The organism is Faecalibacter sp. (genome assembly GCF_057177045.1).
Genome location: NZ_CM169987.1, coordinates 288358 through 403700, shown reverse-complemented (window position 1 = coordinate 403700; position 115343 = coordinate 288358). Strand labels below are relative to the sequence as shown.

Sequence of the window (115343 nt, the reverse complement as noted above, 5' to 3'; positions counted from 1 at the left end):
GAGAAAAATCAAACGAAGAAATTCTTACGAAATTCATAACTTCGCCAAAAGAAATGATCACCCAAATCTTACAACAACTCATCGATGACTCTAAAATCGAGGTGCAAGGTTTAGATCGATATAAAATCAAATAATTACTTAATATATGCGCGTAGTTTTTATGGGAACGCCTGGTTTTGCCACGGCTTCTTTAAACGAAATCCATACCAATAGTGAACACGAAGTCGTAGGTGTAGTTACTGTAGCTGATAAGCCTGCCGGTCGTGGACAGAAATTGAACATATCCGATGTAAAAAAATATGCCTTAGAGCATAACTTACCTGTTTTACAGCCTGAAAAGTTAAGAGATGAAAATTTCTTAGCCGAGTTAAAGGCACTAAATGCTGATGTGTTTGTAGTCGTTGCTTTCCGTATGCTACCAAAAGCGGTTTGGTCTATGCCTTCAAAAGGAACATTTAACTTACACGGATCTTTATTACCACAATACCGTGGTGCTGCCCCAATCAATTGGGCGGTAATGAATGGAGATACCAAAACCGGTGTAACGACATTTTTAATTGATGAAGCAATCGATACGGGAAACATATTATTAGCCGATGAAATTGCGATTGGTCAAAATGATTCTGTAGGCGTTATTCATGATCAATTGATGGAAATTGGAGCGCGTTTAGTCGTGAAAACATTGGATGGATTAGAAAAAGATGAATTAAAACCTCATCCGCAAGACGAAACCATTGAATTGAAGCATGCACCAAAGATCTTTAAAGAAGATTGTAAAATCGATTGGAATCAATCCATGAGTACCATTCATAATAAAATCAGAGGATTATCTCCTTATCCATGTGCTTGGACGACCTATGGTTCAGAGGACCAGTATAAAAATTTAAAAATATATGCGGGTTTAAAAACAGATTTAGAAGTCACAGGTGAATTATTTGAATTGGTTCGTACGAAAAATAATTTATATGTTCATTTGAATGATGGAATGTATGAAATCTTAGAATTACAGCCTGAAGGCAAAAGAAGAATGAATGCCAAAGATTTTATTAATGGAAGCCAATCGGATTCTAAAATTTTTGTCAAATAATTCTAAATCCTTTAAAAAATTGATTTTTTTTTTAGTTTCAATGAATTTTTTAGGCTTGTAAACTTGCACAAATAAAGGGAAAGAGTATATTTGTGTATAAATTAATTATAAAAAAGTTACGACTATGAACAAATCAGAACTTATTGACGCTATCGCAGCTGACGCTGGTATCTCTAAAGAAGCTGCAAAAAAAGCATTAAATTCATTCACTGAAAATGTAACAAAAGCTTTAGCTTCTGGAGACAAAGTTGCATTAGTAGGATTTGGTACATTCTCAACATCTGAAAGAGCTGCAAGAACTGGTATCAACCCACAAACTAAAAAAGAAATCAAAATTGCTGCTAAAACAGTAGCAAAATTCAAAGCTGGATCAGAATTATCTGAAGCAGTTGATACAAAAAAGAAAAAGAAATAATCGAAACGATTAGATCATAAAAAAAACCCACTTCCTTAGAAGTGGGTTTTCTATTTTATAGCTTTCAGATTAAGGGGCTAAACGTTCCTTTTTCCAATCATAATCTTCTTGTAAGACATATCGAACACGATCGTGTAAACGGTTCGGGCGACCTTGCCAAAATTCAATTTCTACAGGACGGATTAAAAATCCTCCCCAATGTTCTGGTCGAGGAATATCTTGCCCTTCATATTTTGTTTCTAAATTTTTTACTTCCGCTTCTAAATCTTCATGTTCATCTATTACACGACTTTGTTTTGAGACCCATGCCCCGATTTGACTTCCTCTTGGGCGTGTATCAAAATATCCATCGGATGTATTCTCAGATGTTTTTTCTGCGATTCCTTTGATGATAATTTGTTGTTCTAAAAATGGCCAGAAGAATGAAAGGGATACTTTAGGGTTTGCCAATATGGATTCGCCTTTTTGACTGTTGTAATTGGTATAAAATATGAATCCCTCATCTGTAAATCGTTTTAATAAAACAACTCGTGTTCGTGGATATCCATCCAATCCAATGGTAGAGATAGACATGGCATTTGCTTCATCTACCCCATCACATTCTTCCGCTTGTAAAAACCAATCGCGAAACTGTTCAATTGGATTTTCCTTTAAATCATCAAATTTCATTGATTTTTTTTCGTACGATTTACGGTGGTAAGATAAATCCTCTTTCATAATATTTTATTATTTTTAGTCTTGGTAAGAAGAACAGTGTTTCATTTATTCTCCCTTATATGTCCATCAAAAGTATAAAAAAAGGAGCGATATTAGTTGCTCGACCGTCATTAAACATTGATATTTTTAATCGATCAGTCATCTTAATCACCGAAACCCATGAAAATGGCACGGTTGGTTTTATCATCAACCGATCGCTTGAGGTTCCGATGCGTCTTTTAGCAAAAGATTTACCGATTGAAGATATGGTCTATGAAGGCGGCCCAGTCGATAAGAAAAACATTTATTATATTCATCAAAGACCGGATTTGATTCGAAATAGTCTACCCATCGCTAAAAATCTTTTCTGGTCAGGAAATTTTGAAGATGTTGAACGTCACATGAAATCGGGTGAAATCACTTCGAAAGAAATAAAATTCTTTTTGGGATATACTGGTTGGGCAAAGAATCAATTGGAAACAGAAATTGAAAAATATAACGAATGGGATATTCTCCCGGAGCACTCCATTGATATTTTCAGACCTCATGATCATCAATTATGGAAAAGTGTGATGAAAAAATTAGGGGGCGATAACCTGATATGGTTAAACACCCCCTTAGACCCTTCACTGAACTAAAATCAAATGAAAAATTGATGAAATAATTTTTCGGTTTCAGTTGTTGTGTATATTTTTTTTCTGTTTTGAGTAATCGATAAAATCCCCTCACCATCGATTAAAACAAATAGTTCATCTGCTTTTTGAATCTCAAATGGAAATATTTCTATTTCCTCTACTTCATAAGAATCACTTTGTTTTAATTTTTTGATAAAGTTATTACGCATAACACTGGTAATAACTCCTTCTTCCGCTTTTGGTGTTTTAATGATTCCATCTTTCAGAATATATATACTCCCTTTTAATGTTCGAGCCATTCGCTTATTTGGATTTAGTAAAATCAAATCCGCATAATCGTTCTCTAACTGGTAAATTTCAGCAATATATTCTTCAGGTTTTTGTGCATTCACTAATGCATAGAAGGATGGATTGATGGCATAATCTTTATATACATCAATTTCAGACGGTTGATTATAATATTCCCAAGCGTTTTCGCAAGGATCAACTCGTACGATGTAATCAATAGAAGCATCAACTAAATGTTCATTCGCTTGACGGTAGACAAAAAAAGTTATTTTACCATTTGTCACCTCATTCGCTTTTATCACTTGATGAATTTGTTCTTGGAAAAATTCTGGTGTAAAAGATAATGGAATATTCATACGAAAAATTCGCATTGAGGCCATTAAATTAAAATAATGATCTTCCCAATCCACAATTTCACCATGTACAACACGTAAAACTTCTTTAACCGAATCTCCGTTAAAAAATGCTCTGTTTTGAATCGAAACAGTTGCATTTACTTTTTCTACGATTAATCCCCCAACATTTATTTTCAAAACAGTAGTATTAAGTCTGATTTTCTTATTTAGATCCTAAAACTTTTTTAAGATCTTCAATTTGGCTTTCCCACAATTCTTTTGATTCTTCAATTTCATCCTCGTCCGCAAAATCGGTAATAACAATCGAAACATCATTTGTTAATTCGTCTACAACGATCGTTAATTCGAAGAAATATTTTGTGTCTTCATCATCTTCCCATTGAAAACGAACATAAGAATCTTGTTTCGATTTCATTAAAAAGGCAGAATCTTCTTGTCCATCCCAAATAAATGTATATTTCTCACCTCTTGAATTTACATTGTTAGCAAACCATTCTGATAATCCAGAAGGATTTGAGATATAGTTATATAGCAACGAAGGAGAAGCGTTAATTGAAAACTCAATTTGATATTTCTTTCTTGGCATAATTCTTATTTATTGTGGTCGCAAGATATAAAATGAAATGAATTTTCCAAAGAAAAATGAAATATAACTTTGCGAATATTTTAAAAAGTATTTATATTTGCAAACCAAAGAAAATGGCGAGGTAGCTCAGATGGTTAGAGCGCAGGATTCATAACCCTGAGGTCGGCAGTTCGATTCTGCTCTTCGCTACATCAAAAAACCCAGTACATCTCATGTACTGGGTTTTTCTTTATCCAACCAATAAGCGAAAAATGCTTAACTTAAATAACCAACCACCTGATAAACTCGTTCACCTCTGTGGTATATTTTATCGTATAGTACGCCTGCAAATTCGTACAAATATTCTCCATTATAATCGATTCGTTCATATCCACTTGGTAAAGCATATACTATTGCTCCCAATGGTGGTTCTGCGACATAATAAGAAGAATTTCTTCTTTCATAATAAACGCCTTCGTAGAAATAATATGGACGATTTCCAATATTGATGGTAATTGAACCTACGGGTAAAATATTAATTCTAAATCCGATGGGTGGCATAAAACGTACATAATTGTTGTTATAATGTCTATAGAATATTCCATCACGACCATAGAAACTCATATTATTATAACGATACGTATCATAATGACGTTTGTCAAAATTATGAATCGGTTTACTATAACTATAATGCGTGTTATGTTTACGATGATCTATTCTTATAGGTTCTCTACGAACAGTATGATTGTCTATACGTTGCGGACTACGATTTTCAATCTTCTGAGTATGGCGTTGATCTGGACGTTGAATCACACGGTGATTATCCTTCGGTTTGCTTACCTCGGGTTGATGACGTACAGTTTCTACACGACCTCTATTGGGTGTAGGTCGTTCGACACGATGATTTTGAACCTCTCGTTGTGGACGTTCAACGCGTTGAGAACTTCTCTCATTACGTGATGGAGTTGATCTCATTTCGTGTGCAGGTCTTGAAGATTCTCGCCTTTGCTCTCCTCTTCCTCTCTCTTGTGCATTTACACCAGATACTAATGCTGTAGTAAATACTAAACCTAAAAGCGTAAATCGTATTAATTTCATAACCTTTATATTAAAATATATTAAAGACATTAACCTTAATACTATTTCTGTGCCAAAATCGTCATCTATTTATTGCAATTCTATTGAAAATTTAAACTTACAATCCTTTAAAATTCACATAAGACTGATTATCAAAGGGTTGATTCAACAAAAAAGTTCAACAAAATTGTCAAAAAAATTATTCGTTTACTCCTTAAAGTTTAACTAATTTTATCCCGCATTTAGAATATACATATGATCGACGTAAAAAACGCCTATATCAGTTTTATCACTTTACAAAAAGTTGGACATAAAATTCGAGAAGAAGCGAATATTTTCGCCCAAGAAATATTACCGGTAGATGAGAAAAAAGAGGAAGAATTGGTGCCCTTCTTATTAGCGCCATTTCGAAAAACTTTAGATCCTTATCGTTTTTATCATTATACGGATAAATTAGAATTTAATGTATTGCATAATGCTGCCATCTCCGTGTTTGATGAAGAAGTTGACTTTGTTGATTTCTCCAATGATACTTTAAGTCACTTATATGAGAAATCACTGCATCCACAAATTAAAAGTGGTGAAGTTTTTATGGTGCTTTTTGAAAATATGATGTTCGAAGAAATTCCTTGCCGTGGAATTGGGATTTATAAACTCGAAAATAAAAAGAAATTTTTACGTTTTGATGAATCCAATGGAATCGATTATAACATCTGGAAAGGATATAAATTAGAAGGGATTGACAAAGCTTGTTTAATCTTAGATGTATATCGTGAAGAAGGATTTCGAGTATTCTCCATTGATGATCAACACCAAGAATCAGAATATTGGAAAAAGAATTTCTTAGAAATTGAGATGATTAAAAATAATTCATACCATACCAAAAAAGTCTTAGAATTGATTCAGGATTTTTCAAATGAAGTGGTATTGGATAAAACCGATCGCAAAAACCAAGCAGAATTCATATCAAATTCTATTCAAGTTCTACAAAACAATGATTTTATTTCGCCAGATATTATCGAAGAAGAAATCATTAAACCGTTTGAATTGATTGACGAGTTCAAAGATTTTAAGAAAACGTATGCTGAAGAACGGAAGGTGGATTTTGTCGAGAATTTTGAAGTTTCCTTTCCTACATTGGCGAAAGAATCGAAAAAGATCAAAACGGAAATCAAATTGGATACCAATATCAGCATCAAAATAGACATCAAAGACCCAGATGCGGCTGAAGAACATTTGGAGCGTGGATATGATGAAGAAAAAAAGATGTATTACTATAAAGTATTCTTCAATAAAGAAGATTAGGAAATAAAAAAGGAGCTCTGAACAGCTCCTTTTTTGTTATTGTATGGAATCGGTAGGACTTGTATTAATTCCTTTTTGTTGTTCCAATTGGTACAATTCGATCAAATCTCCAATAGGATAATTGAACCAATCCACTTGTTTCTTGATTTTAAAATCCTTATCAAAATACAAATATGTCGTAAATTTCATCGGAGCAAATGTAAATCCATTGAAGGTATAGGAATTAAATTCTCCATTCACAATGGCTAACGTATCGTTTGAAATAATTTCTTTCACGTTAAACATTTCTCCTTTATCATAAACCAATTGTTTATCGTTAAAAGCAAATAAGGTATTTAATAAATAATTGGTTTCGAACTTTATCGTACTTGTATTTTGAATCACATTTTCATATTCAACGGAATCATTATAAAACGATTTCATTTGATTGTAATCTTTTCGAGCCGAATACACCTCAAAATATTTTCGAGCCGTATCTTCAGCTTTAGAAGATCCATTATTTTGACAACTGAAGAATAATCCTGCAGCTGCGATGCATAAGATTTTAAATTTCATTATTTCTCTATTCGTGTTAAGTAATTTCCTCCTTCATCATCGGCTGTACCATCCGAGTTAAGAATCATAATTGTGGTATTATCTGACCATAATAAGAATTGAAAGGGCAATTGTTTCTTCGAATCCAATTCCATTAAAAAACCATCATCTTTTTTAAACCATTCTCCTTTGATTTTCTTCTCTTTATAATACACGATAAAATCCCCATCCTCATCTAATTCTAAAGCGATTTCTGATCCATTATAATCGCCTTTGAATTGTCCATTATAAATAATCGGATCTAAGGTACTCAATGAACTTTGCTCTAGAGATTCTACATCCTCATGCGTTAAGGACCCGTAACTTTTATCTTTTTCTTCTTTTTTACAACTGAAGATCATTCCAATCAAAAGAATAGAAATTAACCAAGTTTTCGGATTCATTCAGACTATTTTTTTACGTATAATGCTACATCTTCGGCGGTGATCGGTGAAGATCCTAAAATCAATAAGCGCTCGACTACATTACGCAATTCACGAATATTTCCTGTCCAATCAATGGCTTTTAATGCTTCATAAGCGCCTTGATCAAATCCTTTATTTTCTAAACCTAAATTTTGCGAAAAATCAACCGCAAAATGTTCCACCAATGCCGGAATATCCTCTTTACGATCATTTAATCCAGGAACATCAATAATAATGACCGCTAAACGGTGGTATAAATCTTCACGGAATCGACCTTCATCAATTTCTTTGCGTAAATCTTTATTCGTTGCCGCTAAAACACGAACATTTACATTAATCTCTTTTTCAGATCCTACAGGCGATACTTTACCTTCTTGTAAAGCACGTAAAACTTTAGCCTGAGCCGATAAGCTCATATCTCCAATCTCATCCAAGAAAATAGTTCCTCCATCGGCCAATTCAAACTTACCTTGCTTGTCTTTCACCGCACCCGTAAATGAACCTTTCACATGACCAAACAATTCAGATTCGATCAATTCTGCTGGGATTGCAGCACAGTTCACTTCTACTAAAGGCTTTTTACTTCGATCACTTTTCTCATGAATGTGATGAGCGACTAATTCTTTCCCGGTACCATTTGGACCTAAAATCAACACCCTAGCATCTGTTCCTGCCACTTTATCAATCATGTTTTTCACCTGTGTCAATTCAGGTGAATCTCCAATCATGGTATATTTTTTCGAGACTTTCTTTTTGAGCTCTTTATTTTCTTTCTTTAACGCTTTATTAGACGATTTTAAGGATTTATGATCTAAAGCAATACGAACAGTATTTAATAAGCGATTTAAATCGGGTGGTTTCGATAAAAAATCAAAGGCTCCTTTCTTTAAACAATCAACCGCAATTTCTATATCACCATGTCCAGAAATCATGACAAATTGTAAATCAGGATTATATTCAATGGCCTCTGTAAGAACTTCCGTTCCATCTTTTAAAGGCATTTTAATATCACTGATAATTAAGTCATAATCGGTTTGCTTTATCTTTTCGATACCAACTACTCCATTTTCTGCTTCATCCACCTCCCATTTTGGATCTTCGTCCATCAGGATGCTTTTTAAAACATTACGGATAGCTTGCTCGTCCTCAATTAATAGTATTTTAGACATAATAGTTTTTGATTCTTATATTCTTTAAACTCAAAAATAGTCGATTTTATTTGAATTCCGACTAAAAATAAATCGAGTATTTTAAGAAGTTTTAATCATTTTCACATATTCTAAGCCTAATTCTTTCGTCGAAATTTCTTTCATCTCCACTTTTCGTATTTTTCCTGAAACAGTCATTGGAAATTCAGTCACAAACTTCCAATATTTGGGACGTTTAAAATGAGCCATTTGCAAACAAAAATTGTTTAATTCATCTTCAGTCACAGCAGCTCCTTCCTTCACTTTAACCCATGCCATCACTTCTTCTCCAAATTTTTCACTGGGAACTCCAATCACTTGAACATCCGAAATACATTCGTGAGTATATAAATAATCTTCAATTTCTTTTGGCGAAATATTCTCTCCTCCTCGGATAATGATGTCTTTAATACGTCCTGTTATGTTGATATAACCTTCAGCATCCATGGTCGCTAAATCTCCCGAATGCAACCAATTATTTTCATCAATCACTGAAGCGGTTGCTTCAGGATTATTCCAATATTTTTGCATAACCGAATATCCTCTCGTACATAATTCGCCTGAAATACCTCTCGGCAAAATATCCCCCGTCTCAGGATCGATGATCTTTATTTCCAAATGATCTTGAACAGTTCCAACCGTAGAAACTTGCTTTTCAATAGGCGTACCGATAATTGTTTGTGTAGATACAGGCGAAGTTTCAGTCATTCCATAACAAATCGAAACTTCTTTCATATTCATTTGGGATTGCACCTTTTTCATAATTTCTATCGGACAAGGAGAACCCGCCATTACTCCTGTGCGTAGCGATGTTAAATCGAAACGTTCAAAATTGGGTAATTCTAATTCAGCAATAAACATGGTAGGAACTCCATATAAAGAAGTACATTTCTCCTTTTCTACAGCGCTTAAGGTCAATTCTGCATCAAAACTTTCGCTAGGAATCACCATACAAGCACCATGTGAAACACATGCCATATTTCCGATTACCATGCCAAAACAATGATAGAAAGGAACCGGAATACAAACCCGATCGTGCTGGGTATAATTTAATCGAATACCAATAAAATAACCATTATTTAAAATATTATGGTGGGTTAACGTCACCCCTTTTGGAAATCCGGTCGTTCCCGAAGTATATTGAATATTCACGGCATCATCGAACTGTATGCTTTGTTCAATGGATACTAACGTTTGATGCGAAACGGCTTCACCATGCGCTTTAAAAGCAGTCCAATCTTCCTCAAATATTACAATTTGTTCTAACGATTCTACACGTGGTTGAACCGAATATAACATTTGTTTATAATTGGATGATTTAAAACAGGATGAAGCAAAAACTACCCGTATTTCGGCTTGATTCAAAACATATTCTAATTCGTGTTCACGATATGCAGGATTTAGATTCACCAAAATCAATCCTACACGAGCTGTTGCAAATTGAATTAATGTCCATTCGGCACGATTCTGCGACCAAATCCCGACACGATCTCCTTTTTCAAGCCCCATCGCTAAGAGTCCCTTTGCAATTTCTTCGGTTTGGGAATAAAATTCAGTATACGTTGCACGGTAATTTTGAGCAATACTCACCAGCGCTTCTTGTTGTGGAAATTGAGCGACTGTATTTTTTAAATTTTCTCCAATAGTTTCACCTAACAGTGGATATTTAGATGCTCCACTCGCATATGAAAGATTTGAATTCATAGTGTTAACAATTATATTTTCTCTTTTTTTTGCAAATCAAACATAAAAACAAATTCAATTCATGATTTCTTATTGCCTTAAAATGAGCTTTCATTTGCAGAATTAATAATTTTTCACCTTAAAATCATTTGTAATGAAAAAAAATATTCGATAAATTATTAAATCAATAATATAATCTGATAAGGTTTTACTATATTTAGACTTTAGACCAAAGAATTATGAACTACAACCACAATGATTATATTTCCAGCTACGATGGAATTACCGTGAATGATGCCTTAGAAATTAGAATTGAGGAGATCAATAAAACATTAAAACTTGTTGATGATTTAAATAAATGGGATTATCGCTATGCCGAAAATAAATGGACTATAAAAGAAGTCTTACAACATTGTATTGATTGCGAACGTATTTTTAGTGCTCGAGCTTTACATATTGCTCGAAATGATCAAAATAAGATGAATACATTCGATCAAAATGCATATGTTGATGTTTTAAATATTGATTTTTTACAGCCCATGAAATTGAAGAAAGAATGGTTACATCTAATGAATGCAACTATGTTTCAATTTGAGAATTTTAGTCCATCAACCCTTGAAAAAAGTGCATTCATAGGCGATTCGGAATATACCGTAAAAAAAATCGGCTATATTATTGCAGGACATTCCATTCATCATATCAATGTAATTAAAGAGCGTTATTTATAAGCATAAAAAATCCGGTCATTCGTGACCGGATTTTTTTATTGAAGATACAGTGCAATCGTAGGATCATGCGGATCAATAATGACCTCAATATTTTCATTCACTTTCGGTGATTTTTTTAATTTATTCCAATCCATTGCATCCACAATGGTTTTGTACTTGGAATGCGTTAAAGGGTGCTCATAAATCACTTCCAATATATAATCGGGTGCATCTCTAAACTCTTCTAACGCACGACTAACGTGAATAATTTTGGCTTTAGCTTTTATGCCACTTTTCATTACTCTTTTGTAATCATAATATATCGATAAAACCTTAATTGCATATAAAAATAAAACTGCTGCAAAAATGAAAAAAGATGCTGCAATTAACTTCTCAAATAAGATTGTAAAATCAAAAAAGAAAATTGTAAATAGTAATAATAAGAGACTTAAAATCAAAATGGAAATACCTGCATAAAATCTCATAACTTATTTTTACAAGATCCATTTCCAAAAGTATTCCATTTCAACTCATACTCAGTATTTTATGATTTTTTTAATAACCTGCAGTAAATCGTCTGCGTGTAAAATTTTGTTTCTCGACTTCATCAGCTATGACAACTGCCACATCTTCTACCGATAGCACGCTTCTTCCCTCTTTATCAATTACAGGATGATCTAAACCTAAACGATACTTCCCTGTACGTTTACCAGATGTCCCTTGATGCATTTCAATGGCTGGAGAAAATAATTCCCAATCCAATTCTGTTTCATTTTGCAACATATTCAAATATTCTTTTGCCGCTAATGCTCCAGGTTTTATTTCTTCAGGAAATTGAGGAGTATCGATCACTTGCGTTGTATCGTCTAGATATAAACTCCCTGCTCCACCAATTACGATAAAACGTTTGACACCGGACTTTTTCACAGCGGCTTGTATGTTTTGATACCCTTGTAAAAACTCCTCATAAATGTTTGGATTGGTCCATCCCGGATTAAAAGCCGATACTACAATATCTGCTCCTTTTAAATCTGCAGCCAAAGCATCGATATCATGAACATCCAATGCGACCCCTACAACATTTCGGTACCCAACATCTGATGCAATCGAACGCGAAAATGCTTTGATGGAATGATTTCTATCGGCTAATTCTTTTAATATGGCAGAACCTACAAAACCTGTGGCCCCAATTAATGCTACTTTCATAATGTATTGTTTGAAGTTTTAAATCGTTTTGAAAAATCAGCTAATGTGATTTTATTAAGATGATCAATAATCGTATGCTCTACTCCTGAAAAAATATGATCCAATTCCTTATTCATGTGTAAACCTATGGGACAATTCGGATTGGTCTGATTTTGTTTGGCAAACGAATGTCCGGCATGAATGATTTGATAAATCATTCCAAAAGTAATTTCCGAAGATTCTTTGAACAGAAAAAAACCGCCTTCTTTACCTTTTTTTGAATTTAAAATTCCTGCGTCTTTCAAGGCTTTAATTTCACGACGCACAACCACAGGATTTACATTGATACTTCCAGCAATAAAATCAGAACTAATGATTTGATTTTTAAACTGATCGACCAAAACCAAAATATGGATGAGGGTTGCAAATCTTAAATTATTCATCAACTACTTATTTGTTATCCCAAAAATATAAAAAATTATTAATGTAACAATTTTTGTTACATTAATAATTTTACCAAATATTCAGCTATATTTGTGTACATTTTACATGCGATCTATGCAAAATTATATCCAACACTTAAAAAATCAAATCGATCTTACGGAAGAACAAATCGAGAAAATCAAAGAGAAATTAGTCGTTAAAACTTTTCAACGCAATGAAATGCTTTTAAGCATGGGCGATGTATCGAGTGATGTCTACTTTGTCGAAAAAGGTGTTTTACGTTCCTACACGATAGATGAAAATGGGAAGGAACATGTCATTCAATTTGGAACAGAAAATTGGTTAGTGAGTGATCGCAACAGTTATTTATGTAAAAAAGAAGCAAAATTCTACATCCAAGCCATTGAAGAATCTGAAGTCGTTTTAATTACTGAAGAGTTGAATACTTTCTTGCAAGAATTAAATCCTAATTATGCATCGAGTCAAGTCTTATTGTTACAAAATCATGTCCGACACATGCAGGATCGCATTACTTCTTTATTAAGCTATACCGCCAAAAAAAGATATTTGGATTTTATCAAACTTTATCCAAACATTACAGCCCGTGTACCCCAATGGATGATTGCATCCTATTTGGGAATTACCCCAGAAAGTTTAAGTCGAGTAAGAAAAGATATTGCATCAAATGGATAAATATAGTTTTGACCGATTCGTCAAAAAAGAGAATCAAAACAAAAAGAAAAAGATCATTCGATTAGTCATCACATTCCTTGCTGTATCCGCGGTAAGTTATGGGTTTATCTATTCGGATGTATTTAAAAACAATCAAACGGCCTATTATATTTTCATTGGATTGTTTGCGACGGTGGTAGCCTATTTCAACGGATATTTTAAAGCACCAAAAGAGGAATTGAACGGATATTTTGAAGGGAAAGTTACTTTTACTCCACATGAAATAATAATTGGAGAGGATTCCTATGCTTTAAATACCATTCAAAAAATTACCATTCATAATCAGGATTATGTCGGTAAAAAAGAAAAAGAATTTGGCGAATTTGAAAAACAGCAAGGATCCTTTGGGGTAAATAATCAATTGATTTTAGATTTAGGTCAAAAGCAATTTATTGAAACCGATTTCAAACAGAACAGAGAAAATGAAATGGAAAAAATAAAATCCATTTTGATTGCCTATCATCTCCAAGATAAATTGTCTTTTGATGATTTGGTTAACCTCTTAAAAATAGAATACGACATTGATAAGAATGAATTAAAAAAATCGATTGAGCGCAAACGTTAATCAAACGATAAACGCATTGATTCTATTCACCTTATCCTTAAATTTATAAAAATTAATCAGAATATTTATGGGACCAACAGCAGAATGGTTAAAAATCTGGGAAGAAAAACGTGAATTTACGGTAGCTCCTAACGATTTAGATTTATACTTTACAGAAAAAGAAATTAACGAAATCAAAGTTGACCAAGTTGATTTAGGGAACATTTCTTTACCATCAGGTAAAATCATTGTGAATGATCCATTAGGACAATATTTAGCTTTAGATCATCATCCTTACTTTGTAGAGACACCAAAAGGAAATTTTCCAATGCAGGCCAGTTTCATTACTTATGAAGATGATGGTGAAGAAGAAAATTTAATTGCTTGTGTTAAAATTGCGTTTACAGATGAAAAACCTGTTCGCTATGAAGAAGCTTTAAAAGGAATTGAATCCATTGAAGATTTAAATGAAGGAGAATTCTTTGGATTTGCTTCTGAAAGTGGGTTAGCGACAATTGTTGATGCAGAAGCAAGAGATGCTTTTGTTAAAGTTATTGATGAAGTGGAAGCGAAAGATCAAAATTTATACGATGATTATTTTGCACCATTATTCGTAGAAAATGTAAAAAATAATCCAAAATATCAATCAGAAGACGGAGAATGGATCAATTGGAAAATTGAAAATACAGAATATACTGTTCCAATTTTTCAAGCTGGTTTTGGTGAAGGTGTATATCCATCATACTTTGGATACAATGCAGCTGGTGAAGTTGTGGCCTTCTACATCCAATTTATTGATGCTGAATTAGAAGACGATTCTGAAGACGACGAATGGATTTAACCCATTAAAAAAGCCCTTGAAATCTCAAGGGCTTTTTTTATTTATTTTTTGACAACTGTTCGATATAACGATTTAAATCCTGTCACTAAAATGACAACGATTAATCCCGCAATGGTTGCAAATAATATTTGTCTAAGGAAGCCTGGAATATTATCCCAAACGCCGTGTAAAAATCCTACGTTATGCTCGAAAATTCCTCCGGCTACCATAAATAGAGCAACAGTACCCACATATCCTAAAACTTTAATCACAACCGGTAAACTTCTCACTAATCCTTTTCCTAACGGGAATAATATCCCTTCCCCTTTTGATTTTCGAATTAACTTATACCCCACATCATCCATGCGAACAATTAAAGTGACAATTCCATACACCCCCACAGTGGCTAATACCGCAATTAAAGAGACTGTAAAAATTTGAATCATCAACGATTGATCCAATACCGTATTTAAGGCGATGATCACAATTTCAATAGAAAGAATAAAATCCGTGGTAACAGCAGCATTAATCTTCGCTTTTTCCGCTGCTGGATCATTTTCTAACATTCGACTTTTCGTATCTTCATGTTTTTTATGAAAAAGGACCTCAATCACTTTTTCTACACCTTCAAATGCCAAATAGAATCCTCCTAAAATTAATATATAACCAATTAAGTCGGGCAAAAATACATTTAACAATAAAGCGATAGGAACAATGATTAATTTATTAATTAAAGACCCTTTTGTTATAGCCCATAAAACTGGGATTTCACGTGAAGATACAAAACCTGTAGCTTTTTCAGCATTTACTGCGAGATCGTCACCAAGGATTGCAGCCGTTTTATTGGCTGCCACTTTACTGGTAACGGCTACATCATCCATAAGCGCTGCGATATCATCGAGAATCGCAAATATTCCTGAAGCCATAGTTCAAATTGATTTAGACAAAAATAACCAATTTCTTCTTACAATGATTTCCATAATATAAGATTTCTTTAACAGAATTTAATTTCACTTTTAATAAATTTATTATCAACCCATAAACTTTATAAAATGAATAAAAAAGTAGCCATTTTAACCGAAAAAGGATTTGAAGAAATTGAATTAACCAGCCCCAAACAAGCGTTAGAAGATGCAGGATTTACCACAGCGGTTATTTCGCCCCAACAGGGAAAGGTAAAAGCTAAATCGGGGGATGATTGGTCGAAAGATTACCCTGTTGACGTACAATTATCGGATGCAAAAGCGGAAGATTATGATGCTTTATTATTGCCTGGCGGAGTTATAAATCCGGATTTATTACGTGTAAATGATGAAGCAATCCAATTTGTACGACACTTTTTCGAAAAAGGAAAACCAGTCGCTGCCATCTGCCATGGCCCTCAAACTTTAATTAATGCCGAAGCCGTGAAAGGGAAAAAAATGACTTCTGTAGAAGCCATTGCTCAGGATTTAAAAAATGCAGGAGCACTTTGGGAAGATTCAGAGGTCGTAGAAGATCAAGGTTTAGTTACCTCAAGAGTACCTAAAGATTTACCCGCCTTCAATCAAAAAATTGTAGAAATCTTTTCAAAATAAGTGAGCAACCGAAGCAAAGTCTTCGGTTTTTTTTGCGCTTTCATGTTTCATAAAACTTGAGTAAATTTGCTCCCATTTTATACATTGCTATGTCAAGTTTCTTTCATCATTTTAAACATTCCATTCAAGAGTATGTACTTCCTGAATCATTTGATTATCCTTTCTATTATAAACCTCATCCGATTGCTATTCTCGCGTGTCAGGAACTACAGGATTATTTAGAACATCAAACCGATTTCGTACATCATTTTGGCTTAACGAAAGAAGACAAAGAAAATGCCATTGGTAAAATGTTTGGGGTCTTAGTCTGTGAGAATCAATTGGGAGAAATTGGTTATATCGCGGCATTTTCAGGCAAATTAGCCAATACCAACCAACATCAATATTTTGTTCCGCCCGTGTTCGATATGTTGAACAAGGATGGATTTTTCTTAGCCCAAGAAGAACGATTGAATGAAATTAATCGCATGTTAGAAGACTTAGAATCTCACCCCGATTATCTTCACTTAAAAAAGCAATTGAATCTTTTCCATGAAGAAGCCCTACATAAAATTGCAGAAGGGAAACAGCTTTTAAAAACAAATAAAAAGGACCGTAAAAATCAACGCGATCAAATCATCCCTACCCTTTCAGAAGAAGAAGCTATAGCGTATGAAGAAGATTTAATAAAGCAATCGTTAAGGGACAAATACGAATTTCGAAAACTGAATCAAGAAATTGAAGAAGAACGAGATCGGTTAACTCAACGAATCCAAGCTTTTGAGGATCAAATCTCAGCTTTAAAAGAAGAGCGTAAAACAAAATCTAATGCTTTACAAAATCAGTTATTTGATCAATATCAGTTTCTAAATCAATATAAAAAGAAAAAAGGTTTACGCGCTATTTTTGCCCAAACGGCTTTTCAACAACCTCCTGCTGCCGCTGGAGAATGTGCAGCTCCAAAATTATTGCAATATGCTTTTCAGCATGATTTAAACCCCATTTGTATGGCTGAATTTTGGTGGGGAGAATCGCCAAAATCGGAAGTTCGCAAGCATAAACACTATTATCCTGCCTGCACCGGAAAATGTGAACCCATTTTAGGTCATATGTTAGAAGGAATGAAAATGGACGAAAATCCACTTATCAAACAGTGCGATACAGGGGATCAATTGGAAATCATTTATCAAGATGATGATATTGTAGTTGTCAATAAACCGGAAGAATTTTTATCCGTTCCTGGGATTGAAATTAAAGATTCGGTATACATCCGAATCAAATATCAATTTCCGAAAGCCACTGGACCTATGATTATCCATCGTTTGGACATGTCGACTTCAGGTCTTTTGGTTTTAGCATTAAATAAAGAAAGTCATAAACATATTCAACAGCAATTCATCAAACGCAAAGTCGAAAAACGCTATATCGCTTTATTGGATGGGATTGTCCAAGAAGACGAAGGAGTGATTGAACTTCCATTACGTGTAGATTTGGATGATCGCCCTCGACAAATGGTATGCTATGAACACGGAAAACCTGCAAAAACCAAGTATAAAGTTTTAAAACGCAAAGACCATAAAACTTTGATTCAGTTTTTTCCAATTACGGGTCGAACGCATCAATTGCGAATGCATGCTTCGCATCATTTAGGACTTAATACACCTATTGTCGGTGATGACCTATACGGAACAAAAGCCAATCGTTTACATTTACATGCCGAATATTTAGAATTTACGCACCCCAAGACAAAAGAATTAATGAAATTTCAGGTGGAACCAAATTTTAATCTCTAATTTTGTAAGATAATACGGACAATGGAAGAAAATAAATTAACAATTCGAGATGTAATTTACCGTGATATGGATGCCTTAATCATGGCGAAATTAAAAAATGATGGAAACATATCATTGGATGATTTAATTGATATTGCATCTTACTTAGCTGCCAGTTTATTTCGCATACGATGGCAACAAAAAGGGGAATTAACGGAAGAAGAAGTAAGTATAGTATTAGGAAATATTGGGGATTTCTGCCACGAACATTTCGGGGAAAACTTTACACAAAATGATTATGACAAAATCGTTAAGATTTCTCAATTGTTGTTACAAAAACCAACATTTGATGAAGACTCTAAAACGTTTTTTGAAGAAATAACAAAGGCTAACGATTAACGTTAGCCTTTTTTTATGTGGTAAATTTTATTGAATTTTTATGTAAAAAATCGATAACTTTTTCATTAAATATCTGCGGTTGATCCACATTCACGACATGCCCACAATTTTCAACGATATACAATTGTGCCGATTGGTAATGTTCTTTGACCAATTTCTGTATAGTCGGTAAGAACATATGGTCCTCATCCCCCATGATATAAAACGTAGGAATATTAATTTCCACTTGTCTAAACCATTTCAATAACGGATTAATATCAGCAGTTAATTTAAACCATTTTAAAAACTCTTTTTGATAGAGTTTTTTAGCCTCATTAACAAATAGATTTCGAGATTCCTTATGCGTTTGTTTAGGCATAATGGCAAAAGCAAAAATGCGATAAAGCAATAAATAAGGGATGACATTTTTAAAGAGATTACCCACCTTCATTAAAAATTGACCTCTCGTATTCATTTTCATCACGGCACCCCCCATGACCATGGATAGAATGCGTTGAGGATAATCGTCCGCGATTTGTCGGATAATAATCGTCCCTAAAGAAATGCCTACAAAATGGGACTTTTCAATGTTTAAATGATCCAAAACTTCAATCACATCTTTGGATACCGATTGGAAAGTATAACGGGATTCGAACAAAGACTTTAAATTATTTTTTGATCGACCATGTCCTCTTAAATCCACCATCAAAACATTAAAATGTTTACGAAATTCTCGTATTTGTTTAAACCATATGGTAGAACTTCCTCCTGCTCCATGAACAAAAGTTACCCAATCTTGGCTTGAAACATGCTTATAAATTGTATGTGCTAACAAATTTGTAAGTTCTTATTTGCGTTAATTAATAGATAAAATCAACCTCTACCTTACAAAAAGTAAACCTTTTTGTAAATTTTCGTTTATTTTTTTTGATAATAAACTTCATTGACATCGGTAGCTTTTATAAACTCGCTTTTTGATTGTTCTTCTATTCGATCTAGAAATAATTTCCCAATCAAATGATCATATTCATGTTGAAAAATTACAGCTGTAAAGCCTTCGATGATTTCTTCATATTGATTTCCTTCCAAATCAAAATAATTCAACTGAAGAGCCAAGCTACGGTAGACCTTACCAAATTGATCCGGAATCGAAAGACATCCTTCGCGACCATGACGCATAATCGACGATAACCAAGTTATTTTAGGATTAATATAAAATTCAAAAGGTTGTCCTTCTTTATCAAAACGTTGAACCCAAATGGCATTTCGATTAATTCCTACTTGAGGAGCAGCAATTCCAACACCTTTTGATAATTCGTCTTGTACCGTTGCATACATTCGCTCTGAAAGAAGTAATGTCAAAGGATCTTTGGGGTCTAAATCTTTGGATACATCCCTTAAAATTTTAGTATCTGAAGCGGAGGTTGTAAGTAAAACACGCATGGGTGTTTTACTGGATTTAGCTTTTATTAAAGCCATTTCATCTTTTGTCAGTTTTTCGTAGTCTTGTGTCATAGGTTGAGCAATAAGGGCAACTGAACTGAAAAAAAGAAAAAGGGTTACGATTTTTCTCATTTTTTTCGAATTAAAGCATCGATTGAATATTTTCCAGCTCCTGATAAAAATAATGCTAAATAATTAATTAAGAAGAATAAACCAGATTCTTTTTTACTAAAATCATGATCAAGATGAACAACAAATACAGCAACTATCATCGTTATGATTAAGGGTATTGCCGCTAACCGTGTAAATAACCCAATCAGAATAAAAAAGGCACACAGTATTTCTGCAAAAACGGTTAAAATTAATGACATTTCTACTCCTAATCCGATGGGATCTGCAAATTCAAAGGTTCCATTGACAAGTTTAACCAACTTGCCCCACCCATGTGTTAGCATAAAACCTCCGGCAGCAATTCGAATAAATAAAAGCGATAAATCAATGGCAGTTGTTTGATTTCCAGTCAAAGAAAATTTTGTACTCATGTTGTATTTTTTATCAAATATATCGAAATCAGACATACAAAATTAAAAATGCCGTTTTAATCCTATAAATTCTTACATTTATGATGCGATAAAAATTACTGTAATGATGAAAAAAATAAGTGCACTATGTATTTTGATTAGTACTCTAGCTTTTGGACAAGGGATTAGCGTTTCTGACACATCACTGAAGAATTCGCCTAAAACGATTGAAGAATCGAATTCGAAAGCCATTATTCGAGCGAATATCATCGAAGACTATATCCAAGAATATCATACAAAAACAATGTACAATTCGAATCAATCCATCGCTACGGTAGAGCATTATTCAAGTGAGGGTGATTTAGCTTTTACTGAAAAATATACGTACGACGAACAAGGGAAATTGATGATGATTGAAGGTATTAATCCTGATGAAACCCTTACCATCATTAAGGATTATGAATATTCACCCGATGGATATAAAGAAATCACCAGTGAAAATGAGGTCGTTGTAAAGGAAATCGAATTTACAACTGATTCAAGTGGTAAAGTTTTAAGTGAAAAAGAAATTGCTTTTCATCAAGGGAATCAGATCACTGAGCGTTTTCATACGTACAAAAACGATCAACTCATCCAATCCAAAGTAACGTATGGTAAAGATGGTCATATTATCACCTATAAGTATGATGCAAAAGGGCAATTAATTGAAGATGTCATTGTGGATTTAAAAAATAAACCCATTTCTAAAAAAAGACGTCGATTTGATGAAAACAACAATATCGTAGAAGAAAACTTATATGATATGAATGGACGTTTAAAAACCAATAATCGTATCCTGTATGAATATGATGAAAAAGGCAATTGGACCAAAAGAACTCAATACGCCAATCAGCATGAAGAACCCATTTCCAACACTATAAGAACGATAAGGTATTAATTTTAATACCTTATTTTTTTTGGCTATATCAAAAAAAATGTTATTTTTAATATAACCAATAAATAAACTATGAGTTTTGAAATTAGCATACAAGAATTTAATCGGCAATTTCAGCTTTATCAAAAAAAAGATCGTTACAATTTAAATCTTCACGAATTTGATTTAAATCATTTTATTGTGATGTTTTTTAATGAAGAAATCGAAGATCTTTTTATCAAATACGCTTGCAAAGAAAAAAATGACATAAAGGAATGTCGAATTAATTTAACTTCCTTTAGTGACTTCTTTGAGAGTGTAGAAAATCTTCTGCATTTCCATGTTTTAGAAGTCAATGGTTATTTCACAAATTTAGATTTATATTTTATTGCGCAGCCCCAGCTTATTGAAGTCAATTACATTACACGTGAACTGATTTTCGAAGTGGTTGATCGATTATTGAATGGTGTCGATTGCAATTATAAATCCCGTTTAAAAACGGAATTACTGATCAATATGGAGTTTGATTAATTCTTTAACATTAATTACTTAACTTTCTTTATTTCAATTTCTTTTTCTTAAATTTAGGTAAACTCTTTACTACACATAACAAAACCTAAACTAACCAAACCTATTACATATGAATATTTTTATCCTCGACCAGCATAAAATAGTCATAGATGGTCTTATTGCAATCCTCAACAAAAGGAAGGGGTTCAATGTAACAGGCTATGCGACTAATATAGCTGATGCGATTAGCTGGTTAAATGAAAATGATGTTGACTTGCTCATTACAGAAGTTGTATTCAGCAATGATGATGCTTTAGAACTTCTGAAAACACTGCGTAAAAACAAAAAAGAAATCAAAATCTTAATTTTAACAGGCGACAATCGCATAAAGAAAATTCAGGAATTGTTTAAATTGGGTGTAAATGGTTTTATTGAAAAACATAATGAAACCAAGCAATTCATCGAAGCCTTGAATTGCATTAAAAGAGGTCAATCTTATATTGGAGAAGATTTAAGAAATAAAATTATTGAAAATTTTAGTCAGTCAAAACCGCAAGAAAGTGAAAACATCAATGAAATTCTAAACAATATCACCAATCGGGAACTGGAAATTATTAAATTGATTTGTGATGGATGGAACAGCAAAGAGATTTCTTCTCAATTATTCATTAGTTTCAATACGGTAGAAACCCATCGAAAACGAATTTTTCAAAAATTAAAAATCAAAAATTCAATTGCATTGCTCCGATTTGCGATAAAGCACGATTTGATTGAATAAAACATAAAGAAACCCTTCAGTTTTGAAGGGTTTCCTTATTAAAAATGTAACCTATTCCCAATCGGGCATCCAAGCATTTGAAAACAATAGTGTTCTATTGCTTTCTTCTGCAATGGAAAGCTTATAGATCGATCGCTCCGATAAACCATCGTTTGATGTTTGCGTAAAAATGACTTCAGCATCATTCGGAGAAAATCTAGGATCGAGATCTAAAAACCCGTTTGGTTTTTGCGATAATTCTGATAAGTCAACGGTTTCATTCGTTGCCAAATCATAAATAAATATTCTTGTATCCAATTGACGATAATTTGAACTTTGATACCCGGATACATCATGGGTATAGAGAAGTTTTTGCCCGTTCGTTGAGAAATCTAAACCGCCCATGGCACCATTTACATTTTCAAGAATCGTTTGGATGGTATTTCCTGCTCTATCAATTAACGTAATTTTGGATTGGTATCCATCCATCCCATTCGTTTTTAATGCGATTTTTGTTCCATCAGTACTCCATGCACATTCGGTGATTAAACTTCCATCACCTGTTGTATAAATTAATTGAGTACCCGAACCATCTTTATTGACACGGTATAATTTATTAAAATGGGGATAAATAAATTCACTTCCATTCGTACTCCATGCAAAATCAAGTTCATTAATATTAAATCCAGCTAATGGAATTTCTGTTACTCGAAAAGCATCACTCCCATCCAATTTAGCAGTATAAAGATGGGCGTTACCATCCGTTATTCTCACAAATGCCACTAAACCTGCTGCATTATTTTTTCGAGGTCGTATCGAATTCACCGATCCTTGGGTAAATCGAAACGCTTCTCCCTGCTCATTCGAGGAATAAATTACATGATTGAACCCATCCATGGTGACATAATGGTAACGATTCTGAGGGATTCGACTAGTCGTAAACTTATACGTCGGGCTATAAACTTCTGGATTAATACCATCACTAACGATTACTTGCCAGAAATAACTTGTCCCATAATTTAATTCTTCTAGAGTATATTCTGGGACCCTTAAGTCACGAACCTCTACGACCACATCATTACGATCATTTTTTACGACTAAATGATAAGTCAATTCATCTTCATCAGGATCAATACTTTTCCATGTTAAAGGAACAGTCCGTTCCGTATCCATTGTTTGGTCTACAGGAGTTATCAGTTCCGGAACAGATGGAGGAGAATTTAATGATGCATCGTCTTTCATTTCAAAAACAATGTTCACTTCTTGACCATCTTCTATCATATTCACTCCTTCAATTTCCATTAAGTATCCTTGTAATTCTGCTTTTGCAGAATAATCGCCCAAAGGCATATTTTCTATGACAAACGTACCATCACTCTCTGTGAACACGGTTTGAGTGGTAGGAGATGTGCTTATTTTAACATGAGCCAAGGGTTCGTTTGTGCGATGTTTAACGACAATTCCTTTTAATACGCCTTTATTATTTACTTCAATCAGATCTTCACTGCATTGAATCGATAAAACTGCAGTAAGGATAATCAAGAGATAGTGTATGCATTTTTTAAGTGTTTTCATCATTTGTCTTGTGGATTTATTTTTTTACCAAAATAATACTGTATTCCAATGCCATAGGTGATCAGATGATCTTTCCTTTTTCCTCCGATATGATGATCCCAATCATCATTGAAACCAAAATCATACTCTCCAAATGCTCTTAAGCCTACAGAAGGAATGGGTAAAAATTCGATCCCTAACCCTACATTCGCTTTAGCACGTACGGATGAATCATTACGATGGGATTGTAACATACCCACCCCACCATAAATAAAGGGTGATACATTATCATTGGGCATAGCGACAAATTCTAAATCGGCATCTACACTATAAAAATTTTCAAGGAACGTATCGGCATTGGAAAGTTTAAAATTGGAAAATGACGCGTTGATATTGAAATGCTGAGATAAAAACATTTTTGCACCCACTTGAAATCCAAAATTCGTTTCACTATTTCTTAAATCACCTTTGATGGTGTAGGCTCTTGCACTTGCGTTGATAGAGAACTTCCCACGTCTTGGCAATAACACACGGTTATCGACACGTAAATTATTAATCGAATCCTCTTGGATCAATTGATGCGCTAAAGTTTTAAATTGATCTTCTTCAGCAGTTGAAACATCCCATAATTTTTCAGTTGAACCTTCAATAATAAGGGTATACACCGCTTTTTCGATTGCTTCTTTCACGGCTAAATGAACAGGTTCATTCTTGGTAATCCCTATTTCAGCTTCTAATAAGCGGTCTGGATCGACATATCTGAAAAAATTCCCATTTATTGATTGAGATAGAATGGTTTTCGAAGTATAAATCGTTTTTAGAATTTTCCCATTATTCGTTGATACTGCTCTTAAATAGACTGAAATTCGATCTTGTCTGTATTGAGTTCCACCTCCAACGCCAAAATACCGTAATCCCGCTCCACCGGTCATAATATTTGTATCATAAGAGACGATTCCACCTTCTAGGATAATTCCTGCAAATAAAAGTGGAGGAAGAGGTTGTGGGTTTGCATTTTGATTTTGGTAGGTCGCATATTCTTGTCGCGTTGATTTAATAATTTGTCGTTCATTCAACAAATCACTAATGTTTTCTCTTTCAATTGTTGTAAACCATTTGCTGTCTTCTAATGCTTTCAATAAAATTGAAGTTGTTCCTTGAGGAATAGCTGTACTCCAATTGGCATTATTTTCAGAGGCTTTGTATTGCCCCGTTTGGTCTTTGAATTTATAGACAGCTACGACTACTTTTTCTTTAGGTTCTGGCAATGCTTTTAACTTTTGCGTATAAGCAGTGACTTCTCCTAGTGTAGAAGATTGTTGACCTGTTGGTGCTTTAATGAATGCACTACAACTAAGGATACTGTAAATAACAATTAAAAAGAAAAAACGTTTTATTATTCGGTTACATTTTAATAAAAACATTTTTAATTGATTTTGTTAGGTATTGGGAAGATTAATATTGGTTTGCTCTCCTGTTTTGATATCAATGATATGGATATTAACCCCACCAAAATATTCTGTAATTTTAATATTCATGGTTCCCAGATTATAAACACCAGGTTCCATTTGTGCGTTTTCATAATCAGATCCAAAGAGTCCTCTTGAAATCTGATTGAGTAATTGTCGGTTGAGTGTATCTTCAAAACTTCCAATCGCAGTTGTCGGTTTAAAATCAGGATAAGAATTATTCTTATATGGATTTTGGGCATCTGCCGAACTAAGCAACCATTGGTAATTGAACGTATCCCCTCCAAAAGAAGGATTTATTGGTTTATAGACCAGTTGTTGTGCGTAAAGATTAATCCATCCAAATCCAAAAAACAGGACAATTGATACGGTTATTTTCATACATATTTCATTTAAGGGGCATTTAATTCACGTTGTAAAAGATTTTGTTCACTTCGGTATTGATTTAAAATTTTAAATACAATTTCAGCTTGCTGATTCAGATAGTCTTCGTTGGGCACCACTCGAAATTTGTATAAAATTTTATCGCGGTCTTGAATTTGAATAAATGAAGTTCGTCCAAATTCAGGCAATTCACTGATGGTCGTAATAAAAGGAAATTGTTCATTACGCAATTGATTCAAGGAATAGAACAAATCAAAAAAATCTTTACCTCCTTTTGTTTTGGTTTCATCAATAATAACCCCCATTAATACAAACTCGTCACGAGGAATGGATTTTAAATGATTCTCATTTTTATGGAATACTATATCTTGACCATCGTGTTTTAAATGAATCGAATCTTTGGCATAAAGTATATTCTTATCATCATCGCGAAGAAATAAATAGGCTTTGAGTTCATCATTCCCATTCAAATTGATTCGGATTTCAGACAAGAATTGTTGCTCATATGGATTGATAATCACTTTTCCTTGTTGCTGATGATTGGACAAGGTTTTATTTTCATTTTGTTTTATGGCAATGAACAAATAATTCAAATCATAGAAGACATCATCTGTGCTTTTTGCAAATGATTTTAGTACGATCCGGTTTTCAGCTTGCGAATAGTCAATTTTAGCTTCAATCGAGGATTGAGCGTAGACTTTACAACCGATGAAGAGAATTAAAATAAAAGTTATGCATCTCATCGGCTATTGGTCATGTAAATTTTACGATCATTTCCTATGATGTCAATGCTCATTTGACGACTCATTCCGTTCATCCCAAAAATCTGAATTTCATTGGACTGTCCGATCATTTGAATTTGAAGACTAGAACTTTTATATGATTCATGATGAACACGTAGTTCATTGAAATGCCCGATTTGATTAATTTTCATAAAATCATAACCAGAATTGATCCATACTTCATTCGAATTCCCCATCTGAACAATGGTAGAGGACTGGGGTAAAAAGGATTGTTGGGCTGAAAAATAATCCAAAACTGTAGTTGAATTTAGCGCATTAAAATCTTGTGCCAAACCTAAAAATGAAATAAAACAAATGAGTAAATATTTCATAATAAACGTTTAAAAAGAGGGAATAATATTCCCTCTATACGATTAATTTGATTGATAAACCACCATAGTATTTAGTGCTCCAGCTTGTAATCCGAAATGTGAATGATTCGCTCCTAACTGCATAACTGTGGATTGATTCACATAACCATACTGTAAATCAATTGCTGTATTACTATACCCAAATTGCAATTGAGTCGCCCCATTATAGCTTCCATCTTGATGAATATAAGCCGTATTGCTGTCTCCTAATTGAAGTTGTAAAGCGGAATTATAAGATCCATCTTGATTCACATAGGCAAAATTGAAATTTCCTAATTGAGCCTGAGTTGACGTATTATTATTCCCGACTTGTGTAGCATAGGCATCATTCAACCAACCTGCTTGTAATTGCGATGAAGTATTATTATATCCCAATTGGAAAGCATATGCTTCGTTCAGACTTCCATATTGCTCTTGTCTTGAAGAATTATTAATCCCGATTTGTAGTGCATAGGCATTATTTCCTCCACCAATTTGTGTCTGTTCTGAAGTATTGAATAATCCTAATTGTTCTACATAAGCCTCGTTCCAATTTCCATCTTGATATTGTGCCGATTGGTTTAAGATTCCAGTTTGAGAAGCAATTGCAGTGTTTTGGTCTCCTAACTGTGTTTGAGTAGAAATATTTAAAATTCCTTCTTGATCAGCTAAAGCATAATTTACATTTCCATCTTGGTATTGAGTAGAAATATTTAAAATTCCATTTTGAAGTGCGTAAGCCTGGTTAGCGTTTCCAAGTTGTACTTGAGCAGAAACATTCATCCAGCCATCTTGGTCGACATAACCTAGATTTCTATTTCCAACCTGTAATTGTGTTGATTGGTTGGATGTTCCGAGTTGATCAACCCATCCTGTATTAGCATTTCCAAATTGATACGTTGAATTCGTATTGCCATCTCCAATTTGACTTACTAAACTTAAGTTGCTATCCCCAATACTTAAGGTTGTATTTTTATTAAGATTGCCTAACTGTAAAACATAGGCATCATTTGACATTCCAATTTGGGTAATGTCATTATCGTTGCGCCATCCTATTTGAGTAACGTAGGCTTCATTTCCCATCCCCAATTGAATGGTAACATCATCATTTGACTGAGCAAAGGCAAATCCCGCAGCAAACAATGCTAGAAGTGATAAAGTAATCTTTTTCATAATTTGTGATTTTAATGATTAGTTATTTTCAAAATTACGATACTATCTTTTCAAAAGAAATCACTCAATTAGTGAAATATTACAACCCCTTATTTCCGTTAATTAATATTAGGTATATAAAAAACCCGTTGAAAATCAACGGGTTTCATTTTATAAGTTTCCTCTTCGGGCTTGTTCACGTTCTAATGCTTCGAATAATGCTTTAAAGTTTCCAGCACCAAACGATTGGGCACCATGTCGCTCGATGATTTCATAGAACAACGTTGGACGATCTTCTACGGGCTTAGTAAAGATTTGTAATAAATAACCTTCTTCATCACAATCCACCAAAATTCCTAAGTCTTGTAATTTTTTAATGTCTTCATCAATTTGTCCGACACGTTCTGGAATCATTTCGTAGTACGCTTCAGGTGGAGCCGATAAAAACTCTACACCACGTGCTTTTAATTCCGTTACTGTTTTCACAATGTCTTTGGTGGCTACGGCAATGTGCTGTACCCCTTCTCCTTCGTAGAAATCCAAGTATTCTTCTACTTGCGATTTTTTCTTTCCTTCTGCCGGTTCATTAATCGGGAATTTAGAGTAACCATTTCCATTACTCATCACCTTCGACATTAAAGCCGAATATTCGGTATTAATTTGTTTGTCATCAAACGATAAGATGTTCACAAACCCCATCACGTCTTGGTACCATTGTACCACTTCGTTCATACGGTTCCATCCTACATTCCCCACACAATGGTCGACATACAATAATCCACAATCTGAAGGTTGGTAAGCCGATTCCGATTTCACATACCCTGGCATAAATGGACCGTTGTAATTTTTACGTTCGATGAACATATGAACCGTTTCTCCGTAGGTGTAAATTCCGGCCATTTTCACTTCCCCAAATTCATCAGAAATTGTTGTTGGCTCTAAGTAGACTTTACCCCCACGTTTTGTCGTTTGTTCAAAGGCATCAAATGCATCGTCCACCCAAAGGGCTAAGACTTTAACTCCGTCTCCATGCTTCATTGCATGTTGACAGATTGGAGAATCTGATTTTAACCCTGAAGTTAATACTAATCGAATCTTTCCTTGTTGTAAAACATAAGAAGCACGATCTCTAACGCCTGTTTCTGGTCCAGCATAGGCAATTTCTTGAAACCCGAATGCTGTTTTATAATAATGTGCCGATTGTTTGGCATTTCCGACATAAAATTCGATATAATCTGTTCCGTTGATCGGAAGAAAGTCTTGTGCTTGTGCGATTTTTTCAGCAAATGTTTGTGTGCTCATTTTTTATAATGTGTTATTTTTTACGTTGTATGTTATACGTTGTACGTTTTACGTTATACGTTGTACGTTGTACGTTTTACGTTGTATGTTATACGTTGTATGCTATACGTTTTACGTTGTACGTTTTAGTACGATGAGATCCTGAAACGAGTTCAGGATGACACGCTGGACTTATATGATAGATTCTAAATACTAGATGTTAGATGTTAGATTTAGAATTCATCATTCATCATTCATAACTTAGAACTTAGAACTTAGAACTTAGAACTTAGAACTTAGAACTTAGAACAAACCTAATACAACCATGATTTATAATAATCAGGATCTTCTAATTCTAGCGCTTGTTCCGTTAACATCAATGGTCGAAACGGATCAATCATTACCGCTAATTCGTGGGTTTCTTTGGCTCCGATGGATTTTTCTACCGTTCCAGGATGTGGACCATGTGGAATTCCGGCCGGATGCAAGGTAATTTGTCCCTTCTCCACGGATTTACGCGACATAAAATCCCCATCCACATAGTACAAGATTTCATCTGAATCCACATTACTATGATTATACGGTGCCGGAATGGCATTCGGATGATAATCAAATAAGCGAGGAACGAAACTACAAATCACGAATCCTGCACCTTCGAATGTTTGATGTACTGGTGGTGGTTGATGAATACGTCCGGTGATGGGTTCAAAATTATGAATCGAAAAAGCCCATGGGTAGTGGTAACCATCCCAACCCACGAAATCAAAAGGATGTGTGCCGTATACATACGGATAAATTAAGCCTTCTTTCTTGATTAATATTTTAAAATCACCGTGTTCGTCGTGCGTTTCTAAATCTTGTGGACGTTTAATGTCACGTTCACAGAATGGCGCATGTTCCATCAATTGACCGAAATGATTGCGGTAACGACGAGGCGTTTCGATTGGACTAAACGATTCGGTAATGAACAATCGGTTCTGTTCATCGTTGAAATGCAATTGATAGATAATTCCGCGCGGAATCACTAAATAATCACCGTATTCAAACGGGATTTGTCCATATCCTGTTTTTAAAATACCTGATCCTTCGTGGATAAAAATGACTTCATCCGCCATCGAATTTTTATAGAAGTAATCGGTCATCGACTTTTTAGGAGCAGCCAATGATATGTGCAAATCATTGTTGACCAATACAGGAACTCGAGATGCGATGTAATCATCCGTAGGTTGTACTCGAAAACCTTTTAATGAGGTATGCTTCAGATGTTTTGCGCGAGCTATTTTTGGTTCAACAGAAAATGGTTCATTGATTTCTTTGACCAACGTTGGCGGATAACAATGGTAGACATTGGAATACGTACTCGAAAATCCGTGGGTAGAAACCAGCTCTTCCGCATAGAGTTCTCTATTGGGTTTTCGAAATACTGTATGTCTTTTCTGTGGGAAAGTTCCCAAAGCGTGATACAGTGGCATATAACTTTTGTTTGTGTTTTGATGAAAAAATGAAAATAGTCAAATCCTCGGTATTGGATAACACCGAACCGCACTACTTACAATGAGTATTGTGCAAAAACGATTTTAGAAAGTAAAGCTATGGTTAGCTTATTCATTCCTATAAATAAAGGTTTTAGTAATTCCTTCATTTGATTCACTATTCTTTGTGGTTCATTCAAAGATAACAAAGAATTTGAATTGTACAAAATACACCACAAACAATTATGAATACTTTTAAAATCTAAGTTTGATGACAAATGCACAGCACGATTACTATTTCTGTTATGATTTGAATGCTAGTCCTAAAAATTGATGAAGAATAAGGGAATTTATATGCATTTGAAAGGGTTGATGTTCCGCTAACTTTTCCGATCCAAAAACCATCAGCTTCCCTTTCATCATCGACGTTCTCTCCTGAAACCGAAAAATCTCATTGAAATGAAAATAGCATGTTTAGCTTGCACCTTACCACAAAAAAAGGCGAGTCTTATCTACTCGCCTATCTTTCTTGGTGGGGATGTTTATTTTTTTGAAATATCGTCTCCCCTTTTTATTTTTGTGTTGATCTGAATTATACCACTTCAATTCTTTTCATTCAACGGATGTCTACTTTTTCCGTCCCATCTTTCAGGAATGTTCTATGCCGCCTCTATGCTACCTTTATGCTACTTCAATGCCGCCTTCTACCGCCTTTGCACCCCCTCAATACCTTATGAGTGAGGCCTCTCCAACGCGGTTTGTGTGTCCTTTCAGTATCCATTCAGTAGGCTAGAAGTATGAATGATTGACAATTGTTGTTTGTTTAGACGATCAATAACGCTTCTTCTTTGATTTGATTCGCGGCTTTCGAATAAATGAAGACTTCAAAATCAGTAGGTGTAGCCTCTTCATAACTTTGCTTCATCTTTAAGTAGGTCATAGGTTTTTCAGCCTCTTTTAGTGCTTTGATGAAATCAATTAACCATTCACCTTCTTCTTTTTCCAGCATTACTTCTAAGTAATTACTCTTGGTATGGAAGGTTAAAACTGCATTTTCAAACATTCTACCTTTTTTGGTTTTAGTTCGAATTTCCATCGTTGGAATTCCGCCTAACCAAACGACTTTTTGAGTTGGTTTATGCGTTACAAATACTTCTTGGTTTAAAATCGATTCAATGTAATTTGGTCGAACAGTCGTTTTGGGCACTTTCATCTCAAACCATTCGTGTAATGGAATCTCGAAGCCTACCCCGTGCATGTAATTGAACAACGATTTCTTTAAACCGAACGAAAATTGGCTATGATCCAATCCCGATTTTTCTTCGTGCACCATGTCATTGTTTGCAAATGATCCCAATTCAGTACTGTGGTTGATTACATTGTATTCTTCTGGATTTAAACCCACGGGGCTGTGCGCTGTCATCGCAAATTGATGCCAAAAACCAGATTGAAGAATCCCTAACTCGAACATCTGGCGCACCATTTCTAAACTATCGATGGTTTCTTGTTCCGTTTGTGTTGGGAATCCGTACATTAAATACGCGTGTACCATAATACCCGCTTCGGTAAAATTACGGTTCACGACCGCTACTTGATCAACGGTTACCCCTTTATCAATCAATTGTAATAAACGATCTGAAGCTACTTCTAATCCACCGGATACGGCAATACACCCAGAAGCTTTCAATAAACGACATAAATCCAGTGTAAAACTTTTCTCGAAACGAATGTTGGTCCACCACGATACCGTTAATTTACGACGTAGAATCTCTAAAGCTACCTCACGCATTAAAGCTGGTGGTGCCGCTTCATCTACAAAATGGAATCCCGTATTGTTGGTTGTGGCAATTAATTCTTCCATTTTATCCACGATTTGCTTGGCCGCAATCGGTTCGTACACTTTGATGTAATCCAATGAAATGTCACAAAACGTACATTTTCCCCAATAACAACCGTGTGCCATCGTCAATTTATTCCATCGACCATCACTCCATAAACGGTGCATTGGATTTACGACTTCAATAACTGAAATGTATTGATCCAAATGTAAATCGGTGTAATCTGGCGTTCCTACTTCACTGAATTTGTAGTCTTTGATTAAAGGATGATTGATGTATTCGACTTTTCCCTCCACCAATGTAAACGTACGTTTCAATTCTGAACGATCACATTCTTGGTGAATGTATTTAAGTAATTGTTCCGTTGGCGCTTCTCCATCGTCCAACGTAATAAAATCGAAAAATTCGAATACACGAGGATCGGATAGCGAACGTAATTCCGTATTTGGAAAACCACCTCCCATATCCACGACAATCTCTGGATAATTCGCTTTTATGTATTGGGCACAACGGAAAGCAGCATATAAATTCCCTGGAAATGGCACCGAAAACCCAATCATTTTTGGATTTGTCGATTGAATTAATTTTTCTAATTCTGATAATGTAATGCGGTCGATGTAAGTAGGAGCTTTTTGCAATTCGGCATAGATCTCATCGAACGAATTTGCTGAGCGTCCTAAACGTTCAGCATATCGACTGAATCCAAAATTCTCGTCTACGGCTTCGATGATTAAGTCGGATAAATCTTCTAAATACAACGTCGCCAAATGCTTGGCTTTATCTTGGAATGCCATGGTCCCAAACGCCCATTCTAAATCGTCTAATTCTGCAAAACGAGAAGCTTCGGGTAGATACCCATCTTGGACAATGGCATCGGCTAACGTTGAATTTTTGCCTTGCAGAAAACGGATCACCGGATCGATCGTATGGATATAATCTTCGCGTAACGTGTAGATGCGAAAACTATTTTCACCTAATGCAATGCCTGAATTTTCGATGTATTCAAATAAATCCGTTAAACCCTTTTTACTGAACAATTGTAAAATAACATCTAAACCTAAATCGGCTTGAAATGTCGTATAGTTCAATTGGTTTAAAAATCCTTTTAGATAAACTGTACCTGGATAAGGTGTGTTTAATTGGGTAAAAGGAGGAGTAATTAATAAAAGATCCGTTTTCAAAAATGTAGAATTTGTGCAAAAATACGGTAATTATCCCATTTATGCTTTCTTCAACCCTAAAGTAGCGATGATTTCACGCGCAACCGCTCTTCCTGCTCTATTTGCGCCTATGGTTGAAGCGGAAGGACCATAACCTGTCAAGTGAATGCGAGGATCTTTTTGCACTTGTGTGGCTGCTTTACCTGCCATCACTACACCGCCTTTTCACTGACTAAATTTAATTCCTTCAAATGGTCGATGTTTTGTTTGAACCCCGTATTCCAAAAGATTACATCCGCTTTCATTTCTTGGCCATCCTCCCATCTCACCCCATCTGCTGTGATTTCGGTAAACATTGGTAAACGATCCATTATACCGTTGTTTAACATTTCTTCAATCGCAGGTGTAATGGGTAAACCTGTCACTGAAACCACGGATTTGGGCGGTAAACCCAATCGAACACGTTCATCGACCATGGCCACGGCTTCACGCCCATGTTCGGGATTAAATTCGTAAGGACGAAAATCTGGAGGGCGTCGCGTGACCCAAGTGGTCGTTGTAACCTTGGCTAATTCGCCCAATAATTGTACGGCTGATATTCCAGCACCTACCACAATGACGTGCTTTCCTCTAAAATCCTCTGCTTTTTTATATGCATTGGTATGCAATTGAAGCCCTTTGAATGATTCTGACCCCGGTAAATGGGGAATATTGGGTGTTTTCCATGTCCCTGTTGCATTGACAATAGTAGGCTGGAACAGCTTGATTGGCACGAATAGCCTCTGGATTTTCTTTCATTGCCTCCTCAAAACTAAGTCCAGGTAAATCATTGATTCCGTTCACATTTTCTAACGTCAAACTGTCCCAACGGTGTTGCCATGCTCCTCCTGCTCCGTTTTCATCGTCTAAAACCACAAACCCTTTTCCTGCTTGGATGCCGAATTTTTGCAAATAGTAGGCAGCCGATAAACCGGCTTGTCCTGCTCCGATTACGACAATGTCTACTATGTAAAATGTTTTCTTTTTCGAGGAAGATGCTTGATTCATGGGTTTGATTTTCCTAAAAATAAAACCTTCTCTCGCTTTATCCGAATTTCAAAATGTTAAAAGAACTTTTGTATCTTCACTTTTCAAACGACAAACAAAATGAAATTTGTTGCTCCGTATCCTATTGTCAATTGATTGATCTTATTTATATTATATTTATCAAGAATTCGATGATTTGTTTCACTTCATTGATTTTGGTACTTTTATTCAAGTATTTACAACCGAATTTATTGCTTCAGGATCTGAATTGCTGTTATAAATTGATTTATCTCATGATGTGTTATTTGAAATTTGTATTCAATGAGACGCTGCGCATAGTTCATTTCGGTAGTTACCACTGAGACAATTACAACTGAGTTTATACCACAAACAATTACATTACGGTTGTGAATTCCTTTATCTCATGATATTTTATTTTATTTTAATTTGTATTCGATGAGACGCTCCGCTTAGTTCATTTCGGTAGTTGCCACTGAAACAATTACAACTTTCACTACCATTACTTCGTGACCGCGAGTGTTGTGAATTCCTTTATCTCATGATGTGTTATTTGAAATTTGTATTCGATGAGACGCTAGCGCTTAGTTCATTTCGGTAGTTGCCACTGAAGCAATTACAACTATACCAGAAGTGATTCAATACATTGAGCAGTTGTGAATTGATTTATCTCATGAAGTATTATTTGAAATTGGTATTCGATGAGACGCTGCGCTTAGTTCATTTTGGTACTTTTATTCAAGTATTTACAACTTGTTAACAACGGTACTAACGTTGGAACTGGTTGTGAATTGATTTCATTTTGGTACTTTTATTCAAGTATTTACAACTGTAAGTACTTCATCGACGTCAATCTCGCAGTTGTGAATTGATTTCATTTCGGTAGTTGCCACTGAAGCAATTACAACTAAATACACTTTAATAGTAGGAAAAAACTAGTTGTGAATTCCTTTATCTCATAATGCTTTTATTTTAATTTGTATTCGATGAGACGCTAGCGCTTAGTTCATTTCGGTATTTTTACTGAAGCAATTACAACGGAACGTCATTACAAAATGAGTTCAATGTAGTTGTGAATTCCTTTCATTTCGGTATTTTTACTGAAGCAATTACAACTTTATCGTTGTAGATGAATCTTTGTTGATTGTTGTGAATTCCTTTCATTTCGGTATTTTTACTGAAGCAATTACAACCTTTTATTTGTTCTTCAACTGAAGCATCGAGTTGTGAATTCCTTTCATTTCGGTATTTTTACTGAAGCAATTACAACTAAAGCTACAAATTGAGCATATAGGCCCTTGTTGTGAATTCCTTTCATTTCGGTATTTTTACTGAAGCAATTACAACTCATTCGAACCAATTGAGTTTACCGAACCTGTTGTGAATTCCTTTCATTTCGGTATTTTTACTGAAGCAATTACAACACAGGTATTGTTATTTACACCATATACATCGTTGTGAATTCCTTTCATTTCGGTATTTTTACTGAAGCAATTACAACTGATTGCAACCATTAGACGTGTGCAACCTAGTTGTGAATTCCTTTCATTTCGGTATTTTTACTGAAGCAATTACAACTGGAGTTCCACGTTTTTTATCCAAGAAGAAGTTGTGAATTCCTTTCATTTCGGTATTTTTACTGAAGCAATTACAACAATCTTTTGCTCGTAACGGCACATTATCATAGTTGTGAATTCCTTTCATTTCGGTATTTTTACTGAAGCAATTACAACTTAAGGTATATAATTAAAATGAGTATCTAAGTTGTGAATTCCTTTCATTTCGGTATTTTTACTGAAGCAATTACAACTTCCGATTGGAATTGTTTCATGTATTCATCGTTGTGAATTCCTTTCATTTCGGTATTTTTACTGAAGCAATTACAACTTCGAAGAAATACAAGACGAAGATGACACTGTTGTGAATTCCTTTCATTTCGGTATTTTTACTGAAGCAATTACAACGTGCATACCCACTCAACTAATTGATTTCCAGTTGTGAATTCCTTTCATTTCGGTATTTTTACTGAAGCAATTACAACGGATATCCATTTACAATCAATCGACTTACTGTTTGTGAATTCCTTTCATTTCGGTATTTTTACTGAAGCAATTACAACTTTTCGGTTGGTTTTGGTTTGGTGGCGCATGTTGTGAATTCCTTTCATTTCGGTATTTTTACTGAAGCAATTACAACATATGGCAAGATGTTTTGGTGTTTGATCCTGTTGTGAATTCCTTTCATTTCGGTATTTTTACTGAAGCAATTACAACAAGTTTGGACGTATCAACGCCTTGGTGAATGTTGTGAATTCCTTTCATTTCGGTATTTTTACTGAAGCAATTACAACGGAACGTCATTACAAAATGAGTTCAATGTAGTTGTGAATTCCTTTCATTTCGGTATTTTTACTGAAGCAATTACAACTTTATCGTTGTAGATGAATCTTTGTTGATTGTTGTGAATTCCTTTCATTTCGGTATTTTTACTGAAGCAATTACAACCTTTTATTTGTTCTTCAACTGAAGCATCGAGTTGTGAATTCCTTTCATTTCGGTATTTTTACTGAAGCAATTACAACTAAAGCTACAAATTGAGCATATAGGCCCTTGTTGTGAATTCCTTTCATTTCGGTATTTTTACTGAAGCAATTACAACAATTAACCCACTACCAACCAATCGAAAAACGTTGTGAATTCCTTTCATTTCGGTATTTTTACTGAAGCAATTACAACAGCGCAATGCGTTTCATTCATCATTGTTTCGTTGTGAATTCCTTTCATTTCGGTATTTTTACTGAAGCAATTACAACATGGATGCGAAACGATTGTTGGAAGAATACGTTGTGAATTCCTTTCATTTCGGTATTTTTACTGAAGCAATTACAACTCCGAATAATCCTTTTCAGATGTTTCAAGCGTTGTGAATTCCTTTCATTTCGGTATTTTTACTGAAGCAATTACAACATCCTTAACACCTTCTTGGTATAATTCACCGTTGTGAATTCCTTTCATTTCGGTATTTTTACTGAAGCAATTACAACAAATAAGATGGTTAAATTTGAGATCAACCAGTTGTGAATTCCTTTCATTTCGGTATTTTTACTGAAGCAATTACAACTTAAACACATTAGAATTTCAAACAACGATTGTTGTGAATTCCTTTCATTTCGGTATTTTTACTGAAGCAATTACAACTCCACCATGTAAATGCAAAATTACGACATTGTTGTGAATTCCTTTCATTTCGGTATTTTTACTGAAGCAATTACAACGCGAAAAGCCAAGGGACACCACCATGAACGGTTGTGAATTCCTTTCATTTCGGTATTTTTACTGAAGCAATTACAACAAGATGAGCTTAAGACACTCTCTCCACTTGGTTGTGAATTCCTTTCATTTCGGTATTTTTACTGAAGCAATTACAACTATTACAACTCAAACACGATCATTAAATAAGTTGTGAATTCCTTTCATTTCGGTATTTTTACTGAAGCAATTACAACTTCTATAACTAAAGAAATGGAGAAACTCAGTTGTGAATTCCTTTCATTTCGGTATTTTTACTGAAGCAATTACAACCACTATTCTATTTTTTTTAGGTTTTTCGACGTTGTGAATTCCTTTCATTTCGGTATTTTTACTGAAGCAATTACAACGTGTTCCGAATCAAATCCACAAGTAATTGTGTTGTGAATTCCTTTCATTTCGGTATTTTTACTGAAGCAATTACAACTAATTTCTTTATTTCAACAAAGTCCATTTTGTTGTGAATTCCTTTCATTTCGGTATTTTTACTGAAGCAATTACAACATGTCGGTGAAGCCATTGACAGTATTGAGAGTTGTGAATTCCTTTCATTTCGGTATTTTTACTGAAGCAATTACAACCAAGAGAAAAAGGATCAATTCATAAAATCAGTTGTGAATTCCTTTCATTTCGGTATTTTTACTGAAGCAATTACAACTTACATTACTTAAAGGAAAATCTTCAACCTGTTGTGAATTCCTTTCATTTCGGTATTTTTACTGAAGCAATTACAACTAAAATGTGTTGAAAAGTGGCGTGATGAACGTTGTGAATTCCTTTCATTTCGGTATTTTTACTGAAGCAATTACAACGGACCAGTTTAATGTTACGGTAGAATTTGAGTTGTGAATTCCTTTCATTTCGGTATTTTTACTGAAGCAATTACAACGATGAAAAGTTCTTAGCGTTAGGATTTGTAGTTGTGAATTCCTTTCATTTCGGTATTTTTACTGAAGCAATTACAACCGGATTCATTAAGTTTTATTTTAAATATTCGTTGTGAATTCCTTTCATTTCGGTATTTTTACTGAAGCAATTACAACATAATTCAGCTTGTAAACGTTTTATTTCTCGTTGTGAATTCCTTTCATTTCGGTATTTTTACTGAAGCAATTACAACTTACGAAGATAGAGATTGATCAGTATGTCCGTTGTGAATTCCTTTCATTTCGGTATTTTTACTGAAGCAATTACAACTATAAAGAGGAAGATGTGGATTACCTTTACGTTGTGAATTCCTTTCATTTCGGTATTTTTACTGAAGCAATTACAACCGTTTTTTGATTTAAACCCTGTTGGACTTCGTTGTGAATTCCTTTCATTTCGGTATTTTTACTGAAGCAATTACAACAATATTTTGGTTTTAGTGCTTCTTTATATAGTTGTGAATTCCTTTCATTTCGGTATTTTTACTGAAGCAATTACAACAAAGACTTTTACCCAACGCCAATAGAAGTTGTTGTGAATTCCTTTCATTTCGGTATTTTTACTGAAGCAATTACAACAGAACCGCGTTTTATTTTTTGCTCTAAATCGTTGTGAATTCCTTTCATTTCGGTATTTTTACTGAAGCAATTACAACGAATACGAATGGTTTACTAAATTAGATATGGTTGTGAATTCCTTTCATTTCGGTATTTTTACTGAAGCAATTACAACATTAAAAAAAGAAATTATGTCTGAAATTAAGTTGTGAATTCCTTTCATTTCGGTATTTTTACTGAAGCAATTACAACCGGATAAAATGCAATTCAAATTTTAAAAAAGTTGTGAATTCCTTTCATTTCGGTATTTTTACTGAAGCAATTACAACAATAAATCTTCAGGTTCTATACATTATTTAGTTGTGAATTCCTTTCATTTCGGTATTTTTACTGAAGCAATTACAACTCAAACAAACCCGTTTCAACAACTGGCTTCGTTGTGAATTCCTTTCATTTCGGTATTTTTACTGAAGCAATTACAACAATAAATCATCGTTATTAATCGCGGTCGTTGTTGTGAATTCCTTTCATTTCGGTATTTTTACTGAAGCAATTACAACATCCAACAATCTATTCTCTGGTCTTACCCAGTTGTGAATTCCTTTCATTTCGGTATTTTTACTGAAGCAATTACAACAAAAGGTGAACTTTTAAAAGTTTTAAAACGGTTGTGAATTCCTTTCATTTCGGTATTTTTACTGAAGCAATTACAACTAACAACTTCTTAAAGTCATCATTTAAACCGTTGTGAATTCCTTTCATTTCGGTATTTTTACTGAAGCAATTACAACCTGCACTAAAGTTATTATGCGAAACGTAACGTTGTGAATTCCTTTCATTTCGGTATTTTTACTGAAGCAATTACAACAGCAGGCCATCTATTATCCTCTCTTCAATCGTTGTGAATTCCTTTCATTTCGGTATTTTTACTGAAGCAATTACAACCTCATCTTTGATGAAGCCTTTCTGATAAAGGGATTTGGACCAAGGATTAGGATTAAAAAAATAAAACCGATAAGAGATTTATTAAAGCTACTTATCGGTTTTTTTCATTTCTAAAAAAGTTCCAATTGTTGAGGTCCTTTGGGCAAATCCGCTTCTAATTTTGCAAAAAATATTTCCATCATCCCAAATTGTTTATCGGTGATGCATAGTATCCCCACTTTACCGTATTGGGGTAAAGCTTTTTTGACTCTTTTGATGTGGACTTCCGCATTCTCTTTGCTGGGACAATGTCTGAGATAGATGGAGAATTGAAACATATTGAATCCATCATCTAAAAGTTCTTTGCGGAAGCGTGTGGCTTGACTGCGCTGTTTTTTGGTTTCGGTTGGTAAATCGAAAAATACTAATACCCACATGATTCTATATGCGTTATATCGTGAAAAACTCATCTCAATTCCGGATAACGAATTAAACGTTGTTCTCCGCTTAAGCATTTTACCAGTGAACTGGTGGTCGAACTAATGGCTACCATTAGTGGGCGTGTTAATCCATCCATTACGACATCTTTGGTTGCGATGGCTAATAAAAAAGCTTTTGATTCTTTCGTTAATTCTGTGGGTTGGAAAGGCTTATTGATCCATTCCAATACCATTTCATCCACATAAGGACGGTAAGGTTCCATGATATCATCGGCTAAACAATACGCATTGTACTTGTTGCGGTGAAAAATTCCGATGGTCGGATTTAGTCCCGATGAAACTAATGCACGTGCCACCATGCTTCTTAGTATGGCATATCCAAAATTTAAAAAATTGTTCGGTGCATCTCCGTATCGTTCTCTGGTGAAATCTTCAAACAATTGTTTCCAATAATATTGAGCGGCGATCCCCTCCATGTTAGTGGTGTCTCCAGATTTGACATTGTTGAAGTATTTTACCATGGAAGTCGACACTTTTCCTAATTTATCCAATAAGGCTTTTTGTTGGTAGATTTTGGCTTCTACGGTTTGTTTCCAGAGTTGCTTCTTTAACGGTTCTGAGCAGTTGATTTGAAGTTTGACTCTTTCGGAATGGGTCACGTGTCCATTCAGTGGTAACATTAAACCAAGCGGCAAATGGGATTGATCGCAACTGATAATGGCGACATTGTGTTGTTGGAGCAATACCATGGCTTGATGAGAAAGGGTAATTTGATAATGATCGAGGACCAAAACTGCCATATCTTCCATAGGAACTGAGCCTTTAACCTGTTGGGTTAAAGGATCTCCTATGATGAGTTGATTGTCTTTTAATTTTAAGGAAGTAGGAGTACCAATGTAAATGGTACGTTTTAGCATAGTTTATTAATTTAATATATTACCTAAACGGTCATTTTTAACTCTAATTAATTTTTCTTTTTCTTTAGTAAACTCAATTTTATTAAGAGATCCAAACTCAATTTTATTAACAATAGTAGTAGCGGAAGATATTGGTAATACGTACAATCTAGTACCTGTAAAACTAACAACTTTATAAATATTATCTAGATTTAAGTTTTGTAAATCCACTATTTCTCCATCAGAAGGTACATAGACCAAATCATTTGGTGATAGACTCATTATTAAATAATGTCCTTTATCATTTGTTTCAGGTACTGAATTTAAACCTTGTTTTTGGCGTTCAATGACTTCGTTTAAAGGTATGGTCGCATAATTACGTTTACCCTCTTTGTCTTGATATATTGCAAAAAATAAATTAGTTCCTTTTGCAGCTTCTACAAATTTTTTTGATTTGTTTCCGGTTTGTCCTACTTGGAATTTACTTCCTTGTTCGAAAACGCGAACTTTTAAAATCGGTTGATGGAATTTACCTTCATTGTACAATTTGATGTTTTTGTTTAACTCTTCGATCCCTTCTGGTGAAAAGGCTATATCACTTATACCACCTTTAGCCTTTAGGTAGTTTAGTAAAATTTTTTGAATACCCGTATCGGTAATTGAAGCTATTGTTTTTTCGTTGAAAGAAGTATCTAAATTTTTACGAGTAGCCGTTAATATTTTACCTTTTGCAACTTTTACACGATCTAATTGTATTTTACCTGAAACCGTTTCTTTGTGTAATGATTTTCGGATAGCCCAATTTGTTCCAACTTGTTTTCTTATACCTTTTTGTGGGTTACCTTCTTTATCTAAACGAATATTTCCGTCTTCGTCCCGATAAGATTCGAAGTAATTCGTTGCTTTATTGATAACACGAATATTTTGTTTAAAACTAACGATGATTTTATCCAAACTACTTTTCGCATCTTGCGTAAAGGTTTCCCAAGGTTTCTTGAATATCCATTTGTAATTGGATGTCGAATTGTCATTGTATTTTTTATCGCATAATTTTGCTTTTAAATCAAAACGATATGCTTGTTGTTCCTCTATTGTTTTATTTTTTCTTGGTAAAGCGGATTCGTTATTTAAGAAATTGATGTGATCGCGAGTTGCACAAGCAATAACTAATGCATCCAAAGCGTGATGACGATGATCAATGCGTTTTTTATTGAAGCCTTTTGATAATTCTAACGGAACAGTAGGAATTAATTTTCCATTTGTATTTAGCGATGTAAAATCTGTTGATTTGGTTAATTCGTTCATACGCTCGAAACGTGGAAGAATTAATTCGTTCCATACATCATTTAATCCCCAATCTTGTTTTAATTGAGAAGTGATTTTTCCGTTACCAGGAAGAATATTTATTGAATTGATTCCGTCATCTTTTGAATCTGGCTTATCGTTACGAACAATATTCGATAATAATTGAGAAATGTATTTACTGATGTACCTTGTATCATTTAATTGTCGTTCGATCATTTTTTCTGGAATTTCTTCCATCAATAATTTATTTCGTTTTGTTCTATTGTTATTGTAATATCTTTTTACAAAATTTTCGTATTCGTTGACCTCAAGAATAGAAACTACACTACCGTTTCCTAATTCTACTTTTTCGCCATGATGATTTTTAATGAATTCTAATCCAATTTGATTATCTTTTAATTTATTAACCGCAGCTTCACAGATAACTTTATTGCTTAAACTATCGTCAAAATATCTACTTTGAGGGATGATATGTTCCACTTCATAAGCAGGCGTAAATAATTTGTTTAAAGGAATGATTTGACCTGTATAAGGTGACATATACTTTTGTTCTAACCATAACTTATAACGTTTTAGGTCTGCACTTGACGGTTGAGCTGTCTTACTGATTTTTAAAATATCGTCCTCGATATTTTCTTGTGCTTTTAAAACCCCTTCTTCATAAATTTTTAGGATTTCTTGTTGTACAGGAGAATAAGGTCGTACATTATCAACAGAATTATCTAATGCTAATTCCGCTAATAAAGCTTTTATACGATAATTGGTATTTTCATTCTCTGTAACTATAGTTGACAAACGTTTACGTTCGTCAGCGGTATGTTTCATTTCTCGACCTAATTCGATATGGATTTCTGAGAAATAATCTTTAGCGCCATGCCCAAATTGTTGCCAAATATCTTTTACCACGCGAAGTGTTTCTGTAATTACTTGCTCTACAATTGGATTACGAAGCGAATGTTGTTTGAAATCATTCAGATAATTTTCTAAATCAGAAACATTATTCCATTTTCTTGTGACAGCAGCTTCTGAATGACGGTTATACACAATGTATTGAGCAAACCACATCGGTAAATTATTAAAATCTGATTCAGATTTAATTTCTTGTTTTTCGACTAATTCGCGTACACGATTTTTAATATTTTCATCGTATTCACCAGAAAGGATATTTTCAATACGAATGATTGTATCTTTATCGATACACTCATAATTCCAATATTTTCCAAAACGCATTAGAGGCAATAATTTTTTTATTGCTTTTTCTGAATAAGCACCATATTCAGATTTAAACGGAGGAACTTTTTTAAATGCTTCAATAAAACTATCTCTATCTAAATTATGTTTGAGTGCAAATTTTTCAATAGCCTTTTCGTATTCAATCTTATCGTTCACAGAATAGATGATGTGCCATAAAGCCATTTCAATCTCAAACGAAAGAAAATTAGTAGGTAGATTATTTACTTTATCTAATTTGGATTGGATGATATGTCTTGTTTCATACATTGGATATTTCTTATCCTGTACATAATTCCAACGGTATTTTTCTACTTCTCCCTTAGTTAATTTTTTTCCACCATTTTTAAGTTTTAATAAAAATTCAATGATGTGTTTTTGTTCAGCTTCCTTTTTTGTTGTCAGAAAATCAAATAATGCTTCTTTATCTTCTATCGATGAAATAAGCTGATTTGTAACTTTTTGATCATCTTCTGTCGTGTATATTTCTAAATTTTGTAACCATTGCAATAATCTAAATTCTTGGAAGTAAGGATTAGATTTAGCAATTACTTTTAATGGGCGATTTACCTCATTACCATTCTCATCTTTAGAAATCCTACTTTCTAAGCTGCAATTAGAGATTAACGATTTTTGACTTCTTAATGGTCTTTGGTAAAAAATGATATCATTTAATAACAAATGAATTAAGTCCTTAGAAACTAAGTTTTTTTGATGTTGAAGGTTGTTCTTGTATAATTCTCTTATGCAATAATTTAATAATTCCTCATTCTGAAATTCACTATGGAATTCGGCCTGTTTTTTAAGAATTTTTTCTAATTCAGCTTTATAGAATTTACGTTCGATGGTACGAACCAATTTACCTTTAATTTTTTGTTTTGGGTTTAATAATAAATTGTCATAAATATATGTACCTACTGTTTTATTACTGTTTTCAATGTCATGTTCTGTTTTCTTTTTTAATAGAGTCCAATCATCTGCACTTGGAGCTCTAAAACTTCTCTTAACTTGACCTTCCTTATCTATTTTTTCTGAACCATCACTATTCAGATCAGTCGTTACAATAAAATCACGTGTTTTGCCTTTCCAATCTTCTAACGAGATTTTAGATGACCTTCTATAGACCCAACCATTTTCTAAATGTAGGGCATACCATCTTTCACCTTTTTTATTCGTTTCATCATCAGGTACAACATTGATAATTTTTAACGAATGGAATTCGATTAATTTATTTGAATTTTCTTCTTCCTCTTCGCCACGTAATTGATAGTATCCTCTTTTTTGATTAAAATTTAAAATAATCCAGGCTAATTCTTGTTTCGATATTTTTTGGGTTAATGCTTTTTTTCGTAAATAATAAATTGTCCAATCATATGGCACTAAGTTATCTTCACCATCTTTGTTTTTTAAAAATTCTGGTTGATTTTGTTTAAAATCGTTCAACATTTCATTAAAAGAATCTTTGAACAGGAATTCTTTATCAAAGGATATTTTAGGTTCAGTATTTTCTATAAATTTCCCGTAACGTTTTGTAAAATCAATTTGATTGGCATAGTGTTCTGGTAAAAATCCTAGAATATTTAATACACGATGTAGTCTTTCTCTACGTAACAAATGTCTTTCACGTAATCTTCTTACGCCACGATAATCCGTTCTTTCAGCCGTTTGAGAAATAGAATTTCCTTTTCCAAATTCACCAATAATATCTTGAGACATCGGAATTATACGACTTCCCATTCCAAGAATATTTCCTTGTTTATTGCTAAAATCTTGTTGAATCAACGCCCAACCAATAGAATTCGTTCCAAGGTCTAGCCCTAATATATTTTTCATATGTGTTCATTAGTTTTATTAAATACAATATAGTGATAAAATAAAATTGAATATTATTTGAAATTTAAAAAATAGTATTAAATTTGATATTGAAAGGAATTCACAATAAGGATTATTCCGTTGTGAAAACATTTAGCGCCTCGACTATCTTCGGGGCTTTTTTTTGCTTTCTTTTATTTTGTATCTTCACTTTTCAAACGACAAACAAAATGAAATTCGTTACTTACGTAAAGGAACACCAAGAAAAAGTAGGCATCATTGTGAATGATTTGGTCTATGATTTAGCCCAAATTAATCCTCACTTACCTTCTACGCTGATTGAATTATTAGCCGATTCGGCTTTTAATTTTCCCCTGATTGAGTTAATTCAGAAGGAGATCGCAAGTGGAAATTATAAACATAGCATTGTGGAAAATCCGCAATTGTTAGCTCCTATTCCCCATCCCCCAAGTTTTCGAGATGCGTATGCCTTTCGGCAGCATGTGGAGACATCTCGTTTAAACCGTGGATTAGAAATGATCCCTGAATTTGATGAAATTCCGGTTTTCTATTTTTCGAATCATCAAGCCATTCAAGGCCCAGGAAAAGTGTATGCGATGCCGGAACATTTTCATCAAATGGATTTTGAATTAGAAGTTGCTATCGTCATCAAAAAAGAAGGAATGAATATCAAAGCTGAAGAAGCTGACGAATACATTGGCGGTTTTATGATTTTAAATGATTTGAGTGCACGCGCTTTGCAAATGCAAGAGATGAAATTGAATCTTGGACCTGCCAAAGGAAAAGACTTTGCTTCGATGATGGGACCTTATTTGATTACGCCCGATGAATTGGATGCGTATAAAGTTGCTCCAAAAGATGGACATATTGGCAATTGTTATGATTTGGATATGATCTGTCGTGTGAATTCTGTTGAAGTCTCTCGCGGAAATTTCAAAGATATGCATTGGACGTTTGCAGAAATCATTGAACGCGTTTCGTACGGTGTAAAAGTATATCCAGGTGATATTATTGGATCGGGAACGGTTGGCACAGGATGTTTTTTGGAATTGAATGGAACAGGAAAACGAAAAGACGAAAATTATATCCCGCAATGGCTTCAACCTGAAGATTGCATTGAAATGGAAATAAAAGGATTAGGAAAATTAACAAATTCTGTTCATCTTTATCAAGCCAATTAAAATGACCATGCAAAAAACGAAATCATTCGAACCCAATACGAAATCATTCGACAACTTATTAAAACATGCCATTTCTCCACGCCCTATTTGTTTTGCAAGTACGGTGGATAAAGAGGGGAACGTGAATTTAAGTCCATTTTCCTTTTTTAATATAATGGGCATAAACCCTCCGATTTGTGTCTTTTCACCATTGCGTAAAATGCGTGATGGGTCTACCAAACATACATTAGAAAATGTCTGGGAGCATCCCGAATGTGTGATCAATATCGTGAATTATGATATGGTTCAACAACAATCGTTAGCGAGTGTTGAATACCCGAAAGGTGTGGATGAGTTTATAAAAGCCGGATTAACGCCTATTGCATCGGAGCTGGTTCAACCGCCTCGTGTCGCTGAAAGTCCATTCCAATTGGAATGTAAAGTTCGCGATGTTATTTCCATTTCAGATCAACCGGGCGCTGCCAATTTGGTTATTGCTGAGATTGTTAAAATGCACGTTCAAGATCAGTATTTGAACGAAGAAGATAATGTGAGTCCCTACGATTTGGATTTGGTAGCGCGTATGGGAGAAGACTTTTATTGTCGTGTGATTCCAGCATCGATATTTGAAGTTGAAAAACCAACCCGTACGATAGGATTAGGCATTGATTCGTTGCCCGAAGCCGTTAAATATTCTAAGTTTTTAACGGGAAATCATTTGGGTCAATTGGGCAATGTGGAAGCTTTACCACCGGCAGAAATGATTGAAAATTTTAAACAACAATTGGCCGGAAGGTTGGATCTTCAAAAATTCAAACCGGTAGAGGTACGTCATCAAGTGGCAGCCAAGTTGTTAGACCAAGGCGATGTGCAAAGTGCTTGGTTTTGGTTATTAATGGAAATTTAAAACGTTGTTTATGATTTTAATTGCTGTTTTATTTCCGGCATTATCCTTTTTGTTAAGAGGAAAAATCCTCACTGCTGTTTTATGTTTTATTTTACAAATTACACTTATTGGATGGATCCCTTGTTCGATATGGGCCGTAGCCTCGCTCTTGGATGAACGAAATAAAAAAAGATTAAATCCATAAATCGATTCCCTTGTCCAATGTTGTTCAAGGGAATTTTTATGATTTAAATTCAAGGATGATTAAGAATTCTTCTGAAGCTATTGCATCCGTTTTTAAAATTTCAAATGCAAACTTACTCCTAGGATAAGCCAATTGAATCACATCTTGTAATTGTTGTACATCTCCCATCAGAATAGACGTTTGATGTGCCGTATATACATTCATTAAAATGGTATATTCCTCTTCCAAAAGCTGAATCCGATCAGAAAATTTATGGTTCATTTCAATCAGAATATTTTCAATTTTCCCCTTAAATTGAATGGTTTGATCGCTTTGTGGAAAATAAATTATTAACTGCTGCTTTAAACGTTCTATTTTATCTAATTCTATTCGTTCCTTCACCTGAAACGATAATTCATTCAATTGATTTAATACTCCTCCAATTGTTTTATTTAAATCCTCCATGCTTAAAATATAAACGATGGCAAAGTAATTACACCTTCGAAGATAATGCAAATTTATTTTCAGCAACGAATTACACCTTTATCGTACTGATTATCAATTTATTTACTTATCTTAGAAAGATAAATGCAATTCTTATGAAAAAACTTTTTTTATCCCTAATTCTTTCTTGTAGTACTTTTGGTTTTGCTCAAAGCAAAACAAACGCAACGGAAGATGTAGCTAAAATGCCCGTTTATCCAGGATGTGATGCTCATCAAACGAATGAAGAACTCTCAACTTGCTTCAAAAAAAGTTTGTATTTAGATATTGCAAAAGAACTGGAAGATTTTGCGGATAAAGTGAATTCAGACATCCAATCGAATTTTGTATCTGTATCTCATTTGGTTGTTCGCTCGAACGGAATGATTGAAAATGTGGAGATTAAAGGAGATCATCAATTAAGTGCAGCCGTAGAAAGTGCTATCCATCGATTAAATACTAAATTAAAAGAGAATCATTTGCGAATAGCCCCTGCAAAAGACCATCAAGGAAAAGCTATGGATTTAGCTTATCAGTTACCGGTTCGTTTTTCTATCCAATAAAATTAATCAGCCATTTTCATGTCAGTAAAAATGGCTGATTTCGCATTACATATAAACTAAAAGGACGATCTAAATCCCTATAAACTTCACTCCAAAACTTAACCAACGATTGGGTAATGGTATTGCGCCTACCTCGTTGTAAGACGTATTCATTACATTTTGAATATCCATATAGAAGGTCGTATTTTTAAATGTACGATAATTGAATCGAACATCTGTAATGGCGTACGATTTATACGATTGGCGTGTTAAGTATCGGTTTGATAGGGATAGTGTAAAATTTTTGTATTGATAATCGATTGTATTGATCCATTGGTGTTTTAATGATTCGATGCGGTATTTAGAAGCCAATTCTGTATTGGTTTGCTTGAATTTAGGATCCAAATATGCATAACTCAATCCTACTTTTACCATTTGCTCCTTGTTCCAAGCATAGTGATAATTGACTTTGGCGTTCAGTCCATTTGTTTTTAAATCTCCAAAATTATTGGCTTGCCACGGTTGATCGGTTGTTTGTCTGATCCAATCAATAAAATGATCGATCTTACGGTAGAAATAATAAGCATTTACACTCCAATTGGACTTCGTCCACTTGACTCCCCCTTCGATTTGAATTGCCTTTTCGGCTTTCAATTCGCTGTTACCGATATTACCTGGACGTTGGTCTAAGTACAAATCTGTAAACGAAGGGATTCGTTGACTTGTTCCTACATTTCCTACAATTTTAAGATGAGATCCTATTTTATAACTGGCATCAATTCCTGGAAAGAACTGCCATTGGTATTGGGAATTATAGTTGATATAGCCCCCTGCATTTACATTAAGTTTAGACGTCAGATCTGTTTTGTATTCAGCATATAATCCTAAATTATCGCGGGTATGCGATTGAATACTGGTCGAATTGATTTGTTCATTACGATATTCAGCTCCAAAACCTAATTTACCTGCATTCCCATCATAGGTTGCATTCAATTCACCCGAAAATGCATTGGCATAATGCTTAGAACGCGCTCGACTAATATCCTGCTTAAAATAACGGTAATCATCAAAATTATAACGGTAACTGAAGCGGGGTTGAATTTTCCAACGGTCCGAAAGTTGATTTTTAGCTTGCAGAATCACCATCGAAGTTTCGACAATTTCTTTTGAATCCTTGTCCCCAGGTGCCGCATAAAACCCATTAGCCCCAAAGGCATTTTTCACATAACCATAAGAAGCCGTGATTTGATGTTTGGTATTGAATTGATAATGGGTTTGATAATACAGTTTATTGTTTTCAAACGCTGTATTGTAACGTGTCCCGTTCCCGGTTTCGTGGCTTACGAACAATTGGTGTTGGTGATTTTCTTTGGCGATTGTCCCACCCATTTGAATGCCTCGATTTGAAAATATATCCTTTGTATCCTCTTGATCTTTTTCAAAATTGGATCCGATATAGGCATGCCCATACCACCCGTTACGTTTCGGTTGACGCGTGACGATATTGATTACCCCTGTTAAACTGTTGTTCCCATAAATTCGTGCGGCAGGACCACGAATCACTTCGATGCGTTCTACTGCTTCCAAAGGGATGGGTAAATTCAATGCATTATGCGCCGTTTGATGATCAATTACTTTTGTGCCGTTCAACAAAATCAAGGTTTGTTCGAAACTGCCTCCATCCATTGAAACATCGGCTTGTGCACCAAATGGACCACGTTGGCGCAAATCAATGCCCGAAGCATATTGCAACACTTCTTGGATGGTTTTTGCCGGTAAACGATCCATTTGTGCTTTATCGACGACATATACATTACGATTTTCCTTCGAAATTGCAGTATTTAATCGGTTGTCCAATAAGGACACTTCGTTTATAGCAATGGTGTCTTTAACCTCTTGCGCAAAGCTTCCATAACCGATGAAACTGATTAGAATAAAGATTCTTTTCATTTGTCTACACATTTAATTATTGTGAAATCTGAGCCAAAAGTAGTATCTTACCGACTCCTTACAATAGTCCAGATTTTAAATTATGAATAGTCCGGTTGATCCCCCATTTCCTTTTCTGCATCTCGATAAAAATTCATCCACACCAATTTATCTTCAATTGGTGGATGGAATCATTCAGGCCATTCAATTGGGGCATTTTGTTCACGGTTATCAATTGCCTGGAACACGACAATTTGCTAAAGACTTGGGATTAAATCGCAATACGGTTGTTAAAAGTTTAGAAGAATTAGCAGCATTGGGATGGATTGATATTCGGCCGAATAAAGGAACCTATATCCGAAATCAATCCCAGAAAATTGCCCATTTGAAGACGGAGAAAAATGATGATCGTAATGGTCAAAAAGCGGGTTTTCCCATTTACACTTCTTATTTGTTGGATCAAGAAAAAAAATGTGAAAGTGCATTAACTCAACTCCATCTGAATCAGGGTTTACCTGATCCACGTTTGGTGCAATATCACGAAGCCTATAAAGCGTATCATCACATTGCAAAACGTAAGATTGGGAAACCTCAACAAGACACCAATGCGCATCGCTATTTTGTTAAACAAATTCTCAATTATTTAGCCCTTAGTCGCCAAATGTACCTTCACGAAGATCAAATCCATTTTGTATCCAATCGTGCTTTGTCGTTGCATTTGATTTCAAAACTTTTGTTTCAACCAGCAGATCAAATTGGTGTACATACGATGAATGAACAATTCTCGAATCTTATCTTTCAAACCCATGGGATAAAGCTATACCCTATACAGCTCTCCGAAAATGGATTTGATTTAAGTAAATTAGAAGAAATGATGGTGAATGCTACCACTAAAGCGATCTATCTTCTTCCCTTGCATCTTTATCCTACGGCCCAACCTGTACCTCCACAATCGCTAAAAGAACTGGTTGCCTTAGCAAAAGAACATCAGATTGCCCTTATAGAAGATGAACCTTATGCGTCTTTTTATTATACCCATCGTCCATTGCCTTCGATCAATGCGCAATTTCCGAATGATCAAACCATCACTTTAGGGCAGATTGGTGATGGATTACCGTCTCTGTTTCATTTGAATTATATCGTTGGTCCATCTGATTTCATTGCAGAATGCAAAAAACTAAGCAGCATTTATGAGGAAGCTCTTGATCCGTTCCTGTTGGAAACCGCTAGTACATTAATCAAAGAAGGAGAACTTTTACGAATTGAACGAAAGCATCGCAAGATCTACCGTGAAAGACGCGAACGTTTAGGCAATCGGTTACGACAAACTTTTGGGGATTCGATTCAATTACAAATGCCCTTGATGGGATTAGGGTTATGGTTGGAATGGAAAATCCCTCTGAATTTGTTGCAACTGAAAAAAGATGCCTTTGAGAAAGGTTTAGTGATTCCACAACATTTGCTGTATCAGACTAAAAAGTTAACTGGCATTCGCATTGGATTTGGAACACTGAAAGATGAAGAAATTGATCAGGTGGTGGATATTTTGAGCGCTTGTGTGGATTTACAACTAAAAAAACTCCGACTTTAAGCCGGAGTTATATATTATTCTTTCACCCATTTTCGTGAGATTAAGTTACCAGAACTATCTTTTCCTGAAAGGAGATAAACGCCTTTTGGAAGAATAGAAATATCAAAACGAATGGTATTAAAGTTTGTCGCTTTTTGGGAAGCAACCTTTTGGCCAACGAGATTATGTATTTCGAGTAAAGAATCTGGAGCAAAAATTCCTTTTACATACAGGTGATTATTTGCAGGATTAGGATAAACTTGGATGGGACTAAAAAAAGAATCATTGGATCCTAAATTCTCCCCTTCCCCATAATGCATTAAATAATAATTATACACTGTCTGGTATTGAGGATTAGGATAAACTAAATAATTTTCGCGATGACTATTAGGGGTTGAAATATTCTTATAACTATTTGTTAATCCACCGATAAATAAACTACGATCATTTTCGATTAATAACGAATTGAAAATAAATTCATCCCCTTCACCGCCTAAATAATTCCCCCATATCATTCGACCATTAGAATTAAATTTCAATAATATGCCATCGTAATTTCCTCCATAATAAAAAGAAGATTGATCCTCTGGAAATGAGATATCGGGACTACTAGTTATCATCGCTAGATAAAGATTATTTTCTTTGAATTTCAATAATATTTCACCTTCAATTCCATTACCACCAATATAGGTTCCCCAATCGAAAGCTGCATTTTGCGTCACATCCAATTTCGCTAAATAAGTATCGATATAGCCACCACCAAAATGGGGTTGATTCGCATTCTCTGAAATAAAAGGTGAATTATTTCCTAAATCTTCAGTATATCCTGCAATATAAATTTTATCTCCTACCAGAATTGCATCCGAATCATAATCTAAAAAAGGTCCTTCTAACTGCCCAAAAAATGAACTATACGTTCTATTACCATCCGCTTTGCTGAATTTTGAAATAAGAATTTGGCCTCTATTTCGTTGTTGCGCATTTTCCGTAAGGTAAAAATCGTTGGAAGGGTATAAATCTTCGTCGTTTCTGAAATAATAACTTAAATCTTGTAAAACATATAAATCATTACCATGCAAATGGACACTATTTATCAACGTATTTCCTGTATACGTTGACCAAATGATTTCTCCATTACTCGACAATTTAAATAATAAACCATTTCTACTGTTTAAGCCAAATTGATTATAAATGAATTCGGATTGAAAAACATTTGGTGTTGTCACTCCATCCGTTAAATACGTTTGTATAAAAGAATAAATTGAACCGTCAGCATCTGTAAGCACGTGGTTTTTATCAATACTGTCGGAAGCAGGTAAAAAAGAGGCCCAAATTTTATTAAAGTTAGCATCTAGCTTAAAAATGATTACATTGTTTGTACGGTTTCTAAAACCTTCCAAGGTATCAAACCATGTACCTGAAGTGGCATAATTTACATCACTGCTACTCCCTAAGCCTATAATATTTCCTTCGTGATCGAAAGTAATGGTACGAATTTTAATGGGCAAATAGCCCGCTGCTAACACTTCTCCAGTTGGAGAAAACTTCGTATAATAAGTTACTGACCGATCACCTGTATTATACATCATGGGGTTATCCTCTGGGATACGAAATGTACTGAAATAATTGTAATAAATTGGGTTACTGAAATAACCATTTGGGTCAATTTTACCATTCAGTAAAATGATATTTCCTTCCGGATCGATATAAGAAGAATTATTATCATTCGTAATTATCGTATTTCCTTCCTGTAATGCTGGAGGTCCATAATACGTCCCCCATTTTTTTTCGTATTGGTCAAAAGATTGTGCGTGTACCCATCCAGAAAAGATGGTACATAGCAAAAGTAAATAGTGTTTCATATAATGAATTGAGTGTTAATTCATTCAAATATATGTATTATGTGTTTTAAAAAAAACTTCCTAATGGAAGTTTTTTTAGTGTCTTATGATTTTACTTTGAAAGTCCATGTAAATTCAAATTCCGAAACGATATCGTTTTGTTCGTCGACTCCTTGGCTTTTGACTACTAATGTAACCCCTTCTTTGGTTTCAATGGCTTTTTGAATGGCTGCTTCAATTTCAGCTCCTTGGTCACACGTAAAAATAATTTTACCAACAGCTTTCTTTAAAAATTGAGATTGCATCCCTAGCACCAACATTGAAACGTTATGCCCTGATTGTTGAATTTTTGCCGAAGCCATAAGTCCCGATGAAAATTCTGCTGCCATTCCTTGTACTGCCCAAAACATACTTTTGAAAGGATTTTGGTTTAATAAACCCAATTTCACTTTCGTAGAAACAGTGTTCTCTTTCCATTCGTGTAGACGGACACCTGCAATCCAAGCAATGGGAATTTGCGTCGAAATTATATTTCGAAAGAATTCTTTATTCATTTTAAATAGTATTTTGTGGTTTAATTATGATATTAATTTGGCAATTTAATAAAGGTAAACTATATATTTGCAAAAATTATATTTTATTTAAATGATTGGAGTTATTATACTATTCGTCCTTCATTGGTACGGATCGTTATTCTTTCAAACGTTCTTCCATCATCGTTATGCATCGCATGCGATGTTTACAATGTCGAGAACGTGGGAAAAAATTTTTCATGTTTTAGCTTGGATTTTCCAAGGAACATCTTATTTAAGCCCTTATGCATATGGGGTAATGCATCGTTTACACCATACACATGCTGATACAGAAAAGGATCCTCACTCACCGATATACGATAAAAATTTATGGAACATGATGTGGAATACTCGTCGTTTCTACAATGAAGTTGATCGTGGAGTAAAAGATATTGACCCGAAATACATTAAAGGAGTACCTTCTTGGCGTGCTTGGGACAAATTTGCAGAACATAATATCACTCGAACAGCGTGGGTTGGAGTCTATATCCTATTGTATTGGTTAGTTGACGCTCCATTGTGGGCATACTTTGTCTTTATTCCAATGCACTCTTTAATGAGTCCATTACACGGAGCGATTATTAACTGGTTCTCACACAAATATGGTTATAGAAACTATGAAGTAAAAGATACTTCAACAAACTTAATGCCTGTTGACTGGTTAATGTGGGGAGAATGTTTACACAATAATCACCATAAATTTGGTGGAAGACCAAACTTTGCGGTAAAGAAATTTGAATTTGACCCGATGTTTGTATGTATCCGAATTATGGAGAAATTGAATATCATTCAATACAAAAAAGGAAAATTAGATACCGATTATATGTAATGAAAAAGACCTCTATTGAGGTCTTTTTTTATTTCTTATAAATTCTTGAAGTGATGTATCGTCCAAAAAAATACTGAACTTCAACGCATTCATACGGATGAAACAATGCTTCAATTTTTGGAAAATTCGTGGTTTTGATATTTGCCACCCATCGAAAAAAGAGAATCATCGATTGGGTTAATAACTGCTGAACCAAATTTTGGTTTTGAATAAAATCCACGTAAAACCATAATCCATTCGGTTTTAAATGTTGATCAAGACGTTTGAAAAGTGATTGACACTGCTCTTCTTTAAAATGATCAAAGAAAAATGCCGTGATAATGCCATCATATGCCTTTGCATACGTATAATTGAATGCATCAGCATGAATAAAATTTACTTTTATATGATGCAAAGGGATTTTCTTGGCTCGGTTGATCATCACTTCTGAAAACTCGATGTAATCTATTTCGAGAGGAAGGTTCAACGCATCAATTTCTTTAAGAAACCATCCACTTCCCCCTCCTATCCATAACCATTTGTCCTTCGCATGCAAATGCTTTAAAATGACTTTATGTGCCATTTGTTGCCGATTACAAAAAGCCATTCGACTTAACACATCATAATATGGGGCGATATAATTATAATTCATTATTCGAATAATAACACACTTAAAATTCCAAAAATAGCTTTTATAACAATTAACCCATCAATGGCTATTAAATAATACAAGATGGATTTTGGTCGATTTAATCGAACGGCGAAATAAAACAATAATAGTATTGGAAATAACATCAGTATCGTACGATGCCAAGGCAAATCATACCAAATTCCAAATGTGATGAAGGATATAAAACCTAAAATAATTAATGGATAGATAATTCGATACAACGTTTTCTTGTATCCATAACGTACCACAAATGTTTTGATGTTGCGATTACTATCATCTTCAAAATCTTTCATGTCAAACATAATTGCATTTACAATAAAATACATGAAGGTTTGAGAGAAAAGGAAGTAAAATCGCGCATCTACTTCAAAAGGTTTTCCATCTTCCAATTGCAACATTAAAACTGGAAAATAAACCGAGATAATCGCCCACGTCCAAGCAATTAATGTTGGTTTAAACCAAGTATATTTCCGTAATGATAATCCGAATTTCCAATTGTAATAGCTGGTACTTAAAATTAGCGTCACGCCTAAAATAAGATAATGAATCACATCCAATTTCCAGAGATGATTCCATGATTTGATCAAAATACTTAAACCTGAACAAATCGCTACAAGGTATAATATTATGTTAAACCAAATTATCGGTATTCGTTGATTGATATAATATTGAGTACGAATATTGGATGATTGCGCAAGATTTATTGGCACGTTATAAGCAAATAAATAAAAGAGAATGGAAATGGAGAAAATAAAAGCATAGAAATCCCAAGCATTTAATGGTAGTCCCATTTTTATATTGGTTTCAAAACTTAATCCCAAAGCCATTATTCCAATAAAAAAATTGGAGAAAAAAATATGTTCGATGACTCGATGTTTTATTTTTTTCTCCATTGTTTATCGTATTAATTTTTCTGCTACAATTGATTTGTAGGTATCACCTACTGGTATCTCAATTTCACCCAAAGATAAAACTTTATTCTGAAATGATTTGATCTTATTTAATGGTACAATATACGAACGATGTACTCTCAAAAATAAATGGTCAGGTAACTTTTCTTGCATTCCTTTCATGGATATTCTTGCCGTAATTTTTTTTCCATCATTTAAATGTATTTTAACATAATCATCTAATCCTTCCAGATAAAGAATCTCATCGTATGGAATTTTATTTAATTTATAATCCGCTCGAATCGTTAAGAAATTTTGGTCCTCTGCAAGTTTTTTATCGACAATAATTAATACTGCTTTCTGAATTGCTTCATCAAAACGTTCGTATTCAATTGGTTTTAATAGATAATCCAAGGCTGCGACATTAAATCCTTCTATGGCATATTCTGAAAACGCGGTTGTAAAAATTACAGGAACTTTATGTTCCAATCCTTTATAAAAATCCATTCCATTGGATCTTGAAATCTGAATATCCAAAAACAACAAATCAATCTGAAATTGATTCATGTATTTCTGTGCATCTTTTAGGTTCGAAAATGTTTTTACTAATTCAACGTGTTCGTTTCGTGCACAATAATTTTCAATGACCATTAATGCTAATGGTTCATCATCTACTGCAATGGCTTTAATCATTTAATTTTAAGTTTAGTTTTACTTCATAAAAATCGTTGGTTTCATTGATCTTTAAATCGTAACGATTTGCATACAAATAATCCAAACGTTTCTTCACATTCATTAATCCGGTCATGCTTTTTTCGTCTGCTCTTAGCTCATGATCTGATATTTTATTTTTTACCTCTAATAGCAATTGATCATCTTCTATGAAAATTTGGATTACGATTGGATGCTCTACCTCATCAATTACACCATATTTAAATGCATTTTCAATGTAATTGATTAATAATAATGGTGCTATTTTTAGACCATTGGTTGCTCCTTGGATTGAAAATTGAATTGTTGAAGTATCGGCTAGACGCATTTTTTGCAATTGAATATAATTTTTAAGATATTCTAAATCTTGCTGAAGGTCAATTTCCTCTTTTGAACTTTCTGATACCATAAACCGCATCATTTTGGATAATTTCAACACTGCATCCGGAGCAGCATCTGATTTTTGAAGCGTTAAAGCATAAATATTATTTAATGTATTGAACAAAAAATGAGGATTAATCTGCGATCGTAAATAAGCAATTTCTGACATTTGTTTTTCTTCTTTAACCTCTTGCAATCTTTTATTATTTCTTAAAAATAAGGCGACAAATGATGTACATGCAAAGATTAAGATTTTAGAAGTCCAAATCAGATAAATGGGAAAACGTCGCATTCCTCTATCTTTCGAACCGAACGAACGATTCATCGATTCAAACGGTAACCACTCGATGATTATTCCAGGTAAATTGAGATACATCAGTATAAAACCAATGACAGAAATAAAATAGAATATATACTTTTTGTTGAAGTAAAACTGGGGAATCAGATAAAAGTAATTTACCATGAAGAACACCCATAAAATAAAATACTCAAACATCATTTTCCAAAAGAAACGCATTTCGAAAAAATTACGATCAGAAGGAATATTAGATGTCACGATAAAAGGTATACTCAAAAAAAGGATAGATAGCACACTAAAGCTAATGATTTCCTTTTTGGAAATTTTAATATGATTCATAGTCTTAATTCAAAAGGAATAAATAATCCAACGATTAATGTACAAAAGTAGAGTAATCGATGAAATCCATCCCTAAAATGAGGTGAAACCATCAAAAATTTCGGTAAATAATTAATATTTTAGAACAACATTACTAAAATTTATTATATTTAATTTATAAATCACATCAATACAAACCACAAAAATATGATTAATAAAACGGTACATTCAATTGAAGAAGCTTTAGAAGGAGTAGAAAGTGGGATGACACTTGCCTTTGGAGGTTTTGGACTGAGTGGGATTCCAGAAAATTTAATTCAAGGATTAGTCGATAAAGGATTAACAGGATTAACATGTATTTCAAACAATGCAGGGGTTGACAATTTTGGATTAGGCTTATTATTGCAAAAACGTCAAATAAAAAAAATGATTTCTTCGTATGTTGGAGAAAATGCAGAATTTGAACGTCAAATGCTTTCGGGTGAATTGGAAGTGGAACTTATCCCACAAGGTACATTAGCCACACGATTAATGGCAGCTGGATATGGTATGCCAGCCTTTTTTACGCCAGCTGGTGTAGGGACTGAAGTTGCAGAAGGAAAAGAAGTTCGCAAATTTACTTTCCATGGTGTCGAAAAAGAATATTTAATGGAGAAAGCCTTTGAACCTGATTTTGCACTCGTAAAAGCATGGAAAGGTGACACAGCGGGTAATCTTATTTATCGTGGTGCAGCGGGCAATTTTAATCATCCGGCAGCCATGTGTGGTAAAATTACAATTGCTGAAGTGGAGGAATTGGTCGAAGTGGGTGAACTTGATCCCAATCAAATTCATACTCCTGGAGTTTACGTTAATCGAATCATACAAGGCGCGAAATATGAAAAACGTATTGAAAACCGAACTGTTCAACCTAAAAAAGATGAATCGCCATGCTAGATAAAAATGGAATTGCAAAACGAATAGCTCAAGAAGTACAAGATGGATTTTATGTCAATCTTGGAATTGGTATCCCTACCTTAGTTGCCAATTACATCCCAGATGGGATGAATGTAGTGCTTCAATCTGAAAATGGACTTTTAGGAATGGGTCCTTTCCCTATTGATGGTGAAGAAGATGCCGACTTTATAAATGCAGGAAAACAAACCATTACAACTTTACCAGGGTCTTCATTCTTTGATTCTGCCATGAGTTTTGGTATGATTCGAGCACGTAGAATTAATCTTACCATCTTAGGGGCAATGGAAGTTTCCGAAAATGGAGATATTGCGAACTGGAAGATTCCTGGAAAAATGGTAAAAGGCATGGGTGGTGCTATGGATTTAGTTGCTTCTGCCGATAATATTATTGTTGCTATGCAACATGTCAACAAAGCAGGTGAATCGAAATTATTACCCGCATGTACATTACCGCTTACGGGGATAAAATGTGTCAAAAAAATTGTGACTGAGTTAGCCGTTTTAGAAATATTACCTGAAGGAGGTTTTCGATTATTGGAAAGAGCCCCTGGAGTATCGGTTGAAGAAATTAAAAAAGCAACAGCTGGTAAGCTTATTATTGAAGGTGATATTCCTGAGATGGTAATTTAAGAGGTTAAATTTTATAAATATCATAAATTCATGTAGTCACCCCTATATTTTTAGGGGTGATTTTGTTTTTTTATACTATTTTTGATTCTCTAATCACTAATATCAAACTATAAATACTAAAAACTTATGAAAGTTCATATCAAATGGCATATCGCCTTTGCAATGATTACCTTAATATCATTCTTCGGATTATTTTGGAAACATGATTCCTCTTTTGATGCTATTGCTTTTAATAGCATTGACCTTATTGATAAAGCCGACACCGCTTGGCTACTAACTTCTTCTTGTCTTGTCTTATTAATGACACCAGGCTTATCTTTCTTTTACGGAGGAATGGTGGGACGCAAAAATGTAATTTCTACCATGCTACAAAGTTTCATTTGTTTGGGTGTCATCTCTTTGATTTGGATAGCTTTTGGTTTCAGTTTAGCCTTTGGCGATTCAAGTCTTACGATAACGCTTGATGGTACAACATATGGAATAATTGGGAACTTTCATCAATATGCTTTTTTTGATCAAGTCGGATTATATCCACACAAAGTTATAGCGAGTTCCATTCCATTTATATTATTCGCTATGTTTCAAATGAAGTTTGCCATTATTACACCAGCTTTAATCACTGGATCATTTGCCGAACGTGTACGATTTGTTTCCTATCTATTATTCATCTGTTTATTTTCTATTGTTATTTACACACCTTTATGTCATGCTGTATGGCATCCTGACGGTTTATTAGGAGGTTATTTTGGGGTTAAAGACTTTGCAGGAGGTACAGTCGTTCATATGAGTGCTGGTATAGCAGCTCTAGCAGGTGCATTATTTATAGGAAAGCGTAAGACAATTAAACATCAACCGACCAATATTGCTTTTGTATTATTAGGAACAGGAATGTTATGGTTTGGATGGTTTGGTTTTAATGCAGGTTCTGCTTTAGCGGCCGATGGCATAGCTGCAACAGCTTTCGCTACAACGACTGCGGCATCCGCTGCAGGAATGATGACTTGGATATTTTTTGATCGCGTGAATGGAAGAAAAGTATCTGCCTTAGGAGCATGCATTGGTACTGTGGTAGGATTAGTGGCCATTACACCGGCCGCTGGATTTATTACGGTTCCAGAAAGTATTTTCTTTGGTTTTAGTACAGCTATCATTTCTAATCTATGCATGCATTGGCAATTTTTAAAGAGAATTGACGATTCTTTAGACGTATTTGCTTGCCATGGTATTGGAGGGATTATGGGGATGATTTTAACTGCCATCTTTGCCCATGGCAACAACGCTAGTTTACTGCACGGAGGATGGTCAATATTTAGTCATCATATGATGGCTCTTTGTTTGGTATTTATCTTAACATTCATTGGATCAATCGTATTATTTAAAATAACAGACTTTATTATTCCCATGCGTGTTTCCCATCATTCAGAAGAATTAGGCTTGGATCTTTCTCAGCACAATGAATCGATTGCGTAACAAAATAAAATGAAATTAAAATCCCTCTCAAATCCTTTATTTGAGAGGGATTTTAATAAATAAAAACTATAACTATTTGATTTTTTATTATTTATATTTTTTTTAATGATTTTTCTTATTATATTTATTGTACAACACTAATAGAAATAATATGAAAAAAACTTTACTAAGTTTAGCCACTTTGGCGACTTTAAGTACATTGACACATGCTCAGATATTCTCTGAGGATTTTGATGGAAATGGGCCTGGTATAAGTGCATGGACCGTCCTTGATTTGGATAATAAAACACCAGACCCAAATGTATCATTTATCACGAATGGGTGGAATGTAATTGATTTAGATGGAGATAATGGACGTTTTGGAGGACCAGCAGGAGATCATGCAGCAGCAAGTACATCTTGGTACCTTCCTGCAGGTGCATCAAATGATTGGTTAATTACGCCATTAATCAATTTATCAAGTGCTACTAATCCACGATTAAGATATTCCGTAAAATCACAAGACTCTTCTTTTCGCGATGGATATTTACTAAAAGTTGCACCAAATGGTGGAAATACAGCAGCAGACTTTACGGATACGTTATTTTCTGTTACCGCAGAAAACTCACACGAAGGTAAACCATGGACAGAAAGAGTTTTTAGTTTAGCGCAATATGCGGGACAATCGATTCGAATCGCTTGGGTTAATAACTCAAATGATATGTTCATGTTACTGGTTGATGATATCTTTGTTGAAGAGACACCTGAAAATGTTCCCCAAAATATTCCTTTTACAGAGACATTTGAAAACGATTCACAAACAAGACAATTTTGGACAAACCAAAATGTTGTTGGTTCAGCGAATTGGACTTATAATAATGGGTCATCAGGAGGAAATTTAACGACAGCATATAATGGTGCATTAAATGCACGATTTGTTAGTACATCAGGTACAAATTCACCTATTACGAAATTAATCTCTCCTGTAATCAACGCTGGATCAAACACAGATGCCTATCTTGAATTCCACCATGCTAATCCAGATTGGTTAGGCGATGTAAATGCATTAAAAGTGTATTATCGTTTAGACGAGACTTCGGATTGGGTAGAATTATTCTCACAAATAGATCCTGTAGAAACTTGGACAAAACAACAAATTCAATTGCCAGCAGTTTCGCAAACAATGCAATTTGCATTTGAAGGAATTAACAATTTCGGACGTGCAAACGTTATTGATGATGTGAAAATAGTCCCTGGATTAGTTCCAATGGTTACGACTCTACCATTTAATGAAACTTTTGAAGACGATTCAACAACTCGTCCAGGATGGACACAAGAAAATGTTGTAGGTAGCCGTAACTGGACTTTTGCAACAGGAGCTGGAAATGGAGATATTACAACGGCAAATAATGGGACATTAAATGCCCGATTCTATTCAGGTAGTGGAACAAATTCACCAATTACTCGATTAATTACACCAATTATCGATGGAGGAAATACGACAAGTGCATTTTTACAATTTAATTATGGTCAACAAGACTATGCGGGTGATATTAATGCATTGAAAGTTTATTATCGTGCAAATCCATCTTCAGAATGGCAATTGATTTTCCAAAATTCTGCAGCAGTAAATACATGGACTCAAAAACAAGTTAATATTCCAACTGTTACTAGAGAAATGCAATTTGCTTTTGAAGGAATTAACAACTGGGGATATGCAAATGTTTTAGATGATGTACAAGTATTAGCAGGTGTTGCAGATCCACTTCCAGAAGTATGTGGTGTAAACAATGTTTCGAATGCCATGGAAAATGGTATTGGTAACTTAATCAATTTCACATATGCTAATGATTTCAGAGTTAACTCAGGGTCTAAAATTGATATTTCACAAGTTTCATTCAATTTAATTACGGCTGCGGGAGGAATTTCTTCTGCTACTATTTCGATTGTTGAGGATTATTTCGGCACACCAACGGATAATGTATTATATACATTCACTGGCGCACCTACAGCGACTGAAAATATTGGTACAAACTTCGGATTTAGCTTCGATAAATACACTTACGACTTATCTGAAGTGCTTACTTTAGAAAACACATCGAACACACATAAAACTTATTGGCTAAAAGTCGAAGGTGTTACACCAGATTCAGGAACTAATGCTTATTGGGAGGTAACATCTGAGGATGCTTCAGAATACCCAATGATCGTACTTGACCCTGATACTAATCAATGGCAATCATTACCAAATGAAGGTGTATTTACAATCGTAGGAGAATGTAGTCCTTTAGATCTTCCAACTTCTTGTGAACAAAGCACTCCTTCAAATAACTTTGAAAATGGATTTGGTAACTTAATTACGGCAGAAATCGGTAATGACTTCCAAATTGAAGCAAATACTTCATTTAATTTACAAAAAATTAAGGTTAATTTGATGACTTCAACTGGAGCAACTTCTGGAACTATTAAAATCTATGAAAACAATGATGGCATCCCTGGAAATGAAGTCTATTCATTCACAGCAACTCCTGAAAGACAAAATGTAGGAACTGCTTTTGGATTTGATGTATCATCTTATACATTTACTTTACCAGAACCATTATTATTAGAAGCACCTGCCGATCAAGTGGGAACATATTGGATAGGAGTTTCTGGATTATCAGTATTAAGTGGAACTAGCTCTTTCTGGGAAGCTACTTCTGATGTTTCTAATACATTATATAGAACGAAATTTAATGGATCAAACGGATGGGTTGAATTAACTAATCCAGATTTTGATGGTGTATTCTCAATCGAAGGAGAATGTGAAACATTATCTATCAATGACCAAGTAATTGAAGTTTCTAAATTATCATTCTATCCAAACCCAGTAACGGATGTATTATATGTTAAACATAAATTAGCAGTTGAAGGAATTGATGTATTTAACTTAACTGGTCAAAAAGTGATGACTACAAAAGTTAAAACAGATGGTTCAGTTAATTTATCGAGCTTACCTAAAGGAGTTTACATTGTAAATGCAACTTTAGCAGATGGTACGAACCAAACATTTAAAGTTATTAAGAAATAATTCTTAATTATCTATCATCATAAAGCCCTTATGCAATGCATAAGGGCTTTTATTTTAAAAATATTTTAAAAAAATATTAGTCAATCACTTTACCAATTAAATCGAATTCGTAAGCTTCGATGATTTCAACGTTTACAAAACTTCCGATTGGTAAATAAGTATCTACTGCAGAAATTAAGATTTCGTTGTCTACATCTGGAGAATCGTGCTCAGAACGACCAACGAAGTTATCCCCTTCTTTACGATCAATTAAAACTTTAAACGTTTGACCGATTTTCTCTTGGTTTAAATCGTACGAAATTTGAGATTGAATTTCCATAATTTCTTCCACACGACGTTGTTTTACTTCTTCAGGTACATCATCTACTAAGTTGTAAGCGTGTGTATTCTCTTCGTGAGAATAAGTAAAACATCCTAAACGATCAAATTTTTGCTCTTGTACCCACGCTTTCATTTCTTGGAAGTCTTCTTCCGTTTCACCTGGATAACCACAAATTAACGTTGTACGAATTGTCATCCCTGGAACTTTAGAACGGAACGCTTCTAATAAAGCATTTGTTTTTTCTTTTGTAGTTCCACGACGCATCGATTTTAAGATGTTTGTCGAAATATGTTGTAACGGAATATCTAAATAATTACACACTTTCGGCTCTTCGCGAATTACATCTAATACATCTTCTGGGAAACCAGCTGGGAATGCATAGTGTAAACGAATCCACTCGATCCCTTCTACTTTTACTAATTCTTTTAATAAACGAGCTAATTCACGTTTTTTGTATAAATCTAAACCGTAGTACGTTAAATCTTGTGCAATTAAGATTAACTCTTTCGTTCCGTTTTTCGCTAATTTTTCAGCTTCTGTCACTAAATCCTCAATTGGACGAGAAACATTTCCTCCTCTCATTAATGGAATTGCACAGAAAGAACAAGGACGATCACACCCTTCTGCAATTTTTAAATAGGCATAGTGACGTGGCGTAGTTGTTAAACGTTCTCCAACTAATTCGTGTTTGTAATCTGCACCTAAAGCTTTTAATAACAATGGTAATTCGCGTGTTCCGAAATATTGATCAACATCCGGAATTTGCTCTAATAAATCTGGTTTGTAACGTTCAGATAAACATCCTGTCACGAAAACTTTTTCAACTAAACCGTCTTCTTTACGTTGAACATAATCTAAAATCGTATCAATACTTTCTTCTTTTGCATTATCAATAAACCCACAAGTATTAATTACGACAATATCACCAGATTGTTCGTGAACTACTTCTTTTCCATTGGCTTTTAATTGTCCCATTAAAACCTCTGAATCATAAACGTTCTTTGAACATCCTAATGTAATAACGTTGATTTTCTTTTTTCCAACCGATTTTGTACGCATTGCTAAAATTTAAGTCTGCAAATTTACGAATTTTATTGGTAGAATCGAATTAAATTAAGGTGTTTAAAGGAAAATACATGGATTGAAATCATTCCTTCCTATCTTCGTGTGAAATAACACTTTTATGAAAAAAATATTTACCTTATTTATTCTCTTTATCTCTATAATCACTTTTGCGCAGCCCGAACAAGGTGCCATCCGTACTAAAAATGGTATTCTAGTGTTTCATCAATTTGAAAAAGAAAGTTATACACTTTATTTAGAGAACGATACAAACATTGATTATTTCCCGCTTTTTAATCAGAATGGAAAAACCTTTCAATTTCGAATGGAAGACATTCATACAATGGGATTTAATCCTAATCATCTTTTACTCGATTATATGAAATGGGAATCTGATTACTTGATTGAGTCGATGAAAGGATTAACGTTTAGTTTCAATGAAATAAAGAATATCCAAAATCGAGAAACCAATTTCTGGAAGCTTACCTTTCCTAAAATTAGTAATATAGAGATATCAAATCCCGTTAAAGCCATGTATTTTTTAGATTTTTCGATGGACAGTAAATTATTCCGATTGGTATATTCTTCTACCGTAAATGATAATGAGGAAGCTCGAAATTTACTTTATAATCTTTACCAAAACCTTAAAATCTATCCTGATGGAATTGATTTTGAAAAACTAATCAATAACGTTAAAAAAGGGATAAATTACTATTAATCCATTTGCACCCTATATTTGCAGTACATAATAAAAAAACCTCATCGAAATGATGAGGTTTATATTTTATATCTTTAGTCTTCCACATGGAAGTGTGATGGGAATGCTTTTTTCGGATCTTTTTTCAACACATTCAATTTGAATTGACTTTCTAAAAAGCCATACCCATAATTGAAGAATTGAATTAAGGTTGTTTGCATGGCTAATATCCCAACTTTTAATGACTTGAATCGTAGGGTTGCAAAAATGAAAATTAACAACATATACAAAAGCCAAAGTATCATCGGAAGATGTAGTTCGAAAATATATTCAAAAAACACAAATCCCAAAATAAACGTTATCCAAGCGACTAACGTTCCTAAAAAGAACAAACTTGGAAACCAAAAGGTTGGTTTTACATAATCGGGATGACGTTGATTCAGAATAGGCCTTGCCACTCCAAATTGATAGACTTGTTTGGCAAATTTTTTTAATGAGGTACGTCGTTTATGGATTACTTTTGAATTTGGAAACAGACGTGTTTCAAAACCGTTTTCCCATAATCGCATGGATAAATCTGGATCTTCACCAATTCGCATGGCTGCAAAACCACCGGTTGTTTCATAGGCTTTACGAGAAATTCCCATATTGAAACTACGCGGTTGAAATTTTCCTACTTGCTTCTTCCCTCCTCTGATTCCTCCAGTTGTAAGAAATGACGTCATCGAAAATGTAATCGCCTTCTGATAAGTATTAAACGATTCGTCGGCATCATCTGGACCTCCAAACGCATCCACATAATGAGCAGTTAATTCATCGTAAACCGATTGTATGTAACTTGGAGGAATAATGGTATCTGAGTCTAAGAAAATAAAATAATTACCATTGGCTTTTTCCATCCCGTAATTTCTTGATTTTCCTGGACCAGAATTCGATTTGTAATAATATTTAATATCCAACTGATCTTTAAACTTCGCACATACTGTATCCAATTTATTTTTTGATCCATCGTCCACGATAATCATTTCAAAATTGGAGTTGGATTGCTTGGTTAAACTGCTCAGTAATTCTGTTAATTCATCTTGACGTTCATAAACAGCGACAATAATGGATAACTGAAGTTCGATTGGATTCAAATTTTATAATTAAGAGTTGATACTTTCTTTAATCTCTAATGCGACTTGCATGATATTTCCAGCACCTTTACTGTGTAATGGAACATATTTCGCATTGGTTTGTTTAATGGTATGCGCAATTTCGATAATTAAATCGATTGGTGATAGCTCTAGTCCTTTCGGTTCAGCATTAAAATCTAAACCGGCAAGCGCCACTTCTTCAATCATACCAAAAAGCCATTCTTCTAAAAATACATTGAGATCCAAGGCTTCAATGGTATGATTTTCCCATTGATTTTGTTTTGCTTCTTTTGCTTTTTCTTCCGAAGACCAAAAACAAATCACTTCTAAATTTGAACCATCTTCATATTCGAATTCTTCTGAAAAAGTAACTGCAAAGCCTTCTTCAGACGTCAATAAATAAACTTTCTGATTCGCAATGATTTGTTCGATAAAATCTTTAGTATCCAAATTGTTTTTTTTTAATCGTTTTGTTTTTTAAATTTCTTCGTACCCTCGTACATTTCGTATTGTAAGAAATCACATTCTAATTTCCCATTGAATACTTTTAATTTACGAGATGGACGCAATCCTACATATTTTTTGGCGGATAAATCAGATGTTACAAACCAAGCCAATGTATTCGGGTAACTTGATTTTAATGTATCTCCAATTTTCTTATAAAATACTTGGTTATCATTCTCTAAACGCTCGTTATATGGTGGATTGAATACCAATAATACTGGAAACATTTCTTTTTTTGATTCAAAGAAATCTTGGTGACGAATTTCTATAAATTCTGATAAATCAGCAGAACGTACATTTTCTTCGGCAATTTTCACCATCATCGGCGAAATATCGTAACCTACAATTTTATATTCAGATTCTTTGATTCGATTTAATCGTGTATTTCTGATTTGCGTAAATAATTCCTTATCATAATCAGGCCAATTTTGAAACGCAAAATGATTACGGTGAATCTGAGCCGGAATATTATTCGCAATCATTGCAGCTTCGATTAACATTGTACCCGAACCACACATTGGATCTAAATAATTACCTTTTCCATCATAACCCGCAGCTAACAATAAACTTGCAGCTAATACTTCGTTAATTGGCGCAGGACCCGTTTCTGAACGATACCCACGTTTATGTAACGAATCTCCAGAAGAATCTAAAGATACAGTTACTTTATCAGCAGAAATATGTAAGTTAAAACGAACATCTGGATGGTCTTTATCGATACTTGGACGTTTATCCAATTTTTCTTTAAAACGATCAACAATCGCATCTTTCATTTTTAGAGCTGCATAATGAGAATGCGTAAAATAATCTGAATGAACAGTTGGATCAATCATAAACGTTTGATCGACATTTAAATAATTTTCCCAGTGAAACTTTTTTAAACGCGTATATAATTGGTCCTCTGTTTTGACAGAAAATGTCGTAATTGGTTTTTGGATTCTTAAAGCTGTTCGCAAACTGTAATTCGCTTTGTACATAAATCCTAAGTCTCCATAGAATTCTACAATACGATTTCCAATTTTTACATCCGCTGCTCCTAAAGCCTTTAATTCTTGCGCTAATATCTCCTCGAAACCATAAAAAGATTTCGCCTGCATTCTAAAGTTTTCCAACTATCAAATTTTTTACAAAAGTAAGGCTTTTATTATAAAACCTCATCATTTCGCGAATTTAACTCGTGCTGAAATTATCTAATAATTGTGTAGTTAGTGAGATTGCTAATAGGAACAGATATAATAAACCCATCAACAAATTTTCGAATTCACTAATTAATTTTGTATTATTGCAACAGATTTGCATTAAGAAATGAAACGCAGAAATACACCCCAAAAACAAGCGATTTTAGATTTGTTTGACACATGCTCGAGTGCTTACAATCAAGAAGCGATTGAAAAACAATTACATGGTAAAATGGATCGTGCGACGATATATCGCATTTTAAAACGTTTTTGTGAGGATGGAATTTTGCATAAAGTATTAGGTGATGACGGTGTAGCCTATTATGCTAAATGCAAATCGTGCGAACATCAAAATCATCATCACAATCATTTTCATTTTCAATGCGAGATATGCAACGAATTAACGTGCCTAAAAGAAGAAGTAAATCTTAATCTTCCGGAAGGCTATGAAATGAAAAACTACAATTGTGTTATCACTGGGATTTGCCCAAAATGTAAAAAAACTATTATATAAATCTATGGACTGGTTCAAAGCGTGGTTTAATACCCCCTATTATCATATTTTATACAAAAACAGAAACGACGAAGAAGCGCGTACATTTATTGAAAATGTAACGAAATTTATCGAGATTCCTAAAAAAGCAAAAGTCATGGATTTGGCTTGTGGAAAAGGACGCCATTCCATTACCTTAAATCAATTGGGTTACGATGTTTTAGGTTTGGATTTATCCGACGAAAGCATTGCTTACGCCAAACAATTCGAAAACGAGCATCTGCATTTTGATGTGCACGATATGCGCGAAATCTATCAAGCCAATGGATTTGAGGCGATTTTCAATTTATTTACAAGTTTTGGATACTTTGACAACGACGAAGAAAATGCACAAGTTTTTGAAGCTATCCAAAAGCAATTGAAACCGAATGGAATTTTCGTTTTTGATTATTTAAATGCAGAGAAAATTGTCAAAAATTTAGTTCCATACGAGGAAAAAGAAATTGACGGCATTTTATTCAAGATTACAAAATCCATAACGGAGAAAAACTTCATTAAAAAAGAAATCGACTTCACCGCGGATGGACAAGATTGGCATTTTGAAGAATATGTGAAAGTGTTATACAAAAAAGATTTTGATGAGATGATTGAAAAAGCGGGTTTTAAAATCCAACAAGTTTTTGGAAATTATCAATTAGGTTCATTTTTCAATGATTCTTCATCAGATCGTTTAATTTATATTTTAAAGAATGTTTGAGATTAGTATTCTACTAGCGAGTGTTATTTTGGGTGTACTATGCTCTCAATTTATCCTTCGCAACAAACAAAATTCAAAACTATTACTGACGTTTAGTGGAGCGTATTTCTTGGCGATGACCGTTTTAGAAATTTTACCGCAAGTGTATGGACATCCTGAAAATGAGCATTCACATCATACGATTGGATTGTTTGTGTTAGCAGGTGTAATCATTCAATACGTTTTAGAAACGATTAGTAAAGGAGTTGAACACGGACACGTGCATTTGCACCACAACGAAAACAAATTTCCATTAGGAATTTTTGGCGGATTGTTCTTGCATTCTTTGATTGAAGGAATTCCAGTAGCAAATGCAGATTCACACGATTTTATGTGGGCGATATTTATTCATAATATACCCGTTTCCATGATTTTGTATGGGGCATTATCTCATCATACCAGTTCGAAATTGAGACAATTTCTTTTTATGTTTTTATTTGCGATTGCCGCTCCAATTGGTTTCTTATTGGGAAAACACACAGCAATTTCAAATTATACGTTAGAAATTAGCGCGATAGTTTCTGGAATCTTCTTGCATATTTCTACGGTAATTTTGTTTGAAGCTAACGAAGGCCACAAATTCAACATTAAAAAATTTGGTGTTATAGTCTTCGGATTTCTATTGGCTTATGCCACTGTTTCGATGCACATGCACAGTCATTAAAATACAAAAGCAACTGCAACGAGTTGCTTTTTTTATTATATTTAATCCATAACACAAATTATGCGATTAACTCTACTCACATTATTGACTCTTTTAAACTTTACAAGTTGTCAAAATAAATTTGACCAAGAAATTATAGAACAAATCCAAGGCGATTGGGTAAAAGAATTTTATCCAAAGGAGATAAAACCCGATGATGAAACTGAACCTGAACCATTTTTCAACATAAACGTTTTATACAGTTTCAAAAACGATAGTATTTATGATGCTAATCATTTTGCGCATTATAATAAACAAACTAAGACTTTAGACTATCTCGATTATAAAGCAAAATTCTATGTGAAAGATTCTTTGGTCACTTGGAAGAATACAGGAAGTAAAACGAATATTGATTTTGGTAAAGTCAAAAAACTAACGAAAGACACGATTTACTTTGAATATTTTAAACTGGTACGTGAGCAATACAAACAATATAATAATGATTTTGATGCGATTATTGTAACTAGTAGCGGTTGTTACGGAGAATGTCCAATTTATAATTATCGATTAGAATCTGATGGAACTATTATATATGCAGGTGAAGCATATACAAAATATGAAGGTGTTTATAAAGCAAAAATCAATTCAGCCTACTTCAATTATTTTCTAAAAAGTTTAAACCAAATTGATGTTGTAAATTTGGAAGATGAGTATAAATTCAGCGCTACAGATGGTAATTACGAAGAAGTTGTTTTTATCAAAGATCAAAAAGTAATTAAAAGAATTGGTTTTTACCTCAATGATGGACCTCATCAAGTTAAAAAAGTTTTGGATCAATTACGAATAATGGATCAATATTTCGAAAATAGCAAACCCTATAATCAAAACGATTATTTTTCGACGTTGGCCAATCTCAATTTTGTAAATGATGAAGATGAGCATCCATTTTATAAATACAAAAAATTTTATTTATGGACAGAGCTAATGAAACAACCAACACAACCGTTTGAATTTAAAAATAAAACCAAAAAAATAAACGAAAAAGGTTATAATTATTATTGGGGACCAAAAGTAAAAGCTTTAAATACTAAACTGTTTGAAGGAATAGAAACCGATGGACAACGCTATCAAATCAAATTCAAAAATCAACCCATACAGTATTACGACTTAGGCTACAATTTTTTAGAAACCATTAAATAAAAAGGAAGCTGTAATTAGCTTCCTTTTTTCTATTTTATAAATAATATCTTCGATCTAATACTAAATATTCTCCATTGGAATTAAATTTCCACTGTTGATCTTTTTTACAAGTATCCGTTTCATTTTCAGTTTTAATATTGAATTTCACTTCTTTTCCATTCATTTGAACATCAACATTATACTTACAATTTTCATCCACCACTTGCGTGGAAACTTTATCTTGTACTAATAATTCATTTTCTGTCATCGATTTTAAAGCATCATGAAGAATGTTTAAATCCATCTCAGTATAAAGTAAATCAAATTGCTCTCTTACAACATCAGTGGATAATCGCGAAGAATTCGATTCGATGGCATTTCGTATTTTCGTATTTTGCAGACTTAATTCAATTTCTTCCACCCGCTTTGGAGAATCCAAGTACTCAGCAACACGATCCGTTTTTCGTTCTTCAATATCTTTTTGAAGCTGAATAATTTCCTTTACCAACTGTTTTTTTTCATTAGAAATTGCACTCAAATCTATGGATTCGACTACTTCTTCTTTTTCTGTGACGGCATTTTTATTCTGCTCGCTACAAGCTATAAATAAGGCTAATGGTAGGAAATAAAGTAATTTTTTTATCATAGTTGAATTGGTTTTCTGATATTAAAATAGTGATTATTTTATTACCAATCAACATTTTACCCTAAATAAAATCACTAAGTGTATTGATTTAGATCCAATCCTAAGATGGCTCCTACTCGATTAAATTCTTCATTAGTTCTGGCATTCAACACCATCTTTTCATTTGTTATGGGATGATCAAAAATTAATTCATAGGCGTGCAACATCATACCTTTTAAGCCAAACGTTTCTAACCACAACTTATTCTGTTTGTTGCACCCATGAGGACGACTTCCTAAAATGGGATGAAAAATATGACGAAAATGCTTTCTTAATTGATGCATACGTCCTGTTTCTGGAATTGCTTCCACTAAACAATATCTTGAAGTTGGATGATTATTGAATTCCAACTCAATTTCAGCTGTTTGTAAACGCTTGAAGTAGGTGATTGCATTTTGTTTTACACCATCATCGTTGGTTAAATCATAATCGATGGTTTGTTCTTCTGGTGCCCAGCCACGTAAAATGGCTAAGTATTTCTTTTCTACTGCACGGGTTGCAAAACGATCGTTCATCACTTTTAAAGTTTCTTTATCCAATGCGAATAATAATATGCCCGACGTTTTACGATCTAATCGATGTATGGGATAAACGTGTTGACCTCCAATTTGATTTCTTAATTCTTGCACTGCAAATTCTTTTGCATCTCTTGCATAATAGGATTTATGGACCAATAACCCACTTGGTTTGTTAATGGCTATAATGTATTCGTCTTGGTAAAGAATTTCTAACATCGGACAAAAATAAAAAAAGAGATTCGGAATCGAATCTCTTTTTTACACATTAATGTTATCCAATTAATTTACCGATTTAAAGAATGAAGGAGCATTACCATAAATGGCTGTTTTCCCATCCCATTTCTCAATAAATTGCTGTTGAATTAATAATTGGTTTAAAGATACTTTACGTAATTCGTTGGCTCTTGCCTCTGCTTCTGCTTGTACAATTAATTTTCGTGCGTTAGCTTCTGCTACTTTTAATTCATTTTCTACACGTTGCGCTTCTTGAATTGCTGCGTTTTTCTCATTAATTGCTTTTGTAATCGCTTCAGGATATTGAATTCCACTTGTTAATTGTTCTAATGCAAACCCTTCATTTTTTAAGAACGCAATCATTTTGGCTTGAACCCCATTTTCAAACGCTTCGCGGCTACTAATGATTTGATCCGTTGTAAACTTATTGAACTCGATGCGGTAAACATCTTTGATGTGATTATAGAGTGTATTTTGCAACACTTCATTAATTCCTTTGCGGTATTTTTTAAAGATTTGAGGCGATTTACCGTCAATAACTTTCAATGAAATTGTTGGATCGACTGTAAATACAGAACCATCTTTAGCGTTTACTGTAAATGCTTCATAGTTTACCGTTTGTACATAAGTTGGAATCTCAAAAACTTGCTCTGTTAAAGGGTTATACCATACACGTCCTGTTACCAATGCTACATCTTGTACTCCTTTGTCCGAACCGTACATCTTTACAAGAAGTCCTTCATGTCCAGCATCAATGCGTTCTGTACACGCCAGCGCAAATAAGAATAAACAAAATGTCACAATTCCTCCAGCAGTAAGTTTGATTAAATTTTTATTCATGGGTAAAATAGATTTTTTTTAATAGTAATAAGGTGATGAAAATTAAAAGGGCCAATAATAAAACACCCCCAATAACCGAAAGCGTATTGGGTTCACTGATGAGTCCAAAAATGTATTGAATTGCAAACAATAAAAAGGCAATCCATACCGGAACCAAGGCGATTTTAAGTAATGTTTTATTGCTCATAGCTTGATTAATTTTCTTAAAATTATCATAAATAAGTTTAATTTATAATAACATTACTCATTGTAAATAAAATTTATTATTCGTATCTTTATGGAATGATTTGATGTGAAATGAAGAATGGTTTAATTATAGGAAAAGGATGGATTGGGAGTCGCTTAGAACGTGTGTTGCAGGATGAATATAACTTACAAACGACTAAACGACATTCGGATGCTGACAATTGTATCGCTGTGGATTTTGATCAACCTATTTCCCCTTTCGTAAACATCGAAGCCTTCGATTTTGTGGTGATTACTGTCCCGTTTGGAAGACGAAATACTTTAGCCCAATTAACAACTCGTTTTCAACACATTATTCAATTTATTGGTCCAAAATATGACGGACAGATTATTCTGATTTCAAGTACAGGAATTTATCCTGATGTAAACAGAGCTGTTACAGAAGAAACTTTTTTAACGCAAGAATTAAACGAGCCTTATCATAGCATTGAACATTTAGTTCGAGAACATTTAAAACAAGTCACAATTTTACGATTAGGTGGTATTATGGGTGATGATCGCTATTTGTCCAAGTATTTAAATTTGGAACGAGAAGGTCTTGATGAAGTGGTGAATCATATCCATTATGAAGACATCTTAACGGTGATTAAAATGTGTATTGAAAATAATGTACGCGGTGAAATCATTAATGTGGTTGCCCCTATACATCCTACCAAAAGAGAAGTATTAACTTATCAACTCCATGATGAAGTGATTCATTCGATCACAAAAAAAGGTAAAACAATTGCATCAGAGAAACTCATCCGTACCTTGAATTACCAATTTATTCATCCAAATCCTCTTTATTTTAAGGATTAACGATTTCTTTTCTTTCGCTCTTTCCTTCCATAAATCAATAAAAAAGTGATCATCGAAAGGATTGAGATTAAAATCGTATCCCAATTATTTTTGATTTTAGTGAATAACGATGCTTCATTTTGATCGTTGCTGTCTTTAAGTTGAGCCATCCTTAAGTTGACGAAAGAGGGGTCAAAACCATATTTTATGGCGGTTTCGTAAACTTCTTTAGCCTCTTGATTCAAGTTTCTTAAAAGCATTAAATTACCATAATCAAATAACAATTGTGCGACAATTTCATCTTTTGGTCCCACAAAAGAACGCCTTTCATTCAATTGAAAATAGAGTTGTTCCGATAACTCTTCCAACGCTTTTGGCGATAATTTCGTTACAGGACGATCCTCTTTTCCAAAATCAACACCAATTAAATTTGTTGACGATAAAGGCATTTGCCCTAACTTAATTTTTAAGATATTCACGTGAATCCATTCCGAATGATGATGAGAATTAGGATTGATTTCAATCGCTTTCTCGATCCATTTTAGCGCATTTACGTTGTCGCCCAATAATTCATAAGCTGTACCTAAATTAGAAGCTGTCGCATATAAACCTGGCGTCTTTTTTTCGATTTCTAAATATAAATCAATCGCTTTTTGATAATCCTTCGAAATGATGTATACTAACCCTTTTTCGTTCAAGTAATCTACATGAGGTTTGACTTGATATAAACTGTCCAATTTTCGAATTTCTGTTGCAGGTTCATTCACCCAAAATTCGTGACCATAAGGCACAGCATTATCGTGATCGATGTAAACTGTCGTCCCAGTCGAAAGTTGATATTCTAATCCATTTAAACAAGCAAAAGAAGAACTTGAAATAAGAAGAAAAAGAAGAACTATTTGTTGATTAAATTTTCGCATTTTTTGATTTTATATGGATATTACTTCTTTTCCAAGCCATTGCATAAATTCTCCAATTTGAGGTTTACTGATTAATATTTCTGATTTTATTTCAGGTTCAGGAATCAAATGAATTTCTACTTTTTGACTGGAATGTTTAATGATTTCTTGAATCGAATGGCGATTCACAATGTATTTTCGATTGATTTTAAAGAATCGATCGGTATTGAGTTTAAAACTCATTTCTTTTAAAGTATCATCGTAGATAAATGTACGACCATCCATTGTTTTGACAAATAGATGTTTCCCTGATGCAAAGAAATAGGCTATTTCCTCTTCATTTAAAACAATAATTTTTTGTCCATTTGTCACTACTAACTTATTAATTTTCTCTGTTTTTAAGTTATTCTCAAGGGTTACCAAGGAATTCAGAGCTGATGAATTGGAATATGAAGCTTGGATGCTTTGGTATTTATTCAATGCACGGTACAATTCTTCTTCCTCATAAGGTTTTAGGATATAATCAATTGTAAAATGTTTGAACACTTTAATCGCGTATTCATCAAATGTCGTCACAAAAATAATAGGTGATTTGATTTCTACCGCTTCAAAAATTTCTAAGCTTTTTCCATCGCCTAAATGGATATCCATAAAAATCAAATCCACGTGTTCTTTCGTGAAAAATTGAATCGCTTCTTCTTTGGAACGTAAAATATGTATCCCATCGATCGCAACAATTTGCTGTTGGTGTAGCAAATGTTCCAAATATTTTACTGCTAATAACTCGTCTTCTACTATCGCAATTCTCATCGACGTAAAAATAAAAAAAAACGCCTAATAATTATTACTAGACGCTTTTTTATAAAAATGTTACAGACTTGGGTTATTTAATTTCGCTTGTTGTGGAATCTCGATGGTATAACGAACATCATTCGGTTGTAGAATATATTCGTTACCACTGATCATATGAATAATTTGTTTTTGATTGGCTCTTCTTAAATCAAACCAACGATGCCCTTCTAAAGCAAATTCGCGATTTCGTTCCTCCAAAATGAAATCCATCAACGCAGAATCGTTCATTGTTTCGATTGAAGCTTGAATTGTTTCAAATCCTTCACCAGTATAACGTTTAGCTAAAAATGGTTTTAAGATTGCTTTGGCTTCCGTTAATTGATTTAATTTCAATAAAGCTTCTGCTTTAATCAAATACAATTCACTGACTCTGAAAGACATTCGGTAATCTGAGCTTCCTCCTTTTAAGATTTTATAGCCATCCCAACTGCTTTCGAAATATACACTGAATCGTAAATCCGTAGCTTGATCATAGCTTTCAATCAATTCAGGAGAAGCTGTAGCCATATATTTTAATGCACTATTGAAATTATTATCCAATGCCATAATTCCTTCCACTGAAGTATAATGGTTTGGTAAAGAAGATGCAGCATTTAAATCAACTAGTTCATCGGAAATGTTTAAAGCTTGATTTGCACTGGCTAATGCCTCTTCCCAATTTTGTTGGTATAAATAAATTCGCGCTTTAAAAGCTTCAAGTGCTTGTTTCGAGAATCGATAATTGATGCCTAACGTTTGGCGCACCTCAACCATTAAAGCTGAAGATTTTTCAATATCAACATGAATTTGATCGTAAATCTGTTGCACGCTCGAGGGAGCAACTGCTGCTTCTAAATTTAATGCTAAAACCAACGGCACCCCACGATCTGTTGCAGCCGTAGTCGCGTTATAGGGTTTACCGTATAAATTAATCAAATCAAAATAAGCATACGCACGTAATGCATAAGCTTCCGCTAAGATTTGATCTTTTTCTGCCGAATCAGCCATTGTATTTACCCCTTCATTGATAATTTGGTTCGCGTAAAAAATAACTGAATAAAACGCCTCCCATTGAAATTGAGTAGTCGCTTGATCCGGATTTACATCCTTCCACATGGCAATTTCACGGTAAGAAATAAAATCACTTGAATATTCATCCAAGATTAATTCATCGGTACGAATGGCCGTTAATGACTTGTGTTGTGGATATTTAGAGTAAGCCATCGTCAATACTTGGCGGTAATCTTCCACCGATTTTGGAATGACTTTTCCGTCTGGTTCTATATCAAGATAATCATCGCAACTGATGGTTGAAAAACTTACAGCTACAACGCTTAATAAAACAATTAATTTCTTCATCTTAGTTCTTAAAATGTTAGGTTAAATCCTAGTGTTACTGATTTTGCAATGGGTTGAGCATATATGTTTCCATACGTTTCTGGATCGAAATAGCCATTGTACCCATTACTGATGACAAATAAGTTACGTCCTTCTACACTCAATTTTAAACTTTTTACTCCAATCGATTCAGAGAAACGCTGTGGCAAATTATACCCTAAACGGATGCTTGTAATGCGTAAATAACTTACTTCTTTTGCCCAAATATCCAATAAGTTATATGCATTTGCTCGGTTTCCAGCAAACCATTTGTTGGTCATCCAAGCATCATCATCCCCCATTAAAGGACTCGTAATTCCTGGTAAGGTCTGACCGGCTTCTAAAATAGCATGTGTATAATTTCTACCTGGATCTACTTCCATTCCGCGGTATGCAGGCGAACTCATAATGGTTTGTTTAAAATTGAAAGCTGCCGAAACATTTAAATCAAAATTATGCAGTTTAAACGTATTGATAATACCTCCTGTAAATTTTGGATCTCTATTTCCGATATACGTAAACAAACCTCTTAATTCTTCACTTGATAAATTAGATTCTGCTATTTCTCCTGGGAAGAAATCTGCATACAAATCATATAATTTAAAGAATTCATTGGCTGAAATTTTTTGATCACCTTTCCAAAACATTGGATTACCATTGGCATCTAATCCTGCTGTTTTTAAAGCAAAAACCGCATTCACCGGTAAACCAACACGCGATGGCAATGTGCTGTTAGCGCTTACATTCTCTTGTAAAACTTCGCTTTTGTTATGAGTAAAATTAATGGTTGTGGTCCATTTGAAATTTTTGTGATCAATATTACGTGTCGTTAAAGCAATTTCGTATCCACGGTTTGAGATTTCTCCCCAATTGACCATTGTATAAGCAAAACCTGTTTCTAACGGCGTTTCTCTCATACTGATCATATCTGTTCCTTTACGATCATATACATCCACCGTTAAATTAATGCGGTTACGGAACATGCCTAAATCCATCCCCAAGTTCACATTGGTTGTTTTTTCCCAACGTAACTTGTTGTTCGGTGGATTTAAAGCTGCAATGGTAGACTCTTTTCCTCCTGGTAAAATTGTAGCATCTCCATATTCACCAATAAAGAAAGGTGAAGTATTGCGGTCGATATTACCTTGTAATCCGTACGATGCACGAAGTCTTAAGTTGGAGATAAAATCAAGATTTTGCATAAACTCTTCTCGCGAAACTAACCAAGAAGCCGAAGCTGCCCAAATTGGTAAATATTTATATTTTTTATCTACTCCAAATAAGTTTGTTCCATCATAACGTACACTTCCAAACACAGTATACTTTTTATCTAAAGTATACGCTGCCGTGGCAAACATTGAGGCATAAGCATTGATGACCGCTGGTGATTCATCATACGTTTTGAAACGAGGATCAGTTGCTGAACTTGAATTTGGAAATAAAATTGGAGAAGATTCTCGTGTAATTGGATTATACCCAAAAGCACGTGTTAATACAGTTTGATCCGTTGTTCTTCTTAATTCTGTTCCCGCCATGACATCCAACTCGTGACGATCATTGAATGTTGTGTTGTATGTTGCTTGTAATTTCCAATTGTATTGAAAATATTCGTTATTCCAATTCTGTTTGACGTCTCCATCCGGCAAAAAGTATTGATAACCCGATTGGTAGTAACGCGAATTTTCTTTCAATTTTCGTGTATAATACGTTTCTTGAGCCGCATACTTTTCAGTATTGTTACGGTCGTATTGCAAACCAAATTGAGAACTTACATTTAATCCTTTTGCAATTTTATAATTGACATCAAAAATAGCTTTTAATGCTCTATTTTTTAAGGTATGGCGTGTATTATTGCGTTCTTCGATAAAGTTAAAAGGAATGTATCGGTCTTCGTAACCATCAATGTCTTGATCGTAGCGGTAACTTCCATCGGCATTGTAAGGTGATAAATACGGATTTGCATTGCGCGAATAATTCATCGGATTAATCGCTGCATCAGCATCCGTTAAAAATGAATTACGATCGCTTGAAGTCGCGAATAACGAAATTCCTGCCGTTAAACGATCGGATACATTAAAATTATTTTTTATCGTTAAATTGTAACGTTCAAAACCTGTCCCAATCGTTGTTCCTTGTTCATCGTAATATCCTAATGACACATAATAATCGGAAAGGTCAGAACCTCCTGAAACACTTAAACCATACTGTTGGTTGATGGCATTTTGATAAAGTAATTTACCCCAATCCGTCGTTTGTTGACGTAAAGCATTAATTTGATTTAACGTTGCTCCATCAATCCCTGCTAATCCACCCGAGCGGTAGGCGTCCAATTGGTTGTTGCGTTGTAAGATGCGCATCACTTCCCCTTTATCTGTACGATACGTTAAATCATTACGGCCCGCTAACATTAATTCTAAATCAACCTTTTCAGAAGCATTTAAAAGATTTAAACGATCAAAATCTGGTCGGGCATTGATGAATGTATTTGCAGAGAAATTGACTTGCATTTTTCCACGTTTCCCACGTTTCGTAGTAATTGAAATTACACCATTGGCTGCTCTCGCTCCATAAATTGCCGTTGCTGCAGCATCTTTTAAAATGGTAATTTCCTCAATATCATTTGGATTTAATCCAGCAATTGAGAAATTCTGCAATTGATCGATATTGTCTTTATCCGTAAAATTAGGCACATCACTACCTTCTAATGGTAACCCATCAATTACCCATAAAGGGTCTTGAGCACCATTTAATGAAGCCGTACCACGAATACGTATTTTTGTTGCTCCCCCAGGAGAACCTGTTTCTGGCGTAACTGCTACTCCGGCAATCTGACCGGCTAATAATTGATCGACACTTGCAACACCTGCTTGTTGAATGTCGTCCATTTTCACCGTTTCTATGGCAGAAGTTAATTTTCTTTTCTCAATTTTTTGGTACCCTGTTAAAACCACTTCTTGTAAAGCATTCGCTTCTTCTAAAAGTTGTTCGACAGAGCGTAAACTGATGGTAATATTTTTTTCGTCTGTTGAAAGTTGAATCAAACGTGATTCGTATCCCAAATAACTGATTAAAAGTGATGATGTATTGGCTGGAATTTCTAAAACAAAATTCCCTAATTCGTCGGTTACTGTACCTACTGTAACACTTTCGATGATTCCATTTTGTCCTGTTTGTGTTGAAACAGATTGGGCTTCAACCTTAATCGAAGCACCTGGAATCCCTGTGAAAGTTTCTTCATCTTGGACAGTTCCCGTAATCACTTTTTTCTCTTGTGCAAACGATAAACTTGCAGCTAAAAGAGGTAGTAAGAGTAATTTTTTATTCATGTGTGTTACTTTAAAGCTTCTTTAATTCTTATGATTAGGTCGGTATAGTGTGCTTTTGTTGCTTGATTTCCTTTATTCTTTCTTTTCTCAACCAATTCAAGAACGCGTTGCAACTCCGCTCTTTTGTAGGTCGTAACTTCGGAAACACGTTTCATCGACGTGTAGTTAATGTTTCGTGCTGCACGGTCTTCGTGTAAATGGTTACAAAGTGTAGGGGTTTGTAAATTTTCGTTAACCGTTAAACCTACAACAGTTGTTTTTTCAAATAATTTATTGGTTGAAACAATTAATGCATCCACATAATTTTTCTGAGTCATGCGATCCAAAATGTCCAAATTGGATTTCTTTTTGAAAACTTCAGTTCGAACTTGATCAAATAAATTTTCGACCGTATATATCTCCGATTGAGCTGCATTTTGTTCGTGATACACTTCATTTTCCAATAAACGAAGTAAACGTTCGTCATTAAATAAAGCGTAAATCACGCTGTATTGCATTTCACGCGCTAATGTGTAAGGGGTTTGTTCGTAGGGACCCATAGGCGAATTTTTGATGGCATAGGTCTTCTCGATCACCTCATTAAAGAATAACCATTTTGGAATATTCATCACGTGACGATTAATGTAATCCACTGCTTTACGTTGCATATTCGCATTTACGGGTTCGTACGCTTTCTTTTGGTCCCCAAAAACAGGTTGATTTAAGTATACCCCACCAACATTGGCCATCACATGATTCGTATACGTATCCCACTGCCCAATCGTACCAAAATATAATTTACCTGCATCAATATAAGTTTGGTCTTTTTCCTGTGTCCAGTTTAAAATATTTTCAGCCACACGTTTTAGGTTTTTCATTCCATATTCACTGGCTAAAACGGCATCATTCCCTAAGTCTTCAGATTGAGCACGAGGATCGATTGTATTCGTGTAACTTTGTTGCTCTCCGTAGAAATACAATGGATCATCTTGATGTTTCTCAATCATGGCTTTTAAAGCTGTTTGCTCTTTTTCTGTATTTGGATACCAACGATACCCCCATTCAATGGCATACTTATCGTATACACCAATTTTAGGAGTAATAGCTGTCACTCCATCTTCAGGCTGTGCGACATAATTGTATCGTGCATAATCCATAATAGATGGTGCTGTTCCACCCATTTTATCCGTAAATTCTTTTGAACGTAAAGATTCTACGGGATAGGCAAAAGATGAACCCATATTATGTTTTAACCCAAACGTATGCCCTACTTCGTGTGACGAAACAAAACGGATCGCTTCTCCCATATGCTCGTCGCTAAATTTATTACCACGGGCCTTTGGATCAATTGGACCAGTTTGAATACGCATCCATTGGTGCAAAGAAGTCATTACATTATGCCACCAAATGATATCTGCTTCGATAATTTCACCACTTCTTGGATCCACTACCGAAGGCCCCATTGCATTTGATTTTGGTGATGCTGCATACGTAATAACTGAATAGCGAACATCATCAATATCAAAATCAGGATCGTTTGGATCAGCCTCTTTGGCTTGGATGGCATTTTTAAATCCCGCTTGTTCGAATGCAATTTGCCAATCGTGAACACCATCAATGATTTTTTGTCTCCATTGTGGAGGTGTCGAAGGATCGATATAATAAATGATTGGTTTCTTTGGTTCTACCAATTCTCCGTTTAAATATCTGTCGACATCTTCTGGCTTTGGTTCCATACGCCAACGGGTAATGAAACGTTGGTCTTCCATCTGATGTTGTTGGTCATTGAAATGCCAATGTTTTTCTGTGAAATAACCCACTCGAGCGTCTGCTAAACGAGGTTGCATCGGCACTTCTGGTAATAAAACTAAATTGCTGGTAACCCCTAAAGTCACTGCTAAATCAGTTCCTCCTTCATTCACCGAAGTTGTTAATTGTGATTTCACAACAATATTTTCTGGAAACGTTTTAACTTTTTCGATGTAGGATAAATTGGATTTGATGGATCCTCCTAATCCCGTATTCGATAATACATCATTAAAGCTTTTTTGGTTCCCATCAAAAATTTTATTGACTTTTACCGCAACTGCTGTCGAATCGTTGTTTTGCGCTTCAATGTCAAAAACTTCAATCACTGATTCCGAAAAATTATCTTTAACGGAAGCTGTAATAGCATCCATTTGAGGAGATGATGCGATTGGATTAATGGTTTTTACCCAAATCTTTTTGGCTTTGGTATCTTTGTAAAAACTGATGACTTTATTTTCATAATTCATCCCTTTGTTTAATCCCGCTTCATTCACTTGCATTGGAACTTGCGATAATTTATTGACCACCAAAAACTGTCTCCCCATTAAACTGTCTGGAATTTCAAAATAGATATCCGTGTTGACTTCAATGACATTAAAAAGACCTTTTTTATAGGTTCCTTTTTTGACTAATTCGTCAATTGATTTGGTCTTTTTAGAACTGGTTTCGGTCTTTTCTTTTGGATCTTTGTCTTTACTTTTTCCCTCTTTATCTTGTGCAGTTACCCCTGCAGCATTTAAAAGAATTCCTAAACACAATAGATAGTGGTAATTTCTTATCGGCTTCATATGCTTCGACTTGCAAAAATTATTTTGTATGGTCTAAACTTAAGAGGAATAAAATCATACGTCAATTTTTACAGAGTGAATGGTTTATTTTGGGGAGTGAATGGATAATCGTTACTCTAAAAGTGGGAGAATGCAAATAAATTTCCCATTTACGATCTTGTTTTGAAAAGCTTCTTCTCCAAAAAAACGATAAAATTCATTCAAATATTCGGTTCCGAATTGCACGTTATTTTCCGAATATTGAAGGGGTTGGTAGGTATTGGTCACTATGATTTGGTTTCCGTTTCCTTCAATCAAAATTTCTAACGGTTGAGCAACCGTCGCAATATTATGTTTGATGGCATTTTCGATGACCAATTGTAAAGCGAGATAGGGAATTTTTTTTTGTAATAATTCTTGATCTTGAATGTTGATTTCAAAACTTAATTCTTCCTGAAAACGATCTTGTTGAATGGCTAAATAATAGCGAATAAAATCAAGTTCTTTTTCAACCTTTACCAAATGATCTTTTGGAGGCACGATCAAATAACGATAGATCCGTGCAAGATTCATTGTAAATCGTTGTGCTCTTTTGGGATCCATCGAGATGATCATGTATAATGTATTCAATGAATTGAATAAGAAATGCGGTTGAATTTGATTCTTTAATTGCTCCAATTGATTTAAAGCATTTTCTTTCACCATTTTTTCGTGTGAAATTAAAAGGGCATTTTTTTCATTTAAAATGGTTTGCTTTTCCTTATCCGCTTGACGCGTTACCACATTAAAAAAGATTAAAATAATACTCACCAGAAAGATTGTTACTGCGAAAATAATCAAAACATAACGTTGTGTGGGACGTACATTTTCATCAACAATAAAATCCAAATGCGCCACAGCGACATAACCATCAAACCCTGGGATTTGAAGCGGTTTTATAAATCGAGTAATCGCTGTATTGGTTAAAAACTCTGAGATAGCTTTGTGTTCGGAAAATGCAAACGTTTTATTCGTAATCATCGTATCCTGAGGTTGGATGGATGTAAAATCAAATACATTTTTACCAATGAAATTTTCATCGGGGTGAGTAATACAAATCCCATCTTTATCGAACACAAATACATAATTTTGGCTATTCTGATTAATTTCCGCAAAGTATTGGTGCAAATCGAAAAGATTCAAATCAAAACCGTAATATATGATTTGACCATCCTCTAGACGTAAAGAATCGTACAATCTCCATTTTAATGCATTTTGCTCCGTATAGATATTATGTTTAAATTCTAGTTTATTCTTCCACCAATGTTGAATTGGAAGTCGATGTTGCAATTGAATTTGATTTATCGTCTTTAACTGTTCTTGTTTTTGAGCCCAATTCGAAGTCTCATTTTCAAGAATATGATGAACCATTTTTTGTTCTTGGACAATACGATTAAATTCAAATTGAACAATTTCGTATTTGCTTAAAAAACTTTTACGTGTAAATTCCTCGTTATTTTTGATGCTTTCTTGGGTCAACAAGTAACTTAATATAACGAGTGCCGATAATGTGATTCCGGCAATTAGAAAAATAATAAAGTAAATGGATTTAGCCGTTAATCGTTTGGAAAAATAACGCATAGCGAAAAGTAGTCGTTGAGTTGTATGATTGAAGGTGCAAAAATAGTTGGTCTAAAGGATTATTTATTGAAAATGTGCAAAGTTTTGAGCATAAAAAAAGCGACTTCTAAAGAAGTCGCTTTGAAATATATCAAATATTTATGATTAAGCGTGAATTGCACGGTTTCCTGTAGCAGCTAAAGCAGCTTCTTTAATTGCTTCTGAGAACGTTGGGTGAGCGTGAGACATTCTTGTGATATCTTCTGCAGACGCGCGGAATTCCATTGCTGTAACTCCTTCAGCGATTAAGTCAGCAGCACGAGCACCGATGATGTGCATTCCTAAGATTTCGTCTGTATTTTTATCAGCTAATACTTTAACGAAACCATCAGTATCCATAGAAGCACGAGCACGTCCTAAAGCAGCAAATTTGAAAGATCCAGATTTGTATTCAATTCCAGCTTCTTTTAATTGCTCTTCTGTTTGTCCAACTCCTGCAACCTCTGGCCAAGTATAAACAACACCAGGGATTAAGTTATAGTTGATGTGAGGTTTTTGACCTGCTAAGTATTCAGCAACTAAAGTACCTTCTTCCTCCGCTTTGTGTGCTAACATTGCACCAGCAACAACGTCACCAATAGCGTAAATGTTTGCCACATTTGTTTGTAAGTGACCGTTTGTTTTGATACGACCTCTTTCGTCTACTTCGATTCCTACATTTTCTAAACCTAAAGAACCTGTAAACGCACGACGACCTACAGCAACTAATGCGTAATCTCCTTCGATTGTTAACTCTTCACCTTTTTTAGATGTAGCCGTTAAAGTTACATTATCTCCATTGTTTGTTACAGAAGTAACTCCCGTTGAAGTATGGAATTTCATTCCTTGTTTCTTTAAGATTTTAGTTAACTCTTTAGATAATGCTCCGTCCATTCCTGGAATTACACGGTCAGCATATTCTACAACAGTTACTTCAGCTCCTAAACGTAAGTAAACAGAACCTAATTCTAATCCAATAACACCACCACCGATAACGATTAAATGTTTAGGAACTTCTGGTAATTCTAACGCTTCTGTAGAAGTGATGATTCTTTTACCGTCTGTTGGAGCGAAAGGTAATTCAGATGATACAGATCCAGTAGCGATAATTGTATTTTTCGCTTCAATTTCTTGAGTAGATCCGTCAGCTGCAGTAACCACAATATGAGTTGCGTCTTTGAATGCACCTGTACCTTCTAAAACATCAATTTTGTTTTTGTCCATTAAAAATTTAATTCCAGAAACTGTTTGATCAATAACTCCTTGTTTACGAGTGATCATTTGTCCAAAATTAACTTTAGGCGCTTCGATTTCGATTCCGTGCTCAGCAAAGTGCTTCACTGCATCGTGGTAGTGGTGAGAAGAATCTAATAAAGCTTTTGATGGAATACAACCAACATTTAAACATGTACCACCTAATTTATTTTTTTCGATGATCGCAGTTTTAAATCCTAACTGTGCGCAACGAATAGCTGCAACATATCCACCAGGTCCAGCACCGATTACGGCAACATCATAAGAACTCATATAGTTTATATTTAATTTATAAATTTTATTAAAACGATACAAATATAAAGCATCTATAAAGAATTGTGATAATAAAATCACTGAATTTTATCTTGTTAAGATTTATTCTTACACTCTAATTTAAGCATTAAAAATCAAAACATTGTGTGACTTATTTTAATAGATAGCGAAAATGTTTCTTTATATGAGACAAATCATTTTGATAAAACGCGAACTATTTTCGTAAAAAAAATTCCTTTCTCCGACGAGAAAGGAATTGATGGATTATAGGAAATAATTTACCATTTAATTAATACTGATCCCCAAGTAAATCCAGCACCAAATGCTGTCATTAAAACGGTATCACCTTGTTTTATTTTTCCTGCAGCTTTCGCTTCACTTAATGCAATTGGAATAGATGCGGCTGTAGTATTCCCGTATTTCTGAATGTTATTGAACACTTTTTCATCTGGAAATCCCAATTGTTTTTGCACGAATTGCGAAATTCTTAAGTTCGCCTGATGTGGAACAAATAAATCAACATCTTCAGGTTTTAATTTCGCTTCTGTTAATGCTTCTACAATAGATTCAGGGAAACGAGTTACGGCATGTTTAAAAACGTAATTCCCGTTCATGTGTGGATATAATTCTTTTTTGGTAATCCCATGATTTTCTTCAAATAACAAATCCGACCATCCTAATTTTGTCCCTGGGAAAGTCACTGCTAACTCTTCGGCATATTCACCTTCCGAGTGCATATTGGTTGAAATAATTCCACGATCTTCTTCGGTAGCCGATACAATTACTGCTCCTGCTCCATCTCCAAAAATAACCGAAACGCCACGACCTTCATCAGACATGTCTAATCCAAATGAATGAACTTCGGCTCCAATGACAAGAATATTCTTATATTTTCCGGCTTTAATAAAAGCATCTGCCGTAGATAAAGCATACACAAATCCCGAACATTGGTTACGAATGTCCATAGCTCCGATGGTTTTACACCCCAATGCTTTTTGAACTAATACTCCATTTCCAGGAAAATAATAATCGGGTGATAATGTAGCGAATAATATAAAGTCGATATCTTGTGCAGTAAGTCCCGCATCTTTTAAAGCATTTTCTGCTGCTTTTACTCCTAAATCAGTTGAAGAAATTTTTGAACCTGGTTCGATATGTCTACGTTCAACAATACCTGTACGTTCCTGTATCCATTCATCATTCGTGTCCATCACTTTAGCCAAATCGTGATTAGTAACCACTCGCTCTGGGACATAATGTCCAACACCTGTAATAATAGCGTTTATCATTCTTTTGCGTCTTTTCAATTCCTACAAATATAGAATTTTCTTTAATTCATGTATAAAATACACTCTAAAAATATCTCCTCATTAGATTTATAGCATTATTTAGCCGTCTTATTGATTCGACTTTTGATTATACCATTGGCGATGATGGAAAGAATCATAATGGCTGTAGCAATGTAAAATTCAGGATGCATTTTCTCTGATTCACCAAATACAATGCTTGCTAAAATTATCCCATATACAGGTTCTAAATTAACATTCAGTAATATCGTATAGGGTGTAAAATATTTAAAAAGATTAACCGCTTCTATTTGAGCAAAAGCTGTAAAAACAACACCTAAAAGAATCAGCCACAAAAAATTACTCCATCCTACATGCACAACTTCTTGAAACAAATTCGTGTCTAATCCAAACATGATGAGATTTATGGTTAGAAAACCACCAACCATTTCATAAAATGTAATGCTTGAAGAGCTGACCTTCTCCTTGTAAGTAGAATTTAGGACAGAAAATAAAGCCGATAGAAAACTACAAATAACACCATATATGATTCCCAATTTATATTCTGGTGAGGCTTGAAATATCCATACAATACACGCAGAAACAATCAAGGAAAGCACAATTTCTGATACGACAACTTTACGTCGAAATATAATAGGTTCGATGATGGAAGTAAATAAAGCTCCTAATGAAAGTGTACTTAAGGCGATGGCTACATTGGATACTTTAATCGATTGATAAAATGTAAACCAGTGCAATCCTACAATTCCTCCAATCGCTAATAATTGAATAATATATTTCTTTTGTATTTTAATACTTTTTTTAGTGTATTGGATATAGATAAAAATAGCGATTGCTGCAATTGACATTCTAAACCATACCATAGGTAATGAAGAAATGGTAACAAGTTTACCAAATAATCCTGTAAAACCCCATAATAATACTAAAAATTGAAGTCGGAGCTGGACTTTAGAAAGCATAAATTGTAAATTTAATTGGGGCTAAATTACAAGTTATGGAGCATATAAACTTCTATTGGATTAAAAATTGAAATTAATAGTATAAACATCTATAACTTTCCTTTAATTCATCTACAAATCATCTCCACGATTTCTTATTTAAAATTAACTGAAATGCTATGATCCAAAATAAGAATATTCGCATCCATTGGTGATGGTAATGCAATATTAAGTTAACATTAAATCTTTGATTCTAAATCATCAAATTTTATTTAAACATTATTTTTACTACTCTATAAATCAACATATGGATTTTACAATTTTTTTACAACCCGATGCATTGGTTGCATTATTTACCTTAACAATGTTAGAGATTGTATTAGGTATTGATAATATTGTGTTTATATCAATTTTAGCTGGTAAACTACCTCAACATCAGCAAAAGAAAGCTCAACAATTAGGACTTTTCTTAGCCATGTTTACTCGTGTCATTTTATTATTTTCATTAAGTTGGGTCATGAGTCTTACCACTCCACTGTTCAATTTAGGAAGTTTAGTGGGGATTTCAGATCCGGATTGGTTGGAAAAATTAGCCATTTCTGGTCGTGATTTAATTTTATTAATCGGTGGACTATTCTTAATTTATAAATCAACCGTTGAAATTCATCATAAGATTGAAGGCGTTGTAGAAGAAGAAGGAAAAGTTAAAGTGCATTCTTTCGCTGGAACCATTGTACAAATTCTAATTTTAGATATAGTGTTTTCATTGGATTCAGTAATTACAGCAGTAGGAATGGCCGACCAAATTGAAGTAATGATTGCTGCCGTAGTGATTGCTGTTGCAGTAATGATGTTATCTGCTTCTACAGTTTCAAAATTTGTAAACGATCATCCAACTGTGAAAATGTTAGCACTATCGTTTTTATTACTTATCGGAGTCTCATTATTAGCGGAAGGATTTGACCAACACATTTCAAAAGGATACATTTACTTTGCTATGGGATTCTCTGTTTTGGTGGAATTCTTAAATCTTAAGATGAAGAAGAACCATAGTAATCCAGGAGTGGTACGAAACATTGTTGGAGATGCGGATGAACAGAATAAAAATTTATAATTTTACAGACCTCTTCGGAGGTCTTTTTTATTTCTTATGAGTTTAGATCAAATTAAATTAGTGGTATCTGATATGGATGGAACTTTATTGCGTTCGAACCACGAATTAAACCCTGAATTTTATACCATTTACAACCAATTACAAGCAAAGGGAATTCAATTTGTTCCTGCAAGTGGAAGACAATTTTATAGTATTACCAGTTATTTTGAAGAACAAAAAGATTCAATGCCAATTATTGCAGAAAATGGAACCTATGTAACTTTTCATGGAGAAGAGGTATTTGTGGATGAATTGGATTTGGAAACGGTTCATACTATCATTCGCAAGACAAGAGAAATACCAGGAGCTAACTTAGTATTAGCTGGAAAAAATGCCGCTTATATTGAGTCAAATGATGAAGAGTTTATTGCATATTTTCAGCATTATTATACCAAAAATATTCGTGTGGAAGATTTAACAAAAATCGAAAATGAGCAATTCATTAAGATTGCTATCAATCATCCTCATGGTTCAGCCCAGCATATTTATCCTTATTTAAAAGGATTTGATCAAAATGATTTAAAGATTGTAATTTCTGGTGAAGTATGGCTTGATATTATGAATATTGATACGAACAAAGGAAAAGCCTTAAAGGAATTACAAAATCAACTTCAAATCACGCCAGAGCAAACCATGGTTTTTGGTGACTATATGAATGACATCGAAATGCTAAAATTAGCAAAATACAGTTATGCGATGAAAAATGCACATCCTGATGTCAAAAAAATTGCCCATTTTGAAGCTCCTACAAACGATGAAGATGGCGTCTTACAAGTTCTAAAAACTTTACTATAATTTATAGGGGCTTAATCTTTTAAGCTCCTTTTTTATATCGGATAATTTTAATGTTAAATCAAAATTTTAACATCAATTTATTCAAATCTATTCATTACTTTCGTGCGAAAGTCCTACTACTATGAAATGCCTTTATAAAACCTTAAAAATCACTGCATTTTCCTTTTTATTACAAGGGATAATAGGTTGTGATTATTTCCCTGAAAATTCAATAGAACGGGTAATTCCAACTAAAATTTCAAGTCCTATTACAAAATCCAAACCAGAAGGTCAACATACGGATATTCCTCTGGACTCAAACGAATTGAAAGTTGATTCTATCCCACACCAATTACCGATTGATTCTACGAAAAATTACGTGTATTTGACTTTTGATGATGGCCCTTTTAAAGGAAGTGAAAAAATCAATAAAATCATTAAAGAAGAACAAGTGAAAGCAACCGTCTTTATTGTCGGAATGAATGCTTATACTCAAACACTTCAAAAATATTTAAAAGATTACGAAGAAAATGATTTGATTGAAGTATCTAATCACACGTATTCACATGCTAATCGTAACCGATTTAAAAGTTATTATGATCAGCCAGAATTCGTATTACGCGATGTAAAAAGGAATGATAGTATTTATCGGTTTAAGAATCGATTTGTACGATTACCAGGAAGAAATGTTTGGCGATTAGGAAAAGATCTAAAAAATGATCATGATCTTGGCTCTCGTTTATCCAGTGACTTTTTAGCAAAAAATCAATACTATATTTTAGGATGGGATTATGAATGGAATAAAACACATAAGAATCATCCTTTAAAGAATCCTCAAGATATTTATAATGGAATTGTAAAGCGTCTAGAAAATAAAGAAACTTTTAAAGAAAAACATTTGGTTATTCTTATGCATGATGATATGTTTGATAATCATGAAGATGCTGAACAATTACGTCGTTTGATTCGATTAATAAAAAACAATAAGAATATCATTTTAGAAACAGCTTCAAATTATCCTATTTCTTTAAGCTAAAATATAAAGGTTAAGCAATAGCTTAACCTTTTTTCTGTTTTATCTTTTTGATTAACTCCAATGTTTTTTTGTCCGTTTGCCCTTGATAGAATGTTTCGAGAGTTTTTTTGATGATCGGTTCTTTGGGTTTGATGAAATTAAATAATGTCAAACTTGATTTCAATTTCATGGCGTCATTTTTACCAAAAATCAATTGAGGTAAAGTTCCTTTGTGCATCATCAAAACTTCTAAAAGTTCTAAATAATTCCCCCATAATTCTTCATTTTGTGTAAATGCTCTTGCTTCTTCTATTGACGCAATTGCAAATTCTTTCGATGAATCACTTTTTCCTAAACCTTCTATTTGTGGAAACATAAAAACCACCCAATTGGTTTGCACTTTTCCAGCATGAATTTCCATTAATGCTTCATCGTACACAAACGATTGTGCGTTCTCGAAACGTTGTAAATTATATCGATCGTTCGGTTTCTTTTGTAATAAATCACCTAACTTCATTCGTCTTTCATTTTGTTAAGGTGCAAAGATACGATTTCAATCACATTTTAAATTTAAATTGAAATTTATGGTTCAAATAATATTTAAATATTTCATTAATTTAGTCCACAAATTCTAAATCAACACATGAAATTAACACTTCAAAAATTTGCGATAATTCTTTTATTAGCACTACTTACTACTTCGTGTCAATTTATTTCGAACACCAATAAATACAGCGAAAACTCCATTCAATTTTTAGAACAGATTTTAGATGGGAAGATTGATGAAAGCTATAACCAATTTGCGTTAGACAATAAAGCATTTGATAATGTAAATAAGGAATTATTAAAAGAAGGTTTATATCAATTTCGATTAGAAATGATTTCACAATACGGTAAAAATATTGAATTTTCATTTTTAGGAGCCACAAAAACAACCTATACTACACAGCAACAACAATTTCCGAACGTTACGGTTTTAAATATTGCTTTTGAAAATGAAACGGATTATGGGAGAGTCGAATTTATTTATGATGATAATACGGGTAAAATTCTTAATGTAGCGCCTGATTATGCAAAACAACCAATTCCTTCGATGACTTTGCATTATTTATTCATTATAATTGGATTTATAATATTAGCATTCAATATTTATATGATAGTACACATAAAGAAAAGTAATATAAAACGAAAATGGTTAGCTTACATCGGAATTATTTTTCTTAATTTTCCTACACTTATTTATAATACTACCACGGGATTAGATTTTCAATTTTTTAAATTTCAATTTTTTGGATTCGGAATCGATGCGTTGGGAACCTATTTTTCAAATGTTTTTCTTTCGATTCCTATCGGGGCTATAATTTGGTTTTGGAAATTAAATCAAATTAAAAAAGCGGAAGCATACAACCAATATGCAGAAGAATTAATAAATGATTAAAATAGAAAAAGCTCAACCATTGGTTGAGCTTTTGTTTTATACACATGTAAATTTCGAATTATCTAATTCCGTTTCTCCTGAATACGTATAAGCAACTAATTTCCCTCCTTTTGCCACACTATAATCTACGCAACAAATATTGTTTTGATACAAATTTGGTTCTCCTTTTAACCAATAATGCCCAAAGAAAATAGGTTTATCATTTGAATCATAAAACGATGCTTCTTCCTTAATTTTAATTGTTGGAATGTTACTTGATGGATGAACAGCAATTGATTGATAATCCATTCCGATTTGATTTACCCACCATTTGATACGAATATGATTTCTAACATTATCGTCGCTATCTTTAAACGTTTCACCTTCAGGTAGAGCCATTTCTTTTCCTTTTAGAGTTACTTCAATCGCATCATATAATTTAGTGGTTTTATCAGCAGCCTCCACTAATAAATCTTCGCATAGTCGATTATGCTCTAAACGAGTTTTTAAATAATCAATACTATCATAGTCCCAAGCTGCATGAACAGCTCTAAAGTTGTCTTCTTCATAAAACAAAGGCAATGTTTTGAACCATTCGATATAGGCTTCGTATTCTTTCTGATTATTTTTGAAAGCCATTAACGTATAATAATGCTGACCGATATTTTGGATGCTGTGCTTTCTTAAATGTCCACCCTTTGGATGTTTCGTATGAAAAAGAATGGCATTATACTCGTGATTTCCCATTAAAGCTTTCGCTGATCCGTGATCAACCATGGCTTTTACCAATTCTAACGTTTCTTTGATTTTTGGACCACGATCAATGAAATCTCCTATGAATAATACTGTTCTTTTTTCATCAGGATGGCTATAATACCCATTGGTATTCTTATACCCTAATTTTTGTAAAAGTTTTTCTAAATGATCTGAATATCCGTGGATATCCCCTATTATATCTAACATTTTAATAAATTTCAATAATGCATAAATGTATCATAATATTAAATATTTTAAAAAATTAAAACAAAAAAATACCTCATCAAAAACTGATGAGGTATTTCATTACTACTTGTTATAGAATATTCAATCTTACATTCTTTCTGGAACACCGATTCCTAATAAACGTAATGCTGATTGAATGGTATTGGCAACCCATTGCGATAAGTATAAACGGAAGTTTTTCACGTTTTCATCCTCTGCTTTTAATACTGAATTATTTTGGTAGAATGAGTTGAATAACTTCACTAATTCGTACACATAATTCGCAATTAAAGCGGGAGATAACTCATCTGCTGCTTTTTTGATTGTATCTTCAAAATCATTTAAGGCACGGATAATTTCTTTTTCCGCTTGATTTAATTCAATCGCATTGATATCAAAAGCTTGTGGCGCTTCTTTTCTTAATAACGATTGGATACGCGCATAAGCATACTGAATGAAAGGTCCTGTATTTCCGTTGAAATCCACTGATTCTTGTGGATCAAATAAAATACGTTTCTTCGGATCTACTTTTAAGATATAATATTTTAAAGCACCCATTCCGATTTTCTCGTATAAAGCGGCTTTCTCCTCTTCAGTATAACCGTCTAATTTCCCTAACTCTTCCGAAATTTCTTTCGCCGTTTGGTAAATTTCTTCCATTAAATCATCTGCATCGACAACAGTACCTTCACGCGATTTCATTTTACCGTTTGGTAAATCAACCATTCCGTAAGATAAGTGATGTAAAGCATCCGCCCACTCGAAACCTAATTTTTTCAAGATTAAGAATAAAACTTTGAAGTGGTAATCTTGCTCATTCCCTACGACGTAAGTTAATTCTTCTAACGTTGGATTATTTTTGAAACGCTCAACTGCAGTTCCTAAATCTTGCGTGATATAAACCGAAGTTCCATCTGAACGTAACACTAATTTTTCATCTAATCCATCAGCAGTTAAATCGATCCAAACCGAACCATCCTCTCTTTTGTAGAAAACTCCTTTTGCTAAACCGTCTTCCACGATGTCTTTCCCTAAGATGTATGTATTCGATTCGTATAAATACTCGTCGAAAGCAACTCCTAAGCGTTTGTATGTTTCTTCAAAACCAGCATATACCCAACCGTTCATCGTTTCCCACAATTGGATCACCTCAGGATCTTGTGCTTCCCATTGGCGTAACATTTCTTGCGCTTCTAAGAAAATAGGCGCTTGTTTTTTCGCTTCCTCTTCAGCCATTCCACCTTCAACCAATGCTTTGATTTCAGCGCGGTAATGTTTGTCGAATTCCACGTAGTATTTACCAACTAACTTATCCCCTTTTAACCCAGAAGTTTCTGGAGTTTCACCATTTCCGTAACGTTGCCAAGCGATCATCGATTTACAGATGTGAATCCCACGGTCGTTGATAATTTGTGTTTTAATTACATTATTACCTGCCGCTTCTACAATCTGAGAAACAGAATATCCTAATAAATTGTTACGAACGTGTCCTAAGTGTAAAGGTTTGTTTGTATTTGGTGAAGAATATTCTACCATCACTGAACGAGATTCAGCTGTTGGTACATTGATTCCGTAATTTTCATTTGATGCGTTCGGAGTAAAATCTGCTAAAAATTCAGCAGTATTCATACTCATATTCAAGAAACCTTTGACAACATTGTAAGCCGTGATTTTTCCGTTTTCTACTAAATAATCACCAATTTTAGCTCCAATATCTTCTGGTTTACCTTTTAAAGCGCGGATTAATGGGAAAACAACTAATGTATAATCACCTTCAAACTCTTTCCTTGTGAATTGGATTTCAACAGATTCAGGAGTTATTTCAAAGACATTTTGAATCGCGTCTAAAACGTATTGCGTGATTTGTTGTTTTAAATTCATTTCTTTTTGTTTATTAATCGAGTGCAAAAGTACGAAAAAAACAAGGTCAAAGCATCATAAAATTCTCCTTTTCCATTAATCTATTGCCGAATACAAAAACAATTTATGAAGAAAACTATATCTTTGCACCATGGATAATATGGATATTACATTCGAAGATTTTAATTTTCCCAAGCAATTAAATGAAGCTTTAGAAAAGCTAAACATTACTACACCTACTCCAATTCAGGTGAAAACGTATAAACCAATCTTGTCTGGACGCGATATAATGGGTATTGCACAAACAGGGACTGGAAAAACGTTAGCTTATTTATTACCTTTATTAAAAGAGTATAAATTCTCGAAATCACATATGCCTAAAATTATGATTCTTGTACCTACACGAGAATTAGTAGTTCAGGTAACCGATATATTAGATCAATTAACAGAATTCATCAACGTCCGTGTTTTAGGAATTTACGGTGGTGTTAATATCAATACGCAAAAAGAATTAATTTACGAAGGGGTAGACATTTTAGTGGGTACTCCGGGACGTGTGATGGATTTAGCTTTAAACAACGATTTACAGTTTAAAGATTTAAAGAAATTGGTGATTGATGAGTTTGATGAAATGTTAAGTTTAGGTTTTAAACCGCAATTGCGTAACATTTTCTCGATGATGAGTGAAAAACGTCAGAACATCTTATTCTCTGCTACAATGACAGACGAAGTGGATGATATGTTGCAAGAGTACTTCAATGCACCAGAAGAAATTTCGTTAGCGCGTTCAGGAACTCCAGTGGAAAAAATTGCACAAACAGCAATTCCTGTTCAAAACTTCAATACGAAGTTGAATATGCTCGTGGAACAATTAAAAGATGAATCCATTGAGAAACTTTTAATTTTCGCAAACAATAAAAAACACGCGGATGCGATTTTTGAACACATCGAAGAATTCTATCCTGAACAATTTGGTGTCATTCACTCAAACAAATCTCAAAACTATCGTTTACGTGTAATGGATGAATTCCGTCGCGATGAAATCCGAGGAATTGTAACGACAGATATTATGGCCCGTGGTTTAGACTTCCCAGACATTTCTCACGTGATCAACTTTGAAATTCCAGAAGTTCCAGAACAATACATTCACCGTATTGGTCGTACAGGACGTGCAGATCGTACAGGTAATGCCATTTCTTATTTCTCTGAAAAAGAAGAAGTCTTGTTAATCGAGATTGAAAACTTAATGGGGAAAGAAATCGAAATGATTGCTTTTCCAGACAACGTGAAAGTAAATCAATCGAAAAGAGATTTTGAGAAAGATGTCGTTAAAATGAAAAATCCTACGACTGTAAAAATCGATACAGAACGAGGTGCGGCATTCCACGAGAAAAAGGACAAAAACAAAAAAGTGAATTTAGGTGGACCAACCAAACGTAAACCACCAAAGACGAAGACACAAAATCGTGGTCAATTAAAACAAAACTCGAAAAAGAAAAGAAAATAAATCATAAAAAGCATCCGTCAGAGGGTGCTTTTTTATTTGATGAAAGTTCTATAACTTTGGTTTAAAATAGAAGGATATGTCAGAATTAAAATTCAAAACTAATATAAATTGTGGAAGTTGTATTAAATCGGTTAAACCGTTTTTAGACGAAACAGTAGGTGAAGGAAATTGGTCAGTAGATACAGAAAATCCTGATAAAATTTTAACGGTTAATACAACAGAAGAAGTGGATGATGTTGTAGAAGCTGTAACAGATGCAGGTTTTAAAATTCAAAAAATCGATTAAATACATTAATAGAAAGTCATTCAAATGGAATGGCTTTTTTTATTTGAGTTAAAATATGGAATCTTTTTTAAACTGCTAAAGTATAGTGAAAGATGGTATGAACTCAACTTAAAGTGTGAATTAAATGCGACTTAAAGGTAGCATAAACGTAGCATAAAGGCGACATAGAGGTGGCATAGAAGCGACATTATAATTGGTATCTATAGAACAACTACTTGCAATTCAGCAGCAGTAGACAGGTTGGTATACCTTAAAAGTAGTCTCAGTAAGACCTGAGACTACATTAAGAAGTTTACAAGTAAACCTTTTTATAAGATTTCTAAATTATTTTTTTGGAAAATACGTATTCTTATAAATAAAACATTTTTATTGGTGTGTTAACTTTAAGATTGAGCCTTATTTTTTTACAATTTTTTGAACCACGACTTGTCCATTGACTTCGCCTTTTACAACATAAACTCCTTTTGGTAAGGACGATACATTTAATTTCGTTCCTTCAACAACCGAAGCCTTTTGAACGAGTTGTCCATTCGAATTAAAAATTTGAACGTTTTTAGCTTCTGCTGCAAATAGAATTTCAGACGATACAATTGAATTTGCTACCAAAGTATATTTCGATTTCACCACTTCACCTAATCCTAACTCAGCTTTATTAACAAGTGAAAATTCATCATACGCTGTATTCGAATTCGAGTATGATCTTACGGCTAATTGTAAAGAAACCGCATTGGTATTGGTAAATTCAACCGTATGTAAGGTCCAATCATTAGCAGGAGCTAAATATTCATCATTCGTGCGTAAGGGATCTTCTCCTACTGTATCCCATAAATATACATTGGCACCACTTTCATCTTTTAAAAATGACCATAAACGTGCGTCGGTTCCATCACCAGTTGCTTTGTACCAAAAAGATAATACATATGTCACACCAGGCTCAATAGAAACATTTTGAAAAAAACCTGTGGTTGAAGAAGGATTTACATAACCTGCACTGTTAGAACTTTGATACCCCTCTTCAAAGATCGTTGGTACAGTATAAGAAGCTGTTGGCCCTTTTTCCCAATTCGATAAATTATTATCAAAACCAGGATTCTGAACTAAATTGGTTTGACCAAATGCTAAAGATGCTGAAATTACAGCAATTAAAGAATAAAGTTTTTTCATAATAAAAAAGTTTGTGTATGGTTAATAGTACAAATATAATAGTAAATTTAAACCAAACCAACTCTATCTTTTTAATATTCAGTATTTTAACACATATTCTTTAATGTTAAATAAACAAAAAAAACCACTCGAATGGAGTGGTTTATTAAGATTGAATTTGAATTCAATTATTTTTTTACAACTTTTGTTGTAGTTGTTTTACCGTTTTCAGTTGATTTAACAACATAAACACCAGCAGCTAAATCAGAAACGTTTACGTTTTTATTACCGTTAACTTCAAATGATTTTACTAATTGTCCATTTACATTATAAACTTCAACAGATGCATTTGCTTTTGTAGAGAATGCTGCTGTATTCGTCCAAACTGTATTTTGGATAGCTTTAACTGGAGTTAATTCAATTGAATTCATGTTCATATCCCATAATTCAATGTTATCAATTTCAATGTCAAAATTTGATTCTCTTCCCATTTTAATTGCGAAGAAATCATTACCTACTGTAGATAAGTTTAAATCATTTTTCCCTTGTAAGTTGATTGTGATTTTAACCCATTCACCGTTTGTATTGATTTGACCGTTATAATCATTTTGAGATGATCCATTAATAATTTTATTTCCTGTTACAGAAGCTAAATTATATGTGTGATATCCAGAAGCTGCTTTATATACATTTACAGATAAAGATCCTCTTGTTCCTGTAGATGTTCCTTTTAACCAAAATGTAATTTCTTTTGGAGTAAAGTTAGTTAATGATTCTTGTAAAACAGATGTAAAAATAAAAGCATTTGCATCTACAGTACCATTAATTTTTAATGAATTAGAACCATTCATTCCAGTTCCAATTCCTTGTGTTGCAGGAACGTCTGGATTAATTCCAAATGAATTTAATCCTTCTTGAAATGCAGTCCAATCTTCGAAATCATGACCAGAAATTGCAGGTAATTGAGCATTTACAGATAAAGATAATGCTGCTACAGCCACTAAAGAGTAGAATTTTTTCATAAAATATATTGTTTTTAAAGTTTTCTATTTAAGTTTTATTGCGTGCAAATATAGTTTTAATTTGAAAAAAAACTAAAAAAAAACTTTAATATTTAAAAAATTAACCTTATCTTAATCTTCTTATTGTGTAAAAACCTAATTACTTTTTAATAAAATATTTCCTTCTTTTATTAATTGATCATTTAACAAAATTTTATACCAATATGAACCTACTGCTAAAGGCTGATTGTTATACATACCATTCCACGGCAATATTTCATTTATTCTCCCTGTTGTAATTAACTTACCATAACGATCGAAAATAGAGATAACGGCATCCGTCTGTTTTAAATATGTACGGATATCCCACGTATCATTTATACCATCTCCATTTGGACTTAAAAAATTAAAAAAATTGGAAATATCATAGGTAAAAGGTCCGAAAATGCATCCCAATCTGTTTTTAAAATAAAATGTAAAAATTAATTCTTCTGTACTGTTAAAAATATTTGAAGGTTGCCAATGGATGCCATCTGTAGAATATTCCAAAATTTCTTCATCATTCATAGGTTCTATAATTACTTGACTCATTGTTGATCGTACATTTTTAATATATCCATTCCCATCTTCTTCAACAATATTTATACGCATTGAATTTCGACATCCATTATTTATATTAAAAAAAACAGTCCATTCTCCTACCCCATCAATAATAACATCTTTTTCCTCAGATTTTATAATACCATTAAAATACCACTCAAAATTAGAAAATTGGTAAATATTATTTGGATCATAAGGGCCTTGAAGAAGATACGGCACCCCACAAAACTTTAAATTTTGTTGATCGATGAAGGCTTCAAACGTAGGCACTTTTAAATTTAATGGATAGATGGAAAAACACTCTGCTTCTCCGTAAAATTCATTAAATGCAACTTTTAAAAAGAGGGTTGTTTGTGAATGAGGAGTGATATAATTCGACCATTCCGATTCTGGAATAGAATTGGTATTATTTATTGCATCTTCTTGTGATGAAAAGAAAGAAAATTCATACATGTAATTCTCACCATAGAGATGATATAAAGCTTGAAGTAAATCAAATGTATAATTTCCTTCGGATGGACAACCTAATACTTCAAAATCATATCGCCCAGGAGGTTTGAGGCTAAATTGAATGGCGTATTTTACGATTAATATTCTTGGTTCATTCGTAACATTCTCATTGATCCGTAAATAAAATACTACTGGATTGGAAATATCAAACGTTACACTACGTGCAATGCGATCTCTTGGATAAGCATTTGTATTTTGAAAGGCATCATCTGCTGTTGGATAAATGTATTGACTAATGGTCCAATATCTCGAATCATATTCAGCATATTCTTGAAAAAAATCAAAAGCCAAAGAATGAAAGCTTGGACTTGAATTTCGATCATCATAAACGGTGAATTCTGTTGGAATTTCTGAAGTACAACGAAACTTTTCAACTGATTTTAAGTCATATTGTGCTTGGATGATAAAGCTTGTTAGTAGAAGATTTAACGTTGTTATCCATTTCATAAATAAAGCTTATTAATCCTTTAATATACAACATATTACCTTTTCATTAAAATTATACCCAATAAAAAAGCGATATCTTACGATATCGCTTCATTTTATTAGAATTAATGCTATTAGTCTAAAACAATTTGAACTCTTAAACTAACATCTTTGTATCCTCCACCTGGTTTAATAAAACCAAACTCTTCACCGTTTAAAGCGAATTTTTCAGTTTCTAATACTTTTTTACCATCAATTGTTACAATGTGTCCATTTACAGAAAGAGGTTTAGAAATACCTTTAATTGTAATATTTCCTTCCATATTAAATTGGAACTTATCATTCGTTAACTTTGTGATTTTAGTTGATGTAAATGTTGCATCTGGAAAAACACTAATATCGAAGAAATCTGCAGATTGTAAGTGAGAAATTAATCGTCCTTGCATATTTTCAGGCAAGTCGAAATTCGTCATATTTGCTAAATCTACCGTTACAGATACAGCTTCAGGTGTATTTTGGTTTAATCTTACCTTCGCATCTTTCAATTTCACTGTTCCGTTATGCGATTTGTCTTTATTTTGTGTTTGATCAAATTTAGTTCCTTTCCATGTCACATGGCTTTTTGCTAAATCTGGTGCATTTGTACCTTCGAAATCAGAAATTTCATTGTGATTGAAACTTAAGATTGATGCCGTTACACCAACTGCACATAGAACTCCGAATAATTTTTTCATTGTAATGTATTAGTATTAATTATGTTAATTCTTATTTATTAGATATGGATTGCATGTCCGTAAGCATCTTCAACTGCTTCCATAATCGCTTCTGACATTGTTGGGTGTGGATGTACTGATTTCATGATTTCATGTGCTGTTGTCTCTAACTTACGAGCAGCAACTGCTTCCGCAATCATTTCTGTTACACCATCTCCAATCATATGGCATCCTAACCATTCTCCATATTTAGCATCGAATACTACTTTTACGAATCCATCAGCTGCTCCATTCGCTACAGCTTTACCATTCGCTGAAAATGGGAATTTCCCCACTTTCACTTCGTAACCTGCTTCTTTTGCTTGTGCTTCTGTCATACCAACCGATGCAATTTCTGGTGAACAATATGTACAACCTGGGATATTACCATAGTCAATCGCTTCCACTTTTTCACCTGCGATGTGTTCTACACATAAAATTCCTTGTGCAGATGCTAAATGTGCTAAATCAGCTCCTTTTACGACATCTCCAATCGCATAGTATCCTTTAACAGAAGTTTCACAGAAATCATTGATGATTATTTTTCCACGCTCTGTCGCGATCCCTACTTCTTCTAATCCGATGTTTTCAGTATTTGGAACAACACCAGCAGCAGATAATACCACTTCAGCTTCTAAAATTTCTTCACCTTTAGCCGTTTTAACTGTTGCTTTCACTAAGTCTCCTGAGGTATCAACACCTGTAACTTCAGCATTTGTTAATATGTTAATTCCAGACTTCTTTAACGATAATTGCAATTGTTTTGAGATATCTTCGTCCTCAACAGGTACAATTCGTGGTAAATATTCTACAATTGTTACTTGTGTTCCTAAAGTATTATAGAAGTGAGCAAACTCTACTCCAATCGCACCAGACCCCACAACAATCATCGATTTTGGTTGTTTTTCCATGGCTAAAGCCCCACGATATCCGATTACTTTCTTACCATCTTGTGGTAAAGCTGGTAATTCACGAGAACGAGCTCCTGTTGCAATGATGATATTTTCTGCACTGATTTCTTTTGAAGTTCCATCTGCTGCAGTTACTTTTACTTTTTTCCCTGGTAATACTTTCGCAGCACCTTGGATTACTTCGATGTTATTCTTTTTCATCAAGAATTGAACACCTTTACTCATACGATCGGCAACACCACGTGAACGTTTCACTACATTCCCGAATTCAAATGATATATCTGATGGTTTATTTAAACCAAAATCTTCCGCGTGATTTAAGTATTTGAATACTTGAGCACTTTTTAATAAAGCTTTTGTCGGAATACAACCCCAGTTTAGGCAAATACCTCCTAATTCTGCTTTTTCAACGATTGCTACTTTTTTTCCTAACTGAGAAGCTCTAATTGCCGCTACATATCCACCTGGTCCGCTTCCAATAACAATAATGTCGTAACTCATTTTTTCCATAATTTGAACGCTAATTTAATAAATCTAAAACGAAATAAAAGCGATTCGGTAAAATAGATTAAAATTTCTTAAATTTGCAGTGTGAAAATATTCTTTGAAAATTACGCCGACGAAATATTCGTCGAAACGGACTTTCCTCTTGAAGGAAGTTTAGAACAAGCTGTCGATATTTTCCATAATTTACCCGATTATGATGGTAGTTTTATTGGATTTGTAAATCAAGATGGCAATACTGTTCAGATTTCTAAATACGACCGATTTTTGTTTATGGTCGAAATACCAGTGTATGATCAAGATGCTTCGTACTATAAATTGTTCAATTACTTTCAAGTAAGAAATTTAATTGACCATTTATTTAACGGATTTAATCCATATGATATTCCTGATTTAAAATTTGAACCGTTCATAAAACAAAAAGCGACTAAATAATTAGTCGCTTTTTTTATTTTTTCAGGAATAGTTTAAATCAATCTGATTATTTTGGATTCATCCGTAAGGATTTATAATATAATATTTTCATATACTAATTATAAAATTCGTACCTAAGAACCATTACTTCTTCTCCATTTTATAGAATAATAAAATCCCAAAGCTAATAGCAAAAGAAACTCCCATGGCTAGAGCGGATGTTTTCATTCCACCCGTATATTCTATCAATACCCCATAAATCACTAATCCTAAGAAAAGGGCGAATTTTTCGAAGATATCATAAAAACTAAAGTATGTTGTAGTATCGTTGGTTTCGGGCAATAACTTTGCATAAGTCGAACGAGATAAAGCTTGCAATCCACCCATTACCAATCCCACTAAAGCCGCCATCCCATAAAAATGCATTTTGACGTCGGGATGATTCGGTTGAATCATATACCCAATGATACAGGTCATAATCCAAATGAAAACTCCGATCAAAAGTGTAATTTTATTTCCGATTTTTCCCGATAAAAATGAAAATAACCATGCGCCTAAAATGGCTTCGATTTGAATTAAAAGAATGGTCATGATTAATTCTGAATCTTCCATTCCAATTTCTGAACTTCCAAACATGGCCGCCATCAAGAAAATGGTTTGCATTGCAAGGCTATAAAAGAAAAATCCAGCCAAGAAGACGCGAATATTTTTAAAACGATTTAGTTCTTTGAAAGTATTCGAAAGTCCTTTAAAACTACTTTTATAGATATCTTTCGGTACTTCTCTGTCTACTTTTTTATTGGGTAATTTCGATAAAGCGATTTGGCCGAATCCCATCCACCAAAGTCCAGTCAATAAAAAACTTACACGAGTCAGAATTAACGTATAATCTTCAGGAGCAAATTGAATTAAGGCTAAACAAATGGCTAATAATACCACCGAGCCTATATATCCAAACATATAGCCTTTGGCCGATACACTATCCATTTTATCTTCGGTGACGATTTCCGGTAAATAAGCATTATAAAACACTAAACTTCCCCAAAATCCAATACTACCGGTGATATTCATCAACAAACCTAACCATGTGAGTTCAGAAGATGTAAAAAAGAACATTCCGATACACGATAAGCTACCCAAATAACAGAAAAATCGTAAGAATTTAATTTTATTTCCGATTAAATCCGCAATTGAAGATAAAACTGGTGATAATACAATGACAAAGAAAAAAGCAATCGCTAATGAGAAATTAAAAGCTGATTCGGGTAATAGTCCTAAAAATTTAATGGGATTTCCATCCTCACCGCGTGTCATTGCCGTATAATAAACGGGAAAAATAGCAGATGCAATTACAAGAGAATGGACAGAATTGGCCCAATCATAAGAAACCCATGCTCTTATAAGACTTGGATTGTTTTTTTCGATTGTATTCATTTACTTTTAATAATGTATTAATTTAAGTCTCTCAAAAATAGAATAAAAATGGAATCTGAACGATTATTTTTTCGCGAATTAACGATGAGTGATGCAGAGCGATTATTTGAAATTTACTCCGATGAAGAAGCAATGAAATACCGACAATCTGCACATCATCAAACAATAGATGATTCCTTTGAAATGCTAAAACGAGATGCAGAAGTAAGAACATCAAATTACGAAATTCGTTTTGGAATTGTTGAAAAATCAAGTATGCGATTAATTGGCACAATGATGTATCAACCTGTCTCTTATAAAGCCATTATTGGTTATTCGTTTGCAAAAGAAAGCTGGGGAAATGGATATGCCACCGAAGTCGTGGATTGGATGATTCATCATTTAAGAAATAGACAATTTAAAAACATAGAAGCTTGGGTCTTGAACCAAAATATTGCTTCGTGTAAAGTATTAGAGAAAAATAATTTCAGGTTAATTTCACAAACCATCTATCCTGAATCGAAGTATTTTCTACTAAATCTTTAATGTATTCATTTTAAAAAGAAAAATCTTCAAAAAGCAATGACTAACGGGTTTAAATCATAAAAAAATCCTTTCATTTCTGAAAGGATTAAAAGTATAATTAAATTTCTTTTCTTAATCTTGCGACCGGAATATTTAACTGTTCGCGATACTTAGCAATTGTACGTCGCGCAATTGGATACCCTTTTTCTTTTAAGATTTCCGTTAATTTTTCATCCGTTAACGGTTTGCGTTTATCTTCTTCATGAATGACATCTTGAAGAATACGTTTAATTTCACGTGTTGAAACTTCTTCTCCATCTTCATTGGTTAATGATTCAGAGAATAAATCTTTAATTAAAAATGTTCCATAAGGTGTTGCTACATATTTCGAATTGGCCACACGAGAAACTGTTGATATATCCATTCCGATACGATCAGAAATATCTTTCAAAATCATCGGTTTAATCTTAGTCTCATCTCCTGTCAAGAAGTATTCTTTCTGAAATTTCATGATGGCTTCCATCGTATACATTAACGTATTACGACGTTGTTGAATAGCATCAATAAACCATTTGGCTGAATCTAATTTCTGCTTCACAAAGAGTACAGCTTCTTTTTGTTGTGCCGATTTTTTCTCTGTTTTCTTATATGTATCTAACATTTCGGCAAATGTATTCGAAACGCGAAGTTCAGGCACATTGCGACCATTTAATGATAATTCTAAATCACCATCTACAATATTAATTGTAAAATCAGGCGTAATTTGCTCCACAATTTTACTGCTTGAAGAGAATGATTTACCTGGTTTTGGATTTAAACGCTCAATTTCATAGATTGCATCACGCAGTTCCTCTTCTTCCACATCATACTTCGCTAAAAGCTTAGAATAATGTTTTTTTGTAAAAGCATCAAATGATTCATCGATCAATTTTTCAGCCAATTCAACCGCTGGGGTTTGTGTTTTATTTTCTAATTGAATCAATAAACATTCCTGTAAATTACGTGCACCTACACCTACTGGATCTAATTTTTGAATATAATTCAACAAAATATTTTCAACCTCTTCATGTGATACAAAAATATTTTGTGTAAAGGCTAAATCATCGACTAATGATTTTAGTTCTCTACGGATATACCCGTCATCGTCGATATTTCCTAAAATAAATTCGGCAATGGTAAACTGTTGATCTGTTAAACGGTAAGTATAAATTTGACTCTTTAAATATTCAATAAAACTAACGCCTTGGGCATAAGGTACTGAACGATCTTCGTCGTCATCGCTATAATTGTTCGAATAGGTTTTATAATTCGGAATATCATCATCACTTAGATACTCATCAATATTAATATCGCTCGTATCGATTACTTGGTCATCACCATAATCTTCTCCTCCATCATTATCCCAATCGTCATGTTCCATTCCATATTCGTCATCATATTCAGACGATTGATCATCTAATGCAGGGTTTTCTTCCAACTCTTCCTTTACACGTTGCTCAAAAGCAACCGTAGGAAGCTGAACTAACTTCATTAATTGAATTTGCTGAGGCGATAACTTCTGTTGTAATTTTAAATTTAGTTCCTGCTTTAACATAAATATGGGCTTCGTTAAAAATGGGCTTAATCTTTATTTTAAATATAATAAAATTCTGATTAAACCCATTTAATTTTTATAATGATTAGAATTCTGCGTTATTCGGAGTTCTAGGGAATGGGATTACATCACGAATGTTCCCCATACCAGTAACGAATAATACTAAACGCTCTAATCCTAAACCAAATCCTGCGTGTGGAACAGTTCCGAAACGACGTGTGTCACGGTACCACCATAATTCTTCAGGATCGATTCCGAATTTTTTCATTTTTTCATCTAAAACATCCAAACGTTCTTCACGTTGAGATCCACCGATGATTTCTCCAATACCTGGGAATAAAACATCCATTGCACGAACAGTTTTACCATCGTCATTCATACGCATATAGAAGGCTTTGATTTCTGCTGGATAATCAAATAAAATCACAGGCGTTTTAAAGTGTTTCTCAACTAAATAGCGCTCGTGCTCTGATTGTAAATCCGCTCCCCAACCTTCAATTGGATATTTGAATTTTCCTTTTTTATTAGGTTTAGATTCTTTTAAGATTTCGATGGCTTCTGTATAAGATAAACGAACAAATTTGTTGTTTAAAACATATTCTAAACGTTCAATTAAACCTAATTCTGCACGTTCTGCAGCAGGTTTCGCTTGTTGTTCTTGATCATAACGTTGTGCCAAGAAGGCTAAATCATCTTTACAATTTTCCATGGCATAAGAAATCACGTATTTCATGAAATCTTCTGATAAATCCATGTTTTGATCTAAATCGAAGAATGCAATTTCTGGTTCAATCATCCAGAATTCCGCTAAGTGACGAGAAGTATTCGAATTTTCTGCACGGAATGTTGGTCCAAACGTATAAACTTTTCCTAATCCCATCGCTGCAGTTTCACCTTCTAACTGTCCAGAAACCGTTAAGTTTGTTGATTTTCCAAAGAAATCTTGAGAATAATCAATTTCTCCTGTTTCAGTTTTTGGTAAATTGTTTAAATCTAAATTCGTTACACGGAACATCTCCCCTGCACCTTCAGCATCAGAACCTGTAATAATAGGCGTATTCACATAAACAAATCCATTTTCATTGAAGTATTTGTGAATCGCAAACATTAACGAGTTACGCACACGAAAAATGGCTCCGAATAAATTGGTACGGAAACGTAAGTGTGCTTGTTCACGTAACGTATCTAACGAGTGTTTCTTTGGTTGTAAGATGGTTTCTTGAACATCTTCTGATGGAGCTAATCCTAAAACTTTGATTTCTTTTGCTACGATTTCAATTTCTTGTCCCGCACCTTCACTTTCTACAACTTCACCTTTTACAGATAAAGAAGCAGCTGTAGAGATTTGTTTTATGATTGATTCGTCAAAATTCTCGAAATTTATTACAACTTGAACGTTATTAATTGTAGATCCATCATTTAAAGCGACAAAACGATTACTTCTAAATGATCTTACCCATCCGTTAACAACTACTTCTTGTAGTAACAAATCTTTGCCTTTTTCTAATAAGGCTTTAATTCCGTACGATTGCATATTGTTTTAATTTATCCTTACAAATTTAATTAATATTCTATGTTAGAAAAACTAAAGGCATAATTTTTGCGAAAAAGTTTTGTGAAAAATAAAATCCGTGATGAAACTGAAGTTTCATCACGGATTTTTCAATGATAGTGTTGTATATTATTTAAAATACATTCAGGTTAAACGTTAGTTTTAAATGTAAATTATCTTCAAAGCGTGGGAAACTGTATGCGCCTAAACGATAATAAACACCAATACCAAAATTCTTTAAGAGGATGTTATTCACTTCAAATCCTGTTTCATGAAAATAATGATTCGGTGATTTAAACTCAAATTGCTGATGGTTTTGTTTATGACTCATTGTTCCTAAGATTCCTCGATAAACCAATTGTGGCAATACGACATGTTGTCCAAAGCGAATCCCCGCAAAAATATGTTTGATTTGGAACGAAGCGTAACGATCCGAATAAAACTCCCCAGGTAACATCGTTTCAAAGTTCTGAGCGGTTGCAATCCCAAAGTTTTTGAATACCGGTTTATTCTTGGCATTACCCATTCCTTCAAATAAATTCATCAACGACATCTCTCCAAATACAGCACCTACAGAAGCGTTGAATTTCGTTTTCCCCAATTTCGTTTCAAAAATATCCGAATAATTCACATTCAATCGAAATGCATCAAATGGAGAATCTCCAATCGTCCAATATTTGTTCGCCAAAATATAAAAAACAGACTGTCCTTGCTTTACAGTGACTTTTCCATAAGGAGTTCTCAAATATTCATCTTTCGGTGCCCAACGAACAGCAAGCTGAGTATGGTATAAATCTAACCAACCTTCATGGTTTTCGTATTGATACGTAAATTCATTATTCTGCTTCTCATAATTCATCGACACATTAAAAGTAACATTACGATAAATATCTTGCTCATATCCGATGGCATATCTTTTATAAGAATAATATTGATCATTGTACAAATTCTTAACCGTACCATTAATAAATTTTGTAAAATTACTTTGGAGCAATTGAGGCAAATGTCCTGAAGCACTTACATCTTGAGCATATGTTCCGTAAATTCTCCCTGAGTAGGGTTTATTTACAAAATAATCTCCACCAAATCCAAATTTGAACGTTTGATCTTTGAATCCATAAGCTGTATACGCATTCACTGAATATTTATCACTCCATTTTTCGTTGGTGTTAAATGCAGCTCCTAAACGAAAACCTTCATAATTATTATAGCTAAATAATTTTGTTAAATCTAAATCTACTTTCCCCAGATCTACTTTCCCTCCTTTCTGAATAATTCGCATCAATTTCAACTTATCTTCTAAATTGTATTTTTGACTGATACTATCCATTTTAACATACGTCATCGTATCTTTTGCAGTAAATTGATCTCGATATTGTGACATCACTTCTTCTGCTTTCTCTACAGTATTCGTTTCAAAAGCTGCTTCAGTCGAATAACCTAAAAATTCATTTCGTTTGTATTGAACAGGTGTGCTATGATTTTTAAACTGAACTTGATGAAAAATCCATAAACGCTCCGCCTCATCTTGTTCTTCTTTATCTACTTCAATTTTAATTCCATCCATTCCTAAATAACCACTTTCCATACGGTAAATTTGATACAATGGAAACCAATGATTCTCAATCAACTTCCATTCTGCATCAAAATCCGCATAAAATTGTTCATCCGTATTTTCAGCAATAATTTTTACCAAAGCTTTCGATTTTTCGTCAATCCAAAATTCACCACGCAATTGGCGCTGATTGAGACGTTGAATAGGTGTGAAACCAACGATACGAGTTGCTCTACCATTATAGTCAAAATCTTCTATGATTTTGTATCGGTAATAACCAAGCCCTTCATTCGAAATCGGATTCACAATTCCACGAAAAAAGAAATCAAATTTCGATTGATCTAAATTAATTAAGACCGGTTGCATGGCATCCAACTCATAAATTGGTGTTCGTAAACCTGAAATTCGAGAGGATTTGATGATATTTTTTGTACCAAAACGTTTTGAATATTTGTGATCTACGGCACGTTCACTTAAAAACACATGACTTTCGTTTAAAAATCTTCTCCAATTATTGATGGACGAATCTTTCTTATCTTTTGGATTAAGAATTAAACGCAAAGAATCTTGTTCAATGGTACTCCAGAATTTGGTATACGACTGAAAAAAGTAAGAATCTGATTTTTTTAGTGAGTTTTTAGATTGTTGTTTGATCACTTTACGAACATAGTTACGGGCAATCGAATCATTAGCAAAAAATTCTACTGCACCTAAACTAATTGTAGAAGGTTCTAAGAAAATTTCAACTAAAGCTTGTTGATTGCGCTTTACTTTTTGAGGAATAAACCCTTCGCTTTCGACATTAAATACAATTATCGAATCTGCGATCGTCAATTCACCAACTTCGTCAGTAAAACCAATGGTTAAATTGTTTTCTGTCGTTAGTTTCGCATTTTGAAGTCTAAACTCGTCGCGAGAGTCATATACGCGAACTTTTATTTGTGCTGATATTGAAAGGGATAGTAATAAAAATAAAAAACAGTAAAGTTTTTTCATGCTGTAAAATTGAACCGCAATTTAACAAAAAAAGCAGCGATATTAACGCTGCTTTAAATTTTATTTAAGAAAATTAAAAAGGATTAAACCTTCATAATTTCTGCTTCTTTTTTTGCTAATGCTTCTTCTAATTTTTTAGAGAATTTATCCGTTAAACCTTGTACACGAGTTTCATAATCTTTTATTAAATCCTCCGATACATCTTTAGCTGATTTTAACGCCTTATTAGCATCTTGACGAGCATTACGAATAGAAACTTTTGCATTTTCCATATCCGCTTTTGCCATTTTTACTAATTCTTTACGACGCTCTTCTGTTACTGGAGGAATACTAATAATAATAGAATCTCCATTGTTTGAAGGTGCAAATCCTAAATTAGAATTAACAATTGCTTTTTCGATTTCATTAATTAAGTTTCTTTCCCATGGTTGGATGCTTAAAGTCATCGCATCTGGAGTAGTTACGTTAGCAACTTGGCTTAATGGAGTTAAACTTCCATAGTAATCTACACGAACTGAACTTAACATTGCTGGGTTAGCTTTCCCTGCTCTTAATTTATCAAAAGCAACGTTTAAGTGATCTACAGTCCCTTGCATTTGCTCTTTAGCTGTGTCTAAAATTAGATCTAATTCTTCCATTTTGAGATTTAATTATTTGTTACTAGAGTACCTACGTTACCTCCTTCTATTAATGCTTTTAAGTTACCTTTTGTATTCATATCAAATACAATAATTGGTAATTTATTCTCTTCGCTTAAAGTAAAGGCTGTCATATCCATTACTTTTAAGTTTTTGTCATATACTTCTTGGTAAGAAATTGTATTAAATTTCTCCGCTGTAGCATCTTTTTCTGGATCTGCTGTATAGATACCATCTACACGTGTTCCTTTTAAAATCACGTCTGCATTAATTTCAATTG

The 115343-nt window shown here is 33.9% G+C and carries 108 protein-coding genes, 1 tRNA gene and 1 CRISPR repeat array (2 of these 110 only partly in view); of the genes, 40 read left to right on the top strand and 69 right to left on the bottom strand.

The window, feature by feature from the left end:
• The 3 genes from AC1QSP_RS01850 to AC1QSP_RS01840 all read left to right on the top strand — a co-directional run.
• On the top strand, positions 1-134 hold the final stretch of the coding sequence (locus AC1QSP_RS01850) for a RecQ family ATP-dependent DNA helicase (RefSeq protein WP_484079523.1). Its footprint begins 1723 nt before the window's first position; 134 of the gene's 1857 nt are visible here — the last part of the coding sequence; its start codon lies off the left edge, out of view; it ends in the stop codon at positions 132-134.
• Between the two features lie 11 nt (positions 135-145).
• Positions 146-1087 carry a methionyl-tRNA formyltransferase gene (fmt, locus tag AC1QSP_RS01845; RefSeq protein WP_484079522.1) on the top strand — a complete coding sequence of 314 codons (942 nt, stop codon included), beginning with the start codon at positions 146-148 and terminating at the stop codon, positions 1085-1087.
• Between the two features lie 124 nt (positions 1088-1211).
• Entirely contained in the window at positions 1212-1502 is a 291-nt protein-coding gene (locus tag AC1QSP_RS01840) for an HU family DNA-binding protein (RefSeq protein ID WP_322970106.1), read from the top strand.
• Between the two features lie 69 nt (positions 1503-1571).
• On the opposite strand, the gene pdxH is transcribed toward AC1QSP_RS01840, so the two are convergent.
• Positions 1572-2219 (bottom strand): pyridoxamine 5'-phosphate oxidase, encoded by a 648-nt coding sequence (pdxH, locus tag AC1QSP_RS01835; protein WP_484079521.1) that lies wholly within the window; start codon positions 2217-2219, stop codon positions 1572-1574.
• 59 nt (positions 2220-2278) lie between these two features.
• Between pdxH and AC1QSP_RS01830 the strand changes: the two genes are divergently transcribed.
• Positions 2279-2836 (top strand): YqgE/AlgH family protein, encoded by a 558-nt coding sequence (locus AC1QSP_RS01830; protein WP_484079520.1) that lies wholly within the window; start codon positions 2279-2281, stop codon positions 2834-2836.
• Between the two features lie 2 nt (positions 2837-2838).
• Here the strand turns inward: AC1QSP_RS01830 and AC1QSP_RS01825 are convergent, their stop codons facing one another.
• Positions 2839-3654 carry an aminotransferase class IV gene (locus tag AC1QSP_RS01825; RefSeq protein WP_484079519.1) on the bottom strand — a complete coding sequence of 272 codons (816 nt, stop codon included), beginning with the start codon at positions 3652-3654 and terminating at the stop codon, positions 2839-2841.
• A 25-nt stretch (positions 3655-3679) separates the two neighbouring features.
• The gene (locus AC1QSP_RS01820; RefSeq protein WP_322970112.1) at positions 3680-4063 is read right to left on the bottom strand and encodes an START-like domain-containing protein; all 384 of its coding nucleotides are present in this window, start codon (positions 4061-4063) and stop codon (positions 3680-3682) included.
• A gap of 115 nt (positions 4064-4178) precedes the next feature.
• On the opposite strand from AC1QSP_RS01820, the gene AC1QSP_RS01815 reads away from it, so the two are divergent.
• A tRNA-Met gene (locus AC1QSP_RS01815) sits at positions 4179-4252 on the top strand.
• A 66-nt stretch (positions 4253-4318) separates the two neighbouring features.
• Here the strand turns inward: AC1QSP_RS01815 and AC1QSP_RS01810 are convergent.
• Positions 4319-5140, bottom strand: coding sequence for a DUF6515 family protein (locus AC1QSP_RS01810; RefSeq protein ID WP_484079518.1), 822 nt, complete (start codon positions 5138-5140; stop codon positions 4319-4321).
• A 234-nt stretch (positions 5141-5374) separates the two neighbouring features.
• On the opposite strand from AC1QSP_RS01810, the gene AC1QSP_RS01805 reads away from it, so the two are divergent.
• Positions 5375-6424 (top strand): nucleoid-associated protein, encoded by a 1050-nt coding sequence (locus AC1QSP_RS01805; protein WP_322970114.1) that lies wholly within the window; start codon positions 5375-5377, stop codon positions 6422-6424.
• Between the two features lie 36 nt (positions 6425-6460).
• Here AC1QSP_RS01805 and AC1QSP_RS01800 read toward each other — a convergent pair whose 3' ends face one another.
• The 4 genes from AC1QSP_RS01800 to AC1QSP_RS01785 form a co-directional block, all read right to left on the bottom strand.
• The gene (locus AC1QSP_RS01800; RefSeq protein WP_322970115.1) at positions 6461-6979 is read right to left on the bottom strand and encodes a hypothetical protein; all 519 of its coding nucleotides are present in this window, start codon (positions 6977-6979) and stop codon (positions 6461-6463) included.
• Complete coding sequence (locus AC1QSP_RS01795; protein ID WP_484079517.1) at positions 6979-7401, bottom strand: hypothetical protein; 423 nt, start codon at positions 7399-7401, stop codon at positions 6979-6981. Before AC1QSP_RS01795 ends, AC1QSP_RS01800 begins: the two co-directional genes overlap by 1 nt.
• Positions 7402-7406: 5 nt before the next feature.
• Positions 7407-8591: a sigma-54-dependent transcriptional regulator gene (locus AC1QSP_RS01790; protein WP_484079516.1), complete on the bottom strand. Its 1185-nt coding sequence runs from the start codon at positions 8589-8591 to the stop codon at positions 7407-7409.
• Between the two features lie 81 nt (positions 8592-8672).
• The gene (locus tag AC1QSP_RS01785) at positions 8673-10313 is read right to left on the bottom strand and encodes an AMP-binding protein (protein ID WP_484079515.1); all 1641 of its coding nucleotides are present in this window, start codon (positions 10311-10313) and stop codon (positions 8673-8675) included.
• Positions 10314-10531: 218 nt separating this feature from the next.
• Between AC1QSP_RS01785 and AC1QSP_RS01780 the strand changes: the two genes are divergently transcribed.
• Positions 10532-11020, top strand: coding sequence for a DinB family protein (locus AC1QSP_RS01780; protein ID WP_484079514.1), 489 nt, complete (start codon positions 10532-10534; stop codon positions 11018-11020).
• A 35-nt stretch (positions 11021-11055) separates the two neighbouring features.
• Here the strand turns inward: AC1QSP_RS01780 and AC1QSP_RS01775 are convergent, their stop codons facing one another.
• The 3 genes from AC1QSP_RS01775 to AC1QSP_RS01765 all read right to left on the bottom strand — a co-directional run bounded on the left by AC1QSP_RS01775 (position 11056) and on the right by AC1QSP_RS01765 (position 12627).
• Positions 11056-11484, bottom strand: a complete 429-nt coding sequence (locus AC1QSP_RS01775) for a hypothetical protein (protein WP_484079513.1) — start codon at positions 11482-11484, stop codon at positions 11056-11058.
• 70 nt (positions 11485-11554) lie between these two features.
• On the bottom strand, positions 11555-12205 hold the full coding sequence (locus AC1QSP_RS01770; protein WP_484079512.1) for an NAD(P)-dependent oxidoreductase: 651 nt from the start codon (positions 12203-12205) through the stop codon (positions 11555-11557).
• Positions 12202-12627, bottom strand: a complete 426-nt coding sequence (locus tag AC1QSP_RS01765; protein WP_484079511.1) for an RrF2 family transcriptional regulator — start codon at positions 12625-12627, stop codon at positions 12202-12204. Before AC1QSP_RS01765 ends, AC1QSP_RS01770 begins: the two co-directional genes overlap by 4 nt.
• Before the next feature lie 115 nt (positions 12628-12742).
• Between AC1QSP_RS01765 and AC1QSP_RS01760 the strand changes: the two genes are divergently transcribed.
• The 3 genes from AC1QSP_RS01760 (at position 12743) to AC1QSP_RS01750 (ending at position 14745) form a co-directional block, all read left to right on the top strand.
• Positions 12743-13321, top strand: a complete 579-nt coding sequence (locus AC1QSP_RS01760; protein WP_322970125.1) for a Crp/Fnr family transcriptional regulator — start codon at positions 12743-12745, stop codon at positions 13319-13321.
• Positions 13314-13925, top strand: a complete 612-nt coding sequence (locus AC1QSP_RS01755) for a hypothetical protein (RefSeq protein ID WP_484079510.1) — start codon at positions 13314-13316, stop codon at positions 13923-13925. The genes AC1QSP_RS01760 and AC1QSP_RS01755 overlap by 8 nt, the downstream gene beginning before the upstream one ends.
• Before the next feature lie 67 nt (positions 13926-13992).
• On the top strand, positions 13993-14745 hold the full coding sequence (locus tag AC1QSP_RS01750; RefSeq protein ID WP_484079509.1) for a DUF4241 domain-containing protein: 753 nt from the start codon (positions 13993-13995) through the stop codon (positions 14743-14745).
• A 41-nt stretch (positions 14746-14786) separates the two neighbouring features.
• On the opposite strand, the gene AC1QSP_RS01745 is transcribed toward AC1QSP_RS01750, so the two are convergent.
• Positions 14787-15650 carry a DUF808 domain-containing protein gene (locus AC1QSP_RS01745; RefSeq protein ID WP_484079508.1) on the bottom strand — a complete coding sequence of 288 codons (864 nt, stop codon included), beginning with the start codon at positions 15648-15650 and terminating at the stop codon, positions 14787-14789.
• Between the two features lie 126 nt (positions 15651-15776).
• Between AC1QSP_RS01745 and AC1QSP_RS01740 the strand changes: the two genes are divergently transcribed.
• From AC1QSP_RS01740 to AC1QSP_RS01730, 3 genes are all read left to right on the top strand, one after another.
• A complete protein-coding gene (locus tag AC1QSP_RS01740; RefSeq protein WP_484079507.1) occupies positions 15777-16301 on the top strand; it encodes a type 1 glutamine amidotransferase domain-containing protein in 525 nt (174 codons plus the stop codon).
• A gap of 89 nt (positions 16302-16390) precedes the next feature.
• The gene (locus AC1QSP_RS01735) at positions 16391-18073 is read left to right on the top strand and encodes an RluA family pseudouridine synthase (RefSeq protein ID WP_484079506.1); all 1683 of its coding nucleotides are present in this window, start codon (positions 16391-16393) and stop codon (positions 18071-18073) included.
• A 21-nt stretch (positions 18074-18094) separates the two neighbouring features.
• Entirely contained in the window at positions 18095-18451 is a 357-nt protein-coding gene (locus AC1QSP_RS01730; protein ID WP_484079505.1) for a hypothetical protein, read from the top strand.
• A 13-nt stretch (positions 18452-18464) separates the two neighbouring features.
• Here the strand turns inward: AC1QSP_RS01730 and AC1QSP_RS01725 are convergent, their stop codons facing one another.
• The 3 genes from AC1QSP_RS01725 to AC1QSP_RS01715 form a co-directional block, all read right to left on the bottom strand.
• Entirely contained in the window at positions 18465-19265 is an 801-nt protein-coding gene (locus AC1QSP_RS01725) for an alpha/beta fold hydrolase (RefSeq protein WP_484079504.1), read from the bottom strand.
• An 83-nt stretch (positions 19266-19348) separates the two neighbouring features.
• On the bottom strand, positions 19349-20005 hold the full coding sequence (gene def, locus AC1QSP_RS01720; protein WP_484079503.1) for a peptide deformylase: 657 nt from the start codon (positions 20003-20005) through the stop codon (positions 19349-19351).
• The gene (locus tag AC1QSP_RS01715; RefSeq protein ID WP_484079502.1) at positions 20002-20415 is read right to left on the bottom strand and encodes a DoxX family protein; all 414 of its coding nucleotides are present in this window, start codon (positions 20413-20415) and stop codon (positions 20002-20004) included. The genes def and AC1QSP_RS01715 overlap by 4 nt, the downstream gene beginning before the upstream one ends.
• 103 nt (positions 20416-20518) lie before the next feature.
• On the opposite strand from AC1QSP_RS01715, the gene AC1QSP_RS01710 reads away from it, so the two are divergent.
• The 3 genes from AC1QSP_RS01710 to AC1QSP_RS01700 all read left to right on the top strand — a co-directional run bounded on the left by AC1QSP_RS01710 (position 20519) and on the right by AC1QSP_RS01700 (position 22595).
• Positions 20519-21331, top strand: a complete 813-nt coding sequence (locus AC1QSP_RS01710; protein ID WP_484079501.1) for a hypothetical protein — start codon at positions 20519-20521, stop codon at positions 21329-21331.
• Between the two features lie 69 nt (positions 21332-21400).
• Positions 21401-21838, top strand: a complete 438-nt coding sequence (locus AC1QSP_RS01705) for a hypothetical protein (protein ID WP_484079500.1) — start codon at positions 21401-21403, stop codon at positions 21836-21838.
• Positions 21839-21947: 109 nt separating this feature from the next.
• Positions 21948-22595, top strand: a complete 648-nt coding sequence (locus tag AC1QSP_RS01700; RefSeq protein WP_484079499.1) for a response regulator — start codon at positions 21948-21950, stop codon at positions 22593-22595.
• Between the two features lie 51 nt (positions 22596-22646).
• Here AC1QSP_RS01700 and AC1QSP_RS01695 read toward each other — a convergent pair whose 3' ends face one another.
• From AC1QSP_RS01695 to cas9, 15 genes are all read right to left on the bottom strand, one after another.
• Entirely contained in the window at positions 22647-24152 is a 1506-nt protein-coding gene (locus AC1QSP_RS01695) for a carboxypeptidase regulatory-like domain-containing protein (RefSeq protein WP_484079498.1), read from the bottom strand.
• Positions 24149-25552 (bottom strand): CsgG/HfaB family protein, encoded by a 1404-nt coding sequence (locus AC1QSP_RS01690; protein ID WP_484079497.1) that lies wholly within the window; start codon positions 25550-25552, stop codon positions 24149-24151. The genes AC1QSP_RS01695 and AC1QSP_RS01690 overlap by 4 nt, the downstream gene beginning before the upstream one ends.
• 15 nt (positions 25553-25567) lie before the next feature.
• Positions 25568-25978: a curli assembly protein CsgF gene (locus tag AC1QSP_RS01685; RefSeq protein ID WP_484079496.1), complete on the bottom strand. Its 411-nt coding sequence runs from the start codon at positions 25976-25978 to the stop codon at positions 25568-25570.
• A gap of 11 nt (positions 25979-25989) precedes the next feature.
• Positions 25990-26724 (bottom strand): CsgE family curli-type amyloid fiber assembly protein, encoded by a 735-nt coding sequence (locus AC1QSP_RS01680; RefSeq protein ID WP_484079495.1) that lies wholly within the window; start codon positions 26722-26724, stop codon positions 25990-25992.
• Positions 26721-27095 carry a hypothetical protein gene (locus AC1QSP_RS01675; protein WP_484079494.1) on the bottom strand — a complete coding sequence of 125 codons (375 nt, stop codon included), beginning with the start codon at positions 27093-27095 and terminating at the stop codon, positions 26721-26723. The genes AC1QSP_RS01680 and AC1QSP_RS01675 overlap by 4 nt, the downstream gene beginning before the upstream one ends.
• A gap of 42 nt (positions 27096-27137) precedes the next feature.
• Positions 27138-28286 (bottom strand): hypothetical protein, encoded by a 1149-nt coding sequence (locus AC1QSP_RS01670; protein ID WP_484079493.1) that lies wholly within the window; start codon positions 28284-28286, stop codon positions 27138-27140.
• A gap of 150 nt (positions 28287-28436) precedes the next feature.
• Positions 28437-29567: a 4-hydroxyphenylpyruvate dioxygenase gene (hppD, locus tag AC1QSP_RS01665; RefSeq protein ID WP_322970153.1), complete on the bottom strand. Its 1131-nt coding sequence runs from the start codon at positions 29565-29567 to the stop codon at positions 28437-28439.
• Positions 29568-29860: 293 nt separating this feature from the next.
• Positions 29861-31018, bottom strand: coding sequence for a homogentisate 1,2-dioxygenase (locus AC1QSP_RS01660; protein WP_484079492.1), 1158 nt, complete (start codon positions 31016-31018; stop codon positions 29861-29863).
• Positions 31019-31841: 823 nt separating this feature from the next.
• Entirely contained in the window at positions 31842-34037 is a 2196-nt protein-coding gene (locus AC1QSP_RS01655) for a B12-binding domain-containing radical SAM protein (RefSeq protein ID WP_484079491.1), read from the bottom strand.
• Between the two features lie 39 nt (positions 34038-34076).
• Positions 34077-34226 (bottom strand): hypothetical protein, encoded by a 150-nt coding sequence (locus AC1QSP_RS01650; protein ID WP_484079490.1) that lies wholly within the window; start codon positions 34224-34226, stop codon positions 34077-34079.
• 2 nt (positions 34227-34228) lie between these two features.
• Complete coding sequence (locus AC1QSP_RS01645; protein ID WP_484080376.1) at positions 34229-34726, bottom strand: FAD-dependent oxidoreductase; 498 nt, start codon at positions 34724-34726, stop codon at positions 34229-34231.
• Positions 34665-35063 carry an NAD(P)-binding protein gene (locus tag AC1QSP_RS01640; RefSeq protein ID WP_484079489.1) on the bottom strand — a complete coding sequence of 133 codons (399 nt, stop codon included), beginning with the start codon at positions 35061-35063 and terminating at the stop codon, positions 34665-34667. Before AC1QSP_RS01640 ends, AC1QSP_RS01645 begins: the two co-directional genes overlap by 62 nt.
• A 1066-nt stretch (positions 35064-36129) precedes the next feature.
• Positions 36130-40797: direct repeats of the CRISPR family, unit length 47 nt; unit sequence GTTGTGAATTCCTTTCATTTCGGTATTTTTACTGAAGCAATTACAAC.
• A 110-nt stretch (positions 40798-40907) separates the two neighbouring features.
• Entirely contained in the window at positions 40908-41246 is a 339-nt protein-coding gene (cas2, locus tag AC1QSP_RS01635) for a CRISPR-associated endonuclease Cas2 (protein WP_484079488.1), read from the bottom strand.
• Entirely contained in the window at positions 41243-42133 is an 891-nt protein-coding gene (cas1, locus tag AC1QSP_RS01630; protein WP_484079487.1) for a type II CRISPR-associated endonuclease Cas1, read from the bottom strand. The genes cas2 and cas1 overlap by 4 nt, the downstream gene beginning before the upstream one ends.
• A 6-nt stretch (positions 42134-42139) precedes the next feature.
• Positions 42140-46480: a type II CRISPR RNA-guided endonuclease Cas9 gene (cas9, locus tag AC1QSP_RS01625; RefSeq protein WP_484079486.1), complete on the bottom strand. Its 4341-nt coding sequence runs from the start codon at positions 46478-46480 to the stop codon at positions 42140-42142.
• A 209-nt stretch (positions 46481-46689) separates the two neighbouring features.
• Here cas9 and AC1QSP_RS01620 point away from each other — a divergent pair, with 209 nt between their 5' ends.
• Genes AC1QSP_RS01620 through AC1QSP_RS01610 form a run of 3 tightly spaced genes read left to right on the top strand, consistent with a single transcriptional unit; the run spans position 46690 to position 48731 of the window.
• Positions 46690-47661 (top strand): fumarylacetoacetate hydrolase family protein, encoded by a 972-nt coding sequence (locus AC1QSP_RS01620; protein ID WP_484079485.1) that lies wholly within the window; start codon positions 46690-46692, stop codon positions 47659-47661.
• Between the two features lie 7 nt (positions 47662-47668).
• A complete protein-coding gene (locus AC1QSP_RS01615; protein ID WP_484079484.1) occupies positions 47669-48547 on the top strand; it encodes a flavin reductase family protein in 879 nt (292 codons plus the stop codon).
• A gap of 10 nt (positions 48548-48557) precedes the next feature.
• On the top strand, positions 48558-48731 hold the full coding sequence (locus AC1QSP_RS01610; protein WP_484079483.1) for a YqaE/Pmp3 family membrane protein: 174 nt from the start codon (positions 48558-48560) through the stop codon (positions 48729-48731).
• Between the two features lie 36 nt (positions 48732-48767).
• Here AC1QSP_RS01610 and AC1QSP_RS01605 read toward each other — a convergent pair whose 3' ends face one another.
• Positions 48768-49175, bottom strand: a complete 408-nt coding sequence (locus AC1QSP_RS01605; RefSeq protein ID WP_484079482.1) for a hypothetical protein — start codon at positions 49173-49175, stop codon at positions 48768-48770.
• Positions 49176-49309: 134 nt separating this feature from the next.
• Here AC1QSP_RS01605 and AC1QSP_RS01600 point away from each other — a divergent pair, with 134 nt between their 5' ends.
• A complete protein-coding gene (locus AC1QSP_RS01600) occupies positions 49310-49756 on the top strand; it encodes a hypothetical protein (protein WP_484079481.1) in 447 nt (148 codons plus the stop codon).
• Positions 49757-49825: 69 nt separating this feature from the next.
• Here AC1QSP_RS01600 and AC1QSP_RS01595 read toward each other — a convergent pair whose 3' ends face one another.
• The gene (locus AC1QSP_RS01595) at positions 49826-51685 is read right to left on the bottom strand and encodes a TonB-dependent receptor plug domain-containing protein (RefSeq protein WP_484079480.1); all 1860 of its coding nucleotides are present in this window, start codon (positions 51683-51685) and stop codon (positions 49826-49828) included.
• An 82-nt stretch (positions 51686-51767) separates the two neighbouring features.
• Between AC1QSP_RS01595 and AC1QSP_RS01590 the strand changes: the two genes are divergently transcribed.
• Positions 51768-53255, top strand: coding sequence for an aminotransferase-like domain-containing protein (locus AC1QSP_RS01590; RefSeq protein ID WP_484079479.1), 1488 nt, complete (start codon positions 51768-51770; stop codon positions 53253-53255).
• Positions 53256-53269: 14 nt separating this feature from the next.
• On the opposite strand, the gene AC1QSP_RS01585 is transcribed toward AC1QSP_RS01590, so the two are convergent.
• Complete coding sequence (locus AC1QSP_RS01585) at positions 53270-55096, bottom strand: T9SS type A sorting domain-containing protein (protein ID WP_484079478.1); 1827 nt, start codon at positions 55094-55096, stop codon at positions 53270-53272.
• A gap of 83 nt (positions 55097-55179) precedes the next feature.
• Complete coding sequence (locus tag AC1QSP_RS01580) at positions 55180-55629, bottom strand: DUF4442 domain-containing protein (protein WP_484079477.1); 450 nt, start codon at positions 55627-55629, stop codon at positions 55180-55182.
• A gap of 91 nt (positions 55630-55720) precedes the next feature.
• Here AC1QSP_RS01580 and AC1QSP_RS01575 point away from each other — a divergent pair, with 91 nt between their 5' ends.
• Positions 55721-56476, top strand: coding sequence for an acyl-CoA desaturase (locus AC1QSP_RS01575; RefSeq protein WP_484079476.1), 756 nt, complete (start codon positions 55721-55723; stop codon positions 56474-56476).
• Positions 56477-56504: 28 nt separating this feature from the next.
• On the opposite strand, the gene AC1QSP_RS01570 is transcribed toward AC1QSP_RS01575, so the two are convergent.
• The 4 genes from AC1QSP_RS01570 to AC1QSP_RS01555 form a co-directional block, all read right to left on the bottom strand.
• A complete protein-coding gene (locus tag AC1QSP_RS01570) occupies positions 56505-57038 on the bottom strand; it encodes a class I SAM-dependent methyltransferase (protein ID WP_484079475.1) in 534 nt (177 codons plus the stop codon).
• A 68-nt stretch (positions 57039-57106) separates the two neighbouring features.
• A complete protein-coding gene (locus tag AC1QSP_RS01565; protein WP_484079474.1) occupies positions 57107-57916 on the bottom strand; it encodes a UbiA family prenyltransferase in 810 nt (269 codons plus the stop codon).
• A gap of 105 nt (positions 57917-58021) precedes the next feature.
• Complete coding sequence (locus AC1QSP_RS01560) at positions 58022-58708, bottom strand: LytR/AlgR family response regulator transcription factor (RefSeq protein ID WP_484079473.1); 687 nt, start codon at positions 58706-58708, stop codon at positions 58022-58024.
• The gene (locus AC1QSP_RS01555; RefSeq protein ID WP_484079472.1) at positions 58701-59744 is read right to left on the bottom strand and encodes a sensor histidine kinase; all 1044 of its coding nucleotides are present in this window, start codon (positions 59742-59744) and stop codon (positions 58701-58703) included. The genes AC1QSP_RS01560 and AC1QSP_RS01555 overlap by 8 nt, the downstream gene beginning before the upstream one ends.
• Before the next feature lie 186 nt (positions 59745-59930).
• Here AC1QSP_RS01555 and AC1QSP_RS01550 point away from each other — a divergent pair, with 186 nt between their 5' ends.
• The 4 genes from AC1QSP_RS01550 (at position 59931) to AC1QSP_RS01535 (ending at position 65828) form a co-directional block, all read left to right on the top strand.
• A complete protein-coding gene (locus AC1QSP_RS01550) occupies positions 59931-60659 on the top strand; it encodes a CoA transferase subunit A (protein ID WP_484079471.1) in 729 nt (242 codons plus the stop codon).
• Entirely contained in the window at positions 60653-61309 is a 657-nt protein-coding gene (locus AC1QSP_RS01545) for a 3-oxoacid CoA-transferase subunit B (protein ID WP_484079470.1), read from the top strand. The genes AC1QSP_RS01550 and AC1QSP_RS01545 overlap by 7 nt, the downstream gene beginning before the upstream one ends.
• Positions 61310-61435: 126 nt before the next feature.
• Positions 61436-62779 carry an ammonium transporter gene (locus tag AC1QSP_RS01540; protein WP_484079469.1) on the top strand — a complete coding sequence of 448 codons (1344 nt, stop codon included), beginning with the start codon at positions 61436-61438 and terminating at the stop codon, positions 62777-62779.
• A gap of 151 nt (positions 62780-62930) precedes the next feature.
• On the top strand, positions 62931-65828 hold the full coding sequence (locus AC1QSP_RS01535) for a choice-of-anchor J domain-containing protein (protein WP_484079468.1): 2898 nt from the start codon (positions 62931-62933) through the stop codon (positions 65826-65828).
• A gap of 76 nt (positions 65829-65904) precedes the next feature.
• Here the strand turns inward: AC1QSP_RS01535 and rimO are convergent, their stop codons facing one another.
• The gene (gene rimO / locus AC1QSP_RS01530; protein ID WP_322970193.1) at positions 65905-67209 is read right to left on the bottom strand and encodes a 30S ribosomal protein S12 methylthiotransferase RimO; all 1305 of its coding nucleotides are present in this window, start codon (positions 67207-67209) and stop codon (positions 65905-65907) included.
• Between the two features lie 124 nt (positions 67210-67333).
• Between rimO and AC1QSP_RS01525 the strand changes: the two genes are divergently transcribed.
• The gene (locus AC1QSP_RS01525; protein WP_484079467.1) at positions 67334-67930 is read left to right on the top strand and encodes a hypothetical protein; all 597 of its coding nucleotides are present in this window, start codon (positions 67334-67336) and stop codon (positions 67928-67930) included.
• A 74-nt stretch (positions 67931-68004) separates the two neighbouring features.
• On the opposite strand, the gene AC1QSP_RS01520 is transcribed toward AC1QSP_RS01525, so the two are convergent.
• Genes AC1QSP_RS01520 through AC1QSP_RS01510 form a run of 3 tightly spaced genes read right to left on the bottom strand, consistent with a single transcriptional unit; the run spans position 68005 to position 70646 of the window.
• Complete coding sequence (locus AC1QSP_RS01520; RefSeq protein WP_484079466.1) at positions 68005-69045, bottom strand: glycosyltransferase family 2 protein; 1041 nt, start codon at positions 69043-69045, stop codon at positions 68005-68007.
• Between the two features lie 9 nt (positions 69046-69054).
• Positions 69055-69495, bottom strand: coding sequence for a DUF2750 domain-containing protein (locus AC1QSP_RS01515; protein ID WP_484079465.1), 441 nt, complete (start codon positions 69493-69495; stop codon positions 69055-69057).
• A gap of 11 nt (positions 69496-69506) precedes the next feature.
• Positions 69507-70646, bottom strand: coding sequence for a THUMP domain-containing class I SAM-dependent RNA methyltransferase (locus AC1QSP_RS01510; RefSeq protein WP_484080375.1), 1140 nt, complete (start codon positions 70644-70646; stop codon positions 69507-69509).
• A gap of 208 nt (positions 70647-70854) precedes the next feature.
• On the opposite strand from AC1QSP_RS01510, the gene AC1QSP_RS01505 reads away from it, so the two are divergent.
• From AC1QSP_RS01505 to AC1QSP_RS01490, 4 genes are read left to right on the top strand one after another with little or no spacing between them, the layout of a single operon-like run.
• Positions 70855-71241, top strand: coding sequence for a Fur family transcriptional regulator (locus tag AC1QSP_RS01505; protein WP_484079464.1), 387 nt, complete (start codon positions 70855-70857; stop codon positions 71239-71241).
• Between the two features lie 4 nt (positions 71242-71245).
• Positions 71246-71977 (top strand): class I SAM-dependent methyltransferase, encoded by a 732-nt coding sequence (locus tag AC1QSP_RS01500; protein WP_484079463.1) that lies wholly within the window; start codon positions 71246-71248, stop codon positions 71975-71977.
• Positions 71970-72680, top strand: a complete 711-nt coding sequence (locus AC1QSP_RS01495; RefSeq protein WP_484079462.1) for a ZIP family metal transporter — start codon at positions 71970-71972, stop codon at positions 72678-72680. Before AC1QSP_RS01500 ends, AC1QSP_RS01495 begins: the two co-directional genes overlap by 8 nt.
• 60 nt (positions 72681-72740) lie before the next feature.
• Positions 72741-73859 carry a DUF6438 domain-containing protein gene (locus AC1QSP_RS01490; protein WP_484079461.1) on the top strand — a complete coding sequence of 373 codons (1119 nt, stop codon included), beginning with the start codon at positions 72741-72743 and terminating at the stop codon, positions 73857-73859.
• Between the two features lie 34 nt (positions 73860-73893).
• Here AC1QSP_RS01490 and AC1QSP_RS01485 read toward each other — a convergent pair whose 3' ends face one another.
• The 4 genes from AC1QSP_RS01485 to AC1QSP_RS01470 form a co-directional block, all read right to left on the bottom strand.
• Positions 73894-74484 (bottom strand): hypothetical protein, encoded by a 591-nt coding sequence (locus AC1QSP_RS01485; RefSeq protein ID WP_484079460.1) that lies wholly within the window; start codon positions 74482-74484, stop codon positions 73894-73896.
• 74 nt (positions 74485-74558) lie between these two features.
• Entirely contained in the window at positions 74559-75257 is a 699-nt protein-coding gene (locus AC1QSP_RS01480) for a pseudouridine synthase (RefSeq protein WP_484079459.1), read from the bottom strand.
• Between the two features lie 63 nt (positions 75258-75320).
• A complete protein-coding gene (locus AC1QSP_RS01475) occupies positions 75321-76115 on the bottom strand; it encodes an SPFH domain-containing protein (RefSeq protein WP_322970203.1) in 795 nt (264 codons plus the stop codon).
• Positions 76108-76302 carry a hypothetical protein gene (locus tag AC1QSP_RS01470; RefSeq protein WP_484079458.1) on the bottom strand — a complete coding sequence of 65 codons (195 nt, stop codon included), beginning with the start codon at positions 76300-76302 and terminating at the stop codon, positions 76108-76110. Before AC1QSP_RS01470 ends, AC1QSP_RS01475 begins: the two co-directional genes overlap by 8 nt.
• Positions 76303-76412: 110 nt before the next feature.
• Between AC1QSP_RS01470 and AC1QSP_RS01465 the strand changes: the two genes are divergently transcribed.
• On the top strand, positions 76413-77159 hold the full coding sequence (locus AC1QSP_RS01465; RefSeq protein WP_484079457.1) for a Rossmann-fold NAD(P)-binding domain-containing protein: 747 nt from the start codon (positions 76413-76415) through the stop codon (positions 77157-77159).
• On the opposite strand, the gene AC1QSP_RS01460 is transcribed toward AC1QSP_RS01465, so the two are convergent.
• The 9 genes from AC1QSP_RS01460 to AC1QSP_RS01420 form a co-directional block, all read right to left on the bottom strand.
• Positions 77156-78058 carry a tetratricopeptide repeat protein gene (locus tag AC1QSP_RS01460; RefSeq protein ID WP_484079456.1) on the bottom strand — a complete coding sequence of 301 codons (903 nt, stop codon included), beginning with the start codon at positions 78056-78058 and terminating at the stop codon, positions 77156-77158. The genes AC1QSP_RS01465 and AC1QSP_RS01460 overlap by 4 nt on opposite strands.
• A 9-nt stretch (positions 78059-78067) precedes the next feature.
• Complete coding sequence (locus AC1QSP_RS01455) at positions 78068-78847, bottom strand: LytR/AlgR family response regulator transcription factor (RefSeq protein WP_484079455.1); 780 nt, start codon at positions 78845-78847, stop codon at positions 78068-78070.
• Between the two features lie 60 nt (positions 78848-78907).
• Complete coding sequence (locus tag AC1QSP_RS01450; RefSeq protein ID WP_484079454.1) at positions 78908-80227, bottom strand: RagB/SusD family nutrient uptake outer membrane protein; 1320 nt, start codon at positions 80225-80227, stop codon at positions 78908-78910.
• 8 nt (positions 80228-80235) lie between these two features.
• Positions 80236-83571, bottom strand: coding sequence for a SusC/RagA family TonB-linked outer membrane protein (locus tag AC1QSP_RS01445; RefSeq protein ID WP_484079453.1), 3336 nt, complete (start codon positions 83569-83571; stop codon positions 80236-80238).
• A 5-nt stretch (positions 83572-83576) separates the two neighbouring features.
• The gene (locus AC1QSP_RS01440; RefSeq protein WP_484079452.1) at positions 83577-86147 is read right to left on the bottom strand and encodes a zinc-dependent metalloprotease; all 2571 of its coding nucleotides are present in this window, start codon (positions 86145-86147) and stop codon (positions 83577-83579) included.
• Between the two features lie 111 nt (positions 86148-86258).
• Entirely contained in the window at positions 86259-87746 is a 1488-nt protein-coding gene (locus AC1QSP_RS01435; protein ID WP_484079451.1) for a histidine kinase, read from the bottom strand.
• A gap of 144 nt (positions 87747-87890) precedes the next feature.
• A complete protein-coding gene (lpdA, locus tag AC1QSP_RS01430; protein WP_484079450.1) occupies positions 87891-89291 on the bottom strand; it encodes a dihydrolipoyl dehydrogenase in 1401 nt (466 codons plus the stop codon).
• A 278-nt stretch (positions 89292-89569) separates the two neighbouring features.
• Entirely contained in the window at positions 89570-90580 is a 1011-nt protein-coding gene (locus AC1QSP_RS01425) for a 3-oxoacyl-ACP synthase III family protein (protein WP_484079449.1), read from the bottom strand.
• 95 nt (positions 90581-90675) lie between these two features.
• Positions 90676-91557 (bottom strand): DMT family transporter, encoded by an 882-nt coding sequence (locus AC1QSP_RS01420; protein ID WP_484079448.1) that lies wholly within the window; start codon positions 91555-91557, stop codon positions 90676-90678.
• Positions 91558-91843: 286 nt separating this feature from the next.
• On the opposite strand from AC1QSP_RS01420, the gene AC1QSP_RS01415 reads away from it, so the two are divergent.
• The 3 genes from AC1QSP_RS01415 (at position 91844) to AC1QSP_RS01405 (ending at position 94499) form a co-directional block, all read left to right on the top strand.
• Entirely contained in the window at positions 91844-92650 is an 807-nt protein-coding gene (locus tag AC1QSP_RS01415; protein WP_484079447.1) for a TerC family protein, read from the top strand.
• 36 nt (positions 92651-92686) lie between these two features.
• Positions 92687-93484, top strand: coding sequence for an HAD family hydrolase (locus AC1QSP_RS01410; protein ID WP_484079446.1), 798 nt, complete (start codon positions 92687-92689; stop codon positions 93482-93484).
• Between the two features lie 121 nt (positions 93485-93605).
• The gene (locus AC1QSP_RS01405) at positions 93606-94499 is read left to right on the top strand and encodes a polysaccharide deacetylase family protein (RefSeq protein WP_484079445.1); all 894 of its coding nucleotides are present in this window, start codon (positions 93606-93608) and stop codon (positions 94497-94499) included.
• A gap of 22 nt (positions 94500-94521) precedes the next feature.
• Here the strand turns inward: AC1QSP_RS01405 and AC1QSP_RS01400 are convergent, their stop codons facing one another.
• A complete protein-coding gene (locus AC1QSP_RS01400; protein WP_484079444.1) occupies positions 94522-94995 on the bottom strand; it encodes a DUF1810 domain-containing protein in 474 nt (157 codons plus the stop codon).
• Positions 94996-95121: 126 nt separating this feature from the next.
• Here AC1QSP_RS01400 and AC1QSP_RS01395 point away from each other — a divergent pair, with 126 nt between their 5' ends.
• Complete coding sequence (locus AC1QSP_RS01395) at positions 95122-95916, top strand: hypothetical protein (RefSeq protein ID WP_484079443.1); 795 nt, start codon at positions 95122-95124, stop codon at positions 95914-95916.
• A gap of 36 nt (positions 95917-95952) precedes the next feature.
• Here the strand turns inward: AC1QSP_RS01395 and AC1QSP_RS01390 are convergent, their stop codons facing one another.
• Both AC1QSP_RS01390 and argS read right to left on the bottom strand, forming a co-directional pair.
• Positions 95953-96858: a metallophosphoesterase gene (locus AC1QSP_RS01390; protein ID WP_484079442.1), complete on the bottom strand. Its 906-nt coding sequence runs from the start codon at positions 96856-96858 to the stop codon at positions 95953-95955.
• 126 nt (positions 96859-96984) lie between these two features.
• A complete protein-coding gene (gene argS, locus AC1QSP_RS01385; protein ID WP_484079441.1) occupies positions 96985-98757 on the bottom strand; it encodes an arginine--tRNA ligase in 1773 nt (590 codons plus the stop codon).
• A 139-nt stretch (positions 98758-98896) separates the two neighbouring features.
• Here argS and AC1QSP_RS01380 point away from each other — a divergent pair, with 139 nt between their 5' ends.
• Together AC1QSP_RS01380 and AC1QSP_RS01375 are read left to right on the top strand one after the other, a co-directional pair.
• On the top strand, positions 98897-100243 hold the full coding sequence (locus AC1QSP_RS01380) for a DEAD/DEAH box helicase (RefSeq protein WP_484079440.1): 1347 nt from the start codon (positions 98897-98899) through the stop codon (positions 100241-100243).
• 76 nt (positions 100244-100319) lie between these two features.
• Positions 100320-100529 carry a heavy-metal-associated domain-containing protein gene (locus tag AC1QSP_RS01375; RefSeq protein WP_484079439.1) on the top strand — a complete coding sequence of 70 codons (210 nt, stop codon included), beginning with the start codon at positions 100320-100322 and terminating at the stop codon, positions 100527-100529.
• A 396-nt stretch (positions 100530-100925) separates the two neighbouring features.
• On the opposite strand, the gene AC1QSP_RS01370 is transcribed toward AC1QSP_RS01375, so the two are convergent.
• The 5 genes from AC1QSP_RS01370 to lpdA (AC1QSP_RS01350) form a co-directional block, all read right to left on the bottom strand.
• Positions 100926-101693 carry a T9SS type A sorting domain-containing protein gene (locus AC1QSP_RS01370; protein ID WP_484079438.1) on the bottom strand — a complete coding sequence of 256 codons (768 nt, stop codon included), beginning with the start codon at positions 101691-101693 and terminating at the stop codon, positions 100926-100928.
• A 167-nt stretch (positions 101694-101860) separates the two neighbouring features.
• Positions 101861-102694: a T9SS type A sorting domain-containing protein gene (locus AC1QSP_RS01365; RefSeq protein WP_484079437.1), complete on the bottom strand. Its 834-nt coding sequence runs from the start codon at positions 102692-102694 to the stop codon at positions 101861-101863.
• A 135-nt stretch (positions 102695-102829) separates the two neighbouring features.
• Positions 102830-104230: a T9SS type B sorting domain-containing protein gene (locus AC1QSP_RS01360; protein ID WP_484079436.1), complete on the bottom strand. Its 1401-nt coding sequence runs from the start codon at positions 104228-104230 to the stop codon at positions 102830-102832.
• Positions 104231-104343: 113 nt separating this feature from the next.
• Positions 104344-104943 carry a YceI family protein gene (locus AC1QSP_RS01355; RefSeq protein WP_322970232.1) on the bottom strand — a complete coding sequence of 200 codons (600 nt, stop codon included), beginning with the start codon at positions 104941-104943 and terminating at the stop codon, positions 104344-104346.
• 38 nt (positions 104944-104981) lie between these two features.
• The gene (gene lpdA / locus AC1QSP_RS01350; protein WP_322970233.1) at positions 104982-106373 is read right to left on the bottom strand and encodes a dihydrolipoyl dehydrogenase; all 1392 of its coding nucleotides are present in this window, start codon (positions 106371-106373) and stop codon (positions 104982-104984) included.
• A 90-nt stretch (positions 106374-106463) separates the two neighbouring features.
• Between lpdA (AC1QSP_RS01350) and AC1QSP_RS01345 the strand changes: the two genes are divergently transcribed.
• Entirely contained in the window at positions 106464-106811 is a 348-nt protein-coding gene (locus AC1QSP_RS01345) for a hypothetical protein (protein ID WP_484079435.1), read from the top strand.
• Positions 106812-106934: 123 nt separating this feature from the next.
• Here the strand turns inward: AC1QSP_RS01345 and AC1QSP_RS01340 are convergent, their stop codons facing one another.
• Positions 106935-108224 carry an MFS transporter gene (locus tag AC1QSP_RS01340; RefSeq protein WP_484079434.1) on the bottom strand — a complete coding sequence of 430 codons (1290 nt, stop codon included), beginning with the start codon at positions 108222-108224 and terminating at the stop codon, positions 106935-106937.
• A gap of 48 nt (positions 108225-108272) precedes the next feature.
• Between AC1QSP_RS01340 and AC1QSP_RS01335 the strand changes: the two genes are divergently transcribed.
• Entirely contained in the window at positions 108273-108749 is a 477-nt protein-coding gene (locus AC1QSP_RS01335; RefSeq protein ID WP_484079433.1) for a GNAT family N-acetyltransferase, read from the top strand.
• 97 nt (positions 108750-108846) lie between these two features.
• Here the strand turns inward: AC1QSP_RS01335 and rpoN are convergent, their stop codons facing one another.
• The 5 genes from rpoN to pyrH all read right to left on the bottom strand — a co-directional run.
• A complete protein-coding gene (gene rpoN, locus AC1QSP_RS01330; protein WP_484079432.1) occupies positions 108847-110322 on the bottom strand; it encodes an RNA polymerase factor sigma-54 in 1476 nt (491 codons plus the stop codon).
• A gap of 85 nt (positions 110323-110407) precedes the next feature.
• The gene (gene asnS, locus AC1QSP_RS01325) at positions 110408-111856 is read right to left on the bottom strand and encodes an asparagine--tRNA ligase (RefSeq protein WP_484079431.1); all 1449 of its coding nucleotides are present in this window, start codon (positions 111854-111856) and stop codon (positions 110408-110410) included.
• Between the two features lie 151 nt (positions 111857-112007).
• Positions 112008-114425: a DUF5686 family protein gene (locus tag AC1QSP_RS01320; protein ID WP_484079430.1), complete on the bottom strand. Its 2418-nt coding sequence runs from the start codon at positions 114423-114425 to the stop codon at positions 112008-112010.
• An 83-nt stretch (positions 114426-114508) separates the two neighbouring features.
• The gene (gene frr, locus AC1QSP_RS01315) at positions 114509-115063 is read right to left on the bottom strand and encodes a ribosome recycling factor (protein WP_322970239.1); all 555 of its coding nucleotides are present in this window, start codon (positions 115061-115063) and stop codon (positions 114509-114511) included.
• A gap of 8 nt (positions 115064-115071) precedes the next feature.
• Positions 115072-115343: the final stretch of a UMP kinase gene (pyrH, locus tag AC1QSP_RS01310; RefSeq protein WP_484079429.1), read on the bottom strand. Its footprint extends 439 nt past the window's final position; only the last 272 of its 711 coding nucleotides appear in the window; its start codon lies beyond the right edge, outside the window; its stop codon occupies positions 115072-115074.

Coding starts and splice junctions, on each gene's coding strand:
- cas2 (WP_484079488.1), bottom strand. CDS start 41,246: ATGAGTTTTTCACGATATAACGCATATAGAATCATGTGGGTATTAGTA.
- AC1QSP_RS01680 (WP_484079495.1), bottom strand. CDS start 26,724: ATGAGATGCATAACTTTTATTTTAATTCTCTTCATCGGTTGTAAAGTC.
- AC1QSP_RS01740 (WP_484079507.1), top strand. CDS start 15,777: ATGAATAAAAAAGTAGCCATTTTAACCGAAAAAGGATTTGAAGAAATT.
- AC1QSP_RS01675 (WP_484079494.1), bottom strand. CDS start 27,095: ATGAAATATTTACTCATTTGTTTTATTTCATTTTTAGGTTTGGCACAA.
- AC1QSP_RS01475 (WP_322970203.1), bottom strand. CDS start 76,115: ATGAATAAAAATTTAATCAAACTTACTGCTGGAGGAATTGTGACATTT.
- AC1QSP_RS01805 (WP_322970114.1), top strand. CDS start 5,375: ATGATCGACGTAAAAAACGCCTATATCAGTTTTATCACTTTACAAAAA.
- cas1 (WP_484079487.1), bottom strand. CDS start 42,133: ATGCTAAAACGTACCATTTACATTGGTACTCCTACTTCCTTAAAATTA.
- AC1QSP_RS01750 (WP_484079509.1), top strand. CDS start 13,993: ATGGGACCAACAGCAGAATGGTTAAAAATCTGGGAAGAAAAACGTGAA.
- AC1QSP_RS01435 (WP_484079451.1), bottom strand. CDS start 87,746: ATGCGTTATTTTTCCAAACGATTAACGGCTAAATCCATTTACTTTATT.
- AC1QSP_RS01615 (WP_484079484.1), top strand. CDS start 47,669: ATGCAAAAAACGAAATCATTCGAACCCAATACGAAATCATTCGACAAC.
- AC1QSP_RS01785 (WP_484079515.1), bottom strand. CDS start 10,313: ATGAATTCAAATCTTTCATATGCGAGTGGAGCATCTAAATATCCACTG.
- AC1QSP_RS01425 (WP_484079449.1), bottom strand. CDS start 90,580: ATGATAAACGCTATTATTACAGGTGTTGGACATTATGTCCCAGAGCGA.
- AC1QSP_RS01560 (WP_484079473.1), bottom strand. CDS start 58,708: ATGATTAAAGCCATTGCAGTAGATGATGAACCATTAGCATTAATGGTC.
- AC1QSP_RS01445 (WP_484079453.1), bottom strand. CDS start 83,571: ATGAATAAAAAATTACTCTTACTACCTCTTTTAGCTGCAAGTTTATCG.
- AC1QSP_RS01400 (WP_484079444.1), bottom strand. CDS start 94,995: ATGAAGTTAGGTGATTTATTACAAAAGAAACCGAACGATCGATATAAT.
- AC1QSP_RS01395 (WP_484079443.1), top strand. CDS start 95,122: ATGAAATTAACACTTCAAAAATTTGCGATAATTCTTTTATTAGCACTA.
- AC1QSP_RS01660 (WP_484079492.1), bottom strand. CDS start 31,018: ATGCCACTGTATCACGCTTTGGGAACTTTCCCACAGAAAAGACATACA.
- AC1QSP_RS01415 (WP_484079447.1), top strand. CDS start 91,844: ATGGATTTTACAATTTTTTTACAACCCGATGCATTGGTTGCATTATTT.
- AC1QSP_RS01380 (WP_484079440.1), top strand. CDS start 98,897: ATGGATATTACATTCGAAGATTTTAATTTTCCCAAGCAATTAAATGAA.
- AC1QSP_RS01375 (WP_484079439.1), top strand. CDS start 100,320: ATGTCAGAATTAAAATTCAAAACTAATATAAATTGTGGAAGTTGTATT.
- AC1QSP_RS01355 (WP_322970232.1), bottom strand. CDS start 104,943: ATGAAAAAATTATTCGGAGTTCTATGTGCAGTTGGTGTAACGGCATCA.
- AC1QSP_RS01605 (WP_484079482.1), bottom strand. CDS start 49,175: ATGGAGGATTTAAATAAAACAATTGGAGGAGTATTAAATCAATTGAAT.
- AC1QSP_RS01535 (WP_484079468.1), top strand. CDS start 62,931: ATGAAAAAAACTTTACTAAGTTTAGCCACTTTGGCGACTTTAAGTACA.
- AC1QSP_RS01710 (WP_484079501.1), top strand. CDS start 20,519: ATGATGAAAAAAATAAGTGCACTATGTATTTTGATTAGTACTCTAGCT.
- AC1QSP_RS01495 (WP_484079462.1), top strand. CDS start 71,970: ATGTTTGAGATTAGTATTCTACTAGCGAGTGTTATTTTGGGTGTACTA.
- AC1QSP_RS01540 (WP_484079469.1), top strand. CDS start 61,436: ATGAAAGTTCATATCAAATGGCATATCGCCTTTGCAATGATTACCTTA.
- AC1QSP_RS01765 (WP_484079511.1), bottom strand. CDS start 12,627: ATGAATAATTTAAGATTTGCAACCCTCATCCATATTTTGGTTTTGGTC.
- AC1QSP_RS01455 (WP_484079455.1), bottom strand. CDS start 78,847: ATGAGAATTGCGATAGTAGAAGACGAGTTATTAGCAGTAAAATATTTG.
- AC1QSP_RS01690 (WP_484079497.1), bottom strand. CDS start 25,552: ATGTTTTTATTAAAATGTAACCGAATAATAAAACGTTTTTTCTTTTTA.
- AC1QSP_RS01500 (WP_484079463.1), top strand. CDS start 71,246: ATGGACTGGTTCAAAGCGTGGTTTAATACCCCCTATTATCATATTTTA.
- AC1QSP_RS01365 (WP_484079437.1), bottom strand. CDS start 102,694: ATGAAAAAATTCTACTCTTTAGTGGCTGTAGCAGCATTATCTTTATCT.
- AC1QSP_RS01770 (WP_484079512.1), bottom strand. CDS start 12,205: ATGAAAGTAGCATTAATTGGGGCCACAGGTTTTGTAGGTTCTGCCATA.
- AC1QSP_RS01575 (WP_484079476.1), top strand. CDS start 55,721: ATGATTGGAGTTATTATACTATTCGTCCTTCATTGGTACGGATCGTTA.
- AC1QSP_RS01745 (WP_484079508.1), bottom strand. CDS start 15,650: ATGGCTTCAGGAATATTTGCGATTCTCGATGATATCGCAGCGCTTATG.
- AC1QSP_RS01600 (WP_484079481.1), top strand. CDS start 49,310: ATGAAAAAACTTTTTTTATCCCTAATTCTTTCTTGTAGTACTTTTGGT.
- lpdA (WP_322970233.1), bottom strand. CDS start 106,373: ATGAGTTACGACATTATTGTTATTGGAAGCGGACCAGGTGGATATGTA.
- pdxH (WP_484079521.1), bottom strand. CDS start 2,219: ATGAAAGAGGATTTATCTTACCACCGTAAATCGTACGAAAAAAAATCA.
- AC1QSP_RS01590 (WP_484079479.1), top strand. CDS start 51,768: ATGAATAGTCCGGTTGATCCCCCATTTCCTTTTCTGCATCTCGATAAA.
- AC1QSP_RS01405 (WP_484079445.1), top strand. CDS start 93,606: ATGAAATGCCTTTATAAAACCTTAAAAATCACTGCATTTTCCTTTTTA.
- AC1QSP_RS01450 (WP_484079454.1), bottom strand. CDS start 80,227: ATGAAGAAATTAATTGTTTTATTAAGCGTTGTAGCTGTAAGTTTTTCA.
- AC1QSP_RS01555 (WP_484079472.1), bottom strand. CDS start 59,744: ATGAATCATATTAAAATTTCCAAAAAGGAAATCATTAGCTTTAGTGTG.
- AC1QSP_RS01570 (WP_484079475.1), bottom strand. CDS start 57,038: ATGGCACATAAAGTCATTTTAAAGCATTTGCATGCGAAGGACAAATGG.
- AC1QSP_RS01340 (WP_484079434.1), bottom strand. CDS start 108,224: ATGAATACAATCGAAAAAAACAATCCAAGTCTTATAAGAGCATGGGTT.
- AC1QSP_RS01510 (WP_484080375.1), bottom strand. CDS start 70,646: ATGCAGGCGAAATCTTTTTATGGTTTCGAGGAGATATTAGCGCAAGAA.
- AC1QSP_RS01480 (WP_484079459.1), bottom strand. CDS start 75,257: ATGTTAGAAATTCTTTACCAAGACGAATACATTATAGCCATTAACAAA.
- AC1QSP_RS01800 (WP_322970115.1), bottom strand. CDS start 6,979: ATGAAATTTAAAATCTTATGCATCGCAGCTGCAGGATTATTCTTCAGT.
- AC1QSP_RS01465 (WP_484079457.1), top strand. CDS start 76,413: ATGAAGAATGGTTTAATTATAGGAAAAGGATGGATTGGGAGTCGCTTA.
- AC1QSP_RS01525 (WP_484079467.1), top strand. CDS start 67,334: ATGAAAAAAATATTTACCTTATTTATTCTCTTTATCTCTATAATCACT.
- AC1QSP_RS01755 (WP_484079510.1), top strand. CDS start 13,314: ATGGATAAATATAGTTTTGACCGATTCGTCAAAAAAGAGAATCAAAAC.
- asnS (WP_484079431.1), bottom strand. CDS start 111,856: ATGCAATCGTACGGAATTAAAGCCTTATTAGAAAAAGGCAAAGATTTG.
- AC1QSP_RS01795 (WP_484079517.1), bottom strand. CDS start 7,401: ATGAATCCGAAAACTTGGTTAATTTCTATTCTTTTGATTGGAATGATC.
- AC1QSP_RS01420 (WP_484079448.1), bottom strand. CDS start 91,557: ATGCTTTCTAAAGTCCAGCTCCGACTTCAATTTTTAGTATTATTATGG.
- hppD (WP_322970153.1), bottom strand. CDS start 29,567: ATGAGCACACAAACATTTGCTGAAAAAATCGCACAAGCACAAGACTTT.
- AC1QSP_RS01410 (WP_484079446.1), top strand. CDS start 92,687: ATGAGTTTAGATCAAATTAAATTAGTGGTATCTGATATGGATGGAACT.
- AC1QSP_RS01620 (WP_484079485.1), top strand. CDS start 46,690: ATGAAATTCGTTACTTACGTAAAGGAACACCAAGAAAAAGTAGGCATC.
- AC1QSP_RS01490 (WP_484079461.1), top strand. CDS start 72,741: ATGCGATTAACTCTACTCACATTATTGACTCTTTTAAACTTTACAAGT.
- argS (WP_484079441.1), bottom strand. CDS start 98,757: ATGAATTTAAAACAACAAATCACGCAATACGTTTTAGACGCGATTCAA.
- fmt (WP_484079522.1), top strand. CDS start 146: ATGCGCGTAGTTTTTATGGGAACGCCTGGTTTTGCCACGGCTTCTTTA.
- frr (WP_322970239.1), bottom strand. CDS start 115,063: ATGGAAGAATTAGATCTAATTTTAGACACAGCTAAAGAGCAAATGCAA.
- AC1QSP_RS01545 (WP_484079470.1), top strand. CDS start 60,653: ATGCTAGATAAAAATGGAATTGCAAAACGAATAGCTCAAGAAGTACAA.
- AC1QSP_RS01715 (WP_484079502.1), bottom strand. CDS start 20,415: ATGAGTACAAAATTTTCTTTGACTGGAAATCAAACAACTGCCATTGAT.
- AC1QSP_RS01650 (WP_484079490.1), bottom strand. CDS start 34,226: ATGGCAGGTAAAGCAGCCACACAAGTGCAAAAAGATCCTCGCATTCAC.
- lpdA (WP_484079450.1), bottom strand. CDS start 89,291: ATGAGTTCTTATGATGTTGCCGTAATCGGTGCTGGACCTGGTGGATAT.
- AC1QSP_RS01775 (WP_484079513.1), bottom strand. CDS start 11,484: ATGAGATTTTATGCAGGTATTTCCATTTTGATTTTAAGTCTCTTATTA.
- AC1QSP_RS01735 (WP_484079506.1), top strand. CDS start 16,391: ATGTCAAGTTTCTTTCATCATTTTAAACATTCCATTCAAGAGTATGTA.
- AC1QSP_RS01820 (WP_322970112.1), bottom strand. CDS start 4,063: ATGCCAAGAAAGAAATATCAAATTGAGTTTTCAATTAACGCTTCTCCT.
- AC1QSP_RS01440 (WP_484079452.1), bottom strand. CDS start 86,147: ATGAAGCCGATAAGAAATTACCACTATCTATTGTGTTTAGGAATTCTT.
- AC1QSP_RS01595 (WP_484079480.1), bottom strand. CDS start 51,685: ATGAAAAGAATCTTTATTCTAATCAGTTTCATCGGTTATGGAAGCTTT.
- AC1QSP_RS01485 (WP_484079460.1), bottom strand. CDS start 74,484: ATGATAAAAAAATTACTTTATTTCCTACCATTAGCCTTATTTATAGCT.
- AC1QSP_RS01670 (WP_484079493.1), bottom strand. CDS start 28,286: ATGAAAAAGATTACTTTATCACTTCTAGCATTGTTTGCTGCGGGATTT.
- AC1QSP_RS01790 (WP_484079516.1), bottom strand. CDS start 8,591: ATGTCTAAAATACTATTAATTGAGGACGAGCAAGCTATCCGTAATGTT.
- AC1QSP_RS01830 (WP_484079520.1), top strand. CDS start 2,279: ATGTCCATCAAAAGTATAAAAAAAGGAGCGATATTAGTTGCTCGACCG.
- AC1QSP_RS01565 (WP_484079474.1), bottom strand. CDS start 57,916: ATGGGACTACCATTAAATGCTTGGGATTTCTATGCTTTTATTTTCTCC.
- AC1QSP_RS01470 (WP_484079458.1), bottom strand. CDS start 76,302: ATGAGCAATAAAACATTACTTAAAATCGCCTTGGTTCCGGTATGGATT.
- rpoN (WP_484079432.1), bottom strand. CDS start 110,322: ATGTTAAAGCAGGAACTAAATTTAAAATTACAACAGAAGTTATCGCCT.
- AC1QSP_RS01640 (WP_484079489.1), bottom strand. CDS start 35,063: ATGAATCAAGCATCTTCCTCGAAAAAGAAAACATTTTACATAGTAGAC.
- rimO (WP_322970193.1), bottom strand. CDS start 67,209: ATGCGTACAAAATCGGTTGGAAAAAAGAAAATCAACGTTATTACATTA.
- AC1QSP_RS01580 (WP_484079477.1), bottom strand. CDS start 55,629: ATGAATAAAGAATTCTTTCGAAATATAATTTCGACGCAAATTCCCATT.
- def (WP_484079503.1), bottom strand. CDS start 20,005: ATGAGAAAAATCGTAACCCTTTTTCTTTTTTTCAGTTCAGTTGCCCTT.
- AC1QSP_RS01760 (WP_322970125.1), top strand. CDS start 12,743: ATGCAAAATTATATCCAACACTTAAAAAATCAAATCGATCTTACGGAA.
- cas9 (WP_484079486.1), bottom strand. CDS start 46,480: ATGAAAAATATATTAGGGCTAGACCTTGGAACGAATTCTATTGGTTGG.
- AC1QSP_RS01360 (WP_484079436.1), bottom strand. CDS start 104,230: ATGAAATGGATAACAACGTTAAATCTTCTACTAACAAGCTTTATCATC.
- AC1QSP_RS01780 (WP_484079514.1), top strand. CDS start 10,532: ATGAACTACAACCACAATGATTATATTTCCAGCTACGATGGAATTACC.
- AC1QSP_RS01685 (WP_484079496.1), bottom strand. CDS start 25,978: ATGAAAATAACCGTATCAATTGTCCTGTTTTTTGGATTTGGATGGATT.
- AC1QSP_RS01840 (WP_322970106.1), top strand. CDS start 1,212: ATGAACAAATCAGAACTTATTGACGCTATCGCAGCTGACGCTGGTATC.
- AC1QSP_RS01320 (WP_484079430.1), bottom strand. CDS start 114,425: ATGAAAAAACTTTACTGTTTTTTATTTTTATTACTATCCCTTTCAATA.
- AC1QSP_RS01390 (WP_484079442.1), bottom strand. CDS start 96,858: ATGTTAGATATAATAGGGGATATCCACGGATATTCAGATCATTTAGAA.
- AC1QSP_RS01505 (WP_484079464.1), top strand. CDS start 70,855: ATGAAACGCAGAAATACACCCCAAAAACAAGCGATTTTAGATTTGTTT.
- AC1QSP_RS01610 (WP_484079483.1), top strand. CDS start 48,558: ATGATTTTAATTGCTGTTTTATTTCCGGCATTATCCTTTTTGTTAAGA.
- AC1QSP_RS01705 (WP_484079500.1), top strand. CDS start 21,401: ATGAGTTTTGAAATTAGCATACAAGAATTTAATCGGCAATTTCAGCTT.
- AC1QSP_RS01730 (WP_484079505.1), top strand. CDS start 18,095: ATGGAAGAAAATAAATTAACAATTCGAGATGTAATTTACCGTGATATG.
- AC1QSP_RS01695 (WP_484079498.1), bottom strand. CDS start 24,152: ATGATGAAAACACTTAAAAAATGCATACACTATCTCTTGATTATCCTT.
- AC1QSP_RS01585 (WP_484079478.1), bottom strand. CDS start 55,096: ATGAAACACTATTTACTTTTGCTATGTACCATCTTTTCTGGATGGGTA.
- AC1QSP_RS01550 (WP_484079471.1), top strand. CDS start 59,931: ATGATTAATAAAACGGTACATTCAATTGAAGAAGCTTTAGAAGGAGTA.
- AC1QSP_RS01460 (WP_484079456.1), bottom strand. CDS start 78,058: ATGCGAAAATTTAATCAACAAATAGTTCTTCTTTTTCTTCTTATTTCA.
- AC1QSP_RS01810 (WP_484079518.1), bottom strand. CDS start 5,140: ATGAAATTAATACGATTTACGCTTTTAGGTTTAGTATTTACTACAGCA.
- AC1QSP_RS01370 (WP_484079438.1), bottom strand. CDS start 101,693: ATGAAAAAACTTTATTCTTTAATTGCTGTAATTTCAGCATCTTTAGCA.
- AC1QSP_RS01700 (WP_484079499.1), top strand. CDS start 21,948: ATGAATATTTTTATCCTCGACCAGCATAAAATAGTCATAGATGGTCTT.
- AC1QSP_RS01335 (WP_484079433.1), top strand. CDS start 108,273: ATGGAATCTGAACGATTATTTTTTCGCGAATTAACGATGAGTGATGCA.